Origin of the sequence: Paenibacillus sp. FSL L8-0502 (genome assembly GCF_038593055.1) — a bacterium.
Taxonomy (GTDB): domain Bacteria; phylum Bacillota; class Bacilli; order Paenibacillales; family Paenibacillaceae; genus Paenibacillus; species Paenibacillus polymyxa_D.
The window spans coordinates 3,229,731-3,345,073 of record NZ_CP151958.1; the positions used below are offsets into that span (position 1 = coordinate 3,229,731).

The window sequence follows — 115,343 nt, forward strand, 5'->3', positions numbered from 1 at the left end:
GTTCTGACCAGGCTGTTTCATGTTTCCGCTGGTTAACTGGTTCCTTGCCGCCTGCGCGTGCCATAAAACCCCGGAATAACGGTCCCATGAAAATTGAAATTCATGTTCTTCTTTAATTGCTACTTGCTCAAGCTTCTTCTCTTTCCTAGTGCCTTTATTGTGTATTTCATATTCGACTTTTTTAAGTTCTTTAATCATTTCCCCCTTTATCCTCAACAAACATAATTCGTTGTGCCCATACGATGGCTTGGAATTGGGTTGTTATGTTGTACCAGATCATTTCAACTGGGTCCATTTCTTGAACTGCGTCCATGATTTCAAGAAACTCAGGATTCTGAGGCATAAATTTACGGAAGAATCCATGTGTGACTGCTTTGTCGTTCCCAGGAGGGCCACCACTTCCGCCCTTATTCCCTTTTGCATTCCTATTACCTGTTTGCCCCCCCGCGTTTTCTTTTTTCGGGAAGCTCGCTCCACTTGTCCAGTGCCTTCCATTTGCGGATGCTGGAATCGCTCACACCCAGCTTTAACGCTATATCCTTAAGTTTCATTTCACGTCCGCTATCCAACCACATTTTCAGCGCCTTTTTCCGGTTTGGATTTCGTTCTCTGCTCACTTAATTTTCACCACCACCAAAGTATTCGAGTTGGTTTTAACGCGGAGGCCTAAAAATAAATCTAGCGCTCCACTTGCATTTATTCGTGATGTTGTTCTAACTACTAGAAAACTAGCACTTGTTAAACTAAATAATGTAAAACTAATTCACTATACTATATATTCTCGGTAACTCATAAAACACGTAGATTGCTTGGTGCTATTTGTTTTGTTGTCCTTTTCCCATTTTGAATTCACGGTTACCCTATTGTAGAGAATTGCTACAACTCAAAATCCTTCAAAACATCGTCTAAAGTGTCCTGAAGGATACCTACATAACGTAATGTCACCTTCTGTTCAGTGTGATTGAACAGATCCATTAGTAACGCTATATCCTTCGTTTCGTTATAAAAATAGTACCCGCATGTCTTTCTCATAGAATGAGTTCCTATTTCCTTCAATCCGAACTTCCGGGCTACACCATTCAGTATTTTGTAAGCCATACTGCTGCTGATCGGCACAATCTCGGATCTTCTCCTTTTATTGCGACTCGGGAATAAATAATCGCTATCCAGTTTACCGGATATATATGCATCAAGCTCTTTGCGAAGGTTTTTTCGAATGGGGATGTTCTTTCTTTTCTTCGTTTTCTTTTCAGTAATTACAATATGGCTTCCTTTAACTGAGCTGACCTTCAAGGGTAAAATATCCGATATACGCAATCCTGTGTTGATTCCAATCAAAAAAAAATGTAGTCTCGTTCATTTTTCTCTTTCAAATATTGCTTAATGGCCTCCAGCTTTTTAGAATCGCGGATCGGCTGAACGAGGTTCACTGCATTTCGCTCCTTTCATGTTTGTTTGAACAGAGGATGGAAACATACATAATTGTTTAGTACCAGTCCAATCGCCCCACACACATCCATTACATAAAACGGGTTGACGTGGTGACCTAGCCAGGACAGGCGGGGTCTCCGTGAAGATTTAATTGGCATATTACTTTCCTCCAATGCAAAAAGGCCGCTTTTCAGCGACCTCGAATTTACGTTATTTTATGGATACAATATATCCTTTTTCTAATTCGTTATTACTGCGGTTTTATGTATGTTATTGCATGTAAATTAAGCCAAGGAAAAGTTTCCTGAACAAATAAAAAAGCCGCCTATTGGCAGCTTGCTGTTACTATTGCTTAGTCATAATATTTTTTTGATTAAGGTTAACTCCTATTGTAGGTGATGGCGTTTCTTCATCATAATGCTCATAGTCAAAAAGGGCTTCTCTCGGAACCACTATGGCATTGCACCATGCTCGTCAGACTTGGTTTTAATTCTAACGACACCTTCACGAGTAAATTCTTCTAATCCAATATGTGTTGTATATCCAATTATAAATCCTGGCAACATTCTTTTCACCCCCTCTTCTTTCTAACAGGATTCGACGCTTAGGAAGGATATACCTTTTTATGCGTCGAAAGTATTAGGTCGTAAGGAGGTGATAAGTTAAATGAATGAAAGGGCTATCCAATTTTGTCTATCTTTAATCCTATCAATCATGTTCGTTGTTTTCTTAATTGTAGGGGGGTATAAAGCTTATTACGCTACTTTAGAAAACATGAAGAATGTTGGCCCTAAGTTTGATCAATTACACAGGAATAATTAGTAATTTCAAAGCGGTCTAAATGATGATTGTCTCAGTTATTTAGAGAACTATCGTCATTTAGACAGCTGAGTCCTTGTCTCATATTTAGTTTTGAATGCGCCCTAACCCTCCGTCATGCACTTGCCACTGCCGCCCTTATTGCATGTTTCATGTTTCATGTTGCATACCGATCATTCGTCCTTTTTCATCCTTAGCTGTTGTGAAGTAGTGGTCAATTATGAAATCACAAAGCTGTGTCGCCTCTCGTTTTTTACAGAATGCACATGGATACTTTGGCATTTTAAATACTTCCGGCATGTCCTTACTCCTTTCTATCCATTATAGGTATGGTTATTGGCGTCCAATGTGTATGATAATCCGGCCAGTCTGCATCCAATGGAGTACCGCAATATGGTGGTTCTTCAATCGGGAAGTTCCACCAAAGAACGTCTCCATAATACGTTGAATCTTCATGAGTACAACATTGAAAAGCACATAAAACCCCACTTCAAAAAAATCACATTACAAAAATTAAAGCCGCTCATGTATCAAAAATTCATAAATAAGCTTTCTAAGAGTAAAGGTAGAGGGGATAAAGTTTATAGCAGACGTATAGTAGAACTCATACATTCCACTATGCATGACGCGCTAGAAAAGGCTGTTACGCTCGGTAAACTGGATAAGAATCCGTGTGAAGGTGTGACTATCAGGGGGATTAAGAAATCAGATAAAGTAAAATTTATTGAGTCAGAGCACATTCCTGAATTTCTAGCAAATGCAAAAAAATACGGATATATTTATTGATTTTTCTTTATGTTTATGTTAGAACAGGTATGCGAAAAGGAGAAGTTGGCACGTTACAGTGGCCAGACATTGATCTAAAAAATGGCTTGGCAACCGTTAGTAAAACTTTAGATTACGATCTCCCTGAGAATCCTGATGATTTATTTGGTGATACAAAGACATTCAACTCAAAAAGAACCTTAAAAATAAGTAACACCTTATTGGCTGCATTAAGACACCACCTAAATGTTCAAAATCAAAACAAGATCACTTTAGGCGAAATGTATAGGCATGATCTTAATCTAATTATGTGTCGTACAGATGGAAGTCCGATCCCGAAATCGTCTTTGTTCAATTCATTTTCTAGGATATTAAAACGAACGGCACTCCCCCCCTTACCTATCCATTCTCTTCGACATACGCACGCAGTATTGCAATTAGAAGCTGGTGCTGATATGAAATATGGCAGGAACGCTTGGGACATGGTAGCATCCAAGTAACATCAGACATCTATGCTCATATTTCAAAAAAAATAGAATCGAATAACATGGGGAAATATGAGTCTTTTACTGAGAATTTATTTCGATAATAAAAAGTTTGGGGGCAATTTGGGGGCGCTTTATAATTCAACTTCATAATATCCATATACTACCCCCAAAGCAAAAATCCCTCAACGCTTAGAGCGCCAAGGGATTTCCCATTTTAGTAAAGCGTCAGATATTGATCACGTTCCCATTGATGAACTTGGGTTCGGTACATATCCCATTCAATTTCCTTAAGCTCATAGAAGTAGGCCAATGCATGGTCACCCAGTGCGTCAGAGATAACTTCGCTACGAATAAGTTCAGACAAAGCTTCTTTCAAGTCTGCAGGCAGACTTGGAATGCCTTCTTCAATCCGCTCTTCTTCAGACATCACGTAAATGTTACGATCAATCGGAGCTGGCAGAGCCAACTGACGTTTGATCCCATCCAAACCAGCTCTCAGCATCACTGCCAAGGCCAAATAAGGATTCGCTGCCGGATCAGGGTTACGAACTTCGACGCGAGTGCTCAGACCACGAGACGCGGGAATCCGAATCATTGGACTGCGATTGCTTGCAGACCAAGCCACATAACAAGGCGCTTCATAACCAGGTACGAGACGTTTGTAGGAATTTACTGTTGGATTCGTGATCGCTGCCATTGCACGTGCATGTTTCAGAATACCAGCCATATAGTGGCGGGCCGTCTGGCTTAATCCGAGTTCGTCCGTTTCATCATAAAATACGTTTTCATTGTCCTTAAACAACGATTGATTGCAGTGCATACCAGAGCCATTTACACCAAACAAAGGTTTTGGCATAAAGGTAGCATGCAAACCATGCTGACGAGCAATCGTCTTAACAACGAGCTTGAACGTTTGAATCTGGTCCGCAGCTTTAATCGCGTCTGCATATTTAAAGTCAATCTCATGCTGACCAGGTGCAACTTCATGATGGGATGCTTCAATTTCGAAGCCCATCTCTTCAAGCTTAAGTACAATTTCACGACGGCAGTTTTCACCCAGATCCATCGGAGCCAGGTCAAAATACCCGCCTTGGTCATTCAGTTCTGTAGTTGGCTCGCCTTTTTCATCCGTTTTGAACAAGAAGAATTCAGGCTCTGGTCCGACATTCATCGAAGTGTATCCCAGCTCTTCGGCTTCCTTAAGTACACGTTTCAAGATGCCCCGTGGGTCACCTGCAAACGGGACTCCATCCGGCTTGTAAATATCGCAGATCAAACGAGCTACACGATCCGAGGTTACCCAAGGGAATACAACCCAAGTGTCCAAATCCGGATATAAATACATATCAGATTCTTCAATACGCACATAACCTTCTATGGAAGATCCATCAAACATCATTTTATTATCCAATGCCTTTTCCAGTTGACTAACCGGAATTTCAACGTTTTTAATAGTGCCCAGCAAATCTGTGAATTGCAAACGAATAAAACGAACATTTTCCTCTTTCGCAATCCGAAGGATATCTTCTCTGCTATAACTCACTCTAACCTCTCCCTTTCTGTAACGACTATATACGAATCAGTTGTTCTATAAATTACTTAAATGATGAGACCTGGTTTTAAAGTAAGGCAACCTTATACCAAGAGGTAAGTCAAAGCATTATCTCTTATTGAAGAACCGTGATAATTCACCTTGGATCAGGGATACCTGTCCTGGTCTTTTGCCTGCAACAAGTTGTTGTTTCAGCAAGCGGTGAAGCTGAGTATCAGACATTTCACGGCGTTTAACTTCCGTATCTGCAGTAATAACCGTAGCTTCCTCCGATTCCTTGGTAACCGGATTCATGACTTGTTTAATTCCCGCAATGTTAACACCTTTCTCGATCAACGCCTTAATTTCAAGCAGACGCTCTACGTCATTAAAAGAAAAAAGACGTTGGTTTCCCGATGTACGGGCAGGAACTATCAAGTTATGCTGTTCATAATAACGAATCTGACGCGCTGACAAGTCCGTTAGCTTCATGACAATACCTATTGGAAATAAGGCCATATTTCTGCGAATTTCGTCGCCCATTTGTCATCAACCTTCCAGTGATCTATTATACACCTTATTGTACATTTAGCTGATGCAAAGTGTCAATGACATGTTAGAAAAACTCACAATAATTTACGTTCTTTCATCGTTTGCAGAGCCATAAGTACTCCAAATTTAACATGAGAGTAGGTTAACCCCCCCTGCATGTAACCAATATAAGGCTCACGAATAGGAGCATCTGCGGATAATTCCAAACTTCCCCCTTGTATGAACGTACCTGCAGCCATGATAACTGGATGCTCATAACCCGGCATATCCCACGGCTCCGGCACCACATGACTATCCACAGCAGCCGCACGCTGAATGCCCTGTACAAAAGCAATTAGATGCTCTGGTCCACTAAAAGAAATAGCCTGAATCAAATCCGTACGCTCTTCATGCCAGGCAGGTTTGGTCTCAAATCCCATCTCTTCAAAGACCGCAGCTGCGAATACGCTCCCTTTAACCGCTTGCCCAACCAGTGTTGGAGCAAGGAATAGTCCCTGAAATATGCCTCGTGTAGTACCTAGCATGGCTCCTACTTCTCCACCAATTCCAGGTGCAGTTAATCGGTAGGATGCCAGTTCTACATACTTTTGTTTGCCACAAATATATCCACCCGTTTCTGCAATGCCACCACCGGGATTTTTAATCAACGAACCTGCCATCAAATCGACACCGACTTGAGTAGGTTCCAGCTTCTCGGTAAATTCACCGTAGCAATTGTCAACAAAGACAATGACGTCAGGTTTTATTTCCTTCACACGTGCTGTCATTTCTTCAATATCCGCTACACTAAACGAAGCTCTCCAATCATAACCGCGGGAACGCTGGATACCGATTACTTTGGTATTGGCATCGATCGCAGACTCCACCGCTTCCCAGTCCACTTTACCTTCCGCTGTCAGTGCGGTTTCTCCATAAGTAACGCCAAAATCCTGCAATGATCCTGTTCCGTCGCCGGGCTTACCAATCACTTTGTGCAGGGTATCATAAGGCCTCCCAGTAATGTACAGCAGTTCATCCCCTGGACGCAGCACACCAAATAAAGCAGTGGCAATTGTATGAGTACCCGAGGCAAAATGCGGACGCACCAACGCTGCCTCCGCACCGAACACTTCCGCATAGACTTCTTCCAGCACCTCACGTCCCCGGTCATTGTAAGCATATCCCGTCGAACCCGCAAAGTGGAAATCGCTCACTTGCTTCCGCTGGAATGCCTGAATTACCTTCCACTGATTTGAATCTACAATATGATCTATGTGCTGTATACGTTCTTGTATTTTATGTTCTGCCGTTTCCTGAATTTGCTGTATTTCTGGACTAAAAACTACCATTTACTTTCTTGACCCTCTCTCTTACGCAGCCTTAGGCTATTCATGTTATATTATTGTTCACTTTGAACGATGAGCATTATCATTTTATTGACCCAAAAACATCATTAGATGTCAACCTTCTGTGAACTCGCTGAGCGCATGACCATACTTTTCGTACTCGCCTCTTTGAATTTCAACTTCATAAATGACATCATTGCCATCATACTCTGTCAGTAGTACATCTCCAATTCGATAAAGCACCGATGTTAAATCTCCACGTTCCGCAGGAATGCGAAATCTCAGCGTATCACCACTCAGATGCTCTTGAATCAGTTCACGAATGCGCAGCAAATCCCCTTCATCAAAAGCGCTGATTTTCAAGTAGCCCTCCCCGGAAGGAAGCATTTCGAGTTGCTCAGGGGTACAGGCATCTTTTTTGTTAAATAATACGATCTGAGGCTTGTCCGCAGCCCCTAGCTGCTGCAAGATCGTCTCCACAACTTTCATCTGTTCGTCTCGCATATCCGAAGACGCGTCCACGACATGCAAAATGAGATGAGCCTCATTCGCCTCCTCCAAAGTAGCCCGGAAGGAAGCAACCAAATCATGAGGAAGATTTTGAATAAAACCGACCGTATCCGTAAGAATAACTTCTTTTCCACTCGGAAGTTCCATTGTTCTGGAGGTAGGATCCAGCGTCGCAAACAGTTGGTTCTCAATATATACATCGGCTGCTGTCAGTTGCTTCAACAGCGTCGATTTGCCCGCATTGGTATAGCCAACAAGTGCAACCTGAACAATACCGCTCTTTTGTCTGCGCTCCCTGTGCAAATACCGGTGACGGGTCACTTCCTCCAGTTGGCGTTTCAGATCACTGATTCGGTCACGAATATGGCGACGGTCTGTCTCCAGCTTGCTTTCACCAGGACCACGTGTTCCGATTCCGCCGCCAAGACGCGAGAGGTTTTTGCCATGTCCAGACAATCGGGGGAGTAAATATGACAACTGTGCCAGTTCAACCTGAATAATACCTTCCCGGGTTTTTGCACGTTGAGCAAAAATGTCCAGAATCAACTGTGTACGGTCAATAATTTTGAGATCCAGACTTTCTTCCAGATTCCGTACTTGGGCCCCCGAGAGCTCCTGATCAAAAATAGCTGTATTCGCTCCCAATTCTTCAGCAACTGCACGTAATTCCTCTACTTTTCCTTTACCAATAAACCATTTTGAGTCCTTGGCTTCCTTATTCTGTGTCAGGACGCTCAGTACCTCAACTCCCGCTGTCTCAGCCAGTTTCACCAACTCATCCAACGAGTATTCCGTATTAATACCAGATCGTTTGACTTCATCCGTAATCAGACTGACCAGAACCGCCTTGTCCTGCATTTCGGTTTGTGTATCATGAGTGGAGTTCGCCATATTGTTTGCTCCTTTATTTTCATGTCAACTCTCGAACAGAGACCGACCTGATGTTCAGGCCGGCCCCCGTTCGATGTCATAGCATTCGATGTGATTCAGATTCCTATTATCGCCTATCTTTTATCCATTTTCAAATCCTCTGGACGCAGCGTCATCAATTCCTGTTTGCCGGGTTGCCCGCTCCTGTACTGATTAAGCAACCTGACAGCTTGGTGCCGAATCGCTTTTTCAATCACATTACGAACATAGCGTGCATTACTAAATGCATGAAGACTGTCATTACGCTCGTTTAGCAAATGCTCCTTCATTTTAATTATGGACTGAGGCATGAGAATATAATCCCGCTCCTTGGCCATCATCTCGGAAATTTGGATGAGCTGATCCACAGTATAATCAGGAAAATCCAACTGAATTGGAAAGCGAGAAGGAAGACCAGGATTCGTTCGTAAAAAAAAGTCCATTTCCCCCGAGTATCCAGCGAGAATCAAAATAAATTGATTTTTTTGATCTTCCATGGACTTTACCAAGGTATCAATCGCTTCTTTTCCAAAATCCTTTTCCCCTCCGCGTGCCAAACTGTAAGCCTCATCAATGAACAACACGCCGCCAAGAGATTTCTTTACCAGATCTCGCGTTTTTTGCGCCGTGTGGCCAATATACTCACCGACCAGATCAGCCCTCTCCACCTCAATCAGATGACCTTTGCTCAGTACCCCCATTTTTTGCAGCATTTTAGCGATAATGCGGGCCACTGTCGTTTTCCCTGTACCTGGATTTCCTTTGAAAATCATGTGATACACGTGTGCATTGCTCAACAGTCCTGCATCCGTGCGCATATGGGCGATTTGCAAAAAGGCATATACCTCAAATACCAGGTCTTTGATGTTATCCAAGCCGACGAGATGATCGAGTTCTTTCTGAATTTCCTGATAAAGACTGAGATACTGCGGTAGCGCCTGTGACTTGGTTGAAGCCACTGCTTCCGTCTCGTCCACAGTCACCGAAGCTATCGGCTCCGGGCTACGCAGCACGACATTAATTTGTCTGGAAGGTCTCTCCTCCGACCGCTTGCCCGCGGCGATTCCCCGTCCGTTCATGCATCCATCACCTCAACATTTCTTCAGGCACAGCTTACCCTATTAATGTATTCGGTCTGGCATGTCCTTATTAGCATAAAAGCAACGGGAACGTGCACAAAGCCTTTTCTTTAATTCAGGCAACCCAAGTTTGAGCGCTGATCCACCACCGTTGCAGCGTCCATTTAGCGTATGCCAATACTTCTCTTGATTGATGAATTGGCATATTCAGCACTTTAGATTCCGTCAGAGCCATCTGAGGATGATCAAACTTTAAGAATTGAGCAATCTCCATCGCCCGAGGGCCATGATAGCTATGTGTGATGATCACGGTAGAGGTCCATCCATATTCCTTCATAATGCGCTGGCTATAGAGCAGATTTTCGTAAGTACTGGTCGCATGGTTTTCCAACACAATATGCTGTACAGGGACCCCTCTATCTACCAAATAGCGTTGCATGCCCTCAGCCTCCGTATACGGAAAATCGGGTTTATCCAGTCCACCACTTACAATTAGATGCTGTACCGTCCCGTTGCGGTATAAGCGCAAGGCTTCTTCCAGCCTTTCCTTCAATCCAGGACTGGGCTCAGCCCCCCACATAGAAGCACCTAATACGATACCAATTTGCACTTGCTGGAGCGGAGTGGTAGAGGCGGCCGTATTCATGTTCCACACTCGGATTCCTGCCCATACCAATCCGATCAAAATGAAAATTATCAAAGAAAGTACAAGACGCTTGGTTACCATAGATATTTTCTTAAGGCGACTCTGCCTGCTTTTCAACTCAGGGCGTTGGGGCCCGATGTCTTTAATCCACTGCAAAACTTTCACCGTTCTCTCTTGAAATCACCGTTGTGAAACCATTCTGCTCGGTGTTTCAGCGACATTTTAAAATAAGGGAACACGTGGGCATCTATCTGATGTAACACATCAGCCGCTGTACGGTTAGCCAATTCTGCCTCTTGCGTTGAGATATGCCCCCGTTGTAATGCCTCCTCCAATTCATCCTCATCCACCAGGAAGATTTCACCGTTTTTAAGCACCACAACATCCAAATACAGATCGTCAAACCAAGGGACTCCTTGATCGGTCACACCCTGATTTCGGCAGGTATCAATATACCATTCAACGATTTGCTCCCGATTGTCAAACATAGCAGTCACCACATAGTGCTCACCTTTTGGATAATATTGCAGCCAGGAATATCCTTTATCGGCTATGCAAAACGTATGACCACCGTAACTCTTCCATAACGGCTCCTTGAGACTCAAAATGGTATACAGGGTCATATATCCTGTAAACGCGTCACTTTCTACATACCGGCAAGCAAACTTGCGATTGGTGATTCTGCGCCAGTTGGCCCGGTCTCCGAATTTGCGCTTCATAAATGATGTTCCTCTCCAACATTGGTAAAACCAGCTTACCATATTTAAACTGTACACTCAAAAATAACCCCTGTATTACAGCAAAAAAGGTATTTTCAGACTGTAAAAACAGTCCGAAAATACCTTTGATTTGAAGCCAATATCATCTTACATAAAACATATTTGCTAATCCCGGTTGTGACGTCCACGATTGGAGTTTGAATGACCGTTGGATTTGCCTTCCTGACTTCCATCCATAATAGCACCTGTGGTAGATGCATCTGTATTTTCTGGATTGGTCATAGTATTTTCATCAGTTATACCTGAATCCGGCGTAGTCGTCTGACCATTCCCCGTATTTGTATCGTTTCCGTTCCCAAAATTGTCGTTACTGTTGCCTGTGCCTCCAGTACCATTTCCATTGTTACCTCCAGGAGACGTTGGAACTTGGTCAGAACCAGTACCGTTATCAGTACCTCCAGGAGTCGTATTCCCCTGGTCTGTGCCGTCCTGACCATCTATATTCTCGCCATTATCCGGTACAGTTCCATCCTGATTAGGATCATTTCCTAGCTGCGGATCTATCGGAGTAGTCTCTGTCGGAATTTCTACACTAATCGTATTCGAAGCTGCGGATTCTTTACCATCCGCTCCATAAGCTACGACATAGTATTGATACGTTTTTCCAGCTACAGGAGACGTATCTTCGCCACTCGTGCCTCTCATCGCCTCCATAATCGTCCTGAAGCTTCCTTCGGAAGACTCTTTACGATAAACACGGTATTGTACATTGTCTCCCTCTGCCGCATTCCAAGACAACGATACAATTTGGGTGTCCTGACTATAAGACCCGCTCAGCCCGCTTGGAGCGGTAGCCTGAACCGGCTCTTCTGGCTTCTGCTCTACTGGTGGTTCATATCCCTTCGGCTCGCTGAATTGCGTAACCGGATGCCCCTTGAGAGCTTCACCCATGACCCTTCCGAAAAAGGCTGCCGACTGCCCACTATAGTTTCTGAGCATATGTTTACTGTCCGGCTTATCATAACCCATCCATACTGCTCCGGTATATTCCGGTGTATAACCGACAAACCAGATGTCCCGGTTACCACTGTTACCGCTAATTCCACTTTGGGTCGTACCCGTTTTACCAGCTACAGGCCAGTCAATACGTGCTTTGCGACCTGTACCGCTATTGACTACATTTTGCATCATTTGTGTCATTTCATAAGCCGTTTTTTCACTCATTACAGATTTAGTTTCCTCTTCATGAGTATAAACAACTTGATCATCACTATTGTTAATTTGCTTAATAGAATAAGCTTTTTGGAATTGTCCTTTATTAGCAAAAGCGCTGTACGCCTGCGCCATTTCAAGGGTATTCGTTCCTTTGCTTAATCCACCCAATGCGATAGCAAGTGAGTGATCGTTTTTGTCCATCGGAATGCCTACGCTCTCGGCAAATTGAACCCCTTTTTCCACACCGATTTGGTTCAGCAACCATACAGGTGGAATATTTTCAGACTTCGTAATCGCGTCGAGCATGCTGATGGTCGACGAGTAACCATGCAAGTTTTTCGGACTGTATCCGTTAAAGCTCTGGCGTTCGTTACTCAAAGGAGTATCCATCGTAAATTTACCGGATTCGAGAGCTGGCGCATAGGCTACAATCGGCTTGAAGGCCGATCCTGGCTGTCTGCGGCTCTGTGTCGCACGATTGAAGGTTCCCTTTTTGTAATCCCGTCCGGGTGCCATCGCGGCAATTCCACCTGTCTGGTTGTTAATAATGACCATCGAAGCTTGAACTGGCTGATCGTCAGGACTTTTTTCGAACATGTCATCATCTGCCATCGCCTGATCCAGCGCATTTTGAGCCTGGGCATCCATTGTGGTATGAATTTTGTAACCGCCAATAATCAGATCATTGCCGCTAACTCCTGGCAGTGCATCCTCTGCCTCATCCATGACGTATTCCATAAAATTTTGATACTTTTGAACTTTTTCTGGTTGTTTGTAATTGTAATTTACAGCCTTGGCCTCTTCCATCTCTTGCTTTCCAATCATCCCCTGCTCAAACATCAGCTGGAGAACCACCGCACGTCGTGCCTTCGAGTTCTCCGGGTTACTGATCGGATTATACTTGGAAGGCCCTTTCGGAATAGCTGCCAATGTAGCAATTTGCCACAATTTTAATTCTTTTAAGTTGGTTTGCCCAAAATAACCTTCCGACGCTGCCTTAATTCCAGAATAGGAGCGTCCAAACCAAATCCGATTTAAGTAGAGAGTAATAATTTCATCTTTAGTCAACCTCCGCTCCAGCGCCATTGCGATGGATACCTCTGTCGCTTTACGGAAAAAGGTTTTGTCACGTGTCAAAAACAAGTTTTTGGCCAGCTGCTGAGTTAGCGTACTGCCGCCCTCCACTGCCGAACGGGCCACGATATCCTTAACGGCTGCCCGACCGATAGACCAAATATCAACTCCTTGATGCTCCATAAAACGCTTATCCTCGGTTGCAATAAAAGCTTTTTTGAGCAAGTCTGGTATTTCTTCACTTTTGACAGGATCACTTTTTTGCACAGACAACTCACCCATGAGCACACCGTTGCGGTCATAAACCTTTGATGTCTCATTCACTGTAATTTTGTCCTTGTTCGCATCGTAAATTTTTTCGCCATTTACCATGACAAATAAATAGCCACCAAGTGCGCAAAATATAGCTACCGCCGCGGTAATAAACAGCGTCCATCCAATTCGCTTACCTGTAATTTTCTTTTTCTTGCCCTTCGGCTTCTCTTTAGATGTGTTTCTATTGCGATTGCCGGATCTGGACAATGAATCGTTTGGCATTCCCCTGACTCCCTTTCGCGAATAATCATATGGTACCTAACATAAGCTTAAAGCTTGCTGTCGGCAGCTTGAAAGTAAACGGAATGAAAAGAACAACCCTGATCAGGTTGCTCCCGGTCACATTCCTATACAGTTAGACGAGACGGACGCCTGAAAAGTTTCATGAACCCGGACGACCGTCAAGCCGTGATCAGTTATCGCTAGCGCTATCCTGTTGCTGTACAAGCGATACATTGCGTTGCGGTGTAAAGGTGGAGATGGCATGCTTGTAAATCAGCTGCTGCTTTCCATCCGAGTCGATCACAATCGTAAAATTGTCAAATGCTTTAATCGTCCCTCGCACCTGAAATCCATTGATGAGGTATACCGTTACAGGTATAGAATCCTTGCGCAATTGATTCAGAAACGTATCTTGGATATTAATGGACTTGTTCATTTTAGCCGTACCCCCAATAATCATTTGGATTGTTTTGAAGTATATTCAAGGTCTGTCCGGAACTTTCCTGCTATAATTTCGTGTATTTGGGCTGCATGAGCAGAAAAATTTCCGAAATCAGTGACATCTACCCACTGGATATCCTTCATATGGCGAAACCACGAGAGCTGTCGCTTCGCAAAATGACGCGTATCCCGTTTTAGCCAAGTCACCGCCTCTTCCAAAGACACCTCTCCCCGCAGGTAGGAGGATATCTCTTTATAGCCTAGACCTTGCATGGAGATGGCATCGCTTCGCACTCCCCGTTCCATTAAGGAGGTTACCTCAGCAACAAGCCCTTGATCGAGCATCCCGTCAATTCGGTCTTCAATACGTTTATATAGCATTTGCCTATCCATTGTCAAACCTACGATGCAGAGTTGGTAGGGAGATTCCTTTTTTTGACTGGCAAGTTGAGAGCTAAGTGTCGTTCCGCTAACATGGTAAATTTCCAGTGCCCGAACGACACGACGACGATCATTAGGATGCAAACGAAGTGCACTTTCGGGATCAACCGCCTGTAGTCGCGCATGAAGCGCGTCAGCTCCAAACTGTTCGGCATAGTCCAGCTGCTCCTGACGAAAAGCTTCGTCAGCCCCTACCTCGGAAAACTGGTATTCATAGCAGACTGATTCTACATATAAACCTGTTCCGCCTACGATAAACGGTAGCTTTCCTCTAGATTGAATATCAGGTATGAGACGACGACAGTCCTCCTGAAATTGGGCTACTGAATATGGGTATTCAGGCTCATGAATATCAATTAAATGGTGCTTGATTCCTTCCATTTCCTGTTCGGAAATTTTGGCAGTTCCAACGTCCATATGACGGTATACCTGCATGGAATCCCCGGAAATAATTTCCGCGTCAAATTGTCGAGCCATCTCAATGCTTAGTTTCGTCTTGCCAACCGCAGTCGGGCCAACAAGAACGAGTAGTTTAGGCTTAGGTGCCACTGTCAATATCGATCACTCCGTACACTGTTTTCGTTGTGCCCCGCTGCTCTACACGGAAGCCGAGGCGGGCAAATTCCCCGCTACCCCGTTTTTCTTTTAATACAATTGTTTTTCGTGCAATCCGTTTCGCATGAACAATACTTTCCTCACTCAACGCGTCTGGATTTGCCAACCCTCTCAATGGACCAATTGCGCTGGAATCGAGCAACGGATCACGAAACATAGGGTCAAAATAAATAATATCTATACTGCGATCCGGCAAACTACGCAAATAGTCCAAATGATGACCAAAACGAACGTCAATGTTGGAAAAGGCTTTATCTACTTCAGCGTTGCCGGAACGGTAATGCCTCATTCCATCCTTGATTAAAGCGTAGACGGGGAAAGAACTCTCCACAGCCGTGACTTGTCCAGAGCTTCCCGTTCCAATTGAAAATAGAAGAGAATCCGTACCAAGTCCTGCAGTGCAATCCAGCACGGTATCACCCGGGACGATCCGGGCAGCCGTCAACATCGGGTCAGGTTCACCCTTTAATACCCGTTTGGCGCGAATGAAGCCCATACTGGGGTGAAAAGCCATCGGTGGTTGTTCTGGGCTAATCAGCCTTACTCCGCCCTGCACCAGAACCAACGCTTGACGGGCTCTGTGAGCCGCAATTAGCTTAGCTACCGATATGCCACGACGAGGGGCATACAGCGCCCCTAACTCGGCTGCAAGCAACTTCGCTCGCTCCACAACCTCAGCCGAGGGGGAATCCCCTGTCGTGACGAGTAATTCGACTTGCTTTTCCCGTAGGCTCGACTGCTCTTCTTCACGGTTTTCCCGGTCCTCAAACATATATATACTCCCTTACATTACTCTTTTAAACAGCTTCTCTAAATCATATGTGGAAAAGGAAACCACAATAGGTCGCCCATGAGGGCAAGTATAAGGTTGTTTGCACGCTGCCAAACGCTCTAGCAGCACAATAGCCTGCCGATCAGTCAGCTTCTGGTTTGCTTTAATCGAAGCCCGGCAGGAGCACATGATTGAGGCTGCTTCCCGCAGCTTAGCAAGATCAATGGCTCTTTCCTCCAGCACCCATCCGGCCATTTCCTCAATGACATCCGCTTCTTCCCCTTGGGGAAGCCAGTACGGGTAAGAGCTGACACGGAAGGTTTGACCGCCAAAATGCTCCAGATACACCCCCGCCTGTTCAAACCAGTGCAGCCTTGTTTTCAACTTTTCCGTTTCGGAAGGCGTAAAATCCAGTGTAATTGGCAGTAGCAGCTCCTGCGATACTGACTCAGGATTGCCGAATTTTTCATAATAAAATTCATAATTGACTCGTTCATGTGCGGCATGTTGATCAATTAAATACAAGCCCTGGTCGTTCTGCGCAATCAGATATGTCCCATGGTGCTGACCGATTAAATTCAGTTCAGGAAAAGTGGGCAGCTCTGGAACTTCTCCCGACACCGCTGCCAATTGCTCCGCATCCAGACGTTGCTGGCGCGGCTTCTGATCCGCGAAATGACGGGAATCCGTAGCTTGTCCTGCAATCGGCGGCACAGAAGATGGGTAAGCAGCAGAAGCAGCCGTTTCCTTTATCCCTCCACTGTATAAAGAAGATGTGCCTATTGCAGCATTATCTCCTTCGGACGACTGTACGGTCGCCCCATCAGGGAGCGGCACTTCCCCTTTAACTTCACTCCCGTTGTTTTCTTCCACAAAATCTGCATCCAGTTCATCATCATTAATACTTTTACCTGAAAGATTGTTTGCCCGTCCAATGGCTGAGAGACTATCCCTGCTCGGACGTTGCTCACGCTCCTGGCTACCCCTGTTATTCTCTTCGTTCCTGTTCAAGTAATTGGATTGGCGCGATTCCTGGCTCTCCGGCGAAGTCACGGAAGGTGGCAGTGCTCCCCCCCGGTCTTTGCCGGAAGGAGCATCCCCTTCCGCACCATTTCCCTTCGAGAAGTGAAACTGCTCCTGCACAAACGAGCCACTGTCCTTGCCACCGATCTCGCGCTTGACTGCCTTCGGAATCAGCACTTGCTGCCCTAAGACAGCTTTTACCGAATCTTCAACCAGCTGAAACAGTTCAGCTTCTTTACTAAACCTTACCTCCAGCTTGGCAGGATGAACGTTAACATCCACCAAAGAAGGATGCATTTCCAGTTGGATCACAGCCAGCGGAAAACGATTGATCGGCAATAAGGTATGATATGCCTTGAGCAACGCCTGATTAAGCCCGTAGCTACGCACAAAACGTCCGTTCACTACTGTCGAGATCGCATTGCGATTTGATCTCGTCCACTCTGGGCGACTGACATAGCCACTAATTCGGTAATCCAGGCTCTCTCCTTCTAGCAGCAGCATGGATTTCGCCGCAGAAGTTCCGTAAATAGCGGCAATCACCTGCAGCAAATCACCATTGCCCAGCGTTTGCAGCAATGTATTGCCATTATGCCGCAATGTGAAGGCCACTTCCGGGTGCGAAAGCGCCATTCGGTACAATACATCCGAAATGTGTCCCAGCTCGGTCTGGATTGTTTTCATATATTTCAGCCTTGCAGGTGTATTATAAAACAGCTCCCGTACGGTAAAATCCGTCCCTTGCCTACTAGCAGCATCCTCGTGAAGCAACAGCTTACCGCCTTCAATCACTAATTTACGGGCACGCCCGTCATCTCCGGCTGCTGTAAGCAACTCTACTTTCGATACTGCCGCAATACTTGGCAACGCCTCTCCCCGAAAGCCGAGACTTGTGATCTGAAACAGGTCGCGACCATGTCCAATTTTACTTGTCGCGTGCCGATAGAATGCCGTTTCCACGTCTTCAGGCTCAATGCCACTTCCATTATCCGTCACCCGGATACTTTGCAAGCCGCCCTCTTCTACCCATACGTCCACCCGCGTACCGCCTGCATCAATCGCATTTTCCACCAGTTCCTTCACGACGGAGGCTGGACGCTCCACGACCTCACCGGCAGCAATCTGGTTCGCAATATGTTCATCCAGTACCCGAATTTTAGACATCCTTTTAACCTCCTCCTGACTTCAAAGTGCGATGAAAAATAAGAATAATGTCACTTATTTTAACTACAGGCCATTGGCCTTATTTTTAAGATCATTTAATAGCTGCATTGCCTGTAAAGGAGTCATATTCATGACATCAGCATTCTTCACCTTGCGCAAAATTTGGCGCACAATTGGATTCGTCTCTACTGTCTCTGCGTGGGGCTTGGAGGTGGCAAGCTCCTGCTCTCCAAAAATGGACAGCTGTACCACTTCGGTTGCTCCTTGCTCCAACCTGCTGGAATCCTCCACAGTCTGTAGAGTATCTTCTTTTACCAGGGTCGCCTGCTGTGATAAAGACTGAGCTGATGATGCAGTTTCTCCGCTTTCTCGCAATGTCTGGCCTGAATTATATTTGGTCAAAGAAGAAATATCCTCTGTCCCTGAAACTGTACGAAGATCAGTCCCTTCCTTCCCTCCTACTACTATCTCGGTACCTGCCGTTACTTGAGCCGCTGCCTGTTCAAAACCATTCAGCAGTCCATTCGCTCGCTCAATAATGTTATTGGGCAAGCCTGCAAGCCGAGCACAATAAATACCATAGCTACTGCTAGCCGCTCCCGGTATGAGCTTGCGCAGGAAATTCACTTTGTCGCCGCTTTCCTGCACGGCCATAGAGTAATTTCGCAGCGAAGACAGGCCTTGCTCCAAATGCGCCAGCTCATGGAAATGCGTGGATACCAGTGCCTTACAGCCGATCGTGTCATGGACAAATTCGATGACTGCCTGTGCAATTGCCATTCCTTCACTGGTAGACGTACCTCGTCCCAGTTCATCAATAATGATCAAGCTTCGCGGAGTTGCTTTGTCCGTCATTACTTGGATATCTGCCATTTCGACCATAAACGTACTCTGCCCGCCGATAAGATCATCCGCTGCGCCGATCCGTGTGAAAATGCGATCCAGCATCGGCACCTTGGCACGTGCAGCAGGGACAAAACAGCCAATTTGAGCCATAATTGCAATAAGTGCGACCTGACGCATATACGTACTTTTCCCAGCCATGTTCGGCCCGGTGATAAGTAGAATATGCGCATCCGCTTCCTCCAATACCGTGCTGTTGGCGATAAAACCGCCATCTTTCATTACAGCCTCCACCACGGGATGGCGACCCTGCTCCACTACGAAATCATATCCTGTAGTCAGCTCAGGTTTCACGAATCCCCGTTCCGCGCTAACCGATGCCAGCGACTGATACACGTCAATTTCAGCCACTTGCTCTGCCAGCTTTTGCAAACGGGGAATTTCAGCGTTTAGTTTACTGCGAAGCTCGGAGAAAAGCGTATACTCCAGATCAACCATTTTATCCTCGGCTTCCAGAATTAGAGATTCCTTTTCCTTCAACTCCGGTGTAATATACCGTTCCGCATTCGCCAACGTCTGTTTGCGTTCATATCGACCTTCTGGTAATGAAGCCAAATTGGATTTGGTCACCTCGATATAATAACCAAATACTTTGTTATATCCAATTTTAAGTGACCGAATGCCGGTTGCTGCACGTTCCTTGGCCTCTAGCTCAGCGATCCAACGTTTACCGTTCACACTCGCCTCGCGCAGTTCGTCCAGACGCTGATGGTAGCCTTCCTTAATAAGACCTCCATCCCTTACGGAAATCGGCGGTTCATCCGCCACCGCTTCCTCAATCAATGTACACAGGTCTGTACAGCTATCCAGCGTTTGTGCAATCTGTCTCAGCGTCTTCGAAGGAGATTCAGCGCACAATTCGCGTAAAGAAGGAATTCGGACCAGCGACAGCTTGAGAGCGATCAGATCACGTGCATTAGCACTACCAAAGGCAATCCGCCCAACCAGACGCTCCAGATCGTAAATCTCTTTAAGCTGAGCACGTACATCCTCTCGGAAAATAAACTGGTGGTATAGCTTGTCCACCGCCTCCAAGCGTTCCTCAATAAGACTGCCGCTCAACAACGGCTTGTCGATCCAACGACGCAACAGACGCGCTCCCATGGAAGTCTCTGTGCGATCCAACAGCCACAGCAGCGAGCCTTTCTTGGAGCGTTCACGTACTGTCTCCACCAGTTCCAGATTCCTGCGGGTAAATGGATCCAGAATCATAAAATGGTTTGGCTCATATACGGAGATTTGGGTCAATTGGCCTAACGATCTTTTTTGCGTTTCATTCAAATAGGAAATCAAGCGTGATACGCACCGTCTGCGTTCCTCCGTAAGCCTTGCCCACGTGGCTTCGCCAAATTGATCCCGAACCAAATCATCCTTGGATTTGTCCCAGGCCGTATACACAACACGCCGTCCAACGGGGGACATACGGGAAGCCACAAAATCAAGCAGATGACCATCCCCCAACATTTCGGACGGCTCATAAATGTTTATTTCATCTAGTAGCCATTCTTTCGAATCAGGCACAGAGGTCACATACAATTCACCTGTTGACAAGTCGCACGCCGCAAGAGCCAGCATCCCGTCCGTCTCTGTGACACATACCATGTAGTTGTTGGATTTATCACCCAGCACCTTGCCTTCCATTACTGTACCCGGGGTCACAACGCGGACAATATCCCGCCGCACCATCCCCTTCGTAGCTGAGGCTTCCTCCATTTGCTCACAGATGGCCACTTTATAACCTTTCTCAATGAGGCGCTGTATGTAATTTTCCGCTGAATGATAAGGCACGCCGCACATCGGAATTTTTTCCGTGGCGCCACCCTCACGACCCGTAAGTGTAATTTCCAGCTCCTTGGATGCAAGAATTGCATCATCGAAAAACATCTCGTAAAAATCTCCCAGACGGAAAAACAAAAATGCATCTTTAGCCTGCTCTTTTATGGATAAATACTGCTCAATCATCGGTGTATATTTAGACATACCGTTTACTAACCCCCACACTTTGTTCCGTTTAAACTTATAATTATCTCTCATTATATCAAAAATGACAGTCGATAACATGAAACCATTCCTGGTGTCGACACTTGATTTTACGTAAGCTTCCAAAAGGGGCGCAAATCCCGTGATTCATCCCACTGCTTCCCCTTGCGGAGGCTGTCCAGCAATGGCGCTACATAAGCTTCATATTGCGAGTATATTTCCAGTGAAACCATATCTAAAATAAGAGGTTCCATATACTCCTTAAGCACAAATTGATTTCCTTCATAAAAGGCTCTGTGAGCCTCCTCTTCACCCAGCGGCCTACGTTGCAAACGCGGATATTGAGTAGCAATGAGAAACGCCATACCAATCACACCTTTCGCTAGCTGTGGCGAGATAAGAAAACTGGGCAGTGTACGATATTCAAAGCCTCCATACGACTGACGTCGAAAATCACCCAAATTGCCATAATGCGGTCTGCGCCGGGCCGCACGCTTGTCTTCCAGTAGCGCCAAAGGCAGTGCCAAATAGTTATCCAGTGCCCGGAGCAAGGCACCGTTTAGCGCAACCCCGCTGAAATGCAGATGTCCGCCCAGTGGAAAACCCGGTTGCGGCATCCCCCCCGCCTGCCAGATGAGTGTGCGGTCGGTAATGCGCCGGGCTGCGGTTGCAAAAGCTTGACGCAGGTGCTTCAGCAGACGGTCCGGATCTCCACTCGGAGCAGGACGAAGCTCAGCGACTGGATACAGCGTTCGTCCTCGACGCGTAACAGCATCGCAGCCGGCTATGCCGAGACGACCCAAATATCTTGAGGCCGGCACGACCCGTCCCTCTGGCATACGAATCAGCACAAATTCAGGGTCCATTCCGATGAGTAGTCGATCTTTCCCTCGTTGCGCTGAAAGATTCTCACCCTCAACATCCCCTTCGCGCGCAGCAATTTCATATAGCGCGGCCAAACGTCTATCGTTCAACCATGGCTGTGCCGAGACTTCACGCACCTGACAGCTGCGCTCCCCCAGCGGCGTCAGTATCACCTCACCACTGTCCAAACCCAGTGTATACAACGCACGTACAGCTAGCCGCTCCATCCGGACATAGAGCGGTGAATGTTGATCCAGTTCAGACAGATCGTATGCCCGGACTTTGGAAGGGCCTTCGATGGCACGCCTACGAATCTCCAATACTCGCAGTTGATGGATTTGCACCGCGTAGCCTATCGCAAAATCTGCTATACTGCTATCCATCCACTGCACCGCTATGCCTGAACGCTCCAGTCTACGCTTTTTTTCATCATTTGGCATCTGCCTGAAGCGTATGAGCGCCTGTCCTGGCTGCTGCATTATATCCCCCCTACGAACTACGTACGGATTTCAATCCAATTTCAACCCGCAACAACAAAAAAGGAGGGCCTTTGCCCCCTGCGCAGAATCAGCCGGCGCAAGAGTAAAGCGGCCCTCTTTTTGGTTGCTTCTGTCAGAGCTCGTCGTCAATGAGGTCGGGGTCGAGCTCCTCATAGTCCCCCTCTTCCGCTCCAAAATCAAAGTCTTTGTCAAAATCATCGCTACTGCCATTCGGGAATACTTCTACAACAATCTTCGTTTCCGCCACCAGCTCCACCGCAAATTCCCGCTCGACCCGGATCATTACGCTGCCACCTCCAGAAGACACACTGGCCTCGACGCAACTCGGCTCCTGTGTAGCTTCGGCGGATACTTCCACTGTAGACGCCCGGTGCTTCGGATCAAGATACGAGAGCGGCACATTTTCTACGTACGACACCGTTTCCTTGGCAACATCGGTCTGCGAGTTTTTATCGTATGAGTACCAAATATTGATATCATACGTCCCGACGACCTCAATGCCGTCCCCCGCCGCCACAGCTTCATACTGGTGGTTAATAATCCATGCCCCTAAAATGCTCGTCGGATTATTCGGCGGAGTTACGGTATGGGTTACGGTAGAGAATCTGCGACCTTTACCACAGATCGCTTTGGTAATAATCTCTCTACGATTTTTATGACTTAATGCCATTCTTGAACCTCCTCCATACAATCAATCATTCCATACATATGTATGCAGGTTGTGGGCGAATGTTGAGTGAATAGGCGAAAAGGAAAAAATATTATTTGTATAAGCATATGCCGTGATGGCTTGAACTCATGCACGCCAATGTGTTACATGCTGCTCAACGATCTGTAAAAATTCGCTAAGAGCCGGGGATTTCCACTTTTTCGTGTGATAAGCGACCTGAGTAGCCACCTGCTGTTCACTGTCATCCCAGGCTAAACGCGCCATTTTACCTTCTCGCAGCTCATTTTGTACCGTTACTAGCGGGAGCAACGCAATACCCAGCCCAGCCATGACACACTGCTTGATGGCTTCAATACTCCAAAATTCCAGGCTAGGGTCTGAAAAAATACCGTGTTTATTCAGATACTGCTCAAAAAGGATACGGTACGTACATCCTGCCTCTGTATGCAAAATGGTTTCATCCTTCAAGTCGGCAGGCTCTACCTGGGTATAGGTAACCAGCGAATGCTCGAGTGGCGCAACCAAGGCCATCGGCTCGTGAATAAGCGTGGTGACATTCAGTTCTCTATCCTCTGTCTCGGGCTGAAGCAAAAAAGCCAAATCCAGCTCACCGGAACGGATCAAATCGCGTAATTCCCAGCATTCGCCGGGTTTGAGGACAATTTTAACCTTCGGATACCGCTCCCTGTACTCACGGATCAAACTCGGTAGACGAAAAGCGGCCAGAGACTCTGGTGCTCCTATTTTCAGCGTGCCTGCCAATTCCGTTTCTGAACGAAGCGCATCCTTAGCCATAGCATGCATCTTGGAAATTTCCTGCGCATAGGGCAGCAGACGTCGCCCGGCATCCGTCAGCATGATTTTCTTGCCAATGCGATCAAAAAGCGGCGTACCCAACTCAGTCTCCAGCGTTTGAATTTGAGCAGTGATACTCGACTGTGCATAATCCAGTATACGCGCTGCTCGCGTAAAACTGCCTGCCTCAACTACATTTAAAAAGGTAAACAAATGCCGCGATTCCATAATCCGCTCCTTCAATCGTTTTTTTCGATGCAAGCAATCGTTATATTCCGTTTTTCCGATAGATTGATTATCTGATAAGCTGGAGAAAATAACAATAGAAAGAAGGCTTTTCTGCATGACAAGTGAAAGTAAACTTCAATCCACCATTGGTCTTCCACAGGCCATTGCACTCTATATCGGAGCTGTACTGGGTTCGGGAATATTGATTGTGCCTGGTCTTGCCGCCCAAATGGCGGGACCGGCATCGCTGCTGGCATGGGGTTTTATGACCCTGCTCATCTTGCCAATGGCACTTTCTATGGGTCTTCTATCCGCCAAATTCCCGAATGCGGGTGGAGTATCGCATTTTGTCACGTTGGCCTTTTCACCAAGTGCCGGTGCTTATATCGGGTGGTTTTTTCTCATGTCAGTTCCGATTGGGGCTCCTGTTGCCGCACTCACCGGAGCCGGCTATATGACCGCAGCCATGGGCTGGGGAGAGGAAAGCCGCATGATGTTAGCCGCTGCTATGCTGGCGGTGGGCCTGATCATCAATTGGATCGGCATGAAGGTCGCGGGACGTATTCAGATCGCAGTCGTCATAGCTATCGTTGCTGTCCTTATATTCGCCATTGCCGCAGCACTTCCTCAGATGGAAACAATCCACTTCACCCCGTTTGCTCCACATGGCTGGCTCTCCGTCGGTCAAGCGGCCGCGATTCTGTTTTGGTGCTTTATCGGTTGGGAGGCCGTGTCCCATATGTCAGAGGAATTCACTAATCCCCGGCGGGCGGCCGTTAGAGGTGTGACCATTGCAGCCGTCATTGTTGGTTTGCTTTATTTCTTAACAGCGCTGGCTACTGTGGGCACACAAAGTTACCTTGCAGGGGGTTCGGATGCTTCGCTCGTATGGGTGATTAGTCGGGCTATTGGGCCATGGGGCGCGATAATTGCAGGCTTGACGGGTATCTTTATTTGTACCGCTACTATTATTGCTTATGTGGGTGCCGCTTCACGTGTCGCTTATGCTTTATCCCGGCAAGGACAGGCCTTTCGCTGGATGGGCATGTTATCCCAACGATTCCACACCCCTATCGGAGGCATTGCTTTTCTTAGCGTCTGCTTCGTGATCATTATGGTGTTGTACGGTAGTGGTACTGTTTCACTCACTAACCTGATCCAGTTCCCGAACGCCACCTTTATTCTGACCTATCTCGGCGGTTGCGCAGCAGGAATTAAGCTTCTACGTGGTAGTCGCTGGGGCGTTGCCATTAGTTGGATATCGTTCATCTCTACGGCGATCGTTTTCCCCTTTGTCGGATGGGCTATGCTGTACCCTTGCCTGATCACCGCTGTCTTATGGATCACAGACCGAATTCGGCACAAACGGACTTTAAACCATCCAGCTTCTACTGACACTGAACAAGAAAAGGCTACTGTCCGTCATGGATAGTAGCCGTTCAAGGCCTTTACTCTAATTTCTTACTGGAGTAGGGGCCTTGTCCTTTTTCGCAATTTTCAAATACTGATGAAGCTCATGTGTAAGCTGTAATAATGCCGAACGAATCTCAAATTCCTCCCGGGTTGCGGGAAGCTCCATGGCTTTAAATTCTTCACGAACCTGCTCCAGCAGCTTCTCGGTCTGTCCCGTATAATGTCCAGCCAAAACATCATTGCTAAGCTGGTCGAACAGCTCAGCCAGAAGCTTGGCCTGCGGCATATGCTGATACATTTGTGCGATCAACTGCATCATGTTTTGGATCGAATCCAGCTGTTCTTTTCGCATATAAAAATACACATTCCAGCCCTCTTGGGGACGAAGCATCTGATTTTCCAAGGAACGTCCCGCCTCAGTGACCCCTTTGGCTATCACGCTGTTCGCTTCAATAACTTCCTTGCCATCCCATATGTATGCTGGACTACGCAGCGTATTGGCCATATTTCTGAATATAACAGAAAATGTCCGATCTACCTCCTGCCGAATTTGTTGCATGGTATTATCAGAACCCGGCATATAGGCTAAATTGACAATCATTGCGGAACCCAGTCCAATCACTAGCAGACCTAGCTGGGTCAGCAGTACCTCCATATCAATCACGCCGCCGCTGAATACGCGAAAAACCACGACCGAACCGGTGACAATCCCTTCTTTAAAGCCCACCCGTACAATGACTGGAAACGCCGTTAAAATATATAATGCCAGTACCCAATCATGGAATCCGAATACTACAAACAAAACACAAGCAAAAAGAAGCCCCACGACGGATGCAAAAAATCTCGCCGAAATAGTACGGAGACTTCTCTTGCGTGTGACATCCACCCCCAAAATCGCTAAAAGCCCTGCTGAGGTAGCACCATGAATGCCAAAACCCTCCGCAATAAGTACGGCCATTAATGCGGCAATAGCCGTTTTAATCGTACGAAAGCCCATGAAAAAATTCTGTCCTCTCTGGATGAAATCTGTTTTAGCATTTTCATAAATTTTAAGTATTTTCATTTTTCATGGTACTTTATTTTCACGTTTTACACAAATGTTCAGAACTTTTATTATTACCGATGAGGACGACCCGAAAGCAGGCGATGCTCCACATACACGACCGCCTGATACATCAGAGTAGCTACGACAGCAATGATCAACAAACTGGACATAACCAGCGTGAAATTGAATACCTGAAAACCATAGATAATCAAATAGCCTAAGCCGTTTTTAGCCACCAGAAATTCACCAACAATCACGCCAACCCATGCCATACCCACATTCACTTTCAGTGTAGAGACAATTGCAGGAAAGGATGCAGGCAAAATCACCTTTTGAAACGTATCACGGCGTGATCCGCCAAACGTGCGAACCACTTTGATTAGATTCGAATCGACTTCCTGAAAGCTGTTGTATACGACTAGTGTCGTAATGATGACCGTAATGGAGAGGGTTGTCATTAGAATAGCAGTAAATCCCGCCCCAAACATAACGATAAAAATTGGACCTAGCGCCACCTTAGGCATACTGTTGAACACGACCATATAGGGGTCAAGCACCCTCGACAAAAACGGTGACCACCAAATAAGTACAGCCAGCAACGTACCAAACAGTGTACCCAGTAAAAACCCCGCCATCGTCTCTCCCACGGTGACACCTACATGTCCCCATAATTCACCACTGACCGCATCCTTACCGATCTGGGTGAAAATTTTGCTCGGATAGCTGAACAGCAGTACATCAATCCACTTCAATCGACCTGCAATTTCCCATAATACAAACAAAAGCAGTAAAATAGCTGTCTGTACCCCTGTCACTAACCATCGTTGCGAACGCCTGCTGCGTAAATACGCCTGATGTAGTCCTTGAATCCAACGTTGCTCAAGCTGATCCGCTTCGTCCTTCATACGTTAACTCACTCCTTTGCTCCCGAAGCCTCCAGTTCACCCCATATTTCATGAAAAAGCTCATTAAAACCCGGCTGCTCGCGTGCATAAAAAGGCTGAGCTTCTCGGATGCAACCCGGAATTTCGAAGGTACGTCGGACATGACCAGGATTTCGACCCATCACTATAATCCGGTCACTGACCGCAATGGCTTCGGCCAAATCATGTGTGACTAAAATAGCCGTCTTCCTCCGCTCGCGCAAGGTTTCCGCAATCAGATCTTCCAGCTGTAGCTTGGTTTGATAATCCAGCGCGGAGAACGGCTCATCCAGCAGCAGCAATCCCGGATTGGTCGCCAGCGTCCGTACCAGCGCCACGCGCTGGCGCATTCCCCCAGACAACTGGGATGGATGCAGATGCTCCTTCCCTCCCAGACCCATGCCTTCCAGTAACAGCCTTGTCTGCTCACGTGCAGCTTCATCTACTCTGTTGGCTAGTTCCAGACCCAACAATGCGTTCTCCATGATCGTCCGCCACGGGAACAGATAATCCTGCTGCAGCATGTAACCAACTTCTGGACTCGGCCCACTTACCGGCTGACCTTGCAACATGACTAGGCCTGCCGCTGGACGCAGTAGCCCTGCGATCATGGACAGGATCGTCGTTTTGCCGCAGCCGCTTGGGCCGACCAAGCTGACAAACTCCCCTGTCTCTACGGAAAAATCAATATTCTCAACCGCCAGCGAAGCTTCACGATCCGTTACATAGACATGCGTCACTTGCTCCAGTCTCACCATCGGTCTTGTCGCGTCCGAAGTTAGATCACTCCGTTCCTCCATCATGACGAACCTCCAGCATCGACACCTGCATCCGTAGATTCAGTTGTGCTCTTTTTCACAGGCGGTTCAGTATTTCCGGTAGAATTTGACGAAATCGCTTGTTGTGCAAAACTTGGGTTCACTAGCTTATCCAGTGCAACTGGACTTTTAAGCTCCCCTGCCGAGGTCATGACATCCTGTAAGTTCTTCCATTCCTTTTCCTCAATCATCGGGTTCAAAGCATAGGTGCTCTGTTCCTTATATCGCTTGATACTACTCGTCAAAATAGCTAAATCTGTATCTTTAAAATAGGGCGTGATTGCTTCGGCAATCTGTTCAGGTGAATGCGTAGCAATCCACTGTTGTGCCCGATATACAGCATTTGTAAATTTCTGTGCAGCCTCGCTATTTGCCTTCAGGTAGCTTTGCTTAGCCATATATACCGTATACGGCAATTCGCCGCTCTCCACACCGATAGAGGCAACTACCCGCCCACGACCTGCCTTTTCAAAAATAGATGCCTGTGGCTCAAATAGCTGTACATAATCCCCTGTACCCGAGCCGAAAGCAGAGGCAACATTAGCAAAATCAATATTTTGAATCAGCTTCAGATCCTTATGAGGATCAATGCCGTGTTTGCGAAGCGTAAATTCAAGTGACATTTGCGGCATTCCGCCCTTGCGTTGCCCCAAAAAATTTTGTTCTTTCAGCTTTTCCCATGCAAAGTTATCTTGCGTTTGACGGGCAAACAAAAAGGTTCCATCCTTCTGTGTCAGTTGGGCAAAATTAATGATAGGGTCCTCTGCTCCTTGCTGATACACATAAATAGATGTTTCCGCGCCGATGAGCGCGATATCCGCCTGGTTGGACAACAACGCCGTCATCGCCTTGTCCCCCCCGGGAATCGTTGCCAATTGGACATCCAGTCCCTCCTGAGCAAACATTCCCTGGCTCAAGGCTACATACTGCGGCGCATAAAAGACCGTACGGGCTACCTCGCCTAGTCTGATCTCAATTGTCTGCTCCCCCCCTTTGGGGGTGCACCCACTGAGCAACAGTAATCCGAGTAGTGCCGCAGCCACCACAGCTTTGAAACGAGCGCCGTTTTTCATCCTTATTCCCTCCCCACCTTTTTACATCCGTTGACTTCATATATTGTTATGCGGTTGTCGATATATTGGTTAATTGCACAAAAAAAAACCACGTTCGCCCGGGAACGTGGGGAAGATGGCATATGATTTACAGCTTGTATATGGAGGTATATTTCTCTTCCAGGTAGTCGGCGAGATAATCCGGGTTCAGATCTTCACCTGTAATGGCTACAATCAACTCGGAAGGCGTCCGGCTCTTGCCGTAACGGTAAATACGTTCGGTCAGCCATTGCTTGATCGGCTCAAGTTCTCCAGCAGAGATTAATTCATCTAGATTTGGTAACTCTTTGCGTAATGTCGCCAAAATTTGTGCTGCATACATATTGCCAAGCGAGTAGGAAGCAAAATAGCCAAAATCACCACCGGACCAGTGAACGTCTTGAAGTACGCCCAGTCCATCATTCGGTGGAAGTAACCCTAGGTATTCCTTATATTTCGCATTCCACACCTCAGGGAGACGCTTCACATCCAGCTTTTCATTAAACAACATTTTTTCAATTTCATAACGGATAATGATATGTAAATTATATGTTAGCTCATCCGCTTCAATACGAATCAGTGAATTTTCCACACGGTTGACTGCCCGATAGAATTGATCTGCCGTAACCTTTGCCAAGCGATCAGGAAAATGCTTTTGCAAATCATCGTAATACCGATCCCAGAAAGCACGACTGCGTCCGATTTTATTTTCCCACAAGCGGGACTGGGATTCATGAATCCCCATAGAGGTTCCTCCCGACAGTAGTGATCCTGCTAGCTCAGGAGCAATATTTTGTTCGTACAGCGCATGACCTCCTTCATGCAACGAGCTGAAAATAGCACTAGTTACATCATCTTGCAGATAATGTGTTGTTATACGCACATCACCTGGATTTAATCCTGTTGCGAAAGGATGTACGCTCTCATCCAAGCGACCTGCGTCAAAGTCATACCCCATCTGACCTAATATGAACAGGCTGAACTTCTCCTGCTGCTTCACATCAAACACACCATCTAAAAAGCTCTTATCCGGCTGGTTCGGTGAAGCCTGAATTTTAGACAATAGTGGCACAAGGCGCTTTTTGAGACGATCAAACACAGCATCCAGTTTTTCAACCGTCATCCCCGGCTCATATTGATCCAAAAGCGTGTCATACTCTGTATCCTTAATCCCCCAGTAGCCGATAAATTCACGCTTCATGTCTACGATTTTAGACAAGTAGGGTTCAAATCCGACAAAATCGCTATGTTCCTTTGCGTCCTCCCACTTGCTCTCTGCCTGCGCTGCGAGAATGCTATAATCCCGGTATCGGTCTGCCGGAACCGAACGATTCAGGTCATAATTTTTACGGCATTCCTCCACCAATCTGCGATCATTGTCTTCCAGTTGCTCCAGCTTATCTACTGTGGCAAAAAATTGCAGCAATTGTCCCATTTCATCCGAGATCATCAGCTTGAACATTTCAGTGGACAGCATACCCAACGTCTCCGACCGAATGTCAACACCCTTGCGCGGAGCACCAGTTCGTAAATCCCAGTGCAGCAGACCTACTGCTTCGCCATAACTACTGATTTTGTGTGAAAGCTCCTTTAAAGCCGTCAATTGATCCAACGTCTGTTGCGCCATACTTGAGGTCACCTCTTTAACTTAAAATGGATAAAACTTTACAATACCTATACTTGATGATACTTATATTAAAAAGTATAATCAACACACAACATGTACGACCAGCTCCTAAGACCTAAAATAAACGTTGGGCTGTACATATCAAACTTAAATAGAATCTGGAGGGAACAATCGTGAATCACATCAAAGAAATTTTAGAGTACAATCGTGTTTTCGTAGAAAACAAAGAATACGAGGCCTATAGAACGGGCAAGTTCCCCAATAAAAAAATGGTCATTATCACTTGTATGGATACACGGCTAACGGAGTTACTCCCGAAAGCCATGAACCTGCGCAACGGTGATGTGAAAATCATCAAAAATGCGGGTGCTATTATTTCACAGCCCTTTGGAAGTGTAATGCGCAGTGTGCTAGTCGCCCTGTATGAGCTGGGAGCAGACGAAGTCGTCGTTGTAGGTCATTATGAGTGCGGCATGGCTGCATTAAATGCAGACCACATGGTCAATGAAATGCTCGATCGCGGAATTTCTCAGGAAGTGCTGAATACATTAGAAAATTCAGGAATTAAGCTAAATAAATGGTTAAAAGGTTTTGACAACATTGAAGAAGGGGTAAGAACTACCGTGAAGCTTATTAAAAATCACCCGCTTCTCCCTCCTAATGCCCCCGTTCACGGCATGGTTATTCATCCAGATACAGGAGCGTTAACACTTCTCGTTGATGGAAATGAACAGTAAATAGGATACGCTTCGGCAGAAGGTTACCAGGGTAGTTTAAGCTCGTACATACGAGCTTAAACTACCCTTTTTTATGAAAAAAAGCACATATACGTGGAGAATGACAAGAGTCAATTTTGGCTAACCTGTGAACGACCTGACTGAAAGTTGTCAAACCATACAGTTTCAGTGTACACTTTTCATGAAGCTGCAGAATAGCTGCCGCAGTGCTGTTACAACCGTTACTATGATGGATGAAGGAGATAAGATCTATGAATTTACTATCGTATGGTCTGTTGGGGCTTCTCGCAAGAGAGGAATCCTCCGGCTATGATCTGATGTTGCGTATCCAGCCTTTTTGGCAGGCCAAGCACAGTCAGATCTATCCGCTACTGGCCCGTATGGAGAGCAAGGAACTGCTAGCCTCCCGTTGGATTCAGCAGTCCGACAAGCCTGATAAGAAAATGTATACCATTACCGACAAGGGAATCCATATGCTTCAGCAATGGTCCCAGGAAGCGTTAGCTGCTCCGGTTACACGGGATGAATTAAGTCTTCGACTGTTCTGTCTTTGGTTAACGGACAAAAGTAGTGCCAATCGTATGCTGGAGGAACGCAAACGTCATTTTATTCAGAAAATCCAGCATCTTGAGGATATCCTGAACGATATTCCTGCAGAGAATTTACATTTTGGCAGTAAGAACTTTGGTGACTATATTTTAGTACAAAAAGGACTTTTGAATGCTAAAGCAGGTCTGGAATGGTGCCAAATGGTTCTGCGTATGCTGCTTGCCGGTGATGTCAGTGCTGACACTAATCCGTTTTCACTTAAGCCGCAAAGCTGAATGTTTTAGCCAATCCATGCATAGGATTTATGGGACGTTATTATTTAATTTTTTAAAAATTAAAATTCTTTGAAACCCTTTTCCATGCCATTCGTATTACTGGTAAGCGGTTGTTTGACCTATAAACAAATTTACTAAGGGGGATTATATTTACATGAAAAAAACATTCACTTTGAAAAATATGATGATGCTGATGATGGCTTTTACCCTACTCATTGCTATGATCGCACCATCTACAGCTGATGCAAGGCGAGGCGGCGGGTTTAAATCCGGACCTAAATCATACCAATCTACACCAAGCAAGGCGAATGACAGCAATGGCATTAATAAGTCAGATAGCGGAACCAAGTCAGGGGCAACTGCTGGTAATACAAGCAGAACCGGTGGATTCCTTGGCGGTGGCGGCGGATTTCTGAAAGGTATGATGCTGGGCGGTTTGGCAGGTATGCTCTTCGGCGGATTGTTCGGCAACATGGGCGCATTGGGCAGCTTGCTTGGCCTTGCCGTTAACGTTCTGGCCATTTACGTCCTGATCATGGTCGGAGTAGGTATCTACCGTGCTATTAAAAATCGTCGCAGACCAGATGATTCCCGCGGAGGACGTTACTAAGCTATGATTTTGAGTATGGATGAGATTGTCAACGCTATTTGCTTGCATATGGCTGAACGTAAAGGTGTCCAGCCCACGGATGTGACAGTAGAACTAAGCTGGGAAGAGGATACAGGTTATTCAGCAGAAGTCCATGTACAGGGCCGCAGTCAATATCTGGTGGAAGCCAATATGATAGAAGCCATTCTGAGATACCTATATTCCGAATACAATATTCGTGCCTATCGCGAACAAATCAGATTGGATCTGGATGAAGAAATTACTGCTATTGTCCAAACTTGATTATTTCGCATAGAACAGTCGTATAGAGTTATTATAAAACAAATGAACCGACCTTTGCTTGATGGCAAGGGTCGGTTTTTTGTTGATCGTTTCTCTAATAGATCAAGGTGCTGTAGTATTACATTTAGATGTGGACAACCCTTGCTATATGGATTCATTATCTCTATGAATAGCCTGTCTGCTAAATGATGGAACCGGAGATAGCTGTACTTGCGGCACTCTTTCGAGTAAGCTACTACCGTACATTTCCCGAAACGGCTGCTCTTCCATATGAATATAGCCGATATAGCAGCCGCATTCTCTCATCCGGCACGGACGTTTGCCACTCAGACCCTCAAGACCATCCCTATATAAGTGTCCAAGCACCCGTCGATCCTGATAGCAGTGTTTTACTCTTCCGTCACCCTGGACATAAAATACATCTTCACCGGCGCGACATGCCCGTCCCTGACTGCTATAATCCTTTAAATTCCATTGAAAATAGGGGTCGATCGCAGTTAATTCAGTGACTTCAGCATCTGTATAATAATGGGGTCGATCCTTGTAGGCGTTGACCCACAAATAAACATCCCTTGGAAGTTGCGATCTTAAGGAACGAATAGCTGGGAAGGCTTGTCTTAACCCGACGGTACCGACACTATAGGAAATACCAAGTTCATATAGCTTCATAGCCTGCGATATAAAAACTTGCTCTTTCGTCTCTCCAGGGTGATATGTAGCCCACAGCGCAGCAGTCTCCGCGTTCAGTTCTTTCGTCCAATCCAGCTTCGTCGAGAGATTCGTCTGTACCGCCACTTTTTCCACATGCGCCATGTGGGAAAACTCAATCATGGTCTTGCGATACCAGGAATGAATCAAGGCTTCTCCATACGGATTAAAAAAAATAGAGAGACGATGCCCCAAAACGCCCTGTTCCCGTACCCAATCAGCAAAACGTTCCAACTGGACCCGATCCTTGTTCAACGTTTCCCGACTATCAACGTTTTTACTGAACGGGCAATAAGGGCAAGCATAGTTACACGAGGTCAACGAACCACGATAATATAAGGTCGCTCTCATGCGCCTACATATCCTTCCATACGCTCACGTACTGACGTGGAGATCATCCAGTCCCCAATCGCATCGGAATAGGCCATTCCTTCCTCTGTAAGTCGCAGCGTGCCCTCCTCGACGACAGCCATACCGGATTCCAGCAGCAACGACATTCCTGTAAAATCGTCCGACAGGGATACACCGAAGCGCTCTGCATAGGCTGATAGCTCCAAACCTTCCCGATGAAGAAGCGCCTTTAAGATAAAGCGTCGCTTACTCTCATCCACATTTAAAATAAAGCCGTAGTCAGCCAGATCATGACGTTCCGCAGCAACATAATCTGCGATAATGCTACGGGTAGCTGCTGCACTAACCCCATAACGGCTGGCATAGTGGACATTGCGTGTATAGGAGCGTGCACCACACCCCAGACCAGCCATACCTTCCTCCTGGCAACTGTAGGGCAAAAGCTCTTTGCTGGATATACCATCATTTTTTGCAAAACGGCGCATGGAGTATTGTACATATCCTGCTTGTTTGAGCCGTTCGCGCGCCACTTCATACAAGCTAAGGCGAATATCATGATCCAGCCCGGTATAGCCTGGCTTTAAAATCGTATTTTCTCGAATATATAACGGATAAAGAAATATTTCTCCTGGCGAGTAAGACAGGGCTTCCTCTAAAGAATACAGCCAGGTTTCCACCGTTTGACCAGGCAAGCCATAGATCAGATCTACGTTCAGCAAAGGAAAGTTGTATTCCACCAGCCGCTCAAGTGCTTCTCTAACAAGTTTGGGCTTCTGAGGTCGGTATATGGCGGCACTTTCTGATTCCACAAAGCTCTGAATTCCCATACTGACACGATCTGTCCCGCGGCGCTTGAGCACCTCCAACCTGTCTTCAGTCACAGTATCGGGAGAGGTCTCCACCGAAATAGAAGCTCGCTTAGGGTCCAGTCCCATAATATTTTCCGCAATGTCAAACAAGCGCTCCACCAAAGGAGCCTCCAGTAAGGTCGGTGTACCGCCGCCGATCGCAAAACGTGAAAAAGGTCGACGCCCCATAATGGGTGTCCATTGCTTGGCTTGTCTTTCTAGTGCATCCACATACTCCTTATGTACATCCAGACGCTTGTCCGGCAAAGTGAACAGGTTACAAAACCCACAGCGAGCCGCGCAAAATGGAATATGCATATACAAAAAATAGCTTTCTAACTCCTCCTTCTCCCACAACTCCTGTAATGAGAGTGGTGTATCAAACGGACGATAGGCCGTTTTATGCGGGTAAGAGTACAGATAGGAGCGGTAAGGAGCTTCACGGATTGTGCTTGCCCATTCAGCAGGAGTTTCAGGCCACTGAAACCTAGACGGTGCTAAGTTTGTGTCTATCTCCAGGGCTGGCGCATCCGCTGGATGCGAGTGATTCAGATTTATGGCTTTCATTTCTGCTCCTTCCTCACGCTGGATTGATTTCTTGATATTTTACCAGTGCAATCTATACTTCTATTTGCTCTATAAAATAAATTCGCGGTAAGGCACATTCCAGACTACCTCATGCGCCAGACGATGTCCTTCATAGCCGTCTTCCCCATAAGCTGTACCATGATCGGAAAAAACCATGCAAAACGTCTTGCCCCGATTTCGCAAAGCATCAAACAAACGTCCAAGTTCACCATCCACATACCGCAAGGCTGCCCGTTGAGACTCCACTGAATCTTTGGCTGCGCCCTTCACAAAATAATGATTAGGCCCATGGATCGCTGATACATTCAGAAATAAAAACAAGCGCTGTGACGGGTCTGCATTTTCCAACAGTTTCAGAGCATGATTCACCTGATTCTCCGTCGAACGGGGGTTGGTAACACCAAAGTTCATACGCCAGTAGCTTTCTTGGAAATATCCAGGCAGCACCTTGGCAAGCTTATTTTTCTTTGTGAAAAAAATAACGCCGCCGATACAGATGGTCCGATAACCTTCACCCTCTAGCCCGGACACAATATCCGGGGCATCGAACAGCCACGTATGTGAATGCGTACGCAATCCCGTATCCTTGGTGTGGAACAGACGAATATGTGAAGTCTTATCTGTATTCGCTGGAGTCGGCAAAAATCCGCCAAAAAAAGCATGATGTGCAGCATAGGTAAAGCTACCCGGTGTATGGCGTTTTTCCCACGACCCGGAGCCGCACAAATTCGGACAGTTCTCTTCTTCCAGCTTTGCTACGTCATAACGCAGAGTATCAAGCGTAATCATGACAATATCATGAGAGCCGACAATTTGATTCATATCAGTCATATCTGTTTTTCCTTTCCGTACCCACGCTCCTATTAGCGAGGTGCTGCATTTCCCATTCATACGGATTCCAACCCTGATGCTCAACCCGGTACAGCAAATCACCGAACGGATTAACATCCAACACATAGGGATGACCACCATGAGCCGGAACCAGCACATCCAGTCCAGCAACCATGGAGGCTGGAAAAACACTCATAGCGGCTTTCGCCGTAAGCTGGACCGATTCCACCGTATTCTGTGGTAATCCGGCTTCCTTCAGCGAGAGCCGCTCATTACGCAAATGCAAATTCGTAATAGGGCTGTGGCTCAAACGTAAAACCGCATGGCAAGCTTCTGATCCGCACACGAGTTGGCGCACATCATAAACACGCCCATTCAAGGTCGCTTTGGGAATCCAGCGCTCCACATGTACCCCTTCCAGGCATAGCCAGTTAAGGATAGCATGAATGTCCTGCTTATCCGTATAACGACGCAATCGTCCGGCATTATAATACACGCGCTGTCCTTGTATGATTTCCGTTCCAATCGTGGTCACTGCCAGTTCCGCGTGTGTGTGGGGATGTACCTGATAGGCCATGACACCAGAAGCACCGGACCCACAAAATATTTTCACAAATACGCGGTGAAACCCGCTCTCCTTCATTGCCGTGTGCAGATCGACAACATCACGAAATGCACCACCTGAAGATGCAAGCACTGGTGGAACCCTTATATCTGCCTTGCCTAAATCGGCGCTACAACGCCGTTTGTCGAACATCACGGCAACTTCCGCCGGGTCGTTCATCCAGTGTGACGAGGGCCAGAGCAGAGCCACTTCATCCCGTAGCCAGGCCAGCAGACGGCAATAGCCCCGGAACCATTGTGCCGGGTGCCAAATACGACCGTGCTGCTCCTGCAGACATCGCGCTTCTGCCGCCGATATACCTGTGCCTTGTGTCCATTCCGGACATGGCAACAGAGAATCGTCTCCCTCAGCATCCGGAGCGCCCAAAGCAATCAACTCACGCTCTACCTCAAAGCTTTCGCCCGGTGCATCCAGGCGAAGCAGCGGGCCACTGTCCATCTGCCCCGCCAGTAACTGATCAATGCTCTCTTGCACAAAGGAACTGCCATTCACGCTATCTTGCGTAGCTCGTGCAGCTATTCGCAACATCAGCTCGCTCAGACCTTGTTTCTGCCGAATAGCTTCCAGCACATTCTTATAGGAAACCTCCAGAGCGGGCGGAAGCATTAATCTGCTTCTCGCCTCCTGCAGCCCAGTAGTTCGACGATTTCCCGGATTACCGAACAAGATAAACGGCTCGCTGACATTACAGTCTGACATCCTAACCATAGAGCCGCCTCACTTTAGATCAATTTAATTTTGAAAACAGTCCGTTTTAGAAATCCATTTGTACAAATTACTCAGTCAGTGATGGATAGCGCCAATCATCTTCCTCATCCGCTTCTTGTTGATCTTCCACGTTCACAGATAGACCTGAGCTTTTCCAACGTTGCATCATTTCACTAGACATATAATGATAGCTCAAATCCAGATGCTTCAGCCCTTTTATACTTTCACTAGCCAGTAGTGCTTCTGCACCTTTATCAGACAACGTACCTTGTGAGAGATCCAGCACTTCCAATTGTCCAATCACAGGGGCATTAGCTGCTGCAATTGCAATTTCATCCTGTATTTCACTATCTTTGAGTCCCAAGTATGTAAGTTTGGGAAAAGGATTGCTGTCTAAAAACGGCAAAACATCTTTCAGGCTACCGTCAAAGCCATAGTTCTCGACACCCAAATACAGTTCCAACTTGCGCAGTTCAGGCAGTTCAGCATTACGTATTTGCTCAAGAACGCTCACAGGCAGACCACCACAGATAATAACCAATTCTTGAAGATGGTTATGACGAAGCGGCTCCAAGCTCAGGTCCTGGCTACCTTTGATATGAAAGGACTCCAATGCTGGAAACGCTTCTAACAATGGGGACAGATTCGTCTGGTTAATCCAGGAAACCTCACACTCATCGTATTCCATATCACCAATAAACAGTTTGCGTATCTTAGGGAATTGATCTTTGAGTTTCACTAACACTGGGATAAAATCCTCTGGTGAACTTTCATAGGCGCCGCCCCAATCTCCAATGATGAGATCTGTAACTTGCGCGCTCTCCGGCTTGGCTGCCAGTTCCTCAATAGATTTAGCCATCGTTTGGCCATTCTCATAAGCTTCATAATCCACTACCAATTTCACTTCCATCTTACAATTCCTCCGATCGCTTGTCTGAGATCTCGTAAACTATCTATTTCCAATTTAGTCTATCCTATTCTACCAATGTTCGTCAAAAATAGTCCCATATCGACATTAATCCTATGTAAAATTTGCTGAATGAAATAAAAACAAGACAGCCCGCTAAGCAGGCTGTCTTTGCATATTCATAATAAACTTCTACTATTATATAGTACGTAAGTTTAGAGCCTAATTATTGGCTAATTGTAATCGGTGAGTTATCGGACAGCAATGCCAGATTATTCACGATCACATTCTCCTCATTGCTCAAGCCACTGGTAACGAGTGTTTGTGAACCTGCCGTCTGAACAGTCTTCACTTCCTTACGTTTCGCATGGTCTCCGTTTACAACATATACATATTCTTTACCTTGATCCTTTTGAACTGCCGCAGTAGGAACCACAATTCCTTCTTGTGCATTGGCAGCGACAAAGCTGATATCAGCCAACATGCCGGATTTCAGTTTCGTGTCTGGATTCGCTACTGAGATTTTTACAGGATAGCCTTTTCCACTTGCATCCAACGGGCTTACATTTTTAACTGTACCTGTTGTTACAATGTTGGAAGCTGCAACACGAACCTGTACCTTGTCACCTGCTTTTACATTGTTGATCTGCTCCGCTGGAACATAGATCAATGTATTGACCGTACTCAGATTAGCGATGACCAGCGCAGGAGACTGAGCGGATACCATTTCGCCCACTTCTGCATTTTTCGTGCCCACAATACCATTGATCGGTGATGTAACAACGGTGTCATCCAATGCATCCTGAGCAATGTTCACATTCAGCTGAGCCTGCTTAAGAGATTGTTGGCTGGACTCGATAACCGCAGTATTTTGAGATACTTTGAGCTGATTTTGCGCATTACTGTAACCGCTATTTGCATTACTGTAGCTATTTTTTGCTGAATCATAGCTGTTGCGAGCTGTAGTTAGAGCCTTCTGCGCAGCTACCAGCTGATCTTGCGCGTTAGCCTGCGCATTTTGTGCATTATTGTAAGCCGCTTCCGCATTCACGACTGCTGTTTTGGCTTGTTCTAATTGAGCTTGGGTGCTCGCACCTGCATCAAATAGACTTTGTGTACGTGTTACATTCTTCTGTGCATCTGCCAAAGCTTGCTGCGTTTGTTTCACCGTATTGGCTGCCGAGGAGACACCATGTGTTGCTTGTTCTACGGCTGTAGTGGCTTGATTAATAGCTCCCTGTGCCTGATTGATTGCACTTTGGGATTGAATCACGCCACTCTTGGACTGCACTAAGCCCGAGTTTGCCTGAACCATCGTAGATTCGTGGGATGCTTGAGCGGTGCTTACTCCGGCTGCTGCCGCAGCTGCTGCGGCGCGGGCTTTCGCAACATTATTCCGCATGTCCTTATCATCAAGCTTGAACAGTACTTGACCCTTTTTAACCTCGGAGCCAATATCCACAGGCAGTTCAACCACTTTACCGCCCACTTTAGGCACGATGTTCACCGTCTCCGATGGTGTAACCGTTCCTGTATAAATATTCCCCTGTCCGATAATTCCCTGCTGTGCTTGGCTGATTTTAACCGGAACGACCATATCCTGAGCCGCCCCGCTATTACTGGAGCAGCCTGCCAGCACTGCGCCGCCGAGCACTAAAGCCGCTAATGTACTTTCTACTCTCAATATTTTCATGATAATTCCCTTTCTTTCTGTCCGTGGAAATAATGTAAGTCATCCAGTCGTATTTTATAGTTCCTTGATTAAGCTTCCGGCTGTGTCTTTGCTTTCTTCCTCTGAATAAACAAAAAGATTAGTGGAATCGTGCAAAACAGCGGTATGGATGAAATGAGGAACGTATCCCCAATCCCTCTTGATGTGGCATCTAGTGTGATTAAACTACTTATGGATGACATCCATGAGCTGCCCAATGTCGCTTGTAGCGTATGAGCCGAGTCTGGTGTAATGGACTCCGAAATTTGCTGGGCATGAGCAGCCGAACGGCTTTGCATAATGGCGGTTAGCACTGCAATCGCCATAGATGCAGCTACAGTACGTACCAGATTGGATGCTGTAGATGCATTGGCTACCTTGCTCGGATGAACGGCATTCATACCGACCGTGGATAATGGCATCATGCAAATACCAATTCCCAGACCCCGTAATGCCATTACGGTTTCCAACCAGGCATGCGAAGTATCTGGCGTAAGCTGGTGAAGATGATAGGTCATAAAGCTGGTTAGCGTCAGGCCCACAAGCCCCAAAGGCACAATTCCGAACTTATCGAACAGCTTCCCGGCAATAGGCATCATAGCCGCCATGGCAATGGCCTGTGGAATGAGGATAATACCAGTATCAATCGGTGACACACGCTGGATATTTTGCAAAAACAACGGTGTTAGGAACGTTCCTCCGTACATCCCCATCATGACCAGACTAGAGGCAATAACACTAATCGTATACTTTGAATTCTTGAATAATGAGATTTCAATTACAGCATTATCCTTGCCGCTTTCTACATAGATCAGAAAAACAAGTGCCCAGAAAGCAATAAACAGCAGGGATACAATTCCAAAAGAAGTCCAGCCATCACGCTGGCCGTTGGTCAATGCGTACAAGAGTGTTCCGGCACAAGTTGCGGCCAGCAAAAAGCCCGGTAGATCAAACGGCTTCGGCTCTACTTTAGGCGGCTCTTTGATTAGAAGAATAACCATTAAAATTGCAAATAAAGCAACCGGCACACTGACAATAAACAAGAACCGCCAGTTAAACCACTCAATCAAATATCCGCTAAGCGTAGGCCCTACAGCCGGCGCTGCCATTGCGGCGATCCCCCATATACCAAGGGACATACCGATTTGTTCACGCGGCATAATTTTGTAAATAATCGTCATACTCAGCGGCATAATAACACCACCGCCCAGACCAGCCAGCACCCGTGCTGCGATCAGGGAAGAATCACTCCATGCAAAAATACATATTCCCGTTCCCAGCGAAAATACGCTGAGCGCTAGAATCAAAAACTTTTTGTATCCGAGGCGCTGCTCCATATATCCGGTAATCGGTACGATTACACCAGATGCAAGCGTGTAACCTGTAATAACCCACTGAATACGTGTCGTCGTAGATCCTAAATCCGTCGTCAATCTAGGAATGGCGACATTGATCAGACTGTTGTTCAGAATGGCGACAAAGGCGCCTAAAACGATAGCGAAAAAGGCAAGCCAGCGTTCTTTGGAAGAATCTGTCGAAGGAGCAGCAGCAATATCATTGGCAGCCACATGGACCCCTCCTTTTTAAGGTGTATGAATTTTTACTTCCACGTTCGTTCCAGGAATAAGCTTCAGATCCTTCGGCTTGTTCACAGCAATCTCTACAGGCACACGCTGAGTCACCTTGTTAAAATTACCACTTGTGTTTACTGCAGGAACGAGTGAGAACACGGCGTTGGAGGCTTCGCCTACTTTACGAACTTTACCCTGAATCACCTGGTCCCCTGCTGCATCAAGCGTAATGTCAACAAGCTGTCCTGGTTTAATGCGGTTAATGTCATTTTCTTCAATATTCGTGGATACATACAAGCTGTTCATATCCACCATAGTTGCAACAGCACTACCCGGCGATCCGATTTCATGCTCTTTCGAATAAATCTTAATGACAGTTCCATTGATCGGCGCGCGCAGTACGGACTTGCTGATCATGCTCGCATCCAGCCCCGATACATCCTGCTCGGCAATCGGTTCATTACGCTGAACAACATCTCCTTCTTCCACATCAATGTGGCTTATTTCTCCGGAGATTTGCGGCATTACCTTATATTGATCGGCTTGAATGCGCGCATCGTCACTTTTAACAAAGTGTGTTGCTTGATACCAATAATAGTAGCCAATAGCTCCACCGCTCAGAACGAGCAGTACAATGAGGATTGGCAATACAGTTTTCTTACTCACTTCTTCCACCCCTGTTGTCCAAAAAATTTTTATTATTCAACGCTAATATTTTAAAATTGAAATATTAGGCCATTAAACCAAATGGAGAACGTAAATAAACACATGGCAACGTGCCATGCAAAAGACAGGACTTATTTTATGTACATAGGACAATCTGATCCATGGTCCACAAACCGTCTTTTATATTTAAATATTTTCATATAACTATTGTACATTGAAATATTATAGATATATTTATCTATTCAGGCAACATAAATTTTCAGTTTTTTCATAATTTTTTTTCATAAAAAAGAACCTTGTTTCCAAGGCTCTTTCACGAAAAGGGATAGTTTACAATTAAAGGGTTACACAATAATGTTAAGAGAAAGGCGTAGGTACAGCTGACCGTTGTTTGCAGTTTTTCGCCTCCTGTCCTTCCTTCGTGTTCTTATTCATTCTATTCCCTTGAGAAGCTTGCTTTTCCATGCAACCCCCGCAACGACAGCGTTCTGACGTCCCATGTACATCATCTTTGGAATCCCTCAATAGCCTCACATAATCCAGAGATTGCTGTAAAGAAGCAGGCCCCGGAATGAAGCGGACCTTCTTGCCTTCCAGCAGACAGTATACCTCAATAAGCTGAGGAAGGGCCCCAAATGCGTAATAACAAAATACATTTGTCATATGTTGGAATGTACTAATAACGTTAGGATTATAGTCAACGATGTACTTTTGAATGAGCAGGGAATCTGTTTCTGCTGATAGTTGCCAAGCAGCCTGAACAATAAGTGAAATATTGACCTCTAACTCAGGCACGGACGTACAAAATTGTTCATACAGCATCACAGGCATCATCAAGTCATTATTTAAGCCACAAATTTTTGACAACTCACCTGACACTTTATTTTTGACATCCCAATAATGGAACAAAGATTCAAAGCTGTCTGACTGCTTGGGCCACCATTTCTCCAGCACATACTGGACAGGGACTTCCCGCCGTACCTTTACTTCCATTCCAAAGTATTCGTTGAGCGCATGCCCTACTGCATATTGAACCCGTTGCCGCCAATTCCAGCCCTCACGCCCTCTTTTCCTCTGTGATTGACGGATTGGCTGTGGAGTTCTCCACATCTCCTCCAGCTGATAGTCGTGCAGAAGAGGAAAGCCGCTTAAGCTATCGCTATTGCGCATACCTATCCCTCACTCTCTTCTCAGGACACTTCAATACCAGCCTGTGCAAATTGTCTTCCGTAAGCTCGGCAATTCTCCTTATCATCATCCAATGGATTGAATTCAATCTTCAGACTCTCTTGAATGACCGATGCGCCGCGTTCTTTGACTTTTTCCTCTACCAAGTCCACTGCACCACAGAATTGCGTATAGGATGTATCTCCACTACCAAATACTGCCGTCTTTTTACCAGACAGATCAAGTTCGTCTAGTTCCTCGTAAAAATCCAAAAATTCATCAGGAAGCTCACCATCTCCCCATGTATATACACCCAGCAGGAACCCGTCATATGCGAGCAGTTCTTGCGCGCTGCAATCATACGAAGCCTTCAACTCAGCCTCATGTCCTGCCTGACGGACGCCCTCGGCGATCAATTCCGCAATTTCCTCTGTATTACCGGTCAAACTGGCATAAGTAATCATAATTTTACCCAAGTTCATCCCTCACCTTTATTTGAAATATGGGATGCTTTCACTCCCTGTTACTCAAATAATATTTGATAATGATTCTCATTGTCAAATGTTAATTTCAAAAACTAGGTTTAATCTTGGGGAAATATACGCAAAACAGCCGCATGACATGCGGCTGCTGGCTGAAAACCTATGGATAAGCAAATTAATTAGAGGCCTGTTTAATGAAGTAGAATTTCAGCTGTGTTGATAAAAAAATATTATGTACGTACAATTCATTCCATTTTCATTATTATAATAAAAAACGGATGGTTGTACGTACAAGGGGGATTGGCTTCATTTTAATATGGAAGCGCTATAATTACAAGTACATCCGAGAAAAAATATTTTAGACCAAGTGACTACTTACTTATTTATGTAATCATTCGATTGTTGCTGTGGTTTGTTGTACAATAGACTCCATATGGGGATTTCTGTGCAGCTTGCTGCCTGAATCCTGAATTGACTGCTGAAGGATGGATTGTACATGTATGTAGCACAAGAATGGAAAGACTACGAAGTAATGGATACAGGCGGTGGTGAAAAACTAGAACGTTGGGGTGATATTGTCCTGCGTCGTCCCGATCCGCAAATCATATGGCCTTTGGCCCAGGAAACAGCTGAATGGCGTAATGTTCATGGGCATTATCACCGCAGTTCCTCCGGTGGCGGCAACTGGGATATGAAAAAACCTATCCCTGAGCGCTGGACCATTAGCTATGGACCGCTTAAATTCCACATTAAACCGACCAGCTTTAAGCATACTGGTCTTTTCCCAGAGCAAGCAGCAAACTGGAGCTGGATGATGGATAAAATCAAAGGTGCAGGCAGACCCATTTCTGTACTGAACCTGTTTGCATACACGGGAGGAGCCACTACTGCTGCTGCGTATGCTGGAGCCAGTGTGGTTCACGTGGATGCCGCCAAAGGCATGGTACAGTGGGCAAAGGAAAACGTTCAATTGTCCGGTCTGGCTGACCGTCCGGTACGTTTCATTACGGACGACGTATTCAAGTTCGTGCAACGAGAACAACGTCGGGGCAACCGTTATGATGCCATTATTATGGACCCTCCTTCTTACGGGCGCGGACCGAACGGAGAAACTTGGAAGCTTGAAGAAAGCTTATACCCGTTTCTCGAATCCTGCATGAGCATCATTTCAGATCAACCGCTGTTCATGCTCATTAACTCCTATACTACAGGTATTTCGCCTACTGTATTGCGCAACATGCTGAGCATGACAATGCAACAAAAGTACGGCGGCCAAATTAGCGCTGGTGAAATCGGATTGCCGATCACACGCTCGGGATTGAATTTGCCTTGTGGTATTCTCGGACGCTGGGAGGCTTAAATTCCTCTTATGACTCAAAATGAACTTACTCGGCATGAACATGCACAGTCGAACATCCCTGTCCTATATGAGGACAATCATGTTTTGGCGGTTGTAAAGCCTGTCAATGTTCCAACGCAAGAGGATGCCAGTGGTGATCCTGATCTGTTGTCTTTACTCAAGGAAGATTTAAAAATTAGACACAATAAGCCTGGTAACGTTTTTTTGGGTTTAGTTCACAGACTGGATCGGCCTGTAGGTGGAGCCATGATTTTTGCTAAGACGTCCAAAGCTGCTTCTCGCCTGTCAGAGTCGGTTCGAAGTCGTCATTTTCACAAACTGTATACAGCCGTTCTGAATGGCGTTCCTACGGCCCCGCAAGGCCGTCTGACCCATTACCTGCTAAAGGATAGTCGAACCAACACGGTTCAAACGGTTCGGCCTGGCACGGCTGGTGCGAAGGAAGCCATTTTGGAGTATCGCGTAATCGGACAAGCAGATGGACTCAGTCTCGTGCAGATTAAGTTGCACACCGGACGCTCACACCAAATTCGTGTGCAAATGCAGGCGATCGGCTGTCCCCTCTACGGTGACCAAAAATATGGGGGTCATCTGAGTCGGCCCGGTCAACAGCTGGCGCTATGGTCCTTACTCGCTGGAGCACCGCATCCGGTTAGCAAGGACGATATGAGATTTCACTCGTTACCTCCTGTCCAATTTCCATGGGATGAATGGCCCAGGTCGCTTTACGAGAACATGATTACGACTGAAATTTGAACCGAAAAGCCCTGCTCCATCTGGATATCTACATCCTCAATCCCCATTTGCACAAAGAACCTGCAATGCATGTTTGTTCACATGCGTTACAGGTTCTTTTTTGTAGAAAATTAAATTAATGCGTCATCTTATCCTTTTATGACGAGGAAGCCACGGACTGCCCCTTCTTGCTGTTTACCAGCTGTTGACGGGGATGGGCGTTTTTTGCATTCGTATTTTTGATAAAAAACGCTAAAATCAGAGCGGCCACACTCAACACTGTTGCAATGATAAAAGCCGAGTTAATCCCATAAATTGTAGCTTGATTGCCTGCAGCCAGCATCCCCACTTTATCCGTCACGGTTAGTCCCTCAGATGTAACAATCAACGTCAAACGGTTGCTGCTTTGTGTGGACATCACCGTCACCAGAATTGCCGTCCCAATTGAGCCGGAAATCATACGCAGCGTGTTACTCATCGCCGTACCATGTGCATTCAATCGTTGCGGAAGCTGATTCAACCCGGCCGTTTGGATCGGCATCATCAGCAAAGACATCCCGAACATCCGCACCGTATAATTAATTAACAGTGTCATATAGGTGGTTGTTTCGGTCAACCGTGTAAATTCCCAAGTTGTTATAGCCATGATCAGCAAACCAATTACAGACAACCAACGCGCTCCGATTCGGTCAAAAATAGCCCCCGTTACAGGAGACATGAGCCCCATCAGAATCGCTCCCGGTAACATTAGCATTCCGGACTGGAGCGGTGTAAAACCCCGAATATTTTGCAAATAAATTGGAAGCAATATCATACCGGCGTACAAAGCCATCGTCACAATCACATTAATGATTGTCGTCAAGCTGTACACATCGTATTTAAAGATACGGAACTCCAGCATAGGCTCATCTACCTTCAGCTGGCGGATAATAAACAAAATAAGCGCAATTGTCCCAACGATAAGCGTAGACAGGACCGGAATACTTCCCCAACCCGATGTTCCTGCATCACTAAAGCCGTATAACAGTCCACCGAAACCGAGCGTAGACAAAATGATGCCAGGAATGTCCAACTTAGGCTTAGACTGCTCCGTTACATTTTTCAGAAAAATAAATCCGATCACAATCGAAATTACTGAAATCGGTAGGATGATCCAAAACAATACCCGCCAGTCATAATGCTGTACTATATAACCGGATAAGGTTGGCCCAATGGCTGGAGCAAAACCCATCGCAATCCCCAAGGTTCCCATCGCCCGACCACGACGCTCTATTGGGTAGATGTTCAAGATAACGACCATCATTAATGGCATCATGATACCTGCTCCCGCGGCCTGAATAAGTCGACCGATCAGCAATATGCTGAAGCTTGGCGCTATAGCACATAACAGCGTGCCGATTGAAAAAATAGTCATCGCACTAATAAACAATTTACGAGTAGAGAAACGGGCAATTAAGAACGCGGTCACCGGGATCAGTACCCCATTCACAAGCATAAAGCCCGTACTAAGCCACTGAGCTATATTGGCATCTATATTCAGATCACTCATCATTTTCGGTAAAGCCACACTGATTAACGTCTGATTTAATATCGCTACAATCGCGCCAATCAACAGAGCGGCCACAATGGGTGCTCTGCGTACATTACCTGGTAGTGTCATTTGAGGACTGCTCAAGTTGATTCATTCCCTTCGGTGTTAATTTCATGATCATTTGTTTATGGATATCCAGGACCATCTCTAGCTGCTCCTTCGGGATGTCCAGAATGGGCAAGACGCGCTCCATCCACATGGCGTCTACCTTTTTCATGATATCTTTTCCTTCCAGTGTAAGCGTCAGCACTAAGGATCTACGGTCATGCTCATGCCGTCCGCGAGCAATATATCCCGCCTTGGTCAAGCGGTCAACCACCCCACTCATAGAGCTGCTTCCCACATGCGCTATGTCTGCCAACTCGGATAACCCGATGTTGGGGCGTTTATTCAGAATTGCCAAAGCCATATGCTGAATGGCCGTCAGATCCAAATGCTGCTCCTCGTTCCAGAAGGCATAAAATATCGTTTTGTTAACCTCTCTTATTGATTGAATAATCCGGTACACCTCAAGTCTGTCTTCCTCTCTATCACTCACTGGAACCATCCTTCTTTCTATTACCCAATTCACAATCCATATGCATATACATAAATTAGAAACTATTTGCATGCGAAATGTTATTTATTTATAACTATTATTTTATCATCTCTTATGTAAATGTCAACATTCACCCAAATATCACCTATACTTCAACACAAAAAAGCGCGGTATGAATACCACGATAGGTATTTCATCCGCGCACTCCTAATTTCCTTAAAATGATAATCTGCTGCGTACAGCTACTTTCATGTATCCACCATTCTAGTTATTCTGCTCGTTCTATTTGTTCCTTTACTCCCTCAGCCTCACGTGTCATTACTGAAGTTTTCGTCTTCGTTGTAATTTTCCCCAACAAATAAACCAGCAAATTTTGATTGTGCTGAGAAATTCGGTTTAGTGCAGAACCCAGAAAATCATCCCGGATTCGCAATCCACGCTCTACTTCTTCTCTCCCTTGATCCGAGATAACAATCCATACAATTCTACGGTCCTTTACATCTCTGAAACGGGTGACCAGTCGATTCCGCTCCATCCGATCCAGCAGCATCGTAACCGCGGCTGGTGTGGTGGCGAGATATGGGATTAGTTGAGACGGTTTCATACGGCCGTATTCGTTCAAAACCTCCAGCACCGTAAGTTGAGCTTCCGTTAGTGATGGAGCCAGCTGCTGCTCCATATGAACCTTATAATCCTTAGCCATTCTGGACCAGATTTTCGCAAATTCGGTCGTTTGCATTTTGCCTCACTCCTTTAAATAACAGGGTCAGTAAAAGCATCAAAGTTACCGTATGGGCCACCGTCCGGATTGTATTTCATCACATTAAATTTTCGCCATTCAGCCCCGGTTTCCTGCCGTTTTTGGAGCATGAAATGAAAAGGGGAAGGAAGTCTCACCTCGGTTTTGAAGGCTGGTCAGGGTTCGACACCATGACGGCAAAAAGGTCCTCATTCGTGCCGGAATGGCACGAGAGGACCTCTCTTTTTCGAGCTAATAAGCGCTTGACTTTTCCTATTATTCTATGGACTGAGAAGCTTGCGGCTCACTACGCAGCAGCACATTCACAATTTCGTCCTTCTTCTCCACTGGAGCCAGCAACTTGCCTGTATCCTTGCGATCAGTCAAAGGAGCCTTTTCCGAAAGGAAGGACATCGTTTGTCCTTCTGCTGTGATCGCAAATAATTGAATTGCTTCACGGCAATAGAAGGCAGCCACGATTCGCGTTCCATTCGAACGTATTCGTTTGCCTTCCTTGAACTCAAAGGTGGTGATACCTTTGCCGCCTCTTCCCTGTGTAGGATAGTCCAACAGAAGCGTACGCTTACCATAACCGGACTCGGTCAGCACCAACACTTCTCCTTCATCCTCTTCTACCCATAACGCTGCGATAATTTCATCGCCTTCCGCCAGCTGTATACCTTTGACACCAGCCGAGACGCGGCCCATCGCATTAACCTCTTGCTCCTTGAAGCGTATACTCATACCCGCGCGGGTAATCAGCATAATATCCCGGGTACCCTCGCTTAACGTTACCGATAACACCTCATCGTCCCCTGCTACTTTGCAGGCGGCTACGGCACTAGAACGTTTTGTAGCATATTCTTTCAACTCTGTACGCTTTACTTGGCCCTTCTTAGTTACAAATACCAGACTTTTACCGATTTCCTCGATGTTTTTGAGCGGAATCACACTTACGATACGATCTTCCTTCGATAACGGAATGACGTTGACAATTGGAGTGCCCGGCTCTTTCCACTTATACTCTGGCACCTGATGTACAGGCAATAAAAAGTATTGTCCGCGCTGGGTGAAGACGAGCAATACATCCAGCGTGTTCACATCAAGCAATTGGGTAACGTAATCCCCTTCTTTAACACCGGAACTTGAACGTTCCCCGCCTGAACGAGTGAATGACAACATACTTGTACGTTTCACATATCCATCTTTCGAGAGTGTCAGCAACACATCCTCTGCTCCTACCATAACTTCCAGGTTCACCTTAATCTCTTCTACCTCGCCCTGGATATCTGAACGACGGTCAATGCCGTACTTTTCGCGAATTTCCAACAGTTCCTTGCGAATTAGGCTGATCAGCTTACGGTCACTTTCCAGAATAGAACGATATTGCGCGATTTTTTTCTGGATGTCACCCAGTTCTTTTTCAAGCGTGGTGATTTCCAGATTGGTGAGACGGTACAACTGCAAAGTCAAAATAGAATCTGCCTGACGTTCGCTAAAACCAAACATCCATTGCAAATTATTTTGCGCGTCCTGGCGATTTTTGGAAGCTTTAATGGCTGCAATGACCTCATCCAGAATGTTCAGTGCTTTGACCAAACCTTCTAGCACATGGGCACGATCCTCTGCCTTTTCCAGTTCATACTGGATACGGTGAGTGACAACTTCGCGTTGATGGGCGATATACGCTTCCAAAATGGACTTCAGTCCAAGCTGATGTGGCGCCTTGTTCACAATGGCTACCATGTTGAAGTTATATGCCACCTGTAGGTCGGTTTTTTTTAGCAAATAAGCTAAAATTCCTTCTGCATCGGCTTCCTTCTTCAGCTCCACAACGATGCGCAAACCATTTCGTCCACTCTCGTCACGAACCTCGGCAATTCCTTCCACTTTTTTCTCCAAACGGATATTTTCCATGGCGGTTACGAGCCTTGATTTGACGATCTGGTATGGGATTTCGGTAATGACCAGCTGCTGCTTACCTCCGCGCAAGGACTGAATTTCCGTTTTGGAACGAATATAAATGCGTCCTTTTCCCGTACGGTAAGCGTCCTTGATGCCTTCGCCACCCATAATGAGTCCACCAGTCGGGAAATCAGGACCTTTAATAAAGGTCATAATCTCTTCCAACTCAATCTCCGGCTTTTCCATCACAGCAATGCTGGCATCAATAACTTCGCGTAAACTATGCGTAGGGATCTCTGTCGCAAATCCCGCCGAGATTCCACTGGAACCGTTCACCAATAAATTTGGATAACGAGACGGCAACACAACAGGCTCTTTGGCCGAGTTATCAAAATTGTCCTTGAACAAAACCGTACGCTTTTCAATATCGCGTAGCATTTCCATTGCGATCGGAGACAAGCGAGCCTCCGTGTAACGCATAGCTGCTGCCGGATCATCATCCTGGGACCCCCAGTTACCGTGACCGTCCACCAGCACGTGACTCATTTTCCAGGGCTGTGCCATCCGTACCATGCCGTCGTAAATCGACGAATCACCGTGGGGGTGGTAATTACCCATTACGTCCCCAACGGTTTTGGCCGATTTACGATATGCTTTATCCGGCGTATTGCCCGAGTCGTACATTGCATAAAGAATCCGACGTTGTACGGGTTTTAATCCGTCCCGTACATCGGGTATCGCCCGATCCTGAATAATATATTTGGAATATCGGCCAAAGCGGTCACCGACCACTTCCTCCAGAAAAGCTGGCAAAAACTGCTCCGATAAGCTCATGTATACACCTCTTTTGATAGCACTACTCTACGTATTCCGTGAAATCTACGTTTTCCACGATCCAGCGTTTGCGCGGATCCACCTTATCACCCATCAAAGTGGACACCCTACGTTCAGCCTTGGCTGCATCCTCTATCTGAACGCGTAACAAGGTGCGTGAATCGGGATTCATCGTTGTTTCCCATAACTGATCAGGGTTCATTTCCCCAAGTCCTTTATAGCGCTGAAGCTCAAAATTCCGTCCAAATTCTTTTAAATAATTATCAAGCTGCTCGTCAGTCCAAGCATAACGCACCGTTTCGAGCTTACCCGACTTTCGAGTTATTTTATACAATGGCGGTTGAGCAATAAATATGCGTCCTGCATCAATAAGCTCTTTCATGTACCGATAAAAGAACGTCAACAACAGCACTTGAATGTGCGCACCATCTGTATCTGCATCGGTCATAATGATGATTTTGGAATAATTGCTGTCTTCCAGCGAAAACTCTGTTCCTACCCCCGCACCAATAGCTGCTGTAATAGCACGGTACTCATCATTCTTCATAATATCCGCCAGTTTGGATTTCTCCGGATTCATCGGCTTACCCTTTAGCGGTAAGATGGCCTGAATTTTGGAATCCCGTCCCTGCTTGGCTGATCCTCCAGCCGAATCGCCTTCCACAATAAACAACTCATTACGTGTAAAATCCTTGGACTGCGCAGGCGACAGTTTACCATTCAAATTGGAACTTTCACTGCGCTTTTTACCGGAACGCATCTCATCCCGAGCTTTACGTGCAGCTTCACGCGCTCTGGATGCTTGAACTGCCTTCTTGATCAAAGTTTGTGCTATCTGCGGATTTTCTTCCAAAAAACGCTGCATCTGCTCAGATACGATGGCATCCACTGTACTCCGTGCCGAAGCGCTACCCAGTTGATCCTTTGTCTGACCGACAAATTCAACCTCAGCCATCTTGACACTGATTACAGCCATCATGCCCTCACGTAGATCGTTGCCCTCCAAGTTTTTATCCTTTTCTTTCAACATCACCGTTTTCCGGGCATAGTCGTTCATGACACGAGTGTAAGCGGTTTTGAATCCCGTTTCATGCGTACCTCCGCCACGTGTCGGAATGGAGTTAACGAACGAAGCAATCGTCTCTGTATAACCCGCATTGTACTGGATGGCAATCTCTACTTCAATGTCTTCTTTCTCGGCATTAAAGTGAATAACGTCATGCAGCACATCCTTGCCCTCATTCAGAAAAGCAACAAACTGACTTGCGCCACCCTCATAAAAATACTCATCTGACTTTCCGCTGCGTTCGTCTTTAAGTTGAATACGAAGGCCCGAATTTAGAAAAGCAATTTCCTGAAGGCGCTCAGCCAACGTATCGTAGTTAAAATGAATGCCTGCTTGAAAAACACGAATATCCGGTTTAAATGTAATTTTCGAGCCCGTCTTGTTAGTATTGCCCAGCACTTCAAGGCCTGTGGTCGGTTCCCCGACATGCTCCACGCCCTTCTTGTCCTGCCAATATTCAAACCGCTGACGGTGAATCTTGCCGTCCCGGTAAATTTCTACTTCAAGCCATTCCGAAAGAGCGTTCGTTACAGATGCACCTACACCGTGCAGACCCCCGGACTTTTTATATCCCGAACCGCCAAACTTGCCTCCGGCGTGCAAAATGGTGAATACAACCTGAGGCGTAGGAATCCCCGTTTTGTGCATTCCTGTAGGAATACCGCGCCCGTTGTCTGATACCGTAATGGAACCGTCCTTATGCATTGTAATATCAATGCGAGAGCAAAACTTGGCGAGATGTTCATCCACCGCGTTGTCTACAATTTCCCATACCAAATGATGCAGCCCCGAAGAACTGGTGCTCCCGATGTACATGCCCGGCCGTTTGCGAACTGCCACAAGCCCTTCGAGCACTTGAATGTCGTCCGCGCCATATTCTGAAGCTCCGCTTTGTGTGCCGGACGCTCCCGCAGACAAGTCGATTTTGTCGACCATTCATGCTCCCCCTTTGTCTAATCGTAACCGTGTTTTGCCTTATTCTTGATGATTTTCACCAAAAATGCAAACAGATGTTTTCTTTTACCTTGTCCATTTTAATTCAATATATCCCGTTTCGTAAAGACGGCGAATGAAACAATCAATGCCGCAGCCCCCCAAATGCCCAGTACAGCTAAAGAAAAAGGTAAAGTCATTCCCTCAATCGGGGCGGGGCTTCCAGATAAATAATCGGTTAATTGGAGGTTAACCATAAATAAATATTTAGCACTCTGCCAAGACGAAGCCATGTTTGTCAAAATAGTGCCCGAAATGAGTGCAGCCATCATGACCACGATACTTGCCGCCGTACTTCGTACCAGGACAGATACCATAAAGGCTAACGAAGCTACCACAAGACTGACAAACCAGATTAATCCGGCTTGCAGCATCAGATAATGCCATTGTGGAATCGCATGTACAGCAGACAAATCCACCGTCGATCCAACAATTTGAAATCCGGTAAATACCGGAACATTAAAACCGCGAAAACCAAAAAACAAGCCTGATATCAGATAGCTAATAACAAATACAGCCAAAATGATGAGCGAGACGAACATATACAATGTCAGCAGCTTACTCAGCAGTATTTTCCACCGCCTGACTGGGCGGGTCAGCAACATTTTTATCGTGCCTGTCGTCCGTTCTCCTGAAACCAAGTCGGAGGCAATAGCCATAATCAACAGCGGAACGAACAAATTTATCGAATTATCCATAAACTCTCTGGTAAAAGTGACACCACTCGGCTCATTCGGATTCACATCATTTTCCAAATAATATTGCATCTGCTGCACAAAGACCCGACGGTAGGTCTTCCATTCCTCGGGAACCCGGTCACTTCCCAGCGAGTTTTGATTATCGGTAATCGCCTGACGCAGTTCAAGCCGCCAATCATTGCCGAATTTTTCGCGATTGTTTTCTGCCACTTTCATCTGAGCGTACGTAAAAATTGGCACAAGCACAAGTAAAACTAGTAAAATGACATAAAATCGTTTCTTCTTGATAATTTTGAGTGTTTCATTTTGTACGAGCGGTAAAATGTTATTCAAGTATCTCACCTTCCGTCATTTTCAGGAATAGCTGCTCCAATGTAGGGTTGATTTTGGTTACACCTTTAACGGAAATACCGGAAGCCGTCATTTGTGTCACCAGCTCCGCAATATGCTCTTCATCCATTTCTGTAAAAATTGCATCGGCTCCGCTACCTGCAACAATACTGTCATCAATTAATTCATCGGCGTTCGTAATCATTTGCACATGCGGAGAATTTTGCAATATGGCAAGACCCTGATCACGAGGCTCCAGTTGCCATACGGCCATATGTGAGTGCGTCTCAACCAGTTCTCGTACACCACCTACAGCTAGCACCTTTCCCCGACTTATAATTGCCACCCGATCACATAGCAGCTGGATTTCGCTAAGCAAATGACTGGAAACAAATACAGCCATGCCTTCTGCCGCTAGCAAACGGATAAAAGCTCTCATTTCCTTGATCCCCTTGGGGTCTAACCCGTTGGTCGGTTCATCCAAAATCAGCAATTTCGGTCTACCGAGCAAGGCTTGGGCTATACCAAGACGCTGGCGCATTCCGAGAGAATACGTACTTACTTTATCATGGATACGGCGATCGAGCCGAACCAGCTCAACGACTTCGCGGATACGCTGTTCGTCTACACCAGGCTGCATACGGGCAAAATGCTCTAAATTCTCCCAACCTGTCAGATAGCTGTACACCTCTGGATTTTCCACAATAGAACCAATATGCCGTAAAGCCTGCTCAGGGTCACGATTTACATTATGTCCACAGACAGTAATCGTCCCTTCCGTAGGCTTAATTAAATCGACCAGCATACGAATAGTCGTCGTTTTCCCAGCCCCATTAGGGCCGAGAAATCCGAAAATTTCACCCGCACGAACGTCGAATGTGACATCATGAATGATCATTTTGCGTTTGATACGTTTCTTAACGTGCTGAACAGAGAGAACTGTTTCGTTATTGCTTCTGTCTCTGCCTGTGCTGCCAACCTGATTGGCGGAATGGAAACTGGACACTGCATCCCTTGAGGTCGAATTTTCGGTTATTCCAGTCCCGTTCTTGTCAGCAGATTGGATGCTCATTAGTTGTTCCCTCCCTTTTTCACTTCAGCAGGTTGGCTGCTTGTAGACTGTTGTTCATTATCCACTTTATCGGCATCCTTCGTGTTTGCAACTGCAAACCCTTGCGCGATACGTTCAGCGATTGCCTGATAGCCCTGTCCGTTTGGATGAAAATGATCGGATGATAAATAGACGGGCAAATTTTGCTGGAATAAATCGAAAGTTGGAACCAGAGTCATATTGCTGTTTTGGTTGGTAATTGCCATGGCAGCCAGATTCCATTCTGTTACCACAAGATTACCGGGAATTTTCATTTCCTGCAGATCACTGAATGGATTATATAATCCGACATAGATAATTTTAGCATTCGGATTGATTTTCCCTACCTTTGTCAGCACTTTTTGCAGACGTTTGGCGGCATCAGGCACAGCTTTACGCAAACCACTGAGTGTAGGCGGCTCTTTGCCGGTTTGGGCAGCCTGAGCCCCCTGAAATAAATCATTTCCGCCAATCGAGACCATAATAACGTTAGCCTTTTTCAACACATAAGAAACACCAGGCTCATCCAGCTTGGTCAATAGTCCTTGAGTCGTCAGTCCATTAATCCCCAGATTATTTATGAGCTGAGCCTTATGGCCTTCCTGATTATTTAACAAGCTCACCGACCGACGCACAAAACCACTTCCGGAGTCATCCCCCGTGCCTTTGGCTAGCGAATCTCCAATGGCAGCTACCCGAAACTCTCCCGTCTGATTAGTAGCGGATGGCGCAGTTTGTGTCTGCGATGAACCGGAATGTACAGGTTGAGTGCTAACCATTGGCTCTGGAGCCGTGATACTTTGTACTGCTGTAATAAATCCGTACAATAATAGCAATGTGGCGGCAATGGAAACGGAACCGACAGACCGCCAAATCCATTTTGATGAATTCACTCGTGTTCCCTCCTGATAGCTTAGTGAAATAAACATAAAGCTTCTTATATCATTTTGCAAATAAACCGTTCGGAATAAAAGCGCAATAAATGCTTAGAGTCACATATAATTTCCCATGAACATGCAAAAAAAGGATGGCAAATGGCCACCCTTATATTATACTTTCTTGTGCGAACAGTTTATCCTCTCTTCTCTAATCAAACGAATCAAACTATTTGCTATCAGGGATGAAACTTTTGATCCATTGTCCAAAACTGCCCGGATTTCGACTTTGTATCAGTACCGTTCCTTCACCGCGAAAACGGCATACAAGCGCTTCTCCACTCGTTACGCTGGACAACCAGCCTTTCGATGCTTTTTCAATTTTATAATCCATATAATCCGGCCATGCCACCAGATGAGCATTATCAATAATACGCTCCTCTCCTGGCGCGATATAAATGGGATGAATGGCTCCATAAGAGGATAGGAATACCGTACCTCGACCACTGATTTCTACGATAAAAAAACCTTCACCGGAGAATAAACCTTTCATCAGGTTTTGCATTTTGGTGCTAACCTCAATGCCTTCTGTACAAGCTAGAAAACCGTCCTTTTGGACCATCAACCTATACGTGCCATCCAATTCTACCGCTTGTACATCACCTATACTGGCAGGGGCTAACAACACTTCAGCCGGCCCACGGGCTGCCCTCAGTTCTTGAAAAAAGAATTTTTCTCCGCTTAGCATTCTGCCTAAACCACGTAACAGTCCACCGTCTACTGTCCCCTTTATATCTACACTGGAAGACATGGAAACCATTGCTCCCATTTCCGCTTTAATCATTTCCCCGGGGTTCAACTGCACCTTGAGCATAGCAAAGGCACCTTCATGCACAATTTCGTAGCTCATTTGCTCACCTAGCTTTCCATAAATAGTCTGCTATCCATTCAACTTGCTGCTATCATACTATAAATACGTCCCTTATGTCTTTTCTGGTATAAAGCAAGGGTTATGCCTGTGGAGGAATAAGAGACACCAAAAGACCCGCTGAACGTGTCAGCGGGTCTCCAGATTAACGTCATGCCACTATCTTTTCATAACAGCGGCATGACGTTTCGAACGTATTTACTATCATCTTAGTTACGTGTGAACTCTTGTACCCAATATCCATTGTAGTAAGCCACACCGATTTGCGTATATTCTGCCTTCAAAATATTCTCACGATGTCCCTGACTGTTCATCCAAGCTTTCATTACTTCTTGTGGTGTTTGTTGTCCCATAGCAATATTCTCACCCGCATACGTATAAGTTACACCGAACTTTTTCATCATATCAAAGGGTGAACCGTAGGTCGGAGATGTATGGGAAAAGTAATTGTTCGTGCTCATGTCCTTCGCCTTGGCTAAGGCTACTTCTGTAAGCTTCGCATTAGATGTAAGGGGCTTCAGACCTTTTTGGCTGCGCTCGTTGTTTACAAGCTTTACAACCTCAGCTGCAAATTGGGACTTGCTGAGTTGTGCATCAGACCCTGCAGACTGACCCGCGCCTGAATTTGTGTTTTGTTTTTGGGCCTGTTGCTTGTTACTAGACTGCGAAGCCTTTTGGCTACCTTGTTTGGTTGTTGTTTGCTTGCCGGATGAAGGATTTGCTGTTTTGTTTTTAGCCTTGTCCTTTTCAGATGCATCCTTAATTACGGTCTTTGTTATCGTAGTCGTCCCGTTGGACATATTGACGGTATATCCGTTATTTTGAAACCACTGTTGTAGTTGGGCAGTCAAATCGTCAGCTGGTGAAGCTGATGCCGGAACGATGAATCCTGCGGATAAAATGGCGCTTAGACTTCCCATCACAAGTGTTTTTTTCAACATATTCTTCATTTCGTCATCTCCTTGTTGTATAAATGCCTTGGTGTGAACGCGTCCGGTTACAACTTTGTAATCTTTACTCTAGCAGTATATCATGTTTTATAGCAGGATCAATGGTATAAAAGTTGGAAAAAAAATAGCCCCGCTCGGAATGAACCATGCGGAACTAAGTTAAAAGTAGTGAGGCTTTAAGTATTAAATTGTCTTGTTGTAGGCTGATTATCTAAGCTTTTTGCTGAAACGGTAGCCTTGCTTTTCAAAGCCGATTCGGTTGTAGAAAGCCCGGGCCTCTACTTGTTTGATGCGGTTATTCGCTCCAGTAATGAATAAATGATAGCATCCTTGCGCACGTCCCCACTCCTCACCACAAGCCACCAGGCGCTTGCCAATGCCCTCGCCGCGATACTCCCCGCTCACGACTAGCATGGTGATTTGTACGGCAGGATCAGGATAAGCCAAGCTTTGAGCCGTATGCATGCCGATTACTCCGACAACACGACCATCCATTTCTGCAACCATCATATTCGCTTGACTGTCCTCCCGCGTTGTTCCCATAACTTCTTTCATTACACCACAAGTCATCGGGTATCCGACTTCTCTTAGTAGTCCTGTTACGGCTTCGCAATCGCCAAGCTCTACGGAACGAATTGTCAGTACTGGAATCATCACATTGTTAGACATGATTTACCTCCACTTTCAGCATATTAGCAGCTTCTTTGGCCGTCTTCCGTGCTGTTTCCACATCTTCTGCAGCGCTAAGCGCTACAGCCATCCGGCGACCCGGCTTGGTTTCTGGCTTCCCGAACACTCGCACCTGTGTCCGGGGTAGCAATAATGCATCATGCAGACCGCTTATTACAAAATCCCGCGTAGCCACTTCTGCCTTCAAAGTAGCTGAAGCTCCTGGTGTAAGCAACGTGACAGATGGCACTGGGAATCCGAGGATGGCCCGCACGTGAAGTGCAAATTCCGACAAATCCTGCGTGATCATGGTCACCATACCTGTATCATGCGGACGAGGGGATACTTCACTGAATATGACGCCATCAGTCGTTAAAAATAGCTCTACGCCAAACAATCCGTAACCACCCAGTTCATCCGTAATCGTACGGGCAATGTCTTCCGCCTCCGAAAGCTGCTTGTCCGTCATGCCATGGGGCTGCCAGGATTCGACATAATCCCCATCTTTCTGAATATGGCCAATCGGTGGGCAAAAAGTCGTACCCGAAACCGATCTGACGGTCAATAAGGTGATTTCGCTCTCAAACGGGACAAAAGCTTCAACAATGACACGTGTAGTTTTGGCACGCGCGCCTTCCAGCGCCGTATTCCAGCAGGATTCTGCATCTTCGATTGCCCGGCATACAGACTGCCCTTTACCCGACGAACTCATCAAGGGCTTGACCACGCATGGCGTGCCCAGCTCATGAACCGCCGACCGCAACTGCTCAAAGTTATCTGCAAAACGATAGGCAGCAGTCGGAAGCTGTAATTTCTCGGCAGCCAGCCTGCGGATACCTTCCCGGTCCATCGTAAGACGGGCGGCACGGGCCGTTGGTACTACGTGAAATCCTTCTTGCTCTAATTCTTCCAAAGCACCCGTAGCAATAGCTTCGATTTCAGGTACAATTATGTCGGGCTTTTCCTCACGAATTAGTGCCTTCAACGCCTCAGCATCCTGCATATCCAGACAGTGAGAGCGATGGGCTACCTGCATTGCTGGAGCCAGTTCATAGCGATCAACAGCAATACATTCCACGCCAAGCCGCTGAGCTTCAATAATGACTTCTTTTCCCAATTCGCCGCTACCCAGCAGCAGCATCTTCTTAGCCTTGGCAGAAAAAGGAGCACCCCACATCTTGAACTCTTCCCCCTCTGACGAAAATTGCTCTGATCTCTTTTCATCTTTATTTTCAGGGTTTAGCTCCAAGAATGCAATAGTGCTCGGCATTTAAATTTACAAAAAACGCGATTTTTTGATCTTTTTTTTACAAAAATCTGAACTGTGCTTCCACCAGCCCCCGATATATTCCATGTTTTTTCATCAATTGTTCATGATTACCACTTTCTTGGATTTCCCCATGATCCAGTACAACGATATGATCAGCATTTCGAATGGTAGACAAACGGTGAGCGACCATAAAAGAAGTTCTGCCTTCCAGTAAAACCTGAAGAGCCTCCTGAATTTTCAGCTCCGTTTCTGTATCAATACTGGCTGTGGCCTCATCCAGAATAAGAATTCGCGGATTAGCCAGCAAGGCACGAGCAAAGGATAAGAGCTGTCGCTGGCCCATGGACAGCATTCCCCCCCGCTCCTCTACTTCTGTTTCATAGCCAGCTGGCAAGTGAACAATGAATTCATGAGCATTGACCGCCTTCGCAGCCGCTTCAATTTCCTCATCCGTTGCATCCAAACGGCCAAATCGGATATTATCGCGTATCGTCCCCGAAAAAATAAATGTATCCTGAAGCACGATGCTAATCTGGCTTCGCAAGCTCTCCACCGTGACATCACGCACATCTTGACCGTCAATCGTAAGCCTCCCTGACGTAATGTCATAAAAACGGCTGAGCAGATTAATAATTGTACTTTTACCTGAGCCGGTGTGACCCACAAGCGCTATAGATTGACCCGCTTCGACGGAAAGACTAATACCTTTAAGCGCCTGACGTCCCTTCTCATATTCAAAAATGACCTTTTCAAATTGGATGTCACCCCGAATGGGTGGCAAGGCTTTTGCTCCCGGTTTGTTTGCAATATTCGGCTGTTCATCCATAAACTCAAAAATTCGTTCTGACGAAGCCATCGCAACCAGTAACTGATTATACATTTGGCCCAGCCGATTAATCGGCTCCCAAAAGTTCCCAACATAGTTGGCAAACGCAACCAGCAGCCCCACTGTAAGCTGATCTGTCTGAATTAAATGCGCTCCAAACCAGAATAGCACAAGCGTACCAAATCCTCCGGTAATATCAATAAGTGGGCCAAAAACCTGATTCATGGCAGAAGCCTTATCCCACGATTTTTTGCTAGAGCTGTTCATGTCGTCGAAATAAGCCATGTTTTCCTGCTCCTGCGTATACGCTTGTGTCACACGAATCCCCTGAATAGACTCATTCAAATGAGAGTTGATACGCGAGTTCTTCATACGCACTTCTTGCCAAGCGCGACGGATGCGAACGCGCAGCTTGGTCGAGATCAAAAACATGATCGGAACGGTCACAATTACTGCCAAACCGAGCTTCCAGTTAATAAGCAGCAAAATGACAATAATTCCGATAAGCTGTACGCAGTCAATCAGGACATTCACTGCACCGTTCGTAAAAAGATCCTGTAGCGAGTTAATGTCATTCGTCACGCGCACTAATACAGAACCTGCCGGTCTCTTATCAAAAAAGTTAAAGGATAGCTTTTGAATATGCTTGAACAAATCTTCACGCAAATCGTAAATAACCCGTTGACCGATAATATTGGTGAATTTAATGCGGTATGTGCTGGCTGCCCATTGAATTAAATATAACAAGAGCACGGCACCCGTGATGAGCAGCAGTAACTTTACGCTGGGTAATGCAGGCCATGCGGGAGCAATTGCCTTATCAATGGCCAGACTGATCAAATAAGGAACCGTCAGTTTGGTAATGGTACCAAGAATCATCATGACCAGAAGGATCGGCAGAATCTGACGGGCATAGGGCTTCATGTATGCCAGCAAACGTTTGAATTCTGACCAGTTAAACGGTTTATCAATGACATCATCATCTTGATAGACAAAGCGCTCATTCGTCGGTTTTTTTAACGGTTTGGCTTTTTCTGCGGGTATATTCATGGTCTCACCTGCCCTTCGGATACACCGTCTGGAGCCTGAGCTATGTAATCGGCGTATTGAATATGATACACATCCTGATATGGACCTGGAGTAGCAATAAGCTGTTCATGTGTTCCACGCTGGACGATTCGTCCTTCCTCAAGCACCACAATTTCATTGGCATGGCGAAGCGAAGAGATTCGATGAGCGATTATAAATGTTGTTCGACCACGCATAACCTCTTGAAAACCGGTCTGTATTTCATGCTCTGTTTCCATATCAACCGCACTGGTAGCATCATCCAGTACCAGAATTTTCGGATTTTTGAGTAGTGCGCGCGCGATGGCGATCCGTTGTTTCTGCCCTCCGGATAGTCCCAATCCACGTTCTCCAACGACAGTGTCATATCCCAGCGGTAGTTCAGTTATGAATTCATGCGCCTGAGCCAGTTTGGAAACGCGTATGATGTCATCCATACTGACATGGCTTAAACCATATGAAATATTATTACGTATAGAGGACGAAAACAAAAACGTCTCCTGAAACACAGAAGAAATTTGAGCACGCAAATCGCGAATCTTCAAGTGACGTATATCCTTGCCATCCAACTTGATACTTCCTGCATTCACATTATAAGCACGCATGAGTAATTGAATAATGGTAGACTTCCCTGACCCCGTTCCTCCTAAAATTCCAATGACTGATCCTGGCGGTGCGTCTAAATTAATGTCAACAACAGCAGGAAGCTTATTTCCGTAAGCAAAGGTAACATGTTCAAACGTAACATGTCCTTCCACCTGATCGGCATCGAGTGTAAGTGCTCCGGCTTCATCGGTTACATCTATGGACTGATTTAGCAGTTCCAAGACCCTTTCACCGGATGCTTTGGACTGCGTATAGTTATTGATATGAAAGCCAATGCTCCAGATGGGGCCGATAATATACCAAATTAAGCTAAAGAAAGCGACGAGCTGCCCCAAGGTCATTGACTTCTGAATGACCAGATACCCGCCCATGCCCAACAGAAGGACCACACTGACAGAAGCAATTAGTTCCATAGCAGGGAAGAACCGACTCCATAAGGAAGCAGCTTGAATTTGATTACTTTTGTATTGCTCATTACGTACTGAAAATTTCTCAACTTCATATGATTCGCGGGCAAAAGATTTGACGGTTCGCACACCTGTTATATTTTCTTGGACCGCTGTCGTCAAGGCGCTAAGGGCAATCCGCATTTCCTGAAAGGTGGGATGAATCCGGGATTCAAACTTGAATGTGACGAAGAGCAGCAATGGCATGCTGATCATCGTAATGAGGGTGAGCTGCCAGTTAATATACAGCATCATCATAGAGCCGAATACGACCATCAGTAGCACATTGAGTAGTTGGGCAAAACCAAACCCAATAAAGTTACGAATTGCCTCCAAATCACCAGTCAGTCGGGACATGAGATCACCCGTTTTGGCCGTGTCATAATATCTAAAGGACAAAAATTGCAGCTTTTCGTAACAAGCATTGCGGAGGCGGTATGCCAGGTAGTTACCTAGCCGTCCACCAAAAAAACCATGTAAAAATTGCATGAACCCTTTGATGATGACTACTCCCAGCACAGTCAGAGCCAGCGCCGGAACTTTCCCGAAGTCACCGGGGATGATAGCGTTATCAATAAGCCTTTGGAGCAGGTTCGGATACACCAGTCCCAGAGCCGTCGCTATCGCAAGGCATAAAATAGAAAGAAACAGATAGTGTCTCCTCTCGCGAAAAAAAACTTGCAGTTGCCTGAGCACTTCCATGTCAATGTCCCTCCATTAGTTGCACGACGTTGTTATATGGCTTAGTGAAGTTTACCATTCGCGTTCCAAGGCGGCAAAGAGGATAACGAGCCGTATTCAGGCAGGTTATCAATTGGTGGCTGATTAGACAAATTAAATCGCTTTCTTATTATTGAATGTGGCTATTTCCTCAGTATTGCTTTCTTTTTGGAGCATGCATAAAACACCGGGTTGTCCCACAACCCGGTGTCCTGATCTTTAATCATTGGTGAAAATATTTATCTTTACTCCAAAGCCGCAATCTTGCCAGCAAGTTCTTCCCAAACCTGTGGCTGCTCACCGCCCATAAGGGCATGCTCCATGCCACGAGTCGTCTCCAGCATTTGCTCTCGAAGCTGAGCTTTCTGCCACAATTGTTCCTCCTGCATCAGCGTAACGTAAAAAGCAGACATTCGTTCACGTTGCTGATCCACAGCTTCCCCGATTCGCTCGCGTAATATCGGCTCCAGTTTGGTTTGTAGATTCGCTCGACCAGTTCCTTCAAAAAATAGCTTTGGATTTTTAAAGCTATTCCAATAATCCTTCCAATGAATGGACTCCTGCAGGGAAATTTCCTTCAGCTCGGGAACAGCCCATTTTCTCGATTCAGGTATTGTGCAATCTAGTCCTGGCAACTGATGGTTCATGTGTTCTACGCACTGTTGTATAGCCTTGTGCACCAAAGTTTGTCCCGTTTTTTCCAGCTGGAGTGTGGTTGCCAGTAATTCCTGAGACAGCTCCAGTTCGATTAAACGCATCAGCTCACGACCACAAGATGCAAAAGCCGAACGAAGATCACCTACTCCTTCACGCAGAACAGATGGATGAAACGCCTCTGCCATAAATTCTCCAGTCCGATAGGACAGCCTTTGACGTACATGATACAGCAGTTCATCGGTCTCGCCCGATAACACAGATGCACCGTTGCTATCAGTCAGGCCTAGGAGCGTATGCTCCAATTCCCCACGGATGCGAGTTAATCGCTCTAATCGTATCTCCCGTTCTTCCACGCTATAGCGGGCATCGGCTGCATGTTGCTCTATGCGGTTCCGCAGCCGGGCCAGTTCCTGCATAGCCGAAGCGATGGACAAACCTGCCAGCTCTTCGGCTGCAAATGCCGAGAAATCATCTTCAAATGCATCAAAACGTGAAGCTGAACGCAGCGAAGCCTCTCCCTGTTCGGTAGCTTCCAACGCCAGCATACTGGAAAGCGGATAAATACGTGGTTTTCGGATTCCATTCGCCTGTAGTTGTTCCTGTACATGCCGGGTAACAGAATGCAGTTCTTCTTCAGAAGAAGCCAGATCTGATGCATTAACAATAAAAAACGTCTGATCCAGTGCCAAGGTCTCTTTGACTCGACCTAGTTGATTCAGGAACTGCCGGTCGCCTTGCGTAAACGCATGGTTATAATATGTGACAAATACAAGAGCATCCGCATGCTTCATATAGTTGAAGGTCACGCCTGTGTGCCGTGCATTCACAGAATCCGCTCCTGGCGTATCCACTAGCACGATGCCCTGACGGGTCAGAGCGCAATCATAATAAAGGTCAATATGCTCCACAAAGCATGATTTGTGCTCAGACGCGACAAAATCTCGATACTGCTCTAAATTCACCTGAAGCTGTTGTCCCAGCAAGCTTTCAGCTTCTTCCCATCCGGCTGCGGCAGCCTTTAAAAAACTATAATGAGGCCTGCCCGCAGGATGGATGCCTTCCGGAGATAAAGCATGAACGGCTTCTTGCCAGCCCGCTGCCTCTGGCTCTCCCAATCCTAATAACCGAAATGAGTATTTAAGATCTTCCCGCAACGCGTCCACTGATTTCATATGGACGTCAGCCGTGGCATGGCGCTCAGCACTTGCAGGCGCCATTATGCGGTTAATCGCCGCTGTCGTCGGATGCGGCGATACGGGCAACACAGCTTCACCCAACAAAGCGTTGGCGAAGCTGGATTTCCCAGCGCTGAACGCTCCGAACAGCGCCAGCGTAAACTGCCCGCCCTCCAGCGCAGCGGCGCGGGCATGTAAATCCCGTACCGCCGCTTGCATGGCAGGGTACGGACTTACGAGGGCAGCGGCAGCCTTCAATTGGGCCGCTGCTGCATCCAACCGCGTGCGGCGGCCTCCAGCGGCAGGCTGTGCTGCCGCCGTCCCTGCTAGCGGCTGTGCCGATGCGTTGCGCGGGCCAGCGATGCCAGGGCGCGCAACGCCCGTTGGCGCCGCAGCAGCGGCGGTATCGGACGCAGGTACAGGCGCGTCCGCACGGGGCAACCCGCTTGGCGCGGAAGCCTGCGGCAGCAAGCTGCGCAACAGGGTGGCATGCGAAGCCGAGGCCTGCACGCGGGTGCTGTAGCAGCCCGCCGCCTCTGCCTGCGCCAACAGCGCAGTGCGCTTCTCTGCGAGAGCCGCGCGGCGGGCTTTGGCTCGCACTGCTAGCTGGGCCAGCAGGCGGTCTAGCAGCGTCAGCGCCTTGCGGCGGCAATCGGCGGTCACAGCAGCGCGTAGGTCCTTGCAATAGTTTAACGTATACTCTGGCGACAACGCATTTTCCTTCACCGTCTGCTCTACCAGTTGCCGGTCTATCACAGGACGGATGCCATCCAGCTCCTGCTCCATCGCAGAGGTCCACAACCCCTGACCGTCACCCCAAGACCGCAGAAGCTCCCGTACATGAGGAAGCAATTGTCCCTCCACCTGATCAGTCAGCATTCCTGTCAGCCGTTCCAAACGGCTTTCCTTTTCTCGCTCAGTCTTTCCTCCTGCAAACCATAGTCCTGTTTTGAAGCCCGGCTTGCGGCTCTCTAAGTATTCGCCTGCGGCTTCACGTAGCTCCGCTGGCGTCAAATGTGCGTGTTCCAGTAGATGATCCAGCTCTTGACGCAGCCGTTTACGCTCCTGCTCCGGGAGCATCTTCCAGTGTTCGTCTTCTTGCTGCAAGGTTTTCTGCTCTATATCCAGCCGCAAAATGGCTTCTTCCCCACCCGCTTCTTTTAGCAGTGTGTTCAGTTCCTCTTCTTCAGCTGACTGCACAGTCTCTACATGTTGCTCTACCAAATGATGCATAGAGGACACTAAACTGTATGCCAAAAGCTCTGTTTTTCGCTCCAGCAATTTCGGAATCAGGTGCGTCAACTGTTTCCACTGGTTCCATGGATGATTCTGCTCCTTCAAGGAAGTAAAAAGGATGTCCGTATAATGAACTTGCCAGGCGTGAAAGCTAGTCTCCACCTCATTACGATAACGTGTAAATGAAAGCTCCCGCTCCCGGTGTTTATCGATTTGATTGATGATCAAATATAACGGCTTGCCCCAATCCGATAAACTTTTGGCAAAAGACAAATTATTTTCAGATTGGACATGGTTGTAATCCATTACATAAAAAACAATATCTGCCCAATGTAAAGCAGAATGTGTCGCCAGCGCATGTCCGTGGTCTGTGGAATCGACGCCGGGTGTATCCAGCAGCACTCCTCCGTTAGATAATATGGGAACATCCTCCCACAATTGAACCGATTCATAGGCTCCACCATTTTTACAATACTCAGCAAGCTCGGACAGGGAGGCTTCCATGCTTTCCGGCTCTGGATTTTCCGCTGTTTGGGCTGGATGAATGAGTGCTCTCGGACGTCCATAACGGATGGACACTACATTAGCGCTCGTAGGCACCGGTCCAGATGGCAGGACGGTTTTACCACACAGGCTGTTAATCAGGCTCGATTTACCCGCTGAAAAATGTCCACAAAAGGCAATGGTCAGCTCCTGCGCATATGCTTTTTCCAGCAGATCCCCTACCGCCTTCGCTCCCGCTTCATCCCCGGCTTTACGCAGTGTATTCTGTATCTGTTCTATCGTATCCAACCACTTTCCCGCATCCCCTGTAATCGTTTGCATCATAAGCTACGGTTCCACTCCTTATCACTTGTCTGCACCAAATAGCTATATTGTAGCATTCCTAAGCCATTGTGAGAATCATCACATCAAAAAAACTAAACAGCGCTCCCCGCCAGTACCTGGCTTTAGGGAACGCTGTTTTCGTACATGATAACAAAAAGTTCATTTTATTCTGTCCAAAACGGATCATTAGGAATAAGTATTTAGGCAACCGAATGCATTTATCAAAGCCCTCAAGGGACAACGACGAAGCAAGATATGTAAACAACGGGTGAGCCTGCTCATTACGTACATTCACCTTTTGGAACATGCGGAACGAGACACCATAATTCAGGGTACAAAATGTATGCACACTTCATTGGAAGAGGCTCTATCCACATCAGGATGGTCTGCAAGGTTCGTGTATATATGCGCCTTCGGGCTGGTTAAACCAGCCGAGCCGCCTATACCGGAACATGCAACGCATGTCGTCCGCTAATTGAACTTAATTGGCTGCAGTCTCAAGCACTGGCAGCAAAATTTCAAATACTTGACCATGCTGTAAAATCGTAATCCCACGGGATTTATCCTTCATTACGACCACTTCTGGCTTTTGTGACATACGCTCCAGATAATGCTCAGGTACATCACCGGAATGACTAACCGTGATTCCCTCAAGCTCGCGCTCTTCGTTTTCAGCAAATTCTGTTGTTACAATTTGCTCAAAAATATCAGAGAATGCTTCAAAATTGTCTGTATATACCGAAATGCACTTCATACTCTTCATCCTTTTCTACACATAAATGGTTAAACCCTCTTGTTACCTTTGTGGGTCTTTAAGCTCTACGTTCCTTATCTTTTCTGATAAGAGACGTTTTCATACGTTTCTTGCCTTCCCTGCATACATCAAGCAACGGACACACCTGACATTGAGGGTTTTGAGCTTTACAATGGTAGCGCCCGAAAAAAATGAGCCTGTGGTGGGTCAAAGACCATTCATCCCTAGGAACCCTCTTCATCAGCTTTTTTTCCACCTCAAGCACTGAATCATCCCACCCTGCAAAGCCGAGTCGTTTGGAAACGCGCTCTACATGCGTATCTACCGCAATAGCTGGTACATTAAAAGCAGTAGATACAACGACATTAGCCGTCTTGCGGCCAACACCGGGTAGCTTAACCAGTTGATCGTGCTCCGAAGGTATCTCTCCCCCGTACTGGTCTATTAAAATACGACAGAGGTTATGAATATGCTTGGCCTTGTTTCGGTACAAGCCGATTCTGCGAATATCCTGCTCCAGTTCCTCAAGAGGAACAGCTAGGTAATCCTCAGGTGAGTTGTATTTTTGAAACAGGTCTGCCGTTACTTTATTGACCATCTGATCGGAGCATTGAGCAGACAATAACACGGCGATCGTTAATTCAAAAGCATTGTCATGGTTCAACTCACAATGGGCATCCGGAAACATTGTACCGATGGTGTCCAATATATGACGTGCGGTTGCTGCATTCACGGAAATCCTACCTCCTACCAAAAAAAACGTCTTGATACGGGATAGCCCGCATCAAGACGGTCACTCTAAATAATCATCCGGAAAGAAACGAATACTATTTGTGCATGACTGCCTGCATAGGCGAGAAATACACTCCTATATTATCATTATCTGTCACAGATTGCACGTGAAAAGTGTGCAAATTCCCAAGAAATTTTCATACCGTCTGATCGGTTAGCGACTCATGGGATGATCCAAATCTACATGCCCCATTAAGGACTCTAGAGATTGACCATCTACGAGCAAATCTAGCGTTTTGACTTCCTTGAATTGGAACATTGTTTTCTTCAAGGCATCGATAGCCAATTCCTCGCCGCCAGCTCCCAATCGAGCCTCGTCCGGCAGGGAAATATCAAAAGTCAATGCACCGTTATCCAATTTGATCTTATGCACGGAAATTTTCTCGGACCACAACGGAATTAGAGCAGAATCCCCACTCTTTTGCAGAGCTTCAAACGCTTTTTGCAACTTTTCCAGCTCGCTTGGATAGGTAATTTCCTTTTTCTGTTCTTTCAAGCCGTTCTCTTGAGTATCCGTATAGTACACCGTAATCTGTTGTGTTTGTCGATCTCCTGAATTTTCCGTGTCCGTCTTGGTCTTTGTAGGCTCTGTTGACGGAGATGCAGGTGTTTGACTCGCCCCATTATTTTCAGCAGACTGAGCCGATGGATCAGGGGTCGTCTGTTCGGGTGTGCTATTTTGTGCATTAGAAGTTTGTGTTTCCTGAGATGGAGTCGCAGGAGCCGTTGTTTGCTTAGAGGCACACCCTGCACCTGCAATGGCAAACAGTGCCAGCAGACCTGCAATTACGATTTTCTTGTTCATATGTCCCCCTCCTTGCTTGACGTTGACAAGCGATTTGTTGAAGATTTATTTTACGTCGAGATACTCTGTGATTCCATCTGCAATCCCTTGAGCTACCCGGTTTTGAAAATCTTCATCAAACAGTGTGGCTTCCTCTTTTGCATTACTCAGATATCCTACTTCAAGCAATACGGCTGGCATAGTCGTTTCCCGAATTACATGGAAATTGCCATAACGAATGCCGCGGTCTGTTAGGCCCGTCGCAGGTGCAAAGTACTTGTGCATAACGTTGGCGAACGCTTTGCTTGCACTACGCTGGTAATACGTCTCTGTACCGTTGGAAGCTGAGCTACCGCTGCTGTTAGCATGAATGGACACGAACACGTTAGCATTAAGGTTTTCAGCTACTTTTACGCGCTGTTTAAGCTCCAAGAATGTATCATCACTGCGTGTCAGCACAACCTCAAGTTTGGGGTTCTGCTTTAATATGCTTTCTACTTTCAGAGCCATCGCTAAGTTGAAGGTCTTTTCATAGTTTTTTCTCGAAACACCAACTGCTCCAGAATCTTTTGCTCCATGACCAGCATCAATAACAACGACCTTTTTACCATTGCTGTTCGTTGGTGATGTCTGTGTGTCATCCGGCTGTGAGCCATCTGGTAACGTTGCGTCTGGCATGGTATTCACTGAATCTTTGGAAGCCAGATCGACGATAACACGATTCGAGCCATCATTATATGCGGTATAATTCATGGCATGTTTCAAATCAATAACAACGCGCACCGTTGAAGGTTCCTTTTGGAATAAAGCATAACGGATACCGGACACATCCGCTTCATTCTCAATGTCCAGCGAACCATTTAAGCTGCTATCCAGCTTTTGCTGGTCTCCGAAATTGTCAGCAAACGCAGTCGCTGGCAAATCCACCACTACCCGATCAGGGCCTGTCATCGTAAACGCTTTCGGCTTGACGGCACTGGCTGTTGCGATAGTTAAACGGTTTTGGCTGAAACTGATTCCCTGCACCTGTGTAACACCTGAGTTTGCATTATTCGTTGGTGCAGTTACACTTCCAGTACCTGTACTGTTATTTCCGGACTTGGGAGGTGTAAATTCCCCGTTTCCAGACCCGCTACTGCGGGTATATAATTTTACGGACTTGGAGCTGCTGTCCCATTTTACGTCCAGTCCCATTTGCTCGCCGATAAAACGAAGCGGTACAAGGGCATAATTGGAACGCAGCAGAGGCGAAGCATCCAGACTAATGTCGCTTCCATTGACAGTCGCCGTCTTACTTCCGATTATCATTCGGATCAAGGTACTGTCCTTCTCAATCGTTATGGTTCGCGCCTGCTGCTTCCATGTCACGTCATATCCCAAATTTTCAGAAATTACGCGTAGCGGGACCATTGTACTTCCGCCAATTACTTGTGCCTTAGCACCACTAGGGACACTTAACTGTTGATCGTCGAGATAGATTTGTGTTCCACTCGAAGCCGCATGTCCATAACCCGGAACCGCCCACATGAAGACAAATAATAACAACAAAAAACCAAATTTCTTCATTCGTCACCCTTCCATTCATAATTTTTTTGCCACATGCTCCGGTGCGGCGACCTGATATACGCGCTTATGTAATATCAGACAACCTTTTAGACGTTATCTCACACCAAAAGTTGCGAATATATTCCATCATAACAGAAATATACGTGCCAAAGAACTACTTTTGTCGAATTTTGACTAAAAATATAGATCATTTGCTTTCCGTCAAAAGTCACAGCCGAAAAAACTAAAAAAGCTACTTTTCACCCCCATGAATTTTCATTAATAAGGTGGAAAGTAGCTTTTATTGTAAACCTCACTTAGTTAAGTGGTTCCGTTGCTCCTGTGCCTGCTGTTCCGAGATACTCCTTCAACCCATCGACAATACCTTCAGCGATCTTCTCTTGTGTTTCTTCTGTGAACATGGCTGCTTCATTAGATATATTACTAAGGTAGCCACACTCCAGCAATACTGCAGGCATTTGTGATTTTCTCGTCACCACATGGTTTGCCACTTTAATGCCGTTATCCTTGAACTCGGTTGCTGCTACAAGATGCTTGTGCATGATCGTGGCCAGGCTCAAACTTTCCTGACGTGCATAATAGGTTTCTGACCCATTAGCTTTTCCGTTATTAGAAGCTGGCATACTGTTACCATGAATGGAAACAAACACGCTAGCCTGCTGATTATTAGCGAGCTGTGGTCGTTCATCCAGCGTGGGATACGTATCTCCATTACGAGTCAATATGATTTGAATATCGGGATCATTTTGCAGAAGCTGCTCGACCTTTAACGCTACCGCCAATGCAAATTCCTTTTCATGTCGCCCAGTCACACTACCTGCCCCAGGGTCCTTGCCACCATGTCCGGGATCAATTACGACGATTCGCCGTCCTTCGACATTCGTTGGTGTTACCACTGCTGAATTCACACTACGCTCACGCAATTGAAGGGTGATATCACCTAGGCCATTGGTTGAAAGATCGTAATCACGTGTCTGATTTAAAGCAATGACAATGCGTACGCCCCCATCTCGTCCATCTGCGGGAGCAAATCTAATTTCCTGCACATCCTCACTGTCACTATTCGTCAACGCCCGCGTGCCATCGGTGCGAATCGGGAACGGCTGAAGAAAATCAGTCGCCAGTGAAGCCCCGGGTAAATCTACAACAATACGATCATTCCCCGTCATTTTGGATACTTTAGGGGTAACATCTTTATTCAGAGAAATCTTTAACGTTTCACCCTCAAAAGTAATATTTTTTACAACCAACGCATTTGCTGCGGTCTGTTCTGTATTTTGCTGCTTGGTTGGTGAAGATGCAGCTTCAGTATGCTTATCTGCTTCAACTGGGTTTATTGTCGTCGCTGTTGCTGAAGACGTTTTATTGGTGCTTTTTGTACTCCGTGTTGACGTTTGCGACGATGGTTGGGATTGTGACTGTTTATTTGCTTGTTGAGTTGCAGCCTTTTGACTGAGATTTACGGATTTACTTTTATTATTCCAATCTACTTTTAGTCCCATTTGCTCCCCAACAAAACGTAATGGAACCATGGTTGAGCTGCCCCGAAGCACAGGAGGTGCATCCAGACTAACTGTTTTTCCATTCACATCAGCCGATGTACGGCCTACATACATAGACATATCGGTACTATTTTTTTGAATTGAGATTTTATAGGATTGTGGTTCCCACTTGAATTGATATCCAAGCTGCTCCCCAACCACCCTTAGCGGTACCATGATTTTTCCATTGACCATTTCAGGCTTGGCATCTGCAGGCGCTTCCACCCTTTTGCCATCTAAAAACAAATCTGCTCCAGCCGCGTTCACATGAGGGGAGGACGGCCACAACCAAATCAAGATAGCCGCTAGTATCACCCAACCATATTTCTTCATCCTCATTCCCCTAACTTATATATGTATTTTTTGGTGTTTCTCACAGACACAGTCCTTCAACCATTTTACATTTACAATACCATGCTGAGTCGAACCGTCAACCCCTTATTTTCCAATTTATTTTTTGAGCATGATAAAAGCCCGCAGGCAAAAGGATTGCCAGTACGGGCTTTCTGTCTAACAAATGAGCAAGCTATATGGCTTCGTATTGAACCTAAACTGGGAATTATGATTATGCGCCTTGTTTCGCAGCGCGTCTTTGTTCATACGCCAGAATTTCAGATTCATACTGGAGTGTCAGTCCAATATCGTCCAAGCCTTGCAGCAGGAACTGACGGCGATGTTCATCCAGATCGAATTCAATTTTCAGACCATAGTCGTCTGTGATTGTTTTTTCATTCAGGTCTACGTTCAGTTGGTAGTTATCATGCTGCGCCGTACGCTGGAACAATTCCTCTACTTGCTCTTCAGACAGCTTGATCGGCAATATACCGTTTTTAAAACAGTTATTATAGAAGATATCTGCAAAAGACGGAGCAATTACGCAACGAAACCCATAGTCCATAATCGCCCACGGTGCATGCTCACGTGAGGAGCCACAGCCAAAGTTAGCGCGAGAGATCAGCACAGACGCCCCTGCATAACGAGGCTTGTTCGGTTCAAATTCAGGATTGATATTGCCTTCTTCATCAAACCGCCACTCGTAGAACAGAAACTGTCCAAAGCCCGTACGCTCAATTCGTTTCAAAAACTGCTTAGGAATAATAGCGTCTGTGTCCACGTTCACCCGATCCACAGGTGCTACAATTCCTTTTAATGTTGTAAAAGCTTGCATCGTAATTCCTCCTCTGTATCCTAGCGGACTACTTCTTCCTGCTTGAATTTCCAATCCCGTACATCAACAAAATGCCCATGAATCGCCGCAGCGGCTGCCATTGCTGGAGATACCAGATGAGTCCGTCCTCCGCGTCCCTGACGACCTTCAAAGTTACGATTAGAAGTCGAAGCACAACGCTGTCCCGGTTGCAGCACGTCTGGATTCATCGCAAGACACATACTGCATCCTGCTTCACGCCACTCAAATCCTGCTTCTTTAAAAATGATGTCCAGTCCTTCTTCTTCAGCCTGAATTTTCACACGTCCCGAACCTGGTACGACGATGGCCGTTACTTTGTCAGAAACCTTGTAGCCTTTGGCAACCTCAGCGGCTGCACGCAAATCTTCAATCCGCCCATTAGTGCACGAGCCGATAAACACATAATCAATCGCAATATCCGTGATCGGAGTACCTGGCTTCAAATCCATATATTCAAGCGCTTTCTCAGCCGCTTTACGTTCGTTTTCGGTTGGCAGTTCTGCCGGAATCGGTACGGTTGAGGAAATATCTGTACCCATACCCGGGCTCGTTCCCCAGGTTACTTGAGGAATCAAAGCATCTACGTCAAACTCCAGCACAACATCAAACTCAGCGCCTTCATCTGTGACAAGCTCTTTCCACTCAGCAACCGCTTGCTCGAAAGCGTCTCCTTGTGCTACATGTTGACGTCCACGCAAGTAGTTGAAGGTGGTTTCGTCCGGTGCAATCATTCCTGCCCTGGCTCCGCCTTCTATGGACATGTTACACACAGTCATGCGCTCTTCCATGCTCAATTCGCGAATAGATTCACCTGTATACTCAATAACATAGCCTGTAGCAAAATCTGTACCGTATTTGGCGATGACACCCAAAATCATGTCTTTTGCTGTCACACCAGGTTTGCGGGTACCTACAAAGCGAACTTCCATCGTTTTGGCTTTGGCTTGCTGGAGACATTGTGTTGCCATTACGTGCTCTACCTCACTGGTTCCGATACCAAAAGCGAGTGCTCCGAACGCCCCATGTGTGGAAGTATGGCTATCACCACAAACAATCGTTTTGCCCGGATGAGTCAGACCAAGTTCAGGCCCCATAACGTGAACGACACCCTGATCCACCGTATCCAAATCATACAGTGTGACACCGAAATCACGGCAATTTTGAGTTAATGTATCAATTTGCTGCTTGGAAATCGGGTCCGTAATATTGTAACGGTCCTTAGTCGGTACGTTATGATCCATCGTTGCAAACGTAAGCTCTGGACGACGTACCTGACGGCCGCTAAGACGTAATCCCTCAAACGCCTGTGGCGATGTTACCTCATGTACGAGGTGAAGATCGATGTACAAAATACTCGGCTTACCTGCTTCCTGATAGATGACGTGGTTATCCCAAATTTTCTCGAACATAGTCTTTTTACTCATCATTATTCACCCCTGTGTTTTTCGAACCTAGTGGAGAGAAGCTGAGCGGCTCTCTCTTGAATGTCAACAATATACCACGGGATGTCTGATTGGTCTAAGATATGATATCTATAGAAGTGATAGGTTAAGGCTATAAGAATAGATGAGGTGAATATAGGCGGTTCCTTGCACTGATTTCTATCAGCTCTTAATAGTAAAAACAGTCCACTTATTTCAGCCGCTCCGGCGTGGATCAGGCGTAGTTAAGGGGTTATTCCCCTACCCACTCCGGAAAAGCGGCTGAAGGTCATTCTGTTGTTTTCAAAACGTTGTTGTTTCACCAACTTCTTTAAGGTCGGGGACGGGTCGAACGGCGAACCTTATACATTCCTCAGGAGCTAATGTGGCTGCTGGTGGAGCTTAAGAATCTTTATAAATGAATTAATTTCAAGATGATTACCAGCAAAATGAACAGTGCCAAGACAGCAGCTATCGACGTCCAAACTCTTCCGGTGATTCCCGCGTAGTCTCTTTTCATTTCCCCCACACGTAACGCCTCCTTTATTTTAGGGTACTATACTCCATAGGCTATGCGAGGTCTTGATTAAAGGAAGGGCTTCTTAACAAAAAATGCTTAGTCAATCCAGTACCAGCCTGTCTGCTCTCAACCAAGCGATAAAGTCATTGACCTCTTTCATGCTTAAGTCAAATTCCTTGTCCAAACCGGTAGTCATGGTCAATACCATGATTGCGCGATTACCTGAGAGTTGCTCAGGGTCAGTTTGACCTCCTCCTTGTGGAGTGACAGAGGCTTCATTATTTTACTGTATATATTTGGAAGTATATTCCTCGAAATGTGTCTAAACATAAACCTGCCAATCTATAAATACAATCTAAATATTTGCATATTTATCTAACTGATGACTTACCCAAGATCGATCCTACTCCCCTGTTATTACTTGGAATTATATTAAATCTTCTCAATACTATATTATGAGGCGTGGCGAAGTATCCACGCTGGATTGCTTATGAATTTGAAAGTCCTGTAGTTGTCAACAAATATGTGTTGGCTCCACGTAGATCTAGTTTAACCGAATCGCCAAAAGATTGGATGTTCGAAGGGTCGGACGGTGTTTCACGGGTCATTCTCGATACACAAAAAAATATTACTAACTGGAAAGAAAAAGAGAAAAAAGAATTTCATTTACCAATGAAACAAAATATAAAAAATACCGTTTGAACATCACTAGTAATAATGGTAATTCTCTATTTTCACTTGGAGCCTTCGAGATGTACAATAATTTGCCGTAACACCAACACCAGATCCGTCTACAACACCTGGTTCGTCCGATACAGATGAGGCCTCTCAAGCAACTGGTGACCGCGCTATTCTTACTGTAACCATGGGTAATGGGTTTGATAAAGAATTCGATCTGAGTAAAAAAGAATTGAATGCTTTCACCGCTTGGTATGACGCAAAGGATACTGGTAGAGGTCCTTCATTCTTTGCCATTGATAAGCACAATAACAACAAGGGACCATTCAGCAACCGTAAAGACTACGTAATATTCAACAAAATCCTTACGTTGAAGTAAGTGAGTATTCAACTAAATAATAAACACCAAAGGACTCCATACTGGTTACATACCAGCGGAGTCCTTATTCACATCCACTCTAAATTCAAACTGCTTACGAAAGAAATACGACTCGTTAATCTTAATTGCATCAGGCGAAAACTTTTCCACTACTCCGCCGTAGTCAACGACCGTTATCAACTCATCGCTCAACGGCTGTACTACATATACTCTTACCTGGCATAACGCATCTGCAAAAAGTTCTATATCCGACTTTGACACTCTATATGTATAGTTCATGCTGATCACTTCAGAAATAGTATTCGAGTAAATCGTGTGGTAATTCCTACACTGAAGAAAGCTCTGCCAACCATAAGGTTAGCAGAGCTTTTTCTTTAAAATCCTCCAATGGTAACGTTAGGCTGAATACTATGGTGGTGGTTAAAGGCTTGGTCCGGCATAGTAACAATAAACAAAAAGCTAGCCGCGATGACTAAAAGTACCATTTTTTTGAACATTGTTTTCCCACACCCTTTCAATAAAATTGAAATACTCAGCTTTAGTTTCAGGAACTGCATGGGCTTGAAAACGAACAAACAACCCCATACAGTTTATAAAGTAAGTTTCATTATTTATTATATGTGACTTTACCATTGCATTCATTAAATATTTAAAGCCATCAATGTACTTCCCTCGGTATAAATAATAAAAACCTAACTCGTAACCAAACCACGCGATATAATCCGGTATCACTTGTCGGGTATACATATCATCTGATGATGGTTGTTGTGAAAAAGTCGCAATTAGCGTTTCAAATCGTTTGAGTATATCGTCTACATCTATGCTAAACTGGTTTGCTGCGATTATAACATTCAGCAGTTTTGAAAGCTTTTCATTCTCGTTAGCGGCTGATGTTGTAGCAATATATTCAACATAATCGTTCAGCAGGCTTATTTCTCCTGACAACAGCTTATATACGTAAGTATTTCCTACCGCCCAGTGACTGAACAGGTTTACCCAGTGTTTTGTGTCCTCGTCATCCTCTTTAACCCAGTCTAAATCCGCATAGGCGTATGTATATTGTAGAGCTTGTTGATAATCGCCTTGAGCTTCACAAACACTAGCACACAACAGGTCAGCATAAGCAATGTATCCAAATAACGGCCCTCTTGTTCTCTTTTCATCATCTAGAAACTTTCGTTTTTCTTGGTGTTGTAAACTATACTGGATTTCCGCTTTAGCTCTCATTTGCCTTGCCATTTCGTCTACCTTGTCCCATTTACGTAATGACCTATATACGTTTGCCAAATCCTTCAATGCGTCAAGCTGGTCTATTTCATCCAAACGCTCGACATAAGGCTCAAACAGTATAGCTGCCTTCATATTCCGACTTTGATCATCTCCAATTTGAATCGTAAATATTCGATATTGACAGACTGCCAGACGTTCAGAATGTTGGTACTTCTCTGCTTCTGCTACGCTCTCATAGAGCAGCAGCGCCGCAACATGGCGTCCTTGAGCGAATAGGGTTTCTGCAATGTCAAACAGTTTGGGCGAATAAAGTAGATTGTCCATGATGGCTCCTACCACTCGACGGATCGCATCCAACTTGTCCAACTCCGCACAACGATACAAAAATGGCTCGATTCGTCTCATATTCGGGGGCGTGTCGATGATGTAGTTTTCTATAAATAAGTCGTAAAAGTGGCCTTCCGGTAAACCCATCGCCTCAGTAATTAGATCAAGCTGGTTAACAGACATAGGCTTGTTTCCTGTCACAATGGCACTTAGCGCCCCCCTATTCATGCCTGCAACTTGCCCAAATTGCGATAGACTCAAACCTTTTTGTTTTAAATATCCGTCTAATTCTGCTCTAATCGTAGGTGTATGCTTCATGTCATATCCACCCTTCATACAGAAATTCCAAAACTTTTATATTATTGCATTCTATTGTTGTCCATAATTTAACAGTTGTCAATAACCTTTATTTCTTTTGCATTTTATTAAAGAACTTCGGCATAATCGGTGGCATGAAATGACGTAAAGAACACTCTCCGCAGCCTATACCCATCTTAAAAAATATTAAATATATTCATATATGCCATAAAAAGGTTTACAATATTAGTATATTCCTTTACGCTGGCTTTGTATTTACAAATATTTCAAGTAGGCGTTTTGTTTGAAAGTAAAATTTCTACCACAAGCTTTTCTAGCTGCAACGCTACTCATTTCTTTTGGGATCGCCTATCCAGCTACCTCCAATGCCGAAAAAGGAGATAAAATCCCTGACCGCATGTTAGCGGGTACCATCATTCAATACGATGAGAACAATAACATGGTTGTATTGGAAAAAGGAACTCCGGTACCTGAACAGCAAAAATCTAAAGCTGCTATTGCTCCACTGACTGCTGAACAACAGGCTGAGCTAGAAAAAGAAAAACAACAGGATAAAGAGATCGATGAAGCAACCAAATCACTACCGGTATATCATATTGATAACCCTGACCCTCAGCCTGGTTTAAAAGTAATTTATGATGGCGAAGGTTTTATCAAAGATATTATCTTGCCTGATCAAAAAGAAAATGCGATTACTACTAATAATGTTTCACTTCAAGCATTACCACGCGGTACACGCAAATCACCTGGGACTTATACATATGGAGATCATGATAATGAAATTAAAATTAACGGAACATCTAGTGGCTATGTTCGAGGCACAGGGAGAGGAACAAACTTCACAGACACGTATGGGGAAAATTCCAATAGACTCCAAAGAGGTGACTGTGCAACAAAAGGAGCCATTGATAATCCCGACTTCGGGACAGAAATTCGGGTAAGGAATTATGATAATAATGCCGTAGCTAATTTTTATAAAGCTGATAACGGGAGTCTTCCAGATGCAGTCATTGATATTTGGAAAACGGGTGTAGAGAAGTTAGGTTTAGAATGGCATTCGTACGTCTCATTTTCAGCAAGATATTCCTATGATTTTTAAGATCTTTATACCAAAAAAGGATAGGATCTCGCGTCCTATCCTTTCCCTTTTCGTTATCATCTTCAGTTTGATTCATCACTTATCTCAGAAAGGATGCTTCGTGTTGAGAACAAGTAGCTACAAATTTTTTAGATTCTTTATACTTTCCCTGCTCGTGCCAGCTTTATTGTCATCCTGCTCTCCCTCTTTTACCCCACCAGCAGAATCATCTGTACCCAAAAAGGCCCAATCAAATGAAAAAGTAGTGTCGGCCGGGAAAGGCCAGTATCTATCCATGACTTATACAGAGTATGTGAATGGGAAGAACACAGATCAAGGCATGGTTATGCGTGTAATGACGTACGACTTGAGTAGTAAGAAAGTGACCAAGCTGGCCGACGTCCCCTATACCTCCCAGTACCCGCTTTCTGTGGTGTCCTTGCCTGATCACAAAATTTATTACTCTGCCGGTGTTGGTGATAAGGGAGACCAGTTATTTTCGTATGACTTGAATACCAAAAAAAACGAACAGCTTACCGATAATTTGTTTGCCATCAATCGTATCGTACCAACTACTCCAGATGGCCCACTCGTTCTGGTTGCGGTCAAAAAAGGAGAACGTATACTTAAAACTATTTTCTACAATAAAACAACGCACGCCATGAAATTTATGCATGATGAAAACCAAGATAAAAACCATGAAGAACAAACTTGGTCTATAACCTATAATCCAGCCAAAAAAGCAATTTACAGTTCACATTATTCAGCTAAGGAGCAAGATGAACAAAGAGAAATCTCAAACCGAACACAGACCATTATGATCCCACCGGATAACAAGGTTACAGAAATCAATAGCGTCACTAAGCAAGAGCGTTCTGTTATTACACTAAAAAATCAAGAAATATCATCGATGTCCAGCAGTAATGATAAGCTGCTCCTCATAACCACTCGATTCATTAATGGTGGCAATCCAGAGTATAGTCTGATTGATATTGCAACAGGTAAACGCACCAAAATCAAGTTGCCTATTTTATCCCGCCAATTTGTCTATATGTCCCCCGACGGCAAGGGTGTCTACTATTTGGGTAGCGCCTCTGAGAAAAATGAGGAGGAAGGGCGCGGCGTATATTATTATGATTTCACATCGAAAATTCAAACCCCCATCTTTATACAAGAAGAGGGTTTCATCAATAACTTCATGCTGCTGAACAAGTAATTGCTCTGATTAGCAACATGCCAAAAAGCCGGAAAGAAGCAAGTTTACGCTATCTTTCGGGCTTTCCTTATCTGTTTAGTGTTTACTTTGTAACTATAGCCGTATTAGTCTTGCTCCGTAGCAGGCGCTTGTACTGATTCTGTTGGTTCTTGAATAGACTCAGTTGCTGTCTGAACCTGACCGGATGATACCTCTGCTGTAGCCTGAGCCAAAAAATCATTAAGCTTCGCGGCAAGACCCGATACAGCTTCCTTAGCTGCTGCCCGTGTTGCCTCCTCGTTTGGCTGTGCGTCAGTAGCGAGTGCCACTTTTGTTTTGGCCTTATACTCCAGATATGCCTTCTCAATCGCGGATTTTAACTCTACTTGGGATACTACGATACCTTGACTGGAAAGAGTAAGTGAAGCATACTGCAAAGCCTCCTGAAGCTTACGTTCTCCTCCAGCTTCTTTAAATGCTGTTTGAGCAAAAGCAAAGCCCTCCCCAGCAATTTTATGGATTATTTCCCTCTGTGCCGCCGTAGTACGCGCTTCTAGCCACACGTTAACCTTAGTTTTGAGTTTTGTTCAGACCTCCTAAAACAAACGCTGTAAGCACACCCACAGCGGCTGTGGAGATGGTATTTACGTAAGGTTGCACAGTTTCGATAATTGATTGCATGATTACTTTTCCCCTTTCGTTTTCAACGATGCGATTTTATTTTTTGAATCCCAGGACACTACTGCCCGTAAGCTTCTGCAATTGGCTTGAGTTGCACATAAGCCGTATCGTCTACAAGTTGGACAGTTTGCAGCTTGGCTCTGTTTAAATACGCTTCCTTACGGGTGTTGTCCCAGTGATAAGAAAAGCCCAATACATCTGCCAAAGACCGCAACGGTACATAAGTTCTGGAGCCATGTAGAAGTGCTCTCCCCGCTTCTTTGCCATTGACGCAGAATATGCCGGGTGTAACGGATTCTGTCTCTTGTGCAGGGACAACAGCGCTGAATCGCTTACACAGCTCGTCCGCTGTACCGTCAAACTCATTCATGTCCACGTTCCCTTTTATCCCAGCTACCTTGCCGCTGTCGCTGTATTGCCAAATATCCCAACGTTTCCATGTCACTGTGTCGCTTGGGACGCGAGTGTCACTATACCGGGCTATCCATAATGGGTAACCGCCCAATGAGGCGTTAAAATTGGCGGCAAAGGCACTACCCGTGTAAATGATTGGCTTTCGTCCTGTCAGGCGCTCCAATTCCAAAAGAAAGGCTAATGCTACAGCACTAATAAGTGTTTGGAGAGCTTGCCAGGATTGTTTTCGTAGTCCATCACCGCAGGAAGCTCCAGCGCTTTGGCACCTCCAACCTGATCCTACACATCAGCAAAATGCCGTGCATCCGCTTTCTCTGTGTCAACACTGGTGGCATCTAAAAAATGATAGGCCCCCAACAACACGCCTGCTTTCTTGGCTTTTTTTGCATTTGTAATGAATGTTGGGTCAACATAACTTGCCCCTGACTTGCTTTAATGTAGGCAAATGAAATACCGTCGGTTTAACCGCCTTCCAATCAATCTTTCCTTGATAACGGGATACGTCTATTCCTTGGGCATTACGGCTGTTTCGTCGTTGCATCCTCTTTCTCTCCTTCCTTACCACTTTTACTTTTTAAAACTTCTACGGCCTGTCGGATCACAGGCGGGATAGGAACGCCGAGTCTGCCACCATTCTCCAAAATGGACCGTAGCTCATTTTCCATATAAAAATAGGCGACCGCATCTCGGAATAGGTGCGAATCGCCTAAGACTCCATCAATTAGATGGGATACTGCTACCATTGCAAAAATAAATACCTTTCGAGCTATACCGATAAGACCAATCTTGCTTTTTAAACCTGGTCCGGTACCCTTCTTACCTTCTACGGCAGCGGCAAATAATCCGGTCACATAATCAATAATGACCAGAGCAAGTAACACCCCCAATACTCCCGACCACCCACCATAAAAATACGTCACAGCGCTGCTTCCTAAAGCAGTACAGAACTTAAAAACTCCCACTTATCCAACCTTCTTCCCCCGTCTCTCCGTTCAGGAAACTTTTCCTGAGCTATCATCATTTGCTTTTTGATTCTTTTCCTCTTGGGCCTGTATCTCTGCTAATGCATTTCCTACCGCAATATCCAAACCTATAAGAATTTCTTTCCGGCGTGCTGGCTGTGAAGCAATTACAGCAGAAATAACCTCAGTCAATTCTTGAACCGATCTGGTTAGATCCAGTTGTATATCCAATGTGGATTTTATCTTTGCCATGTATTTCGTCACCTCCTCAAGACGCAAAATAAGCCCCTGAATTATCAGAGGCTTTTCATACTTGTATCTTAAATTAATTTGCTGCTATAACGCTACGAGTTTTAAAGGGAAATATTGTTCAGTGAATATAAATTTGTAGACGGACAATACGTCATTAAGCTAACGGACAGTTTAACTTGATTGGTGATATTATGCTACTCTATAAATAAGCAAATAATTTAATCAAGAGGTGTAATAATGCGGTTTCATGAATTTTATATCGGACAAGTATTTAAAACCAAGTCTTTGAAATTAACTCAAGAGGATATTACCAGATTTGCAAGGGAGTTTGACCCGCAATATATGCATTTAGATGAAGAGAAAGCATTAAAAGGCAGGTTTAATGGAATTATCGCTTCAGGAATTCAAACATTAGCTGTTTCTTTTAAGCTTTGGGTTGAAACAGGGAGTTACGGTGATGAGGTTATTGCTGGAACTGCTATGAATAATATTAAATTTATTAAGCCAGTATATCCAGGCGACGAATTGTACACCATCGTTGAAGTGATTGGAGTAAAAGAGATGAGGAATGGAACAGGACTCGTTACTGTAATGCTGTCGACTTTCAACCACAAAGAGGAGCAAGTTTTTGAAGGCGATTTATCCGTTCTGGTTAAACAGTAAAGTTTTATAAAATCAATTATTAAAAGGTTTGAAGAGGCCCATGCATTCTAGCACGGACCTCTTCTCTTTATTTATACATGGCTTGACTTGCGGCTTTATGTTCAGCCACACGTTGCAGTAATTTCTTCATTTGGCGACCTTTAAGTTGCCCTTCTACAACTGAATTTCGCATAGATTCTACATCTTGAACCCGCACTTTACCCCATGATGAAAGCGATTGTACAGTGCGATAAATTGCTTTGCTGCCACTTTATTATGGGTCTCGACTTGAAAACCAACGCTGTTCGTCGGGTGTTTGTAACAGACAATGACTTGGGCGATCTGCTTAGGATCTGTTGGTTTGTGTACAGACAAATTAGCGTTGGATTGATGATTTAGCGTACCCAGTATTCCTCTTAGCAACTAATCTTCCGGAATTCGCATAACCTGAAGATGATGTTCACGAATACCACTTCCAATCCCACACATATCATGGTAGTTGCAGAATCACGTACGATATCACCTATTTTGGATAACATATTTATATTTTCTGGTGTTCGACTAGCATTTTCGTTCAATGTAATAATGATAAATTCATCTACTGCTTTTGTATTAGAACTGTACAAGCAATGCGATAGAACGAGAAGCATCATACAAACCATAGAGGTAAAGCTGCTTCAAGAGGGGGCTAATCCATGTAAAATTTTGGTTCAGTGTAATGAATTTCACATCTTTCCGGGCCAACCTGTTCTACCATAGAAGAGTGATACGCCGTGCTGGGCAGACCACTTTGGTCGGGACGGTTACGTCTTGTTCTAAACTAGCTACACAGGCTGTCTGGCATGCGCGGCAAGTACGCCTTTATTTTGATTCGAAGCGGAGTGTCCAGATGTTGAATACCGAATTGGAATACCGTGAGCGCATCAGGAAGTTGGCCGTATGTATTGTCAAACACTACCGGGGAAAAGGACCGGACAACGTCAAGGTTTCACTGGATTCGCCGCTCCGGATTACGGTAGAAATTCGAGGTACATTGTCTAATCTGTCCGAAATTCTCGTTCATGAAGGGGCTGAGGACAAGGTCAGAGAATATTGGGACGTCCTTCGTCCCTATCTGGAAAAGGAGTTTATGAACGAAGCCGAAAAAACACTCGGCAGTCCCTTCACTTATACTTGGGAGGTCTGCCCCTCCGTCCATGGAGACGGACACATTATCATTACTCTAGAACTACAACACATACACCGGTTGGATTAGCGGGAAGGAGCCTTGTCTCCTCGCTCGCGGATAAGCCAGTACAGGATGCAGCGTAAAGCGGCATTTTTGTATTGGCTTTTTTTATGTTTCGAGTTTCATCTATTTCATATAAAAGAGGTGCTGCACTTATGGCAGACAAGGTATTGACCGTATGTCCCTACTGCGGGAGCGGTTGTCAGCTTCATTTGCTGGTGGAAAAAGGACAGGTAATTGGCGCAGAGCCGGCTGGTGGTCGTACGAATGAAGGAACGTTGTGTCTGAAAGGACACTACGGATGGGATTTTCTGAATGACCCGCAAATTCTGACTGCACGCTTGCGCAAGCCCATGATTCGCAAAAATGGAGTTATGGAGGAAGTGGAGTGGAAGGAAGCCATTCAATATACTGCCGAACGGCTGTCAGCAATTAAGGAAAAATACGGACCCGACTCCATTATGGGAACGGGCTCCGCACGTGGTCCGGGAAATGAGGCCAATTATGTCATGCAAAAGTTCATGCGGGCGGTCATTGGCACGAACAATATTGACCATTGCGCTCGTGTATGCCATGGCCCTTCTGTGGCAGGTTTGACTTACTCGCTCGGAGATGGAGCTATGTCCAACTCTATTCCTGAAATTGAACACTCTGATCTCATTTTCGTATTTGGATATAATGCACCCGAAACACATCCGATCGTCGCAAGACGCATTGTAGCTGCCAAGCAAAGAGGCGCCAAAATTATTGTATGCGATCCGCGCATGACCGAAACAGCTCGTATCTCGAATATGTGGCTACCCTTAAAGGGCGGTTCGAACATGGCTTTGGTGAACGCTTTTGGTCATGTACTTGTGCATGAAGGACTGTACGACAAACGATATGTGGAAGCAAACACAGAAGGCTTTGCCGAATATGTAGACAGCATTAAAAAATATACTCCCGAATATGCGGAAGGCATTACGGGGGTCAAGGCGACCGATATCCGGGCGGCTATGAGGGAATATGCAAAGGCCCCTACCGCTACCATTTTGTACGGAATGGGCGTATGCCAATTTTCACAGGCCGTTGACGTAGTAAAGGGGCTCGCTTCCCTTGCACTGTTGACCGGAAATCTGGGCAAGCCGAATGTGGGTATCGGACCAGTACGGGGACAAAACAATGTACAGGGTTCCTGCGACATGGGCGCTTTGCCGAATGTGTATCCTGGCTATCAGGATGTAACAGACACCACGGTTCGCAAAAAGTTTGAAAAAGCATGGGGTGTTGAGCTACCGCGTAAAAAAGGGTATCCACTTACGGAGGTACCACACCTCATCCTGAAGGAGAACAAGCTGAAAGCTTATTACATTTTCGGCGAAGACCCTGTACAAAGTGATCCGAACGCCGCCGAGTTGCGTGAAGCCCTAGACCAATTGGAATTTGTCGTGGTCCAGGATATTTTCATGAACAAAACAGCGCTGCATGCCGATGTCATCCTCCCTTCTACTGCTTGGGGCGAGCATGACGGTGTATATTCTTCGGCAGATCGGGGCTTTCAGCGCATCCGAAAGGCCGTCGAGCCACAGGGTGATGTAAAGCCAGACTGGGCTATTATTAGCGAGGTTGCTACCGCCATGGGCTACCCTATGTCCTATGCAAACACAGAGGAAATTTGGGATGAAATGCGTAGCCTCTGCCCATTATTCTCCGGTGCCAGCTACCAAAAAATGGAGCAGCAAGGCGGCGTGCAATGGCCCTGCCCTACTGAGGATCATCCAGGTACACCGTATTTGTATAAAGGAAATCAATTTTCGACACCTAGTGGCAAAGGCAGATTATTCGCCTGCGAATGGCGTCCACCACAAGAACAACCGGATGCAAAATACCCGCTTGTCTTGTCTACAGTCCGTGAGGTAGGCCACTACTCCGTTCGTACCATGACTGGCAATTGCCGTGCGCTGCGCCAATTGTCTGATGAGCCTGGCTTTATTCAGATTAGCCCGGAAGACGGAGCAGATCTGAATATTCTGGATGGTGAAATTGTTGCCATATCCTCCCGCCGGGGACGCATCATGGCTCGGGCACAAATCAGTGACCGTGTGCAACAAGGTGCGACCTACATGACCTATCACTGGTGGGTTGGAGCATGCAACGAGCTGACCGCTGATTTTCTCGATCCGGTATCCAAAACACCGGAATTAAAATACTGTGCCATCCGCCTGGAACGAATCGCCGACCAAGCTCAGGCCGAACGTGATGTACATGAATCGTACCAACAGATTCGCAAACAGATGAACGTCCAGGAAGCTGTTTTGGCTGATAAGGTGACAAGATGAGCGGCACAGGGAATATGATGCACCGTCCGACTGATACCCGGTCAGCTTCGATGAGTAGAATGGGAGCAGCCAGTAGAACAAGCGCTGTTGCTTCTTCTTTTGTAGTCGCAGACGCCGGGCAGTGCATCGGCTGTAAAGCCTGTGAACTGGCGTGCTTCGCCGTTCACAGTCAGGCTAACGGTATAGGAGCTTCGGTTGGAACCGTCAGCGTTCCTGTCATACCCAAGGTGTATGTTGTTCGTACAGGAGATACGTATGTGCCGGTGCAATGCCGGCATTGCGAAAATGCCCCCTGCGCACATGCCTGTCCGGTGCAGGCCATTCGTCAGGAGGACGGAGTCGTCATGATAGATGAGGATCGATGTATCGGCTGTACTTCCTGTGTTTTGGCCTGCCCCTTCGGGGCAATTGAGGTGTCTCCGGTCTACCAGGCCGGACACCTTGTGACGCAGTCCGGCCTGACTCACCGGGCAAATCGAGTGGCCCTTCCCCGCACCGCGGCAAGCAAATGCGATCTGTGCGCGGAAACAGAGAACGGACAGCCTGCATGTGTAGATGCCTGCCCGAATCATGTCCTACGGCTGGCCAAAGGTATATCCGACTCACCTCCAGAGCCTCGGCGGGAAGTCTTTTTCCCACGCCTATAAGGTCAAAATCAGCCGCAGAAAGGTAGAAAAACATGTCAACCACAATAGACAAGAGCTCTTCACCTCCTTGTATGAAGACGACTGATTGCACAGACCCTGTCATTCATATTGACCCTACGCTCTGCACGGGATGCAGACGTTGTGCTGGGGTTTGTCCAGTAGATGCCATAGAGGGATTACCCGGAGAACCGCAAACCGTTAATGCAGACCGATGTGTTATTTGCGGTCAATGTGTACAAATATGCAGCGTATACGCATCTGACTGGGCAGGTTCATCTTCACAGGAAGGCGCCGCTAGACGGCTGGAACGTATCCAAGAACGCGATATGCCTGCCGACATCAGAGAGCCGCTATTCGCTGCCTATTATAGCTACAACTTGAATAAGGTAGCCGATATGATGACCAAACCTGGACAGTTTCGGATCGTCCAATGTGCTCCTGCCATTCGTGTTTCACTCGCGGAGGAATTCGGAATGCCGTTCGGCACCTTGACGCCTGGGAAAATGGCTGCTGCTTTGCGCCGCCTTGGCTTCGATCGAGTATACGACACCAACTTTGGAGCTGACGTGACCATCATGGAGGAAGGCACTGAATTGATTCGTCGCGTGACCGAAGGCGGTCCCTTACCCATGTTCACATCCTGCTGTCCAGCATGGGTCCGATTTGCAGAAATAGAATATCCCGATCTGCTAGACCATCTATCCAGCTGCAAATCTCCGATGCAAATGTTAGGAGCGCTAATCAAATCTTATGGCGCACAACTAGACAAGGTGGAACCTGCGAATATATACAGCGTTGCCATCATGCCATGTACCTGTAAACAATTTGAGTGCGATCGTCCCGAAATGGAATCTGACGGTTACCGTGATGTGGATGAGGTACTGACCACGCGTGAACTTGCATACTGGATCAAGCAGCGCGGAATTGATTTTGCGAACCTGCCTGATGAAGAATTCGATTCACCGTTAGGACAATATTCAGGTGCAGGCTCCATTTTTGGAGTCACCGGAGGAGTCATGGAAGCTGCCATCCGTACAGGTTACGAGCTGCTGACAAATGAAAAACTGCCGAAGCTCCAACTCGATTTTGTTCGTGGTGAGGAAGGCATTCGAGTAGCTGAGGTTCAGGTAGGCAAGCTGCAGCTCAAGGTAGCGGTCGTCGCCGGGCTACAACATGCCTATCAGCTATTGGATCGTGTCCAGGCGGGCGAATGTGATTATCATTTTATTGAGGTGATGGGCTGCCCTGCTGGATGTATCAGCGGAGGGGGACAACCCAAGATCATGTTAGAAAAGCAACGAATTGAAGCTTATCGGGCACGTAAATCCTCCATCTATGGACATGATGCTGCACACCAGGTACGAAAATCGCATGAGAACCCTCACATCATCAAACTTTATGATGAATTTTTAGGTGAGCCGCTGGGTCATGTGTCGCATCATCTGCTGCACACGACCTTCCAACAACGGGGGCCTGGCAAGCAAAGCCGCAGTAGCACTATTTCCACCAAAAGAGATACGGGTTACTCCATTCATTAATACGTTAAGTTATTTTTATGCTGTATACATTATATTTGTCGTTAGTTAGAGAGGAGTCGAATTGTATGAACCGTTTTGTTTTAGCTGATCCCGATCAGTGTATCGGCTGTCGTACCTGTGAAATCGCATGTGTCATCGCACATTCAGCGGAGAACCCTTTTATCTCGCCGGATGATGAGTTTCATTTTCACCCTCGTCTGAAGGTTATCAAATCATTTGGAGTCACTGCACCCGTTCAGTGTCGTCACTGTGAGGATGCCCCATGCGCCAACGCTTGTCCGAATGGCTCCATTACGAATGCAGATGGCTGCATTCTCATTAATAGTGAAAGCTGCATTGGCTGTAAAACCTGCATGATCGCCTGCCCTTACGGCGCGATTACCATGGTACCCGAGTATCGAAACGGGCAGCCTGTGGTGCAGGACGGATTGTATACCAATATGTCAGGACGTTTGCAACCCAAAGAACGCATGATTGCCAGTAAATGTGATTTGTGCGAAGGCGTGGACGGCGGTCCGGCCTGTATTGGTAAATGTCCAACACAAGCCCTCAAGCTGGTCGAGCCAGATCTGGTTCATGCCCGGGTCGAGGAAAAACGCGCTGCAAGTGCACGTCAGCTACTGCATATGACACGCATTCCGGCAACGGGTCTATGACCGAAGGTTTCCCTCTGCCTACAAATACGCGAACCGAGCGGGATGCGCTAGGAGAGATGGAAATTCCCGCAGATGCCTTTTACGGTATTCACACTGCACGCGCGATGAACAATTTTGCGGTCAGTGGCAGGCCCGTGAACCAAAACTTGATCCACGCTCTTGTGTTGGTAAAAAAAGTAGCCGCTCAAGTAAATGGTGAGCAGAAACGAATTCCTGCCCAACGGGCCTCTGCCATTGTAAATGCCTGCGACGAAATACTCGCCGGGCGGCATCAACATATGTTTACCGTGGATGCCATGCAAGGCGGCGCAGGCACCAGTACCCATATGAATGTAAATGAGGTCATTGCTAATTTGGCCATCGTACAGCTAGGAGGCAGACCAGGGCAGTATGAGATTTTACATCCGCTGGATGATGTGAACTGCTGCCAGTCTACGAATGATGTCTATCCGACAGCGCTACGAATTGCAGCGATACGGCTGCTTCGGCCTTTATGTGACACGATGTCTTCGTTACAGGATGCTTTACAGCACAAAGAAACAGAATATGCCGACTTGCTCAAGCTAGGCCGCACTCAGCTAATGGATGCCCTGCCCATGATGGCCGGGCAGGGCTTTGGTGCCTACGCAAAGGCTATAGCGCGCGACCGCTGGCGTCTCTATAAAGCTGAAGAGCGGCTGCGGGAAATCCCTATTGGGGGCACGGCGATTGGCACAGGTATGAACGCGCCCCGCGCATACAGCTATCGGATGGTCGAAAAGCTGGCGGATGAGACTGGCTTTGGATTGAGTCGCAGTGACCACCCGATGGACCCGATTCAAAATATGGATGTCTTTGTGGAGGTCTCCGGTCTACTCAAATCAGCCGCCGTGAATCTGTACAAAATAGCTGGCGATTTTCGCCTACTGGCCTCTGGTCCTTTCGGTGGTTTTGGCGAATACACGCTGCCTCCAGTTCAGGCGGGATCCTCTATTATGCCTGGCAAGGTCAATCCGGTAATAGCTGAAATGGCAGGACTCACAGCCATGCGTGTGATAGCCGAAGATGCGGCTATCACTATGGCCGCTGCCTCCGGTCAGCTGGAGCTAAACGCTTTCCTGCCGCTGATTGCCGAATCGCTGCTGGAATCGCTACATATTCTGAACAGCGCGGTTCGACTATTCGAGGAGCGATGTGTGCGCGGCCTGATCGTGCGTGAGGAACGCTGTACTACAAATCTGCGTAACTCAGCCGTGATGGCTTCTGCGCTGGTCGCGGAGCTTGGCTATGATGAAGCTGCCTCTATTGCATCTGCAGCCATTGTGCAAGGTCGCGCACCAGAGGATATTGTAGAAGATCGCGGCCTACTGACCCGTTCGCGGATTGAGCAATTATGCCATCCCTATACAGTAACCAAGCCCGGAATTCCGGGACAGGAAGAAGGAACTCACCATGGGAATGAATGATACCCCTCGTAGCAATCGACCACATATCGTCCTGCTCGGTCGCCGCAACGCAGGCAAATCCAGCATTCTGAACACCCTGACTGGTCAGCCCGTCGCTGTGGTATCTCCTCTAGGAGGAACGACCACGGACCCCGTTTTCAAACCAATGGAGCTGCTCCCTGCGGGTCCCATTGTTCTGGTGGATACCGCCGGACTGGACGATGAGGGTGAGATCGGAGAGCTGCGCCGCAACAAAACGCTCGAAATACTTAATAGTACAGACTTGGCCCTGCTCGTTATCGACGCCACCGTTGGTGTCGGACCATTCGAGCATGAGCTACTCGAAAAGCTCCGCACCAAAAAGATTCCTGTTATTGGGGTATTGAATAAAATAGATACCCTTACTGAATCAGATAAAACGGCTACAAAGCTGGCAACTGAACTGGATCTCACCCTGATTCCTTTCAGTGCATCTTTGCTTTGGGGAGACACGGAACTGAAAAAGGCTATTACTAATACGCTCCCTCAAAACGAGGATCGTTTCCGTATCGTCGGTGACCTGTTGTCACCCGGCGATGTTGTTGTGCTGGTCGTTCCCATCGACAAAGCTGCACCAAAAGGCCGATTGATCCTGCCACAGCAGCAAACAATCCGCGATACACTAGAGAGTGATGCCATCGCTGTAGTGACCAAAGAACATGAACTACGATTGACTCTGGAGAGATTGGGACGTAAGCCTCGCTTGGTCATTACCGATTCACAGGTTTTTATGAAAGTAGCGGCCGACACACCCAAGGATGTGCCTCTTACCTCTTTTTCCATCCTGTTTGCCCGTCATAAAGGCGATCTGGACGAACTGGTACGAGGTGCAAGAGCCATTGATCGCCTCAAGGATGGAGACCGTGTACTCATTGCCGAAGCCTGCACTCACCAATGCCAATCTGACGATATTGGTCGAGTGAAAATTCCCCGCTGGCTCCGCCAAACGATAGGCAAACGTCTCATCATCGAGCATGCATCCGGCTCCAGCTTCCCTGATGATTTGAGCGAATATGCACTGGTTATTCATTGCGGTGCATGCATGCTCAATCGGCGTACGATGCTTCATCGAATGTCGGAAACAAAAGCTGCCGGAGTGCCGATTGTGAACTATGGTATTTTCATCGCTTATGTACAGGGGGTCTTTCCCCGTGCTATTGAATGCTTCCCATCTGCTATGCTGGCATGGGAGCAAGCTGTAGAGACCGGCAGTTATTCCTAAAAGTTCTCATCTCGTCATTCATATTTTTTCCAGACACACAAAAGCAGCCGCGCTGATTTCAACGCGACTGCTTTTTATTTTCAAGTTCATTATAAATCATGAGAATTTCATAGCGTGAAATGATACTACGAATAATATAAATTGCTAAAAATACAAATCGCGTTCGCCTGCTTCCAGTCGTTCAAGTCTGTCAAGCGTCAAACGGCGCGTTGATTCACGTGGTATACGCTCCAGATTTTCTCGCAGAGCGGCAGCTCCCAGTTCACGTGCCTCCTCATCCCCATAATCCAGCAGATATTCTTGGAAGGTCAGCAGCGAATTCGGCTGGCATACATTATGAATTTGTCCTGATTTGGCAAGCTCCATGAAACGATCTCCAGTTCGCCCCTCACGGTAGCAAGCTGTGCAATAGCTCGGCATATATCCGCCACGGCACAGACTTTTAATAATTTCCGATGGTGAGCGATGATCCCCCACCTCAAATTGAGGCTTATCATCAGTTTCCTGTTTTGCATATGCCCCTACGCCTGTAGCTGAACCTGCACTAATCTGCGACACGCCTAGACCAATGACGCGGTCCCTATATTCCGGCTCCTCGCGCGTGGACAGGATCATACCAGCATAAGGGACAGCCAGTCGAAGAACGGATACAATTTTCATAAAATCCTCATCGTTGACCAGGTACGGATATCGCTCCAGATCTACATTTTCAGCCGGACGCAATCGTGGAACTGAAACCGTATGAGGGCCACAGCCAAAGGCTTCTTCCAAGTGCTCGGCATGTTTCAGCATCGCTACGGTCTCATAGCGGAAATCATACAAGCCGTACAACACACCGATCCCCACATCATCTATACCCGCACGCATGGCTCTGTCCATGGCGGTAGTATGCCAATCAAAGTCCCGCTTTGGTCCCTGTAGGTGGAATTTACGATAGCTTTCCCGATGATACGTTTCCTGAAATAAAATATACGTACCAATGCCCACCTCTGCCAGTTTCCGATAGTCCTCCTCGGTTGTGGATGCAATATTCACATTGATCCGCCGAATGCTGCCGTTATCCACCTTGACCTCATAGATCTGGCGCAGACAATCGACGATATAGTCAATGGGACAATGGACTGGGTCTTCTCCCGCTTCCAGCACGAGTCGCTTGTGTCCCAGTTCTTGAAGCACTCTAACCTCCTCCACCAATTCCTCCGGTGTCAGACGGCTACGAGTAAAGCTGTCATTGGTATGTTTATAACCACAATATTCGCAGTTATTCACGCAGTGGTTGCTTACATATAAAGGGGCGAACAACACAATCCGGTTGCCATAAATTTGCTCTTTGACTGCCCTCGAAGATTTGAACATCTCTTCCAATAATTCAGGATCATCCACATGCAAAAGAGCCGCCGCTTCACTCGCACTCAGTCCCCGGCAGGCTCTCCCCTTTTCTAAAATTTCTAAAATACGGTGTCGATCTGTTGCCTCTTGTTTCCCCTGCTCCACTGCTGCCATAATCTCTGCTTCATTAATAAAATCCGCCGACACTTTCTCCCGTACTCCACTCACGTATACCCATCTCCTTATTCATGGTTACTGCAATGTTTCCGTCATAGCCTCACAAAGTTTCCTGTCTCATAAGTTGTCGTTGCACCCTCAAACTATCACCGCGCCCCATATCGACTTCAAATCCCGCTCCACGAATCCGCAGTTCCAGGCAATGACGACATTGGGCAGACTCATCTCCCAAACATATTTTATTCTCATAAATCGCATACTTAGGCCTCACCGCCAGTGGCGACAAATTGGGCATCACCACATTTGCCCCTGCCTGAAGCGCCTTCTCCCTGCCTTGGGGATGAATCGTTCCCATTGCCGTGGACGCCGGAATAAGTGCATCTGGAACAACCAGTCGGGATAACGAAATAATATCGAGAGCTTTTTCCATGCTCCCCTGACTGGCATTCCGAAGCGGCGTGTTGCTATGCGGTAAAAAAGGACCAATCCCGATCATATCTGGTGACAGGCTATGCAGATAGACCAAATCGTCTGCTAATTCACTATTTGTTTGTCCTGGTAACCCCACCATACATCCGGCCCCGATCTGAAAGCCGATTCGTTGCAAAGCCAGCAGACGGCTGCGCCTGCTTTCCATCGTCATCGTCGGATGCAGCTTGGCGTACAAAAGGGGGGAAGCTGTCTCATGCCGCAGCAAAAAACGGTCCGCGCCCGCCTCGTATAATTGCTCATAAGTTTCATCATCTCGTTCACCGATGGACAGTGTGACTGCCACATCCGCGAAACGGCTTTTAATTTCTCGAATCAATTTCGTCAGCCGGGCTGCTGTAAACCAGTAATCTTCCCCACTTTGCAGCACAAAGGTCCGATAGCCGAGTTCATAGCCCTCCGCACAACAGACCAGAATTTCTTCCGGCTGCAAACGGTAACGATCTGCCTGTTTATTCGAAGCACGTAGCCCACAGTACATGCAGTCCTGACGACATATACTGGAGAATTCAATTAATCCCCGTAAAAAAACACCTTTGCCATAGCGCTCCAATTTGGTGCGAGCTGCCAAGTGCCTCAGTTGAGCCCGCAGCGTCGGCTCATCGTCCAAACGTGTCAGCAACTCCATCATTTCCGTATGCGTCCATTCCTTGCCGTCAGCCAGACGCAGTAATAATTCGTCCGTGACTCATCCCTTCTTCCCTCGTCCATCCGGACTTCACATCATCGGCGGCTTGTACCGTACATGTATATTCTAGCAATATCGAAGAAGATGTAACGTGACTAGTTTCACAAAAAATCCCATTTTATAAAAACCTTCTTCAACTTCCGCCTCAAAAAATACACATTTAGCTCAACACACAAAAAAGCTGTCTCTTCCTCTAATGGAAGAAACAGCCCTTGTCGAATGGTTCTGCATATTACTGAATCAAATCAATTGCCTGCTGGGGTACAAAATAATCAACACCGTTAAATACAACTACACCGTTGAGCGTGGTATTTTTACCATTCAGCATAGCAATATTTTTGTATACCGGAAGTTCCAGCTTGTTACTGCCTTTGGTCACTGTAATGACTTTCGTATCCGCAGTAAACTTGGCTCCTTTAGCTTCAAAAGCGGCTTTTGCAGGAACAAAAAGCTGCTTGCTGACTGTATCCAAGTCCAGTCCAAGTACACGTGTCATATACTTATTTACATCCGTATTGTCGATTACACCGGTTGGACGGTCTCCGTTCGGCGCATACGTGTACAACACCACATCGCCTCCTGTATGTCCGCCTGTAGTCCAGCCAATATTCGCACGTTTGCTAATGATCGGTCCGACAGCATAGTTCATGCTGCCTTCTTTGGCATCTTTAATGGTTTTTACTTCTTCGTCTGTCAAATCGGTGATGCCAAAATATGTGGAAAGCACCTCTTTAATATTGCTACGATCTGCATTCAGCTTGGCTTCCAAGCCTTCACCCGTCATCTTCGCTTTTTTCAGCGGGTCTATAAAAGAAGCTAAAGGTGTTTTGTCATAATTGCTAGTTGTATCGCTGCTACCAATCGTCAATCCACCGTTTCCGTGGTCTGTCACTGCTACGACGACTGTATTTTGGTTTTGCTTGGCGTAATCCACAGCTACTTTCACTGCATCGTCAAATGAAAGCACGTCACTAATAATTCCGGTTGGATCATTTGCATGGGCGGCCCAATCCACTTTACTGCCTTCTACCATTAAGAAGAAGCCTTTATCGTTTTTGGACAACACATCAATTGCTTTCGATGTCATTTCCGCCAGACTAGGTTCCTTGGATGCATCGCGATCCAGGTTATACGCAAGTGCCTCGGGAGAAAAGCTTCCCCAGAGCTTGCTGGAGGTCGAATTTTTCAACCCTTCAGGTGTCGTGACAAAATCATAACCCTGGTCTTTAATTTGGGCTACCAAATCTTGGCCATCTTTACGCCCTGCTGCCTCCAAAAACTTGCCGCCTCCACCTAACACTACATCAACCCCGTTGTAGGCTTGCTGCATGCTGAGTGCATCATAATTTTTACGATCAGGATAATGTGCGGTAAAATCTGCTGGTGTCGCATGCATAATCTCGGAAGTCGCAATAATTCCGGTCGATTTTCCTGCCAGCTTGGAAGCCTCAAGAATGGAAGCTACAGGCTTTTTGGCGTCACCCCCTGCAATGGGTTGTTGTCCAGGCATTGTCGCTTCATCAGGAAGGACACCTACATACCCAGTATGAGATTTATGTCCTGTGGCAAAAGCAGTACCCGCTGGAGCAGAATCGGCAATTGGAGCATCCGCAGAATGCGTACGCACCATGCCGCTTGCCATGCTGTCTAACGTTAAGGAGGATCCTTTGTACCATCTAGCCAGTGCAGTGGCGTCATTAGCCATACCGTCTGGAATCAAAATAATTACGTTTTTAATCGACGTGTCCTTTTCGACTGCCATCGCCGTCCCACCGCTTACTGCTAGCATCATCGTCGCTACGAGTGCAGCCACCGATTTTTTCGTATGTAGCCCCCAACATTTTAGCATTCATTTTCCTCCCAGATCTTTTTTGTACAACCAGAACTAAGATTAATTATGTTTTATCAGGAGAATGTTAAAGGAATTCATTATCTATATTAAAAGACGATATTTGTGACAAAACGCTTCATCTATATAATACTTGTGACACATGAGATTCGTCAGGACTGGGCATTTAATTTTATTATTGTATAATCAGTCTATGATGTAATAGGAAAAGTTTATAAGATAAGGAGCATGAAATTCGATGGAATTCAGACAGCTTCAGTACACCCTGCAAATTGCAGCGGAAAAAAACTTCTCACGCGCAGCAGAAAAACTGCATATTGCTCAGCCTTCTTTGAGCCAACAATTGTCCAAACTTGAAAAAGAACTTGGGGTACTTTTATTTCAACGCAACACCAGCACGGTGGAATTAACACATGCAGGAGCAAGCTTTGTAGAAAAGGCAAAAAAAATAGTTGATGCAGTCGAGCAGCTCCGGCAGGAAATGGACGATATTTCTCAGCTGCGAAAAGGGAAGGTCGTCGTTGGCAGTATGCCTATCACAGGCTCCCATTTGCTGCCGCATGTGCTGCCTGTATTCAAGAGGGCTCATCCAGACATTGAAATCGTGTTAGTCGAAGATTCATCCATGAATCTGGAGAAAAAAACGGCAAGTGGCGATACAGATCTCAGCCTGCTCTCTCTTCCCTTAGTAGAACCTACACTTTCTTATGTACCCATCGGTGAAGAATGGATTGATCTCGCTGTTCCTCCGGGTCATCCCCTAGCCCTGCGTAAAAATGGTACCCAGCCGCTGCCAGTGCATATGGAAGAACTGAAAGACGAGCCTTTTGTCGTCCTGAAAAAAGGGCAAGGCTTTCGCAAGCTGACGATGGATCTATGTCATCAAGCAGGCTTTGAACCCAATGTGGTGTTTGAAAGCACTAATATGGAGACCCTTCAATCGCTCGTAGCGACAGGTATGGGCGTGACACTCGTCCCACGTTTTATCGCACGGGCCGCCAGTAGCGAGTTTGTTCCAGCATTGCTGCCACTCGCCGAACCTACTCCCAGCCGCACCCTAGCGATTGCTTACCGGAACGGACGCTATTTGTCTAAAGCTGCCGAAGCTTTTATTGATACCTTCCGAGAAACAGTCGAGCAACTTTCTCAAAAGTAGCCTCGAACGTGAAAAGGACCGTCTTCCTCCCCAGCCCAAGCTAGTGAGGAAGACGGTCCTAGGGCTTCGCCCCTATACTTTCAATACTGCAATTAGATCACGGGTTCGATTACACTGTTGCGATGTTGCTTCCATCTGTCTTCAACGAACCACATTTCATGTTCATTTGAAATTCATGTCAGCCTCGCCTGATTACTCTACGCTTGCTCGGAAACTCCACTTTATCCATCCCGCATCACTTCTTTCCTTAAGGTCTCTAGTCTTGGTATCCAAGAATGTCCTACCTCAGTTCCAATGTGCTGTGTGATCCCAAAGTGTCTGTCCTCGCCTTGTTGTGATCAGGGTCTCCCTAGATGTGGTGGACTTTTGTCCTGATCATAGCCCATTTCATAGTTGTTTCCGACAACCTGTCTATTTAAGCCTCTCGGCCGTGACAGGCCATCCCTATTCGCCAGTTCGGATCTACTTTGGTTATCCATCGTTATCAACCTCCTGGTGTCGGGATACTATTATAATACACCTATAGGCTGTATCTGAAACAGGTATCATAAAAAACTTTTTTATGATCGAGAAGAACCAAATGCTTGCTGTACCTCGGCTTCACTCACTTGTGTTTTAAAGACCAATTTCGAAGGATCTTGAGGTGAATAAATGACCTCTATAATGCTTCCTTGCTGCAGCTTGGATAGTTGGGAAGAAAAAACATCCTTTTGCGTGGTTACATTAAAGGTATCGCCGTTGCTTTTCGTTACACTCAGCGTAAATTGAAGCTTAATTTTATCGGATCCCGCTTCACCCATGGGTGTAACATCCAGCACCTTTGCATATGCCTGCTCACCGGTTTTGGCAATTTCCATCAGCTCGGGCGATACGCCCTGCTTGACCATTTGCTCATTCATTAACGCTTGCAAATCCATCTGCGACACCTGCCCTTTCAGGTCAAGTCCTACTTTCTTTTTGTCTTTCTCCGATATTACGAGTGGAATGATCGAGCCTGGCTGAAATTGAGCCATGGAAGTTAAAGGAATAATCGTCGTCAAAGCAGTATCATATTTGTCTTCTCCCTGTTTGGTTACGGTCAACCCAAGTTTTACCTGCGGCTGATTGTTTACATAAGTCCCTGTTTGCTGAACACTAGTAATGATCCCTACCCCAGGAGCACCCTTCTTGACTTTACCCCCTCCGAAAAACGCACCTATAATACCAGGTAGAAATATAAGCGCAAAGCCTGTATAAATTAACGGCCGATACCACGGAGCATCCATAATCAAAAATGGATCATTCCATAAGTAGTTAGCCAAGAATGGTGAGAAGCCTACACCAAACACTAGAAGTACCCCGATCATACTCAAAAATCCTTTCATCCTTCAAAACCCCTTTTCAATCATCTGTTTAAAATATATGTCAGCAAGATAGGGTGAAACACCTCATTCATTTTACGCTGTCACCAGACCCATATAGATCAGCTCTGATGGATTTTTCGGGTTGCTTCCCAGACCCACCGTATCTCCAGGCCGCGGGATTTGCAGCTTGGATACGAGCGTTTCCAACGTTTTTTGGTATCGATTGCCGTTAATTTCTGTCACATCTAGCACTAGCACTACGATCGGATCAAAATTCACGAGCTTCCCGGTATCTGTTACCGAAATAATAACCGCAGTCGCTGCCATCGCCAAACCACCGTTAGCCGCTGTTTGAGCTTGTCTTGCCGAATTTAGGCTTTGGTTGATCTGTTCCCGATGCTCTTTGGGTACTAGACCTTTCATAAATAAGCCTGACAGGCCTTTATTCATCAGTTGGTCTGCTTGTTCTATCGCATCCTGCTGTTTTTTCTTTTTACCGAAAAAGTTCATCATGTGGTTGCACCTCGTATTTTGTATTGTCGTACCTTATGAATTCAGTATAGAAGACGGTTCCTGACATCACAATACGTTTTGGCACATACAAAAAAACCGGAAAAACAGGAGCTTCAACCTGTATTTTGTCGGTTTATTTTTGAACTTTGGCACGGTTCGCACAAAATTTTGCACACTTCCGAGTATTCTTTCGAACGATCTATCCGATAGTTTTGTGAAAAGCGAATGATTTCTGACTATTTTTTTCTTAAAAGGTAGACCAGTTTACGATAATACGCAGATGATTCTTTATAACGACGACTGTCCTCGGACACCACAGCCAGCGTTTCATATAACTGTTCAAGCCGCGCTGGATGCTGAAGAGCTTCAAAATAAGGCAAGCATTGCAAGGCATGCATCCAAAAGGCGTCCTGATTTCCCTGAGCAAGCGCAAGCTGGCTTTCATAAAAATCAAGCCCCATTTGCTGATCTGTTGTCAGATTGGTTTGGCGAAGCTGATCCAAATGCTGTGAGAGAAGGCCCCAATTTTTCCGCACAAACGCAATCTCACAACGATATATCAGCGTAACGGGCAGCATCATCTGCTGCATTTCCTCCCGCTCCCGACTCACCAGCGCTTCAAAACGCCCTACTTCCTCCAATGCCTTGTCCAGCTCTCCAATCGATGTCAGCATAATAATCCGGTTGTTCAGGATGGTCGTGAGCATATCTGCCGCATTTTCCAAATAGACTAGATTGGCCTCAGCCATAGACAGCGTTAACAGTGCTTCCTGTACAGAACCCATGGCAAAACAATATCCGCTGTAAGCTACATACAGGCCCGTCAAACGGTGAAAAAGCCGATCATCATACACCCTTCGCATCGTCTGCTCGAATACCTGCTTCGCCTGATCAAATTGCTTAACCTGAATGCAGGCCTCCATCATAATGTTTTTCGCATTGAGCCAGTTTTCCGTCCCCTCTTCCACCAATCGGATTAACTGCGTAACGTTATTCAGCACATCATAATAATGATTTTTAGAGCGGAGATACTGGATTTTATAAAATAAAATTGCTTTTTTTAGCGGTGCGGGCAGCTCCACCTCATCCGAACGACCAAACTTCTCCAAATAAAAATTCAAATAGGTTTGATGTAAATATTCATAGGCCGTTGGGTCATTTAATTGCTGGTAATAAACGGCCTTCATCAAATAAGTCGTCATTTCCACTACCAGTGAATCGTTGCGATCCTCCAGCTGATCCACATAGCCTTCCGTGGCAGGATTAGCCAGCTTGGACAGCTCTGTAAAAATCTTATCCGCTGTAGCCAGCGTTTCCTCATCCTCTGCCGCTGCACGTAAGAGGTACGATGGGTTTACACCTAAACGCCCAGCAATTTGCTCGGCCAGATCCTCTGCTAACGGGTAACGGTCGGCCAGTATATTCGCAAAATGTGCAGGTGTCACCAGCCCGTCTACCAGCTCTTTACGGGACAGGTTTTTCTTTTTACACAAAAATTCAATGCGTTCCTTAAGCATGGAGTATTCCTTTCTACACTGATTATCGGTCATACAGTGAGGGACGCCGATCTTCAAACACCGGAATACGACCACGCACGTCCTGCACCAAGGCAGACTCAATCGTTCCTGTGAGAATCTCCTCCTGCTCTCCGCCCTCAGCAATGATTTCTCCCCATGGATCAATAATAAGTGAATGCCCGAAGAAATCAGTTTCTCCGCTGCGACCTACCCGGTTACAAGCAATGACATACATTTGATTTTCTATAGCACGTGCGGTCAGCAAGGTGCGCCAGTGATGCAGCCGAGGATGAGGCCATTCTGCGGGTACGATCAGCAAATTCGCGCCCGACAGAGCCAAACTGCGGGCTAGTTCAGGAAACCGGATATCATAGCAGATCGACGCACCTGCCTGAATCCCATCATCCAGTGCGAATAAAACCTTTTCTTCGCCAGGCTGCAAATATTTTTCTTCATCCATAAGTCGGAATAGATGAATTTTGGAATACGAAGCAACCTCTCTGCCTGTTCGGTCAAAAACAAGCATCGTATTATACACATGACCGTCGCTTTTTTTCTCTGCGATCGACCCAGCTACTACGTTCACTTGGTGGGTGGCAGCGAATGCTGCTATCCATGCCCGGGTCTCCGTTCCTTCCTTGTCCGCCAGCTCATGAATGCGCTCCAAGGCATAGCCTGTGTTCCACATTTCTGGCAGGACAATCAGATCCGGCCTCAGTTCGGCTTTCATCGCTTGTTCCATTAAAGCTCGGATATGACTGCGGTTTTCCGGGGGATTTCCTATCTCTATGTGAGCTTGTATGAGTGCAACACTGAACGGCTGAGCTTCCTGATACGTCAAAATCCTTCATCCTCCTTGTGAGCCGGAGCTTCTCGTGACCCATTGTCCGGTATTTTCTCCCATCATAGCCCGATCAGTCTGGATTACGCAACCATGCAAGCTTAATTCCCCCTATACAGCTCGGTAAAATCGTGATAGATTATTTCTTAAACTATTCCAAAAGGTCGTGTACATGGATGACTCATTTTTCTATTCCTTCCTCTGACGTCATGAAACAGTTACCCACTCAATTTTTTGCCACACTTGTACAAAATGTAAACCGTGAAATCGCGGCGGGGTATGATGTCATTAATCTCGGACAGGGGAACCCCGATACCCCCACTCCTTCTCATATTGTAAAAGCTTTGCAGGAATCAGCAGATAACCCGCTATATCATAAATATTCGCCATTTCGCGGTTATAGCTTTCTCAAGGAAGCCGTTGCCCAGCGCTATCAGGAGGATTACGGTGTAACGCTCAATCCTGAAACCGAGGTCGCCATCCTGTTTGGCGGAAAAACGGGTTTGATTCAGCTCCCACAAGTCCTACTCAATCCCGGTGATGTATGTCTCGTCCCCGATCCCGGTTATCCGGACTACTGGTCAGGTGTAGCCTTGGCTAAAGCGAAAATGTCCTTTCTCCCATTAAACAAAGAGAACCGTTTTCTACCCGATTATGAAACCATTTCCGCGGAAGACCGCCGCCGCGCTAAGCTAATGTTCCTTAACTATCCGAATAATCCTACCTCGGCTACTGCTCCACTTTCCTTTTACGAGGATACGGTTGAATTCGCGCAACGTAACGGCATTGTGGTTGCCAGTGATTTTGCCTATGGCGCTATTGGATTTGATGGCGAACGTCCGGTAAGCTTCCTACAGGCTAAGGGTGCTAAAGACGTGGGGATTGAGTTCTATACCTTGTCCAAAACGTACAATATGGCGGGCTGGCGTGTTGGTTTCGCGCTCGGTAATGCCGAAATCATCTCGATGATTAACCTGCTGCAGGATCATATTTATGTAAGCTTGTTTGGCGGCATTCAGGCAGCCGCAGCAACAGCCTTGACGGCCTCGCAGAACTGCGTAAGCGAGCTGGTTGCCCGTTATGAATCGCGCCGTAACGCTTTTTATGATGCACTTGGGCAAATCGGCTGGAAGGCGACACGCCCAAGCGGCTCCTTTTTCAGTTGGTTGCCTGTGCCGCAGGGCTATACTTCTACTTCTTTTGCTGATCTGTTGTTGCGGGAAGCCAAGGTGGCTGTCGCTCCAGGGATCGGCTTCGGGAGTGGCGGCGAAGGATATGTGCGAGCGGGGCTGCTGAGCTCAGAAGCTCGACTGACCGAGGCGGCTGATCGAATTGGCAAGCTAAACCTGTTTGGTTAATCCGTATTTTCCAGCTACAACTTCTTTGCCAAACCTGGTCTTTTCGTGGTATTCTGTATCCAATATCATTTAGCGCGTTGAAGGGACTATTAAGAGAGACCCGGTCCTGTTCAGAGAGTAAATTCCGATAGGCTGCAAGAATTTACCTGGACTCTCTCCCAACTCCTATCCCCGAGCGCCCTGCGCAATCAGGCGGCCCCTGCCGTTAACAGGTTTCAAGTGGGATGATCATGAATCATCAATGAAGGTGGTACCGCGGAAGCACAAACTTTCGTCCTTTGCATACAAAGGATGGAAGTTTTTTTGCATTAAAAAGAGTAAAATTAAGGAAGTGGACGTCATGTCAACACGTATCGTCATTAAAATCGGTAGCAGCTCTCTAACTGGAGTGGAAGGTGGCTTGAATCGGGAAGCCATCGCTTATTTTGCCCGGGAAATCAGCTTGCTTCGTGCAAAAGGTTATGAAGTGCTGCTGGTTACATCAGGCGCAGTAGCCGCCGGATTCAGAGAGATTGGGTACCCGTTTCGCCCTAAGCTGCTACATGAAAAGCAGGCGGCAGCGGCTGTTGGCCAAGCTCTTCTCATGCAGGCCTATGAGCAGGCTTTTAAAGATTTTGACCTAGTGATCGCGCAGGTTCTGCTTACCCGTAGTGACTTTTTGATCCGCAAACGGATGAACAATGCCGGAATGACCGTAGAAGAATTGCTGCGCCAGCAGGTTATCCCGATCTTTAACGAAAATGACACGGTATCAATTGACGAATTGAAATTCGGCGATAACGATATGCTGTCCGCGCTGGTTGCCAATCTGGTCAAAGCTCAGCATCTGATTATCATTACGGACACCGATGGCGTATATACGGCAGATCCGCGCAAGCATCCGAATGCCGTACGTTTTGAACGTATCGAAGAAATTACAGAGGAGATTTATGCATTAGCTGGAGGTTCTGGATCGTCTGTAGGTACTGGCGGCATGCGATCCAAGATCGAAGCTGCCAAAGTCGCTACACGCGGCGGTGTGCCTGTATATGTGGGACGTGTAAGCGCGAATGGCGATCTAGACGCAGCCGTTGAAGGACACGGACCGGGAACATATTTTGACACTCACCTCTCTTCACTTCCGATGAAAAAACAATGGCTTGGATTTATGTCCACCCCTCTGGGCGCGGTGCATGTAGACGAAGGGGCCGAGGACGCGCTGGTTCACGGAGGACACAGTCTACTTCCGGTTGGCGTACGACGTGTCGAGGGCAGCTTTCATGCCGGAGATGTCGTTGAGGTGCTCGGACCGGAAAATAAAGTGTTAGGACGCGGCATCGTCAATTATGACGATGAACAGCTTCGAATGGTACAAGGATTACCGAGCGGTGAGGTTGTGGGCAAAATTGGTCCCATTCACCGGCTTGAGGTGATTCACAGGGATGAATGGATTACATTATGTATGTAGGGAGGCCGTAACATGAGTGATTTAACGACAAACACAGCTACAACCGAGGAGAATCAGTTTAGCGAAGTACGAACCAAAGCGAATCTTGCCAAAAAAAGTGCCGGGGTCATGAATCGCCTGACTACAGCACAGAAAAACGAAGCATTGCTTGCTATGGCTGAAGCTCTAGTAAACCATACTGAAGAGCTGATTGCAGCAAACCATAATGACCTGAAACATGGACGGGAATTGGGAACATCGGAATCGCTGCTCGACCGCCTCACGCTGACCGAGGACCGAATCGGGGCAATTGCCGAAGGATTACGCCAAATTGTGGCACTACCTGACCCGGTCGGCGACACCCTTGAGCAAATTGAACGTCCAAACGGTCTGCGAATTGAGAAGATACGTGTGCCGCTGGGTGTCATCGGCATCATATATGAAGCGCGTCCAAATGTAACCGTGGATGCCGCGGGCCTGTGCTTGAAAACAGGTAATCCGGTTGTGCTACGCGGTGGTTCGGCCGCCCTCTTCTCCAACCGCAAGATTATCGAAGTACTCCAGCAGGCATTAGACGCAACAGCTGTGCCACGCGAGGCACTTCAACTTATTGAAGATTCAGACCGTGCCTCGGTCAACGAAATGCTCACCTTGAACGGCTTGCTGGATGTAATTATTCCACGTGGCGGGCGTTCACTCATTCAAAATGTTGTTCAGAACGCTACCGTACCTGTCATCGAAACCGGAGCAGGTGTGTGCCATACCTTTTTGGACGCTACAGCGGATGCAGCAATGGCCGAAGCGATTACACTGAATGCCAAGGTGCAAAGACCGTCCGTGTGTAACTCGATGGAAACACTGCTCGTACACTCGGATTATGCAAAAGCACACTTAACAGGATTGGCAGAACGCTTTCGTGATGCGGGGGTCGAGCTACGCGGCTGCGCACGCACACGAGAATTGGCTCCTTGGGCTGTTCCTGCCACAGAAGAGGACTATGGCACCGAGTATAATGATTACATTATGAACGTCAAGGTCGTGGACAATTTGGACGAAGTACTGGAGCACATTGCCCGTTACGGTACGATGCATTCTGAGTGTATTGTCACCGAGGACCAAGCCCATGTCGAGCGTTTTCTGCAAGAAGTGGACGCGGCAGCCGTGTACCACAATGCCTCTACCCGCTTCACGGATGGCTTTGAGTTCGGGTTTGGTGCCGAGATCGGAATCAGCACACAAAAATTACATGCCCGTGGTCCAATGGGATTGCCTGCCTTGACTTCAACCAAATATCGCGTGTACGGTACTGGACAAATCAGGGAATAATAACAAAAATCAATCCGTATCCTTGGAGGTTATGAATCTATGTGTGAATCACAAACGAAAGTTTTAATTAACGAGCAAATTACGTTTTTCGGGGCAGGATCAATGGCAGAGGCTATTATTCGTGGAATGACGGCTCGTTCTGTCGTTAAACGTAGTGGTATTACCGTTATCAACCGCAGTAATCAGGCTCGTCTTGAGGAACTTCAAAAGCAATATGGAGTCTTGTACCAAACCGAGGATGCCGCCAAAACCGAGCTTCTGCGTCGTTCTCCAGTCATTGTGCTTGCCATGAAGCCCAAGGATGCTGCACAAGCACTTGGACAGCTCGGCCCACTTCTGTCTGATGAGCAGCTGATCATATCGGTCATCGCTGGATTGTCCATTCGTACGATGCAAACATTACTGGGTCGCAAGCAGCCGATCGCACGGACGATGCCCAATACATCCAGCTCGATTGGGCTGGGAGCTACAGGCATTAGCTTTTCCAAAGAGATCAGCGAAAACCAGCGTAAAAATGTGCTTACGATGTTCGAATCTGTAGGTACGGTGACGGTTATAGAGGAAGAAAAAATGGATGTTTTGACCGGGATATCTGGAAGCGGCCCTGCCTATGTCTACTATCTGATGGAAGCCATGATTGCCGGGGGAATTCGTGGTGGCTTGACCCCTGAGCAAGCGCACGAACTAACGGTGCAAACCGCGCTTGGAGCGGCACGCATGGTACAGCAAACCGGAGAGGAGCCTTCTGCCCTTCGCCACAAAATCATGTCTCCTAATGGCTCTACAGTAGCTGCATTGGAAATGCTGGACAAAGGTGACTTCTATGAAACGGTGATTGCAGCGGTGCAGCGGTGCGCTGAACGATCCCGCGAGATGGGAGCTGTACTCAAGGAGGGAATTGAATGAGCTATTGCTTGGCGACCTACCGGGTATACGATGACAAAGCCGATTTTAACCAAAAGGCCCAATCTATTGCCATCGGCATGACGGTGGGCAGCTGGACTGAGCTCCCGCAAGCCAAACGGGACGCGATGCAAAAGCATCTTGGCTCGGTTTATTCTGTGGATATTCACGATGGAGGTCCTGGTGAACGGTACGCCGACCTGACCATCGCTTACCCGGATGTCAACTTCAGCCGGGATATTCCCGCACTGCTGGTCACAGTCTTCGGCAAAATTTCGATGGACGGCCGAATTAAGCTAACGAAGCTGGGTTTCTCGGAAGCCTTCCGCTCTGCTTTTCCGGGACCGAAATTCGGTATCAGCGGCTTGCGCGAGCAGCTCGGCGTGCATGATCGTCCCTTACTCATGAGCATTTTCAAATCTGTGATTGGCCTCGATTTGGACGAACTTCGTGAACAGTTTACCCGGCAGGCTCTGGGTGGCGTTGATCTGATCAAGGATGACGAGATCTTGTTTGAAAATGCGCTGACACCAATTGAGAAACGTGTCGAAGCCTGCATCAAAGCTGCCGAAGCGGCTGAGCGCGAAACCGGTAAAAAGCTGCTGTATGCCGCTAATTTAACGGGGCCGACCTCGCAGCTTAAGACGCAAGCTCTCAAGGCCATCGACGCGGGTGCCAACGCGTTACTGTTTAACGTGTTGGCCTACGGTTACGATGTGCTGCATGAACTTAGCAGCGATCCCGCCGTCTCGGTGCCAATTGCTGCCCATCCTTCGTTAGCGGGAGCTGCTTATCCGTCGCCACATTATGGTATATCGGCGTCCGTTCTACTTGGTCAGCTTATGCGGCTGGCTGGCGCTGACCTCGTCCTCTTCCCTTCTCCCTACGGCTCAGTGACGATGCCGCGTGAGGAAAACATGGCGATCCGCGATGAACTGATCACCCCTGATCTACCGCTGAAGGCCAGCATGCCTGTCCCTTCCGCAGGGATTCACCCAGGCCTCGTGTCGCTCATTGTACGCGACTTTGGTACCGATGTCGTGGTTAACGCTGGAGGCGGGATTCATGGACATCCACTGGGTACAGAAGCTGGTGGGCGCGCCTTTGTGCAGGCGATTGAAGCCGTACAGCAGAATGTCCCGCTGGCAGAATACGCCCGTACTCACCCCGAGCTGCAATCTGCGCTCGACACGTGGGGGGGCGAACGATGAACACAGCCAAGAAGCCCGTCATTTTTTGCGATTTTGACGGGACAATTACGAACAGCGACAATATTGTCGCCATTATGAGGCATTTTCAGCCTGCAGGCTGTGAGCCCATCATGCATCAGATCGTAAATGGGCATACATCCATTCGTGAAGGCGTAGGTGCGATGTTCGCCTTGATGCCTTCGGAGCAAAAGGGCGAAATTATCTCATATGTACTTGGACAAGCTGGTATACGCGAGGGCTTTGCACGCTTTTTGGACTATGTACGGGAGCATCAGATTGAATTTTTCGTTACCAGCGGCGGCATTGATTTTTTTATTGATCCATTGCTAAAACCATTCGATATTCCACACGACCACATCTATTGCAACAAAGCAGATTTTTCCGAGGAGCGCATCCAGATTACGTGGCCGCATCCATGTGAGGAGCCGTGTACAAATGACTGCGGCATGTGTAAAACGACTGTGATTCGTCAATACCCTTCCGAACAATATGAACGGATTTTGATCGGCGACAGCCTAACCGATTTTGAAGGAGCTAAAATTGCCAATCTTGTGTACTCACGTTCGCATCTGACTTTAAAGTGTCAAGAACTTGGCGTACCACATGTCCCCTTTGAAACATTTGATGACATTATCGAGGATTTAAAGCAAAAACAGGGGGTACTGTAATGAGTTTTAACTTGGCAGACATTTCATTCGAGGAAAAACGCCGTTCGTTGGAAGAACTCGCTGATGTCAAGGAGCTATTCGCCTCTCGTAACTGGTTCCCAGGCACAAGCGGCAATCTGTCGATCCGAATCGGTGATTTTCATCCTGAACAATTTTATTTTGCAGTTACCGCCAGCGGCAAAGATAAAACCAAACGCACTCCTGAGGATTTTCTGTTCGTAGACCAATACGGAAAAGCAGCAGAAGCCACAAACCTCAAGCCAAGTGCAGAGACGCTCATCCATTGCGAAATTTACCGCCTGACAGGCTGTGGAGCAGTTTTTCATGTGCATACCGTGTTTAACAATCTGATTTCCGAATATTATGGTGAGCAAAGCGCTGTACCTATCCAAGGTATTGAGCTGATCAAGGCTTTTAACATTTGGGAAGAAAATGCTGCGATTGATATTCCTGTGCTGCCTAATTACGCGGATATTGCCTCGATTGCCAGGCTGGTGTCTGGTGTACTGAATGATCAGGTGCCTGGAATTTTATTGCGTAACCACGGCATTTATGCGTGGGGCCGTGATGTATTTGAGGCTAAAAAGCATTTGGAGGCGTTTGAATTTTTGTTTGAAACGACGTATCGCTCCCTGCTGCTGAAAACTTTGAAGTAAATAAACTCATAAGTCTCAAAGATGTGTATCATTATTAGTAAAAGCGGTTATTGAATATCGAGAACGGGGCCTGAGCGAAAAGCACGGTACGTTCTCTTTTTTATTAAAAAAGTTTCCTATCCTAGTGGTGACATAAAATCTTAGTTGAGGTGATATGGCTCTTCGGGTAAAAAATACGACAAATCATTGCAATTAATTTTTTTAAATGATAGAGCTCCTTTGAACTACATACCATTTATAATTACCAACTTTAAAATAAAGTTGTTGTCGTCAGATTTTGTACATTCAACATACTGTACTAAATCGATTGACGATGGAAATAGGTCATTAAGAAGTTCCATTTGGAAACTAAACGATGGTCAATGGCAAATGTTTTTTTCATCAGGGAACTCCAACAAAATAGGGACTCATTTTAAACACTTGGCTCTCGAAACACCACAATAATATCAACATTCAGATTAAACATAGCCTTCATAAAGGAAATGTGATGAATAAGAATCCTTCCGATGTAATTTAAGGCATGCTGTAAAAAAAGCGCCCCCTATTGGGGACGCTCCAGCGTGAATTGCTCTCCTAGCTTCGCATAATTGTTCCCAGCCAACCGACTTACTGGACGCAACTCCTTAGCAATCACATACGTATTTTGGTACGCTTCCTCGGATAAATGATACTGCACTACGCGTCCGATTAACAGATCACAAGCAGGTGTGTCCTCCTTGCCTCCTAGCGGTATCACCTGTTCCAGAATACATTCCATGCGTATTTTCGCTTCTGTCACACCGGGAACTGCGATTTTTGTACTTTTTATCGGGGTAAGGCCTGCCAGTGTAACCTCACTCTCCTGCGGAGACAGACGGGAAGCCGTCACATTCACCGCTCCCACATTGTCCTCGTCTGTGATATGTACGACAAAAGCTTTATGCTCCATCGCATTACGTGTTGTATCTTTGGATACTCCATCGACACGTTGTACGGATACAGACAGCAGTGGCGGCTCGGAAGCAACGATGGAAAAATAACTGAACGGCGCACCATTCAGCACCCCTTCGCTGCTCAAAGTCGTTACAAAGGCTACCGGCCTTGGAATAATACTTCCGGTCAACAGCTTATAATTTTCACGCCCTGTAAGCGTATCAGGATTCAACGAAATCATTTTTCTCCCTCATTTCCGATCACAATCGCTATTCGACTGCACACCATCAAGTTTCGCCTGATAAGCAAATGCACCATTAGTTAGCGACATGGATGACATCTCAGGCTTCCTTTTCAAGTATCGCGTGAATGATACAAAATGTAAAGTTGGAGCCGGAAAATCTCCCTATTTTTCAATTATATTTCCTCGGCTATCGCGCACAGTAACCGTAATTCCCTCAGGTACAGCAATCGTAACATCAAGCTGCTGTTGAGTCTGCATAAACCGTGTCGGAATTTGACCCAGTAATACATACAAGGTATCGCCGATTTGCTTGGTCTGATATAAATCTTGACCCTTTATTTCGTCCTCTTTGCCTGTGTATACATAACTTCCGAACACATGCACTTCCGGTGAGCTGGTTGCGTCAATTTTGACCGCATAAGGATCTTCTCCCTGTACAATCACTTTATTCACTTCGGCAGGCAGTTTTTCATGCCAGTCTGGGAGAACCCTTGTTTCCTGAACCGAACTCATTATTTCTCTGACTTGCGGAGTGATCCCCAATGAACTGACCAAGGCAAATCCGATACAGCAAAAAACCAATACCGCCGTAATAAACATACTGAATACATCATAACGAATACGCTCACGCGTCCCCTTCCAAGCAGTATACATTAAAATTTCCAAACCCAGCAAAACAAAAACGACAGGCCACCAGGTCAAAGCCTGGTCCAGTATGCCCGCTCCCCAAAACTTGGAGGCAAACGTTATGCTCCCCAGCAGGACGAGGAAAAGTCCCATGGACAGCCTTCCGACTTTCCACACCCCTGCCGGAGCGTTTGACGCTTTAGAGGAATTATTTTTGTTAGATGATGTACCCAATATACCTGTGGAGCCTCCTCCATCGCTCTGAGGATGATGGGCTCCCTTAAAGGGAGCCTCACTCTTTGAAAATTCAGTATCCATTCTATTGCTTCTCCTTTACTCGTTTAGATTTGGAATTCCCGATCATCATCCAAATACCACCGCCGATCAACAATAAGGATACGATAATCGTTCGTAGATACATGTCAACCAAATTATAAATCTCTCCATTCGGAAACAGACGATCCAAAGTAGGAACTAATACGTTGATTAAGATGTAATAGGCTCCTAGCAATAGTAACCCCAAGCCTACCCAGCGGTGATATTGTGCAAACATACCGATCACAGGCTTGTCGATCAGCGGCTCCCGTCCATAACGGCTTACTTGCTGCAACGCATCAAAAAAGCTATAAAACCAGACCACCGGAATCAGGAACAAAAAGAGTGAAAGATGCAGCACGTCCAGTACATAGATGCCTCCTAAAAACAGAAGCATGAGCTGGAGTCCACGCTTTTGCAAACCGATATACATATGTCCAGCACCGGGAAATACCGATAAAATGGTAGCCAGCATTTTACTCCGCCGTCCCTCGACTCTTCCATATTCCAGTTCCTCAAACAAAGTACGGTCCTGAAGCATTTCTCCCGCTTGTTTGCGATGTACATGCTGCACCGCATCAAACATGCAATACAGCCAAATGATCGGTAACACGCCCGCAAACGCCAAAAATCCGGATTCGTTTGTAATGCTGGTAATAAAAACGAGGATCGCTCCAAAGCCAAAGAAAGATAGCAGAAAAGACAAACCACGCTGCATCAGCCCCAAATGAAGGTGTCCCAATCCAGGAATGAACGACAGCAAAATCGTAAAAAAGCGTTCATTGTCCGATCCCTTTTGAAAAGCTGGTGATCCTGCCATACCATGGTGTCCTTGTTGATAATAGTTATAGCCCGGACCATATCCCATTCCTGCTCCCGGCGCATCCGTATCTGAGTGTGTTGCCTCCTCCGGTACCTCTCCTGTTAAACCAGCCTGTCCATAAGGTCCGCTTTGCGAGTAAAAACCATATGGGTTGGGTCCTGCATGAGGAGGATATGGAACAGCAACTGCACGAGGATCATAACGCAACAAGCTAATGATGATATGCAGCATACTCAGCCCCCATAAAAGGGCAGCAATAAACAAACTCACCACAAAAGGCGCTCCGTCACTTGCTATCACTGAAAAAAATATTCCTCCTGCCAGACATCCGAAAAACAAAATGGTGTATACAAACGCGTTGGCTTTTCTGGTCCAGTAATAGTGTCCCACACCGGGAATGATGTTCAATAGAAATGCCAAGAGCTTGCTTCGTTCCGTATAAGGCATCGCTACACTTCCTTTCTATTTATGGAATTTTAATGAAGTCCCCATCTGAAGGTTGTTGTTTTTGAGTT

General features: G+C 46.4%; 100 protein-coding genes and 4 pseudogenes (1 of these 104 only partly in view). 29 read left to right on the plus strand and 75 right to left on the minus strand.

The genetic code is table 11. From position 1 onward, the window contains the following. The 4 genes and pseudogenes from NSQ57_RS13755 to NSQ57_RS13770 all read right to left on the minus strand — a co-directional run. Nucleotides 1–198, minus strand: partial view of a hypothetical protein gene (locus NSQ57_RS13755; RefSeq protein WP_340932382.1) — the 5' portion only. Its footprint begins 63 nt before the window's first position; 198 of the gene's 261 nt are visible here — the first part of the coding sequence; the start codon lies at nucleotides 196–198; the stop codon falls past the left edge of the window. A gap of 230 nt (nucleotides 199–428) precedes the next feature. Further along, nucleotides 429–617 carry a phage terminase small subunit-related protein gene (locus NSQ57_RS13760; RefSeq protein ID WP_340932384.1) on the minus strand — a complete coding sequence of 63 codons (189 nt, stop codon included), beginning with the start codon at nucleotides 615–617 and terminating at the stop codon, nucleotides 429–431. A 259-nt stretch (nucleotides 618–876) separates the two neighbouring features. Further along, nucleotides 877–1,430 (minus strand): annotated as a pseudogene (locus NSQ57_RS13765) (site-specific integrase). A gap of 970 nt (nucleotides 1,431–2,400) precedes the next feature. Then, nucleotides 2,401–2,550 carry a hypothetical protein gene (locus NSQ57_RS13770; protein ID WP_318627209.1) on the minus strand — a complete coding sequence of 50 codons (150 nt, stop codon included), beginning with the start codon at nucleotides 2,548–2,550 and terminating at the stop codon, nucleotides 2,401–2,403. Between the two features lie 93 nt (nucleotides 2,551–2,643). Here NSQ57_RS13770 and NSQ57_RS13775 point away from each other — a divergent pair, with 93 nt between their 5' ends. Together NSQ57_RS13775 and NSQ57_RS13780 are read left to right on the plus strand one after the other, a co-directional pair. Then, nucleotides 2,644–3,036 (plus strand): hypothetical protein, encoded by a 393-nt coding sequence (locus tag NSQ57_RS13775; RefSeq protein ID WP_342424942.1) that lies wholly within the window; start codon nucleotides 2,644–2,646, stop codon nucleotides 3,034–3,036. Further along, on the plus strand, nucleotides 3,033–3,515 hold the full coding sequence (locus NSQ57_RS13780) for a site-specific integrase (RefSeq protein ID WP_342424943.1): 483 nt from the start codon (nucleotides 3,033–3,035) through the stop codon (nucleotides 3,513–3,515). Before NSQ57_RS13775 ends, NSQ57_RS13780 begins: the two co-directional genes overlap by 4 nt. Before the next feature lie 202 nt (nucleotides 3,516–3,717). Here NSQ57_RS13780 and glnA read toward each other — a convergent pair whose 3' ends face one another. The 16 genes from glnA to NSQ57_RS13860 form a co-directional block, all read right to left on the minus strand. Next, nucleotides 3,718–5,046, minus strand: coding sequence for a type I glutamate--ammonia ligase (gene glnA / locus NSQ57_RS13785; protein WP_013310575.1), 1,329 nt, complete (start codon nucleotides 5,044–5,046; stop codon nucleotides 3,718–3,720). A gap of 117 nt (nucleotides 5,047–5,163) precedes the next feature. Continuing rightward, entirely contained in the window at nucleotides 5,164–5,577 is a 414-nt protein-coding gene (locus tag NSQ57_RS13790; RefSeq protein ID WP_007430683.1) for a MerR family transcriptional regulator, read from the minus strand. A gap of 83 nt (nucleotides 5,578–5,660) precedes the next feature. Beyond that, on the minus strand, nucleotides 5,661–6,914 hold the full coding sequence (locus NSQ57_RS13795; protein ID WP_342424944.1) for a methionine gamma-lyase family protein: 1,254 nt from the start codon (nucleotides 6,912–6,914) through the stop codon (nucleotides 5,661–5,663). 111 nt (nucleotides 6,915–7,025) lie between these two features. Continuing rightward, nucleotides 7,026–8,312, minus strand: a complete 1,287-nt coding sequence (gene hflX / locus NSQ57_RS13800; protein WP_013310577.1) for a GTPase HflX — start codon at nucleotides 8,310–8,312, stop codon at nucleotides 7,026–7,028. A 113-nt stretch (nucleotides 8,313–8,425) separates the two neighbouring features. After that, nucleotides 8,426–9,409, minus strand: a complete 984-nt coding sequence (locus NSQ57_RS13805; RefSeq protein ID WP_025718768.1) for an AAA family ATPase — start codon at nucleotides 9,407–9,409, stop codon at nucleotides 8,426–8,428. A 115-nt stretch (nucleotides 9,410–9,524) separates the two neighbouring features. After that, complete coding sequence (locus tag NSQ57_RS13810; protein WP_029518114.1) at nucleotides 9,525–10,220, minus strand: YdcF family protein; 696 nt, start codon at nucleotides 10,218–10,220, stop codon at nucleotides 9,525–9,527. Continuing rightward, nucleotides 10,217–10,774 carry a DUF402 domain-containing protein gene (locus NSQ57_RS13815; RefSeq protein WP_029518115.1) on the minus strand — a complete coding sequence of 186 codons (558 nt, stop codon included), beginning with the start codon at nucleotides 10,772–10,774 and terminating at the stop codon, nucleotides 10,217–10,219. Before NSQ57_RS13815 ends, NSQ57_RS13810 begins: the two co-directional genes overlap by 4 nt. Nucleotides 10,775–10,939: 165 nt before the next feature. Then, on the minus strand, nucleotides 10,940–13,600 hold the full coding sequence (locus tag NSQ57_RS13820; protein ID WP_322252543.1) for a PBP1A family penicillin-binding protein: 2,661 nt from the start codon (nucleotides 13,598–13,600) through the stop codon (nucleotides 10,940–10,942). A gap of 190 nt (nucleotides 13,601–13,790) precedes the next feature. Continuing rightward, entirely contained in the window at nucleotides 13,791–14,036 is a 246-nt protein-coding gene (gene hfq, locus NSQ57_RS13825) for an RNA chaperone Hfq (protein ID WP_029518117.1), read from the minus strand. 20 nt (nucleotides 14,037–14,056) lie between these two features. Then, entirely contained in the window at nucleotides 14,057–15,037 is a 981-nt protein-coding gene (gene miaA / locus NSQ57_RS13830; protein ID WP_069010611.1) for a tRNA (adenosine(37)-N6)-dimethylallyltransferase MiaA, read from the minus strand. Further along, nucleotides 15,021–15,869, minus strand: coding sequence for a class I SAM-dependent methyltransferase (locus NSQ57_RS13835; RefSeq protein WP_342424945.1), 849 nt, complete (start codon nucleotides 15,867–15,869; stop codon nucleotides 15,021–15,023). The genes miaA and NSQ57_RS13835 overlap by 17 nt, the downstream gene beginning before the upstream one ends. A gap of 12 nt (nucleotides 15,870–15,881) precedes the next feature. Further along, nucleotides 15,882–18,056 carry a DNA mismatch repair endonuclease MutL gene (gene mutL, locus NSQ57_RS13840; RefSeq protein ID WP_342424946.1) on the minus strand — a complete coding sequence of 725 codons (2,175 nt, stop codon included), beginning with the start codon at nucleotides 18,054–18,056 and terminating at the stop codon, nucleotides 15,882–15,884. A gap of 63 nt (nucleotides 18,057–18,119) precedes the next feature. Then, on the minus strand, nucleotides 18,120–20,939 hold the full coding sequence (gene mutS, locus NSQ57_RS13845) for a DNA mismatch repair protein MutS (protein ID WP_029518121.1): 2,820 nt from the start codon (nucleotides 20,937–20,939) through the stop codon (nucleotides 18,120–18,122). A 110-nt stretch (nucleotides 20,940–21,049) separates the two neighbouring features. Next, a complete protein-coding gene (locus NSQ57_RS13850) occupies nucleotides 21,050–22,282 on the minus strand; it encodes a hypothetical protein (RefSeq protein ID WP_340932399.1) in 1,233 nt (410 codons plus the stop codon). Between the two features lie 133 nt (nucleotides 22,283–22,415). Beyond that, complete coding sequence (locus NSQ57_RS13855) at nucleotides 22,416–22,973, minus strand: outer spore coat protein CotE (protein WP_013310588.1); 558 nt, start codon at nucleotides 22,971–22,973, stop codon at nucleotides 22,416–22,418. Between the two features lie 126 nt (nucleotides 22,974–23,099). Next, entirely contained in the window at nucleotides 23,100–23,996 is an 897-nt protein-coding gene (locus tag NSQ57_RS13860) for a LysR family transcriptional regulator (RefSeq protein ID WP_029518123.1), read from the minus strand. Between the two features lie 115 nt (nucleotides 23,997–24,111). Between NSQ57_RS13860 and NSQ57_RS13865 the strand changes: the two genes are divergently transcribed. Then, the gene (locus NSQ57_RS13865) at nucleotides 24,112–25,428 is read left to right on the plus strand and encodes an amino acid permease (RefSeq protein ID WP_342424947.1); all 1,317 of its coding nucleotides are present in this window, start codon (nucleotides 24,112–24,114) and stop codon (nucleotides 25,426–25,428) included. A gap of 21 nt (nucleotides 25,429–25,449) precedes the next feature. On the opposite strand, the gene NSQ57_RS13870 is transcribed toward NSQ57_RS13865, so the two are convergent. The 5 genes from NSQ57_RS13870 to NSQ57_RS13890 all read right to left on the minus strand — a co-directional run bounded on the left by NSQ57_RS13870 (nucleotide 25,450) and on the right by NSQ57_RS13890 (nucleotide 30,913). Further along, complete coding sequence (locus NSQ57_RS13870; protein ID WP_029518125.1) at nucleotides 25,450–26,406, minus strand: aromatic acid exporter family protein; 957 nt, start codon at nucleotides 26,404–26,406, stop codon at nucleotides 25,450–25,452. 119 nt (nucleotides 26,407–26,525) lie between these two features. Then, the gene (locus tag NSQ57_RS13875) at nucleotides 26,526–27,359 is read right to left on the minus strand and encodes an ABC transporter permease subunit (protein ID WP_029518126.1); all 834 of its coding nucleotides are present in this window, start codon (nucleotides 27,357–27,359) and stop codon (nucleotides 26,526–26,528) included. A gap of 8 nt (nucleotides 27,360–27,367) precedes the next feature. Then, entirely contained in the window at nucleotides 27,368–28,180 is an 813-nt protein-coding gene (locus NSQ57_RS13880) for an ABC transporter ATP-binding protein (RefSeq protein ID WP_069010621.1), read from the minus strand. Next, the gene (locus NSQ57_RS13885; protein ID WP_029518128.1) at nucleotides 28,177–29,268 is read right to left on the minus strand and encodes an ABC transporter substrate-binding protein; all 1,092 of its coding nucleotides are present in this window, start codon (nucleotides 29,266–29,268) and stop codon (nucleotides 28,177–28,179) included. The genes NSQ57_RS13880 and NSQ57_RS13885 overlap by 4 nt, the downstream gene beginning before the upstream one ends. 127 nt (nucleotides 29,269–29,395) lie before the next feature. Further along, a complete protein-coding gene (locus tag NSQ57_RS13890; RefSeq protein ID WP_029518129.1) occupies nucleotides 29,396–30,913 on the minus strand; it encodes a carboxypeptidase M32 in 1,518 nt (505 codons plus the stop codon). A 173-nt stretch (nucleotides 30,914–31,086) separates the two neighbouring features. Between NSQ57_RS13890 and NSQ57_RS13895 the strand changes: the two genes are divergently transcribed. From NSQ57_RS13895 to NSQ57_RS13910, 4 genes are all read left to right on the plus strand, one after another. Next, nucleotides 31,087–31,650: a carbonic anhydrase gene (locus NSQ57_RS13895; protein ID WP_029518130.1), complete on the plus strand. Its 564-nt coding sequence runs from the start codon at nucleotides 31,087–31,089 to the stop codon at nucleotides 31,648–31,650. Between the two features lie 251 nt (nucleotides 31,651–31,901). After that, entirely contained in the window at nucleotides 31,902–32,474 is a 573-nt protein-coding gene (locus NSQ57_RS13900; protein ID WP_013310597.1) for a PadR family transcriptional regulator, read from the plus strand. A gap of 154 nt (nucleotides 32,475–32,628) precedes the next feature. After that, nucleotides 32,629–33,084: a hypothetical protein gene (locus tag NSQ57_RS13905; protein WP_039271220.1), complete on the plus strand. Its 456-nt coding sequence runs from the start codon at nucleotides 32,629–32,631 to the stop codon at nucleotides 33,082–33,084. Nucleotides 33,085–33,087: 3 nt separating this feature from the next. After that, nucleotides 33,088–33,366 (plus strand): YxcD family protein, encoded by a 279-nt coding sequence (locus NSQ57_RS13910; protein ID WP_013310599.1) that lies wholly within the window; start codon nucleotides 33,088–33,090, stop codon nucleotides 33,364–33,366. Nucleotides 33,367–33,510: 144 nt separating this feature from the next. Here the strand turns inward: NSQ57_RS13910 and NSQ57_RS13915 are convergent, their stop codons facing one another. The 10 genes from NSQ57_RS13915 to NSQ57_RS13960 form a co-directional block, all read right to left on the minus strand. Beyond that, nucleotides 33,511–34,425: an STM4011 family radical SAM protein gene (locus tag NSQ57_RS13915; protein ID WP_318627201.1), complete on the minus strand. Its 915-nt coding sequence runs from the start codon at nucleotides 34,423–34,425 to the stop codon at nucleotides 33,511–33,513. Next, nucleotides 34,422–35,840: an STM4012 family radical SAM protein gene (locus NSQ57_RS13920; RefSeq protein ID WP_342424948.1), complete on the minus strand. Its 1,419-nt coding sequence runs from the start codon at nucleotides 35,838–35,840 to the stop codon at nucleotides 34,422–34,424. The genes NSQ57_RS13915 and NSQ57_RS13920 overlap by 4 nt, the downstream gene beginning before the upstream one ends. A 69-nt stretch (nucleotides 35,841–35,909) precedes the next feature. After that, nucleotides 35,910–36,692 carry an STM4013/SEN3800 family hydrolase gene (locus NSQ57_RS13925; RefSeq protein ID WP_069010631.1) on the minus strand — a complete coding sequence of 261 codons (783 nt, stop codon included), beginning with the start codon at nucleotides 36,690–36,692 and terminating at the stop codon, nucleotides 35,910–35,912. Continuing rightward, on the minus strand, nucleotides 36,685–38,025 hold the full coding sequence (locus NSQ57_RS13930; protein ID WP_342424949.1) for an STM4014 family protein: 1,341 nt from the start codon (nucleotides 38,023–38,025) through the stop codon (nucleotides 36,685–36,687). Before NSQ57_RS13930 ends, NSQ57_RS13925 begins: the two co-directional genes overlap by 8 nt. 67 nt (nucleotides 38,026–38,092) lie before the next feature. Next, a complete protein-coding gene (locus NSQ57_RS13935) occupies nucleotides 38,093–38,935 on the minus strand; it encodes an STM4015 family protein (protein ID WP_039271210.1) in 843 nt (280 codons plus the stop codon). 223 nt (nucleotides 38,936–39,158) lie between these two features. Further along, the gene (locus NSQ57_RS13940; protein WP_039271208.1) at nucleotides 39,159–40,625 is read right to left on the minus strand and encodes an efflux RND transporter periplasmic adaptor subunit; all 1,467 of its coding nucleotides are present in this window, start codon (nucleotides 40,623–40,625) and stop codon (nucleotides 39,159–39,161) included. A 68-nt stretch (nucleotides 40,626–40,693) separates the two neighbouring features. Next, complete coding sequence (locus NSQ57_RS13945) at nucleotides 40,694–42,211, minus strand: DHA2 family efflux MFS transporter permease subunit (protein WP_061831583.1); 1,518 nt, start codon at nucleotides 42,209–42,211, stop codon at nucleotides 40,694–40,696. 15 nt (nucleotides 42,212–42,226) lie between these two features. Then, nucleotides 42,227–42,880 carry an HlyD family efflux transporter periplasmic adaptor subunit gene (locus NSQ57_RS13950; protein ID WP_069010635.1) on the minus strand — a complete coding sequence of 218 codons (654 nt, stop codon included), beginning with the start codon at nucleotides 42,878–42,880 and terminating at the stop codon, nucleotides 42,227–42,229. A gap of 357 nt (nucleotides 42,881–43,237) precedes the next feature. Next, nucleotides 43,238–44,050, minus strand: coding sequence for a hypothetical protein (locus NSQ57_RS13955; protein WP_342424950.1), 813 nt, complete (start codon nucleotides 44,048–44,050; stop codon nucleotides 43,238–43,240). A 20-nt stretch (nucleotides 44,051–44,070) separates the two neighbouring features. Then, nucleotides 44,071–44,529 carry a flavodoxin gene (locus NSQ57_RS13960; RefSeq protein ID WP_039271202.1) on the minus strand — a complete coding sequence of 153 codons (459 nt, stop codon included), beginning with the start codon at nucleotides 44,527–44,529 and terminating at the stop codon, nucleotides 44,071–44,073. Nucleotides 44,530–45,025: 496 nt separating this feature from the next. Here NSQ57_RS13960 and NSQ57_RS13965 point away from each other — a divergent pair, with 496 nt between their 5' ends. Continuing rightward, nucleotides 45,026–45,889 carry a class I SAM-dependent methyltransferase gene (locus NSQ57_RS13965; protein ID WP_028540694.1) on the plus strand — a complete coding sequence of 288 codons (864 nt, stop codon included), beginning with the start codon at nucleotides 45,026–45,028 and terminating at the stop codon, nucleotides 45,887–45,889. 9 nt (nucleotides 45,890–45,898) lie between these two features. Continuing rightward, nucleotides 45,899–46,645, plus strand: a complete 747-nt coding sequence (locus NSQ57_RS13970; protein WP_318627196.1) for an RluA family pseudouridine synthase — start codon at nucleotides 45,899–45,901, stop codon at nucleotides 46,643–46,645. A gap of 136 nt (nucleotides 46,646–46,781) precedes the next feature. Here the strand turns inward: NSQ57_RS13970 and NSQ57_RS13975 are convergent, their stop codons facing one another. From NSQ57_RS13975 to NSQ57_RS14085, 23 genes and pseudogenes are all read right to left on the minus strand, one after another. After that, a complete protein-coding gene (locus NSQ57_RS13975; protein ID WP_342426131.1) occupies nucleotides 46,782–48,284 on the minus strand; it encodes a DHA2 family efflux MFS transporter permease subunit in 1,503 nt (500 codons plus the stop codon). Next, nucleotides 48,268–48,753 carry a MarR family transcriptional regulator gene (locus NSQ57_RS13980; protein ID WP_342424951.1) on the minus strand — a complete coding sequence of 162 codons (486 nt, stop codon included), beginning with the start codon at nucleotides 48,751–48,753 and terminating at the stop codon, nucleotides 48,268–48,270. Before NSQ57_RS13980 ends, NSQ57_RS13975 begins: the two co-directional genes overlap by 17 nt. 268 nt (nucleotides 48,754–49,021) lie before the next feature. Next, nucleotides 49,022–49,492, minus strand: coding sequence for a MarR family transcriptional regulator (locus NSQ57_RS13985; protein ID WP_039271193.1), 471 nt, complete (start codon nucleotides 49,490–49,492; stop codon nucleotides 49,022–49,024). A gap of 276 nt (nucleotides 49,493–49,768) precedes the next feature. After that, on the minus strand, nucleotides 49,769–52,231 hold the full coding sequence (gyrA, locus tag NSQ57_RS13990; RefSeq protein WP_069010644.1) for a DNA gyrase subunit A: 2,463 nt from the start codon (nucleotides 52,229–52,231) through the stop codon (nucleotides 49,769–49,771). A 22-nt stretch (nucleotides 52,232–52,253) separates the two neighbouring features. Next, nucleotides 52,254–54,233 (minus strand): DNA topoisomerase IV subunit B, encoded by a 1,980-nt coding sequence (gene parE / locus NSQ57_RS13995; protein ID WP_039271190.1) that lies wholly within the window; start codon nucleotides 54,231–54,233, stop codon nucleotides 52,254–52,256. A 98-nt stretch (nucleotides 54,234–54,331) separates the two neighbouring features. After that, nucleotides 54,332–55,321, minus strand: a complete 990-nt coding sequence (locus tag NSQ57_RS14000; RefSeq protein ID WP_039271187.1) for an ABC transporter permease — start codon at nucleotides 55,319–55,321, stop codon at nucleotides 54,332–54,334. Continuing rightward, complete coding sequence (locus tag NSQ57_RS14005; protein ID WP_029518152.1) at nucleotides 55,314–56,390, minus strand: ABC transporter ATP-binding protein; 1,077 nt, start codon at nucleotides 56,388–56,390, stop codon at nucleotides 55,314–55,316. The genes NSQ57_RS14000 and NSQ57_RS14005 overlap by 8 nt, the downstream gene beginning before the upstream one ends. After that, a complete protein-coding gene (locus NSQ57_RS14010; protein ID WP_039271184.1) occupies nucleotides 56,390–57,337 on the minus strand; it encodes a GDSL-type esterase/lipase family protein in 948 nt (315 codons plus the stop codon). The genes NSQ57_RS14005 and NSQ57_RS14010 overlap by 1 nt, the downstream gene beginning before the upstream one ends. Before the next feature lie 175 nt (nucleotides 57,338–57,512). Beyond that, entirely contained in the window at nucleotides 57,513–58,193 is a 681-nt protein-coding gene (locus tag NSQ57_RS14015; protein ID WP_029518154.1) for a TIGR00266 family protein, read from the minus strand. Between the two features lie 227 nt (nucleotides 58,194–58,420). Then, nucleotides 58,421–59,161, minus strand: coding sequence for a CAP domain-containing protein (locus tag NSQ57_RS14020; protein WP_029518155.1), 741 nt, complete (start codon nucleotides 59,159–59,161; stop codon nucleotides 58,421–58,423). A gap of 207 nt (nucleotides 59,162–59,368) precedes the next feature. Then, nucleotides 59,369–59,830 carry a GNAT family N-acetyltransferase gene (locus NSQ57_RS14025; protein WP_013310623.1) on the minus strand — a complete coding sequence of 154 codons (462 nt, stop codon included), beginning with the start codon at nucleotides 59,828–59,830 and terminating at the stop codon, nucleotides 59,369–59,371. After that, nucleotides 59,823–61,007: a formate-dependent phosphoribosylglycinamide formyltransferase gene (purT, locus tag NSQ57_RS14030; RefSeq protein ID WP_318627360.1), complete on the minus strand. Its 1,185-nt coding sequence runs from the start codon at nucleotides 61,005–61,007 to the stop codon at nucleotides 59,823–59,825. The genes NSQ57_RS14025 and purT overlap by 8 nt, the downstream gene beginning before the upstream one ends. A gap of 130 nt (nucleotides 61,008–61,137) precedes the next feature. Next, complete coding sequence (locus tag NSQ57_RS14035; protein ID WP_029518157.1) at nucleotides 61,138–62,976, minus strand: ABC transporter ATP-binding protein; 1,839 nt, start codon at nucleotides 62,974–62,976, stop codon at nucleotides 61,138–61,140. Continuing rightward, on the minus strand, nucleotides 62,973–64,748 hold the full coding sequence (locus NSQ57_RS14040; protein WP_029518158.1) for an ABC transporter ATP-binding protein: 1,776 nt from the start codon (nucleotides 64,746–64,748) through the stop codon (nucleotides 62,973–62,975). Before NSQ57_RS14040 ends, NSQ57_RS14035 begins: the two co-directional genes overlap by 4 nt. 263 nt (nucleotides 64,749–65,011) lie before the next feature. Continuing rightward, the gene (locus NSQ57_RS14045; protein ID WP_342424952.1) at nucleotides 65,012–68,662 is read right to left on the minus strand and encodes a dynamin family protein; all 3,651 of its coding nucleotides are present in this window, start codon (nucleotides 68,660–68,662) and stop codon (nucleotides 65,012–65,014) included. A gap of 481 nt (nucleotides 68,663–69,143) precedes the next feature. Further along, nucleotides 69,144–69,416, minus strand: a complete 273-nt coding sequence (locus tag NSQ57_RS14050; RefSeq protein WP_013310628.1) for a hypothetical protein — start codon at nucleotides 69,414–69,416, stop codon at nucleotides 69,144–69,146. Between the two features lie 58 nt (nucleotides 69,417–69,474). After that, nucleotides 69,475–70,149, minus strand: coding sequence for an endonuclease III (gene nth, locus NSQ57_RS14055; protein WP_069010658.1), 675 nt, complete (start codon nucleotides 70,147–70,149; stop codon nucleotides 69,475–69,477). A 213-nt stretch (nucleotides 70,150–70,362) separates the two neighbouring features. Beyond that, nucleotides 70,363–71,013, minus strand: a complete 651-nt coding sequence (locus NSQ57_RS14060; RefSeq protein ID WP_029514971.1) for a GerMN domain-containing protein — start codon at nucleotides 71,011–71,013, stop codon at nucleotides 70,363–70,365. 45 nt (nucleotides 71,014–71,058) lie between these two features. Further along, the gene (locus NSQ57_RS14065; RefSeq protein ID WP_318627185.1) at nucleotides 71,059–72,558 is read right to left on the minus strand and encodes an N-acetylmuramoyl-L-alanine amidase family protein; all 1,500 of its coding nucleotides are present in this window, start codon (nucleotides 72,556–72,558) and stop codon (nucleotides 71,059–71,061) included. 296 nt (nucleotides 72,559–72,854) lie between these two features. After that, the gene (locus NSQ57_RS14070) at nucleotides 72,855–74,432 is read right to left on the minus strand and encodes an N-acetylmuramoyl-L-alanine amidase (RefSeq protein ID WP_318627184.1); all 1,578 of its coding nucleotides are present in this window, start codon (nucleotides 74,430–74,432) and stop codon (nucleotides 72,855–72,857) included. A gap of 232 nt (nucleotides 74,433–74,664) precedes the next feature. After that, nucleotides 74,665–75,267, minus strand: a complete 603-nt coding sequence (gene leuD, locus NSQ57_RS14075) for a 3-isopropylmalate dehydratase small subunit (protein ID WP_342424953.1) — start codon at nucleotides 75,265–75,267, stop codon at nucleotides 74,665–74,667. A 20-nt stretch (nucleotides 75,268–75,287) separates the two neighbouring features. After that, complete coding sequence (gene leuC, locus NSQ57_RS14080) at nucleotides 75,288–76,712, minus strand: 3-isopropylmalate dehydratase large subunit (protein ID WP_029514977.1); 1,425 nt, start codon at nucleotides 76,710–76,712, stop codon at nucleotides 75,288–75,290. Between the two features lie 621 nt (nucleotides 76,713–77,333). Further along, nucleotides 77,334–77,467 (minus strand): annotated as a pseudogene (locus NSQ57_RS14085) (fibronectin type III domain-containing protein); the annotation flags it as partial. Nucleotides 77,468–77,691: 224 nt separating this feature from the next. On the opposite strand from NSQ57_RS14085, the gene NSQ57_RS14090 reads away from it, so the two are divergent. Both NSQ57_RS14090 and NSQ57_RS14095 read left to right on the plus strand, forming a co-directional pair. Then, on the plus strand, nucleotides 77,692–77,931 hold the full coding sequence (locus NSQ57_RS14090; protein WP_029514978.1) for a hypothetical protein: 240 nt from the start codon (nucleotides 77,692–77,694) through the stop codon (nucleotides 77,929–77,931). Nucleotides 77,932–78,019: 88 nt separating this feature from the next. Beyond that, nucleotides 78,020–78,306, plus strand: a pseudogene (locus NSQ57_RS14095) (hypothetical protein); the annotation flags it as partial. Between the two features lie 25 nt (nucleotides 78,307–78,331). On the opposite strand, the gene NSQ57_RS14100 reads toward NSQ57_RS14095, so the two are convergent. Together NSQ57_RS14100 and NSQ57_RS14105 are read right to left on the minus strand one after the other, a co-directional pair. Next, complete coding sequence (locus NSQ57_RS14100; RefSeq protein WP_342424954.1) at nucleotides 78,332–78,565, minus strand: hypothetical protein; 234 nt, start codon at nucleotides 78,563–78,565, stop codon at nucleotides 78,332–78,334. Between the two features lie 180 nt (nucleotides 78,566–78,745). After that, nucleotides 78,746–80,161 carry a helix-turn-helix transcriptional regulator gene (locus tag NSQ57_RS14105; RefSeq protein WP_342424955.1) on the minus strand — a complete coding sequence of 472 codons (1,416 nt, stop codon included), beginning with the start codon at nucleotides 80,159–80,161 and terminating at the stop codon, nucleotides 78,746–78,748. Nucleotides 80,162–80,444: 283 nt separating this feature from the next. On the opposite strand from NSQ57_RS14105, the gene NSQ57_RS14110 reads away from it, so the two are divergent. Next, entirely contained in the window at nucleotides 80,445–81,260 is an 816-nt protein-coding gene (locus NSQ57_RS14110; RefSeq protein WP_340955721.1) for a hypothetical protein, read from the plus strand. A 103-nt stretch (nucleotides 81,261–81,363) separates the two neighbouring features. After that, nucleotides 81,364–82,455, plus strand: a complete 1,092-nt coding sequence (locus NSQ57_RS14115) for a hypothetical protein (RefSeq protein ID WP_342424956.1) — start codon at nucleotides 81,364–81,366, stop codon at nucleotides 82,453–82,455. Nucleotides 82,456–82,559: 104 nt separating this feature from the next. On the opposite strand, the gene NSQ57_RS14120 is transcribed toward NSQ57_RS14115, so the two are convergent. The 4 genes and pseudogenes from NSQ57_RS14120 to NSQ57_RS14135 form a co-directional block, all read right to left on the minus strand. Then, complete coding sequence (locus NSQ57_RS14120; protein WP_069010183.1) at nucleotides 82,560–82,997, minus strand: phage holin, LLH family; 438 nt, start codon at nucleotides 82,995–82,997, stop codon at nucleotides 82,560–82,562. A 440-nt stretch (nucleotides 82,998–83,437) separates the two neighbouring features. Continuing rightward, nucleotides 83,438–84,070: pseudogene (locus NSQ57_RS14125) on the minus strand (glycoside hydrolase family 25 protein); the annotation flags it as partial. Beyond that, nucleotides 84,048–84,449 carry a phage holin family protein gene (locus NSQ57_RS14130; RefSeq protein ID WP_238794824.1) on the minus strand — a complete coding sequence of 134 codons (402 nt, stop codon included), beginning with the start codon at nucleotides 84,447–84,449 and terminating at the stop codon, nucleotides 84,048–84,050. The gene NSQ57_RS14130 and the pseudogene NSQ57_RS14125, both read right to left, overlap by 23 nt. 72 nt (nucleotides 84,450–84,521) lie before the next feature. After that, the gene (locus NSQ57_RS14135; protein ID WP_165146841.1) at nucleotides 84,522–84,743 is read right to left on the minus strand and encodes a hypothetical protein; all 222 of its coding nucleotides are present in this window, start codon (nucleotides 84,741–84,743) and stop codon (nucleotides 84,522–84,524) included. A 237-nt stretch (nucleotides 84,744–84,980) separates the two neighbouring features. On the opposite strand from NSQ57_RS14135, the gene NSQ57_RS14140 reads away from it, so the two are divergent. From NSQ57_RS14140 to hydF, 8 genes are all read left to right on the plus strand, one after another. Beyond that, complete coding sequence (locus NSQ57_RS14140) at nucleotides 84,981–85,406, plus strand: MaoC family dehydratase (protein ID WP_029517401.1); 426 nt, start codon at nucleotides 84,981–84,983, stop codon at nucleotides 85,404–85,406. An 868-nt stretch (nucleotides 85,407–86,274) separates the two neighbouring features. Continuing rightward, complete coding sequence (locus tag NSQ57_RS14145) at nucleotides 86,275–86,640, plus strand: hypothetical protein (protein WP_013310644.1); 366 nt, start codon at nucleotides 86,275–86,277, stop codon at nucleotides 86,638–86,640. A 128-nt stretch (nucleotides 86,641–86,768) separates the two neighbouring features. After that, nucleotides 86,769–88,931 carry a formate dehydrogenase subunit alpha gene (gene fdhF, locus NSQ57_RS14150; protein WP_342424957.1) on the plus strand — a complete coding sequence of 721 codons (2,163 nt, stop codon included), beginning with the start codon at nucleotides 86,769–86,771 and terminating at the stop codon, nucleotides 88,929–88,931. Next, nucleotides 88,928–89,578, plus strand: coding sequence for a 4Fe-4S dicluster domain-containing protein (locus NSQ57_RS14155; RefSeq protein ID WP_342424958.1), 651 nt, complete (start codon nucleotides 88,928–88,930; stop codon nucleotides 89,576–89,578). Before fdhF ends, NSQ57_RS14155 begins: the two co-directional genes overlap by 4 nt. Nucleotides 89,579–89,610: 32 nt before the next feature. Next, entirely contained in the window at nucleotides 89,611–91,116 is a 1,506-nt protein-coding gene (locus NSQ57_RS14160; RefSeq protein WP_342424959.1) for a [FeFe] hydrogenase, group A, read from the plus strand. Between the two features lie 65 nt (nucleotides 91,117–91,181). Beyond that, on the plus strand, nucleotides 91,182–91,772 hold the full coding sequence (locus NSQ57_RS14165; RefSeq protein ID WP_013310648.1) for a 4Fe-4S dicluster domain-containing protein: 591 nt from the start codon (nucleotides 91,182–91,184) through the stop codon (nucleotides 91,770–91,772). Then, nucleotides 91,769–93,217, plus strand: a complete 1,449-nt coding sequence (locus NSQ57_RS14170) for an aspartate ammonia-lyase (protein ID WP_342424960.1) — start codon at nucleotides 91,769–91,771, stop codon at nucleotides 93,215–93,217. The genes NSQ57_RS14165 and NSQ57_RS14170 overlap by 4 nt, the downstream gene beginning before the upstream one ends. After that, nucleotides 93,204–94,457: a [FeFe] hydrogenase H-cluster maturation GTPase HydF gene (gene hydF / locus NSQ57_RS14175; protein ID WP_342424961.1), complete on the plus strand. Its 1,254-nt coding sequence runs from the start codon at nucleotides 93,204–93,206 to the stop codon at nucleotides 94,455–94,457. Before NSQ57_RS14170 ends, hydF begins: the two co-directional genes overlap by 14 nt. A gap of 144 nt (nucleotides 94,458–94,601) precedes the next feature. Here the strand turns inward: hydF and hydG are convergent, their stop codons facing one another. The 3 genes from hydG to NSQ57_RS14190 form a co-directional block, all read right to left on the minus strand. Next, nucleotides 94,602–96,014 (minus strand): [FeFe] hydrogenase H-cluster radical SAM maturase HydG, encoded by a 1,413-nt coding sequence (hydG, locus tag NSQ57_RS14180; RefSeq protein WP_013310651.1) that lies wholly within the window; start codon nucleotides 96,012–96,014, stop codon nucleotides 94,602–94,604. Between the two features lie 49 nt (nucleotides 96,015–96,063). Then, nucleotides 96,064–97,116, minus strand: coding sequence for a [FeFe] hydrogenase H-cluster radical SAM maturase HydE (gene hydE / locus NSQ57_RS14185; RefSeq protein WP_256026076.1), 1,053 nt, complete (start codon nucleotides 97,114–97,116; stop codon nucleotides 96,064–96,066). Between the two features lie 256 nt (nucleotides 97,117–97,372). Continuing rightward, the gene (locus tag NSQ57_RS14190) at nucleotides 97,373–98,989 is read right to left on the minus strand and encodes an alkaline phosphatase (protein ID WP_342424962.1); all 1,617 of its coding nucleotides are present in this window, start codon (nucleotides 98,987–98,989) and stop codon (nucleotides 97,373–97,375) included. Between the two features lie 238 nt (nucleotides 98,990–99,227). Between NSQ57_RS14190 and NSQ57_RS14195 the strand changes: the two genes are divergently transcribed. Then, entirely contained in the window at nucleotides 99,228–100,145 is a 918-nt protein-coding gene (locus tag NSQ57_RS14195) for a LysR family transcriptional regulator (RefSeq protein ID WP_029517394.1), read from the plus strand. A gap of 338 nt (nucleotides 100,146–100,483) precedes the next feature. On the opposite strand, the gene NSQ57_RS14200 is transcribed toward NSQ57_RS14195, so the two are convergent. The 5 genes from NSQ57_RS14200 to NSQ57_RS14220 all read right to left on the minus strand — a co-directional run bounded on the left by NSQ57_RS14200 (nucleotide 100,484) and on the right by NSQ57_RS14220 (nucleotide 104,359). Further along, complete coding sequence (locus NSQ57_RS14200) at nucleotides 100,484–100,624, minus strand: hypothetical protein (RefSeq protein WP_165082404.1); 141 nt, start codon at nucleotides 100,622–100,624, stop codon at nucleotides 100,484–100,486. Between the two features lie 81 nt (nucleotides 100,625–100,705). After that, a complete protein-coding gene (locus NSQ57_RS14205; RefSeq protein ID WP_165146856.1) occupies nucleotides 100,706–101,509 on the minus strand; it encodes a hypothetical protein in 804 nt (267 codons plus the stop codon). Nucleotides 101,510–101,581: 72 nt separating this feature from the next. After that, complete coding sequence (locus NSQ57_RS14210) at nucleotides 101,582–102,001, minus strand: hypothetical protein (protein WP_029517392.1); 420 nt, start codon at nucleotides 101,999–102,001, stop codon at nucleotides 101,582–101,584. 236 nt (nucleotides 102,002–102,237) lie between these two features. Continuing rightward, nucleotides 102,238–103,518, minus strand: a complete 1,281-nt coding sequence (locus NSQ57_RS14215; protein WP_342424963.1) for a helix-turn-helix transcriptional regulator — start codon at nucleotides 103,516–103,518, stop codon at nucleotides 102,238–102,240. 22 nt (nucleotides 103,519–103,540) lie between these two features. After that, nucleotides 103,541–104,359: a carbon-nitrogen family hydrolase gene (locus tag NSQ57_RS14220; RefSeq protein WP_069011519.1), complete on the minus strand. Its 819-nt coding sequence runs from the start codon at nucleotides 104,357–104,359 to the stop codon at nucleotides 103,541–103,543. Between the two features lie 176 nt (nucleotides 104,360–104,535). Here NSQ57_RS14220 and NSQ57_RS14225 point away from each other — a divergent pair, with 176 nt between their 5' ends. From NSQ57_RS14225 to NSQ57_RS14255, 7 genes are all read left to right on the plus strand, one after another. Continuing rightward, the gene (locus NSQ57_RS14225) at nucleotides 104,536–105,717 is read left to right on the plus strand and encodes a pyridoxal phosphate-dependent aminotransferase (RefSeq protein WP_342424964.1); all 1,182 of its coding nucleotides are present in this window, start codon (nucleotides 104,536–104,538) and stop codon (nucleotides 105,715–105,717) included. 241 nt (nucleotides 105,718–105,958) lie between these two features. Continuing rightward, on the plus strand, nucleotides 105,959–107,164 hold the full coding sequence (proB, locus tag NSQ57_RS14230; protein ID WP_069011518.1) for a glutamate 5-kinase: 1,206 nt from the start codon (nucleotides 105,959–105,961) through the stop codon (nucleotides 107,162–107,164). A gap of 12 nt (nucleotides 107,165–107,176) precedes the next feature. Further along, nucleotides 107,177–108,469: a glutamate-5-semialdehyde dehydrogenase gene (locus NSQ57_RS14235; RefSeq protein ID WP_039271142.1), complete on the plus strand. Its 1,293-nt coding sequence runs from the start codon at nucleotides 107,177–107,179 to the stop codon at nucleotides 108,467–108,469. Nucleotides 108,470–108,508: 39 nt separating this feature from the next. Beyond that, entirely contained in the window at nucleotides 108,509–109,375 is an 867-nt protein-coding gene (gene proC, locus NSQ57_RS14240; protein WP_029517386.1) for a pyrroline-5-carboxylate reductase, read from the plus strand. Then, entirely contained in the window at nucleotides 109,372–110,583 is a 1,212-nt protein-coding gene (locus NSQ57_RS14245) for a 2,3-diketo-5-methylthiopentyl-1-phosphate enolase (protein WP_342424965.1), read from the plus strand. The genes proC and NSQ57_RS14245 overlap by 4 nt, the downstream gene beginning before the upstream one ends. Continuing rightward, entirely contained in the window at nucleotides 110,580–111,251 is a 672-nt protein-coding gene (locus NSQ57_RS14250) for a 2-hydroxy-3-keto-5-methylthiopentenyl-1-phosphate phosphatase (protein WP_342424966.1), read from the plus strand. The genes NSQ57_RS14245 and NSQ57_RS14250 overlap by 4 nt, the downstream gene beginning before the upstream one ends. Further along, the gene (locus tag NSQ57_RS14255) at nucleotides 111,251–111,907 is read left to right on the plus strand and encodes a methylthioribulose 1-phosphate dehydratase (protein WP_165146907.1); all 657 of its coding nucleotides are present in this window, start codon (nucleotides 111,251–111,253) and stop codon (nucleotides 111,905–111,907) included. The genes NSQ57_RS14250 and NSQ57_RS14255 overlap by 1 nt, the downstream gene beginning before the upstream one ends. Nucleotides 111,908–112,448: 541 nt before the next feature. On the opposite strand, the gene NSQ57_RS14260 is transcribed toward NSQ57_RS14255, so the two are convergent. The 3 genes from NSQ57_RS14260 to NSQ57_RS14270 form a co-directional block, all read right to left on the minus strand. Further along, the gene (locus NSQ57_RS14260) at nucleotides 112,449–113,060 is read right to left on the minus strand and encodes a flavin reductase family protein (protein WP_069011515.1); all 612 of its coding nucleotides are present in this window, start codon (nucleotides 113,058–113,060) and stop codon (nucleotides 112,449–112,451) included. A 165-nt stretch (nucleotides 113,061–113,225) separates the two neighbouring features. Further along, nucleotides 113,226–114,008 carry a hypothetical protein gene (locus tag NSQ57_RS14265; RefSeq protein ID WP_069011514.1) on the minus strand — a complete coding sequence of 261 codons (783 nt, stop codon included), beginning with the start codon at nucleotides 114,006–114,008 and terminating at the stop codon, nucleotides 113,226–113,228. 1 nt (nucleotide 114,009) lies between these two features. Then, complete coding sequence (locus tag NSQ57_RS14270; RefSeq protein WP_342424967.1) at nucleotides 114,010–115,275, minus strand: multi-tm2 domain protein; 1,266 nt, start codon at nucleotides 115,273–115,275, stop codon at nucleotides 114,010–114,012. Nucleotides 115,276–115,343 lie beyond the last annotated feature (68 nt).

Excerpts from the sequence above, each read along its gene's own strand:
- NSQ57_RS13770 (WP_318627209.1), bottom strand. The coding sequence starts at position 2,550 with ATGCCGGAAGTATTTAAAATGCCAAAGTATCCATGTGCATTCTGTAAA.
- NSQ57_RS13775 (WP_342424942.1), top strand. The coding sequence starts at position 2,644 with ATGGTGGTTCTTCAATCGGGAAGTTCCACCAAAGAACGTCTCCATAAT.
- NSQ57_RS13790 (WP_007430683.1), bottom strand. The coding sequence starts at position 5,577 with ATGGGCGACGAAATTCGCAGAAATATGGCCTTATTTCCAATAGGTATT.
- NSQ57_RS13795 (WP_342424944.1), bottom strand. The coding sequence starts at position 6,914 with ATGGTAGTTTTTAGTCCAGAAATACAGCAAATTCAGGAAACGGCAGAA.
- hflX (WP_013310577.1), bottom strand. The coding sequence starts at position 8,312 with ATGGCGAACTCCACTCATGATACACAAACCGAAATGCAGGACAAGGCG.
- NSQ57_RS13805 (WP_025718768.1), bottom strand. The coding sequence starts at position 9,409 with ATGAACGGACGGGGAATCGCCGCGGGCAAGCGGTCGGAGGAGAGACCT.
- NSQ57_RS13815 (WP_029518115.1), bottom strand. The coding sequence starts at position 10,774 with ATGAAGCGCAAATTCGGAGACCGGGCCAACTGGCGCAGAATCACCAAT.
- NSQ57_RS13820 (WP_322252543.1), bottom strand. The coding sequence starts at position 13,600 with ATGCCAAACGATTCATTGTCCAGATCCGGCAATCGCAATAGAAACACA.
- hfq (WP_029518117.1), bottom strand. The coding sequence starts at position 14,036 with ATGAACAAGTCCATTAATATCCAAGATACGTTTCTGAATCAATTGCGC.
- NSQ57_RS13835 (WP_342424945.1), bottom strand. The coding sequence starts at position 15,869 with ATGTTTGAGGACCGGGAAAACCGTGAAGAAGAGCAGTCGAGCCTACGG.
- mutL (WP_342424946.1), bottom strand. The coding sequence starts at position 18,056 with ATGTCTAAAATTCGGGTACTGGATGAACATATTGCGAACCAGATTGCT.
- mutS (WP_029518121.1), bottom strand. The coding sequence starts at position 20,939 with ATGTCTAAATATACACCGATGATTGAGCAGTATTTATCCATAAAAGAG.
- NSQ57_RS13850 (WP_340932399.1), bottom strand. The coding sequence starts at position 22,282 with ATGCAGCAGCCAGGACAGGCGCTCATACGCTTCAGGCAGATGCCAAAT.
- NSQ57_RS13855 (WP_013310588.1), bottom strand. The coding sequence starts at position 22,973 with ATGGCATTAAGTCATAAAAATCGTAGAGAGATTATTACCAAAGCGATC.
- NSQ57_RS13860 (WP_029518123.1), bottom strand. The coding sequence starts at position 23,996 with ATGGAATCGCGGCATTTGTTTACCTTTTTAAATGTAGTTGAGGCAGGC.
- NSQ57_RS13865 (WP_342424947.1), top strand. The coding sequence starts at position 24,112 with ATGACAAGTGAAAGTAAACTTCAATCCACCATTGGTCTTCCACAGGCC.
- NSQ57_RS13870 (WP_029518125.1), bottom strand. The coding sequence starts at position 26,406 with ATGGGCTTTCGTACGATTAAAACGGCTATTGCCGCATTAATGGCCGTA.
- NSQ57_RS13875 (WP_029518126.1), bottom strand. The coding sequence starts at position 27,359 with ATGAAGGACGAAGCGGATCAGCTTGAGCAACGTTGGATTCAAGGACTA.
- NSQ57_RS13880 (WP_069010621.1), bottom strand. The coding sequence starts at position 28,180 with ATGATGGAGGAACGGAGTGATCTAACTTCGGACGCGACAAGACCGATG.
- NSQ57_RS13885 (WP_029518128.1), bottom strand. The coding sequence starts at position 29,268 with ATGAAAAACGGCGCTCGTTTCAAAGCTGTGGTGGCTGCGGCACTACTC.
- NSQ57_RS13890 (WP_029518129.1), bottom strand. The coding sequence starts at position 30,913 with ATGGCGCAACAGACGTTGGATCAATTGACGGCTTTAAAGGAGCTTTCA.
- NSQ57_RS13900 (WP_013310597.1), top strand. The coding sequence starts at position 31,902 with ATGAATTTACTATCGTATGGTCTGTTGGGGCTTCTCGCAAGAGAGGAA.
- NSQ57_RS13905 (WP_039271220.1), top strand. The coding sequence starts at position 32,629 with ATGAAAAAAACATTCACTTTGAAAAATATGATGATGCTGATGATGGCT.
- NSQ57_RS13910 (WP_013310599.1), top strand. The coding sequence starts at position 33,088 with ATGATTTTGAGTATGGATGAGATTGTCAACGCTATTTGCTTGCATATG.
- NSQ57_RS13915 (WP_318627201.1), bottom strand. The coding sequence starts at position 34,425 with ATGAGAGCGACCTTATATTATCGTGGTTCGTTGACCTCGTGTAACTAT.
- NSQ57_RS13920 (WP_342424948.1), bottom strand. The coding sequence starts at position 35,840 with ATGAAAGCCATAAATCTGAATCACTCGCATCCAGCGGATGCGCCAGCC.
- NSQ57_RS13925 (WP_069010631.1), bottom strand. The coding sequence starts at position 36,692 with ATGACTGATATGAATCAAATTGTCGGCTCTCATGATATTGTCATGATT.
- NSQ57_RS13930 (WP_342424949.1), bottom strand. The coding sequence starts at position 38,025 with ATGGTTAGGATGTCAGACTGTAATGTCAGCGAGCCGTTTATCTTGTTC.
- NSQ57_RS13935 (WP_039271210.1), bottom strand. The coding sequence starts at position 38,935 with ATGGAAGTGAAATTGGTAGTGGATTATGAAGCTTATGAGAATGGCCAA.
- NSQ57_RS13940 (WP_039271208.1), bottom strand. The coding sequence starts at position 40,625 with ATGAAAATATTGAGAGTAGAAAGTACATTAGCGGCTTTAGTGCTCGGC.
- NSQ57_RS13955 (WP_342424950.1), bottom strand. The coding sequence starts at position 44,050 with ATGCGCAATAGCGATAGCTTAAGCGGCTTTCCTCTTCTGCACGACTAT.
- NSQ57_RS13960 (WP_039271202.1), bottom strand. The coding sequence starts at position 44,529 with ATGAACTTGGGTAAAATTATGATTACTTATGCCAGTTTGACCGGTAAT.
- NSQ57_RS13965 (WP_028540694.1), top strand. The coding sequence starts at position 45,026 with ATGTATGTAGCACAAGAATGGAAAGACTACGAAGTAATGGATACAGGC.
- NSQ57_RS13970 (WP_318627196.1), top strand. The coding sequence starts at position 45,899 with ATGACTCAAAATGAACTTACTCGGCATGAACATGCACAGTCGAACATC.
- NSQ57_RS13975 (WP_342426131.1), bottom strand. The coding sequence starts at position 48,284 with ATGACACTACCAGGTAATGTACGCAGAGCACCCATTGTGGCCGCTCTG.
- NSQ57_RS13985 (WP_039271193.1), bottom strand. The coding sequence starts at position 49,492 with ATGCAAACGACCGAATTTGCGAAAATCTGGTCCAGAATGGCTAAGGAT.
- gyrA (WP_069010644.1), bottom strand. The coding sequence starts at position 52,231 with ATGAGCTTATCGGAGCAGTTTTTGCCAGCTTTTCTGGAGGAAGTGGTC.
- parE (WP_039271190.1), bottom strand. The coding sequence starts at position 54,233 with ATGGTCGACAAAATCGACTTGTCTGCGGGAGCGTCCGGCACACAAAGC.
- NSQ57_RS14005 (WP_029518152.1), bottom strand. The coding sequence starts at position 56,390 with ATGAGCATCCAATCTGCTGACAAGAACGGGACTGGAATAACCGAAAAT.
- NSQ57_RS14010 (WP_039271184.1), bottom strand. The coding sequence starts at position 57,337 with ATGTTTATTTCACTAAGCTATCAGGAGGGAACACGAGTGAATTCATCA.
- NSQ57_RS14015 (WP_029518154.1), bottom strand. The coding sequence starts at position 58,193 with ATGAGCTACGAAATTGTGCATGAAGGTGCCTTTGCTATGCTCAAGGTG.
- NSQ57_RS14020 (WP_029518155.1), bottom strand. The coding sequence starts at position 59,161 with ATGAAGAATATGTTGAAAAAAACACTTGTGATGGGAAGTCTAAGCGCC.
- NSQ57_RS14025 (WP_013310623.1), bottom strand. The coding sequence starts at position 59,830 with ATGTCTAACAATGTGATGATTCCAGTACTGACAATTCGTTCCGTAGAG.
- purT (WP_318627360.1), bottom strand. The coding sequence starts at position 61,007 with ATGTGGGGTGCTCCTTTTTCTGCCAAGGCTAAGAAGATGCTGCTGCTG.
- NSQ57_RS14035 (WP_029518157.1), bottom strand. The coding sequence starts at position 62,976 with ATGAATATACCCGCAGAAAAAGCCAAACCGTTAAAAAAACCGACGAAT.
- NSQ57_RS14040 (WP_029518158.1), bottom strand. The coding sequence starts at position 64,748 with ATGGAAGTGCTCAGGCAACTGCAAGTTTTTTTTCGCGAGAGGAGACAC.
- NSQ57_RS14045 (WP_342424952.1), bottom strand. The coding sequence starts at position 68,662 with ATGATGCAAACGATTACAGGGGATGCGGGAAAGTGGTTGGATACGATA.
- NSQ57_RS14050 (WP_013310628.1), bottom strand. The coding sequence starts at position 69,416 with ATGAAGTGCATTTCGGTATATACAGACAATTTTGAAGCATTCTCTGAT.
- NSQ57_RS14060 (WP_029514971.1), bottom strand. The coding sequence starts at position 71,013 with ATGAACAAGAAAATCGTAATTGCAGGTCTGCTGGCACTGTTTGCCATT.
- NSQ57_RS14065 (WP_318627185.1), bottom strand. The coding sequence starts at position 72,558 with ATGAAGAAATTTGGTTTTTTGTTGTTATTATTTGTCTTCATGTGGGCG.
- NSQ57_RS14070 (WP_318627184.1), bottom strand. The coding sequence starts at position 74,432 with ATGAAGAAATATGGTTGGGTGATACTAGCGGCTATCTTGATTTGGTTG.
- leuD (WP_342424953.1), bottom strand. The coding sequence starts at position 75,267 with ATGCAAGCTTTTACAACATTAAAAGGAATTGTAGCACCTGTGGATCGG.
- leuC (WP_029514977.1), bottom strand. The coding sequence starts at position 76,712 with ATGAGTAAAAAGACTATGTTCGAGAAAATTTGGGATAACCACGTCATC.
- NSQ57_RS14100 (WP_342424954.1), bottom strand. The coding sequence starts at position 78,565 with ATGAACTATACATATAGAGTGTCAAAGTCGGATATAGAACTTTTTGCA.
- NSQ57_RS14105 (WP_342424955.1), bottom strand. The coding sequence starts at position 80,161 with ATGAAGCATACACCTACGATTAGAGCAGAATTAGACGGATATTTAAAA.
- NSQ57_RS14135 (WP_165146841.1), bottom strand. The coding sequence starts at position 84,743 with ATGGCAAAGATAAAATCCACATTGGATATACAACTGGATCTAACCAGA.
- NSQ57_RS14140 (WP_029517401.1), top strand. The coding sequence starts at position 84,981 with ATGCGGTTTCATGAATTTTATATCGGACAAGTATTTAAAACCAAGTCT.
- NSQ57_RS14145 (WP_013310644.1), top strand. The coding sequence starts at position 86,275 with ATGTTGAATACCGAATTGGAATACCGTGAGCGCATCAGGAAGTTGGCC.
- fdhF (WP_342424957.1), top strand. The coding sequence starts at position 86,769 with ATGGCAGACAAGGTATTGACCGTATGTCCCTACTGCGGGAGCGGTTGT.
- NSQ57_RS14155 (WP_342424958.1), top strand. The coding sequence starts at position 88,928 with ATGAGCGGCACAGGGAATATGATGCACCGTCCGACTGATACCCGGTCA.
- NSQ57_RS14160 (WP_342424959.1), top strand. The coding sequence starts at position 89,611 with ATGTCAACCACAATAGACAAGAGCTCTTCACCTCCTTGTATGAAGACG.
- NSQ57_RS14165 (WP_013310648.1), top strand. The coding sequence starts at position 91,182 with ATGAACCGTTTTGTTTTAGCTGATCCCGATCAGTGTATCGGCTGTCGT.
- NSQ57_RS14170 (WP_342424960.1), top strand. The coding sequence starts at position 91,769 with ATGACCGAAGGTTTCCCTCTGCCTACAAATACGCGAACCGAGCGGGAT.
- hydF (WP_342424961.1), top strand. The coding sequence starts at position 93,204 with ATGGGAATGAATGATACCCCTCGTAGCAATCGACCACATATCGTCCTG.
- NSQ57_RS14190 (WP_342424962.1), bottom strand. The coding sequence starts at position 98,989 with ATGCTAAAATGTTGGGGGCTACATACGAAAAAATCGGTGGCTGCACTC.
- NSQ57_RS14195 (WP_029517394.1), top strand. The coding sequence starts at position 99,228 with ATGGAATTCAGACAGCTTCAGTACACCCTGCAAATTGCAGCGGAAAAA.
- NSQ57_RS14200 (WP_165082404.1), bottom strand. The coding sequence starts at position 100,624 with ATGGATAACCAAAGTAGATCCGAACTGGCGAATAGGGATGGCCTGTCA.
- NSQ57_RS14205 (WP_165146856.1), bottom strand. The coding sequence starts at position 101,509 with ATGAAAGGATTTTTGAGTATGATCGGGGTACTTCTAGTGTTTGGTGTA.
- NSQ57_RS14210 (WP_029517392.1), bottom strand. The coding sequence starts at position 102,001 with ATGATGAACTTTTTCGGTAAAAAGAAAAAACAGCAGGATGCGATAGAA.
- NSQ57_RS14215 (WP_342424963.1), bottom strand. The coding sequence starts at position 103,518 with ATGCTTAAGGAACGCATTGAATTTTTGTGTAAAAAGAAAAACCTGTCC.
- NSQ57_RS14225 (WP_342424964.1), top strand. The coding sequence starts at position 104,536 with ATGACTCATTTTTCTATTCCTTCCTCTGACGTCATGAAACAGTTACCC.
- proB (WP_069011518.1), top strand. The coding sequence starts at position 105,959 with ATGAAGGTGGTACCGCGGAAGCACAAACTTTCGTCCTTTGCATACAAA.
- NSQ57_RS14235 (WP_039271142.1), top strand. The coding sequence starts at position 107,177 with ATGAGTGATTTAACGACAAACACAGCTACAACCGAGGAGAATCAGTTT.
- proC (WP_029517386.1), top strand. The coding sequence starts at position 108,509 with ATGTGTGAATCACAAACGAAAGTTTTAATTAACGAGCAAATTACGTTT.
- NSQ57_RS14245 (WP_342424965.1), top strand. The coding sequence starts at position 109,372 with ATGAGCTATTGCTTGGCGACCTACCGGGTATACGATGACAAAGCCGAT.
- NSQ57_RS14250 (WP_342424966.1), top strand. The coding sequence starts at position 110,580 with ATGAACACAGCCAAGAAGCCCGTCATTTTTTGCGATTTTGACGGGACA.
- NSQ57_RS14255 (WP_165146907.1), top strand. The coding sequence starts at position 111,251 with ATGAGTTTTAACTTGGCAGACATTTCATTCGAGGAAAAACGCCGTTCG.
- NSQ57_RS14260 (WP_069011515.1), bottom strand. The coding sequence starts at position 113,060 with ATGATTTCGTTGAATCCTGATACGCTTACAGGGCGTGAAAATTATAAG.
- NSQ57_RS14265 (WP_069011514.1), bottom strand. The coding sequence starts at position 114,008 with ATGGATACTGAATTTTCAAAGAGTGAGGCTCCCTTTAAGGGAGCCCAT.
- NSQ57_RS14270 (WP_342424967.1), bottom strand. The coding sequence starts at position 115,275 with ATGCCTTATACGGAACGAAGCAAGCTCTTGGCATTTCTATTGAACATC.